The 114,431-nt window shown below is 64.9% G+C and carries 97 protein-coding genes and 1 pseudogene (1 of these 98 running past the window's edge); 55 read left to right on the top strand and 43 right to left on the bottom strand.

The window, feature by feature from the left end; translation table 11 throughout:
- The 3 genes in view from hutI to hutC are tightly spaced (each overlapping or abutting the next) and all read right to left on the bottom strand, a layout consistent with a single transcriptional unit that may run on beyond the window.
- Positions 1-317 carry the 5' end (the start) of an imidazolonepropionase gene (gene hutI, locus AC1DYS_RS29480; protein WP_477905183.1) on the bottom strand. 904 nt of this gene lie to the left of the window's left edge, so only the first 317 of its 1,221 coding nucleotides appear in the window; the start codon lies at positions 315-317; its stop codon lies off the left edge, out of view.
- Positions 314-886, bottom strand: coding sequence for a HutD/Ves family protein (locus tag AC1DYS_RS29475; RefSeq protein ID WP_477905180.1), 573 nt, complete (start codon positions 884-886; stop codon positions 314-316). Before AC1DYS_RS29475 ends, hutI begins: the two co-directional genes overlap by 4 nt.
- Positions 883-1,611, bottom strand: coding sequence for a histidine utilization transcriptional repressor HutC (hutC, locus tag AC1DYS_RS29470; RefSeq protein WP_477905178.1), 729 nt, complete (start codon positions 1,609-1,611; stop codon positions 883-885). Before hutC ends, AC1DYS_RS29475 begins: the two co-directional genes overlap by 4 nt.
- 85 nt (positions 1,612-1,696) lie before the next feature.
- Between hutC and hutU the strand changes: the two genes are divergently transcribed.
- The 3 genes from hutU (at position 1,697) to hutH (ending at position 8,155) form a co-directional block, all read left to right on the top strand.
- Complete coding sequence (gene hutU, locus AC1DYS_RS29465) at positions 1,697-3,400, top strand: urocanate hydratase (protein WP_477905176.1); 1,704 nt, start codon at positions 1,697-1,699, stop codon at positions 3,398-3,400.
- A 101-nt stretch (positions 3,401-3,501) separates the two neighbouring features.
- Positions 3,502-6,549 (top strand): DUF748 domain-containing protein, encoded by a 3,048-nt coding sequence (locus AC1DYS_RS29460; RefSeq protein ID WP_477905174.1) that lies wholly within the window; start codon positions 3,502-3,504, stop codon positions 6,547-6,549.
- Between the two features lie 46 nt (positions 6,550-6,595).
- Complete coding sequence (gene hutH / locus AC1DYS_RS29455) at positions 6,596-8,155, top strand: histidine ammonia-lyase (RefSeq protein WP_477905172.1); 1,560 nt, start codon at positions 6,596-6,598, stop codon at positions 8,153-8,155.
- A gap of 4 nt (positions 8,156-8,159) precedes the next feature.
- Here hutH and AC1DYS_RS29450 read toward each other — a convergent pair whose 3' ends face one another.
- From AC1DYS_RS29450 to AC1DYS_RS29430, 5 genes are all read right to left on the bottom strand, one after another.
- The gene (locus AC1DYS_RS29450) at positions 8,160-9,431 is read right to left on the bottom strand and encodes an RNA polymerase sigma factor (protein WP_477905171.1); all 1,272 of its coding nucleotides are present in this window, start codon (positions 9,429-9,431) and stop codon (positions 8,160-8,162) included.
- A 95-nt stretch (positions 9,432-9,526) separates the two neighbouring features.
- Entirely contained in the window at positions 9,527-9,937 is a 411-nt protein-coding gene (locus tag AC1DYS_RS29445) for a VOC family protein (RefSeq protein ID WP_477905169.1), read from the bottom strand.
- Positions 9,938-9,961: 24 nt separating this feature from the next.
- A complete protein-coding gene (locus tag AC1DYS_RS29440) occupies positions 9,962-10,489 on the bottom strand; it encodes an SRPBCC family protein (RefSeq protein ID WP_477905167.1) in 528 nt (175 codons plus the stop codon).
- Positions 10,486-10,908: a YciI family protein gene (locus AC1DYS_RS29435; RefSeq protein ID WP_477905165.1), complete on the bottom strand. Its 423-nt coding sequence runs from the start codon at positions 10,906-10,908 to the stop codon at positions 10,486-10,488. Before AC1DYS_RS29435 ends, AC1DYS_RS29440 begins: the two co-directional genes overlap by 4 nt.
- A gap of 128 nt (positions 10,909-11,036) precedes the next feature.
- Positions 11,037-11,393: a YciI family protein gene (locus tag AC1DYS_RS29430; RefSeq protein WP_477905163.1), complete on the bottom strand. Its 357-nt coding sequence runs from the start codon at positions 11,391-11,393 to the stop codon at positions 11,037-11,039.
- Positions 11,394-11,540: 147 nt separating this feature from the next.
- On the opposite strand from AC1DYS_RS29430, the gene AC1DYS_RS29425 reads away from it, so the two are divergent.
- Positions 11,541-11,951: a DUF3592 domain-containing protein gene (locus tag AC1DYS_RS29425; protein WP_477905161.1), complete on the top strand. Its 411-nt coding sequence runs from the start codon at positions 11,541-11,543 to the stop codon at positions 11,949-11,951.
- A 371-nt stretch (positions 11,952-12,322) separates the two neighbouring features.
- Here AC1DYS_RS29425 and AC1DYS_RS29420 read toward each other — a convergent pair whose 3' ends face one another.
- The 8 genes from AC1DYS_RS29420 to AC1DYS_RS29385 form a co-directional block, all read right to left on the bottom strand.
- The gene (locus AC1DYS_RS29420) at positions 12,323-13,627 is read right to left on the bottom strand and encodes an MSMEG_0569 family flavin-dependent oxidoreductase (RefSeq protein WP_477905159.1); all 1,305 of its coding nucleotides are present in this window, start codon (positions 13,625-13,627) and stop codon (positions 12,323-12,325) included.
- Between the two features lie 8 nt (positions 13,628-13,635).
- The gene (locus tag AC1DYS_RS29415) at positions 13,636-13,923 is read right to left on the bottom strand and encodes an MSMEG_0570 family nitrogen starvation response protein (protein WP_477905157.1); all 288 of its coding nucleotides are present in this window, start codon (positions 13,921-13,923) and stop codon (positions 13,636-13,638) included.
- A 61-nt stretch (positions 13,924-13,984) separates the two neighbouring features.
- On the bottom strand, positions 13,985-15,169 hold the full coding sequence (locus AC1DYS_RS29410; protein ID WP_477905155.1) for an MSMEG_0565 family glycosyltransferase: 1,185 nt from the start codon (positions 15,167-15,169) through the stop codon (positions 13,985-13,987).
- On the bottom strand, positions 15,162-16,142 hold the full coding sequence (locus tag AC1DYS_RS29405; protein ID WP_477905153.1) for a sll0787 family AIR synthase-like protein: 981 nt from the start codon (positions 16,140-16,142) through the stop codon (positions 15,162-15,164). The genes AC1DYS_RS29410 and AC1DYS_RS29405 overlap by 8 nt, the downstream gene beginning before the upstream one ends.
- Positions 16,139-16,711: an MSMEG_0567/Sll0786 family nitrogen starvation N-acetyltransferase gene (locus AC1DYS_RS29400; RefSeq protein WP_477905151.1), complete on the bottom strand. Its 573-nt coding sequence runs from the start codon at positions 16,709-16,711 to the stop codon at positions 16,139-16,141. The genes AC1DYS_RS29405 and AC1DYS_RS29400 overlap by 4 nt, the downstream gene beginning before the upstream one ends.
- A 1-nt stretch (position 16,712) precedes the next feature.
- Positions 16,713-17,783, bottom strand: a complete 1,071-nt coding sequence (locus tag AC1DYS_RS29395) for an MSMEG_0568 family radical SAM protein (protein ID WP_477905202.1) — start codon at positions 17,781-17,783, stop codon at positions 16,713-16,715.
- Positions 17,746-18,807 (bottom strand): Nit6803 family nitrilase, encoded by a 1,062-nt coding sequence (locus AC1DYS_RS29390; protein ID WP_477905150.1) that lies wholly within the window; start codon positions 18,805-18,807, stop codon positions 17,746-17,748. Before AC1DYS_RS29390 ends, AC1DYS_RS29395 begins: the two co-directional genes overlap by 38 nt.
- Positions 18,808-18,812: 5 nt before the next feature.
- The gene (locus AC1DYS_RS29385; RefSeq protein ID WP_047490567.1) at positions 18,813-19,295 is read right to left on the bottom strand and encodes an MSMEG_0572/Sll0783 family nitrogen starvation response protein; all 483 of its coding nucleotides are present in this window, start codon (positions 19,293-19,295) and stop codon (positions 18,813-18,815) included.
- A 322-nt stretch (positions 19,296-19,617) separates the two neighbouring features.
- On the opposite strand from AC1DYS_RS29385, the gene AC1DYS_RS29380 reads away from it, so the two are divergent.
- From AC1DYS_RS29380 to AC1DYS_RS29360, 5 genes are all read left to right on the top strand, one after another.
- Entirely contained in the window at positions 19,618-21,009 is a 1,392-nt protein-coding gene (locus tag AC1DYS_RS29380) for an aminotransferase-like domain-containing protein (protein ID WP_477905148.1), read from the top strand.
- A gap of 251 nt (positions 21,010-21,260) precedes the next feature.
- Positions 21,261-22,202 carry a 2OG-Fe(II) oxygenase gene (locus tag AC1DYS_RS29375; RefSeq protein ID WP_477905146.1) on the top strand — a complete coding sequence of 314 codons (942 nt, stop codon included), beginning with the start codon at positions 21,261-21,263 and terminating at the stop codon, positions 22,200-22,202.
- A gap of 115 nt (positions 22,203-22,317) precedes the next feature.
- On the top strand, positions 22,318-23,679 hold the full coding sequence (locus tag AC1DYS_RS29370) for a UDP-glucose dehydrogenase family protein (protein ID WP_477905144.1): 1,362 nt from the start codon (positions 22,318-22,320) through the stop codon (positions 23,677-23,679).
- 83 nt (positions 23,680-23,762) lie between these two features.
- Entirely contained in the window at positions 23,763-24,761 is a 999-nt protein-coding gene (locus AC1DYS_RS29365; RefSeq protein WP_477905142.1) for a glycosyltransferase, read from the top strand.
- A 180-nt stretch (positions 24,762-24,941) separates the two neighbouring features.
- The gene (locus tag AC1DYS_RS29360) at positions 24,942-25,799 is read left to right on the top strand and encodes a hypothetical protein (RefSeq protein WP_477905140.1); all 858 of its coding nucleotides are present in this window, start codon (positions 24,942-24,944) and stop codon (positions 25,797-25,799) included.
- A 12-nt stretch (positions 25,800-25,811) separates the two neighbouring features.
- Here the strand turns inward: AC1DYS_RS29360 and AC1DYS_RS29355 are convergent, their stop codons facing one another.
- Complete coding sequence (locus AC1DYS_RS29355) at positions 25,812-27,308, bottom strand: lipopolysaccharide biosynthesis protein (protein ID WP_477905138.1); 1,497 nt, start codon at positions 27,306-27,308, stop codon at positions 25,812-25,814.
- A 445-nt stretch (positions 27,309-27,753) separates the two neighbouring features.
- On the opposite strand from AC1DYS_RS29355, the gene AC1DYS_RS29350 reads away from it, so the two are divergent.
- The 6 genes from AC1DYS_RS29350 (at position 27,754) to AC1DYS_RS29325 (ending at position 34,431) form a co-directional block, all read left to right on the top strand.
- The gene (locus AC1DYS_RS29350; RefSeq protein WP_477905136.1) at positions 27,754-28,974 is read left to right on the top strand and encodes a glycosyltransferase family 4 protein; all 1,221 of its coding nucleotides are present in this window, start codon (positions 27,754-27,756) and stop codon (positions 28,972-28,974) included.
- Positions 28,971-30,254 (top strand): hypothetical protein, encoded by a 1,284-nt coding sequence (locus tag AC1DYS_RS29345; RefSeq protein ID WP_477905134.1) that lies wholly within the window; start codon positions 28,971-28,973, stop codon positions 30,252-30,254. The genes AC1DYS_RS29350 and AC1DYS_RS29345 overlap by 4 nt, the downstream gene beginning before the upstream one ends.
- 166 nt (positions 30,255-30,420) lie before the next feature.
- Complete coding sequence (locus AC1DYS_RS29340) at positions 30,421-31,542, top strand: glycosyl hydrolase (RefSeq protein ID WP_477905200.1); 1,122 nt, start codon at positions 30,421-30,423, stop codon at positions 31,540-31,542.
- 3 nt (positions 31,543-31,545) lie between these two features.
- Complete coding sequence (locus tag AC1DYS_RS29335) at positions 31,546-32,535, top strand: glycosyltransferase family 4 protein (RefSeq protein WP_477905132.1); 990 nt, start codon at positions 31,546-31,548, stop codon at positions 32,533-32,535.
- A 5-nt stretch (positions 32,536-32,540) separates the two neighbouring features.
- A complete protein-coding gene (locus AC1DYS_RS29330; RefSeq protein ID WP_477905130.1) occupies positions 32,541-33,494 on the top strand; it encodes a glycosyltransferase family 2 protein in 954 nt (317 codons plus the stop codon).
- 31 nt (positions 33,495-33,525) lie between these two features.
- Positions 33,526-34,431 carry an SGNH/GDSL hydrolase family protein gene (locus AC1DYS_RS29325; protein ID WP_477905128.1) on the top strand — a complete coding sequence of 302 codons (906 nt, stop codon included), beginning with the start codon at positions 33,526-33,528 and terminating at the stop codon, positions 34,429-34,431.
- Between the two features lie 6 nt (positions 34,432-34,437).
- On the opposite strand, the gene AC1DYS_RS29320 is transcribed toward AC1DYS_RS29325, so the two are convergent.
- The 9 genes from AC1DYS_RS29320 to AC1DYS_RS29280 all read right to left on the bottom strand — a co-directional run bounded on the left by AC1DYS_RS29320 (position 34,438) and on the right by AC1DYS_RS29280 (position 44,030).
- The gene (locus tag AC1DYS_RS29320) at positions 34,438-35,550 is read right to left on the bottom strand and encodes an acyltransferase family protein (RefSeq protein WP_477905126.1); all 1,113 of its coding nucleotides are present in this window, start codon (positions 35,548-35,550) and stop codon (positions 34,438-34,440) included.
- 20 nt (positions 35,551-35,570) lie between these two features.
- Complete coding sequence (locus AC1DYS_RS29315) at positions 35,571-36,698, bottom strand: glycosyltransferase family 9 protein (RefSeq protein WP_477905124.1); 1,128 nt, start codon at positions 36,696-36,698, stop codon at positions 35,571-35,573.
- Positions 36,698-37,267, bottom strand: a complete 570-nt coding sequence (locus AC1DYS_RS29310; RefSeq protein ID WP_477905122.1) for a D-sedoheptulose-7-phosphate isomerase — start codon at positions 37,265-37,267, stop codon at positions 36,698-36,700. The genes AC1DYS_RS29315 and AC1DYS_RS29310 overlap by 1 nt, the downstream gene beginning before the upstream one ends.
- A 59-nt stretch (positions 37,268-37,326) precedes the next feature.
- Positions 37,327-38,241 (bottom strand): polysaccharide biosynthesis tyrosine autokinase, encoded by a 915-nt coding sequence (locus AC1DYS_RS29305; protein WP_477905120.1) that lies wholly within the window; start codon positions 38,239-38,241, stop codon positions 37,327-37,329.
- A 10-nt stretch (positions 38,242-38,251) separates the two neighbouring features.
- On the bottom strand, positions 38,252-39,685 hold the full coding sequence (gene epsF, locus AC1DYS_RS29300; protein ID WP_477905118.1) for a chain length determinant protein EpsF: 1,434 nt from the start codon (positions 39,683-39,685) through the stop codon (positions 38,252-38,254).
- 130 nt (positions 39,686-39,815) lie between these two features.
- Complete coding sequence (locus AC1DYS_RS29295; RefSeq protein ID WP_477905116.1) at positions 39,816-40,919, bottom strand: glycosyltransferase; 1,104 nt, start codon at positions 40,917-40,919, stop codon at positions 39,816-39,818.
- 51 nt (positions 40,920-40,970) lie between these two features.
- Positions 40,971-41,648 carry a sugar transferase gene (locus AC1DYS_RS29290; protein WP_477905114.1) on the bottom strand — a complete coding sequence of 226 codons (678 nt, stop codon included), beginning with the start codon at positions 41,646-41,648 and terminating at the stop codon, positions 40,971-40,973.
- Between the two features lie 304 nt (positions 41,649-41,952).
- A complete protein-coding gene (locus AC1DYS_RS29285; protein ID WP_477905112.1) occupies positions 41,953-43,068 on the bottom strand; it encodes an NADH:flavin oxidoreductase/NADH oxidase in 1,116 nt (371 codons plus the stop codon).
- The gene (locus AC1DYS_RS29280; RefSeq protein WP_477905110.1) at positions 43,065-44,030 is read right to left on the bottom strand and encodes a DMT family transporter; all 966 of its coding nucleotides are present in this window, start codon (positions 44,028-44,030) and stop codon (positions 43,065-43,067) included. The genes AC1DYS_RS29285 and AC1DYS_RS29280 overlap by 4 nt, the downstream gene beginning before the upstream one ends.
- A gap of 135 nt (positions 44,031-44,165) precedes the next feature.
- On the opposite strand from AC1DYS_RS29280, the gene AC1DYS_RS29275 reads away from it, so the two are divergent.
- On the top strand, positions 44,166-45,041 hold the full coding sequence (locus AC1DYS_RS29275; RefSeq protein WP_477905109.1) for a LysR family transcriptional regulator: 876 nt from the start codon (positions 44,166-44,168) through the stop codon (positions 45,039-45,041).
- Positions 45,042-45,064: 23 nt separating this feature from the next.
- Here the strand turns inward: AC1DYS_RS29275 and AC1DYS_RS29270 are convergent, their stop codons facing one another.
- The 6 genes from AC1DYS_RS29270 to AC1DYS_RS29245 form a co-directional block, all read right to left on the bottom strand.
- A complete protein-coding gene (locus AC1DYS_RS29270) occupies positions 45,065-46,042 on the bottom strand; it encodes an ABC transporter ATP-binding protein (RefSeq protein WP_477905198.1) in 978 nt (325 codons plus the stop codon).
- Between the two features lie 23 nt (positions 46,043-46,065).
- Complete coding sequence (locus AC1DYS_RS29265; RefSeq protein WP_477905107.1) at positions 46,066-47,100, bottom strand: ABC transporter ATP-binding protein; 1,035 nt, start codon at positions 47,098-47,100, stop codon at positions 46,066-46,068.
- A complete protein-coding gene (locus AC1DYS_RS29260) occupies positions 47,097-47,984 on the bottom strand; it encodes an ABC transporter permease (protein WP_477905105.1) in 888 nt (295 codons plus the stop codon). The genes AC1DYS_RS29265 and AC1DYS_RS29260 overlap by 4 nt, the downstream gene beginning before the upstream one ends.
- Positions 47,985-47,993: 9 nt before the next feature.
- Positions 47,994-48,947 carry an ABC transporter permease gene (locus AC1DYS_RS29255; protein ID WP_477905103.1) on the bottom strand — a complete coding sequence of 318 codons (954 nt, stop codon included), beginning with the start codon at positions 48,945-48,947 and terminating at the stop codon, positions 47,994-47,996.
- Between the two features lie 59 nt (positions 48,948-49,006).
- A complete protein-coding gene (locus tag AC1DYS_RS29250; protein ID WP_477905197.1) occupies positions 49,007-50,557 on the bottom strand; it encodes an ABC transporter substrate-binding protein in 1,551 nt (516 codons plus the stop codon).
- Between the two features lie 194 nt (positions 50,558-50,751).
- Positions 50,752-51,576, bottom strand: coding sequence for a DUF3014 domain-containing protein (locus AC1DYS_RS29245; RefSeq protein WP_477905101.1), 825 nt, complete (start codon positions 51,574-51,576; stop codon positions 50,752-50,754).
- 243 nt (positions 51,577-51,819) lie between these two features.
- On the opposite strand from AC1DYS_RS29245, the gene AC1DYS_RS29240 reads away from it, so the two are divergent.
- The 4 genes from AC1DYS_RS29240 (at position 51,820) to AC1DYS_RS29225 (ending at position 58,561) form a co-directional block, all read left to right on the top strand.
- Positions 51,820-52,188: a helix-turn-helix domain-containing protein gene (locus tag AC1DYS_RS29240; protein WP_477905099.1), complete on the top strand. Its 369-nt coding sequence runs from the start codon at positions 51,820-51,822 to the stop codon at positions 52,186-52,188.
- Positions 52,185-53,480, top strand: coding sequence for a type II toxin-antitoxin system HipA family toxin (locus AC1DYS_RS29235; RefSeq protein ID WP_477905097.1), 1,296 nt, complete (start codon positions 52,185-52,187; stop codon positions 53,478-53,480). Before AC1DYS_RS29240 ends, AC1DYS_RS29235 begins: the two co-directional genes overlap by 4 nt.
- Positions 53,481-53,631: 151 nt before the next feature.
- Positions 53,632-57,213: a hypothetical protein gene (locus tag AC1DYS_RS29230; protein ID WP_477905095.1), complete on the top strand. Its 3,582-nt coding sequence runs from the start codon at positions 53,632-53,634 to the stop codon at positions 57,211-57,213.
- Positions 57,214-57,265: 52 nt separating this feature from the next.
- On the top strand, positions 57,266-58,561 hold the full coding sequence (locus tag AC1DYS_RS29225; protein ID WP_477905093.1) for a lytic murein transglycosylase: 1,296 nt from the start codon (positions 57,266-57,268) through the stop codon (positions 58,559-58,561).
- A gap of 63 nt (positions 58,562-58,624) precedes the next feature.
- Here AC1DYS_RS29225 and AC1DYS_RS29220 read toward each other — a convergent pair whose 3' ends face one another.
- Positions 58,625-59,467 (bottom strand): NPP1 family protein, encoded by an 843-nt coding sequence (locus tag AC1DYS_RS29220; protein WP_477905091.1) that lies wholly within the window; start codon positions 59,465-59,467, stop codon positions 58,625-58,627.
- Between the two features lie 329 nt (positions 59,468-59,796).
- Here AC1DYS_RS29220 and AC1DYS_RS29215 point away from each other — a divergent pair, with 329 nt between their 5' ends.
- The 17 genes from AC1DYS_RS29215 to AC1DYS_RS29135 all read left to right on the top strand — a co-directional run bounded on the left by AC1DYS_RS29215 (position 59,797) and on the right by AC1DYS_RS29135 (position 79,693).
- Complete coding sequence (locus AC1DYS_RS29215; RefSeq protein WP_082000947.1) at positions 59,797-60,237, top strand: division/cell wall cluster transcriptional repressor MraZ; 441 nt, start codon at positions 59,797-59,799, stop codon at positions 60,235-60,237.
- A 14-nt stretch (positions 60,238-60,251) separates the two neighbouring features.
- The gene (rsmH, locus tag AC1DYS_RS29210) at positions 60,252-61,190 is read left to right on the top strand and encodes a 16S rRNA (cytosine(1402)-N(4))-methyltransferase RsmH (protein WP_477905089.1); all 939 of its coding nucleotides are present in this window, start codon (positions 60,252-60,254) and stop codon (positions 61,188-61,190) included.
- Positions 61,187-61,480 carry a cell division protein FtsL gene (gene ftsL / locus AC1DYS_RS29205; protein ID WP_477905087.1) on the top strand — a complete coding sequence of 98 codons (294 nt, stop codon included), beginning with the start codon at positions 61,187-61,189 and terminating at the stop codon, positions 61,478-61,480. Before rsmH ends, ftsL begins: the two co-directional genes overlap by 4 nt.
- Positions 61,481-61,482: 2 nt before the next feature.
- A complete protein-coding gene (locus AC1DYS_RS29200; protein ID WP_477905085.1) occupies positions 61,483-63,267 on the top strand; it encodes a peptidoglycan D,D-transpeptidase FtsI family protein in 1,785 nt (594 codons plus the stop codon).
- A gap of 2 nt (positions 63,268-63,269) precedes the next feature.
- The gene (locus AC1DYS_RS29195) at positions 63,270-64,775 is read left to right on the top strand and encodes a UDP-N-acetylmuramoyl-L-alanyl-D-glutamate--2,6-diaminopimelate ligase (RefSeq protein ID WP_477905196.1); all 1,506 of its coding nucleotides are present in this window, start codon (positions 63,270-63,272) and stop codon (positions 64,773-64,775) included.
- A complete protein-coding gene (locus tag AC1DYS_RS29190) occupies positions 64,772-66,229 on the top strand; it encodes a UDP-N-acetylmuramoyl-tripeptide--D-alanyl-D-alanine ligase (protein WP_477905082.1) in 1,458 nt (485 codons plus the stop codon). The genes AC1DYS_RS29195 and AC1DYS_RS29190 overlap by 4 nt, the downstream gene beginning before the upstream one ends.
- Complete coding sequence (gene mraY / locus AC1DYS_RS29185) at positions 66,219-67,400, top strand: phospho-N-acetylmuramoyl-pentapeptide-transferase (protein ID WP_477905080.1); 1,182 nt, start codon at positions 66,219-66,221, stop codon at positions 67,398-67,400. The genes AC1DYS_RS29190 and mraY overlap by 11 nt, the downstream gene beginning before the upstream one ends.
- The gene (gene murD / locus AC1DYS_RS29180; protein WP_477905078.1) at positions 67,400-69,280 is read left to right on the top strand and encodes a UDP-N-acetylmuramoyl-L-alanine--D-glutamate ligase; all 1,881 of its coding nucleotides are present in this window, start codon (positions 67,400-67,402) and stop codon (positions 69,278-69,280) included. The genes mraY and murD overlap by 1 nt, the downstream gene beginning before the upstream one ends.
- Before the next feature lie 88 nt (positions 69,281-69,368).
- Positions 69,369-70,631 carry a putative lipid II flippase FtsW gene (gene ftsW, locus AC1DYS_RS29175; RefSeq protein WP_477905076.1) on the top strand — a complete coding sequence of 421 codons (1,263 nt, stop codon included), beginning with the start codon at positions 69,369-69,371 and terminating at the stop codon, positions 70,629-70,631.
- A gap of 688 nt (positions 70,632-71,319) precedes the next feature.
- Complete coding sequence (gene murG / locus AC1DYS_RS29170; protein WP_477905074.1) at positions 71,320-72,396, top strand: undecaprenyldiphospho-muramoylpentapeptide beta-N-acetylglucosaminyltransferase; 1,077 nt, start codon at positions 71,320-71,322, stop codon at positions 72,394-72,396.
- Positions 72,393-73,802: a UDP-N-acetylmuramate--L-alanine ligase gene (murC, locus tag AC1DYS_RS29165; RefSeq protein WP_477905072.1), complete on the top strand. Its 1,410-nt coding sequence runs from the start codon at positions 72,393-72,395 to the stop codon at positions 73,800-73,802. The genes murG and murC overlap by 4 nt, the downstream gene beginning before the upstream one ends.
- The gene (locus AC1DYS_RS29160) at positions 73,799-74,767 is read left to right on the top strand and encodes a D-alanine--D-alanine ligase (protein WP_477905070.1); all 969 of its coding nucleotides are present in this window, start codon (positions 73,799-73,801) and stop codon (positions 74,765-74,767) included. The genes murC and AC1DYS_RS29160 overlap by 4 nt, the downstream gene beginning before the upstream one ends.
- A 33-nt stretch (positions 74,768-74,800) precedes the next feature.
- Positions 74,801-75,586: a cell division protein FtsQ/DivIB gene (locus AC1DYS_RS29155; RefSeq protein WP_477905068.1), complete on the top strand. Its 786-nt coding sequence runs from the start codon at positions 74,801-74,803 to the stop codon at positions 75,584-75,586.
- A gap of 7 nt (positions 75,587-75,593) precedes the next feature.
- Positions 75,594-76,823, top strand: a complete 1,230-nt coding sequence (gene ftsA / locus AC1DYS_RS29150) for a cell division protein FtsA (RefSeq protein WP_477905067.1) — start codon at positions 75,594-75,596, stop codon at positions 76,821-76,823.
- 194 nt (positions 76,824-77,017) lie between these two features.
- On the top strand, positions 77,018-78,217 hold the full coding sequence (ftsZ, locus tag AC1DYS_RS29145; protein WP_047490650.1) for a cell division protein FtsZ: 1,200 nt from the start codon (positions 77,018-77,020) through the stop codon (positions 78,215-78,217).
- Between the two features lie 233 nt (positions 78,218-78,450).
- Positions 78,451-79,386 (top strand): UDP-3-O-acyl-N-acetylglucosamine deacetylase, encoded by a 936-nt coding sequence (gene lpxC, locus AC1DYS_RS29140; protein ID WP_477905064.1) that lies wholly within the window; start codon positions 78,451-78,453, stop codon positions 79,384-79,386.
- A 67-nt stretch (positions 79,387-79,453) separates the two neighbouring features.
- Positions 79,454-79,693 carry a hypothetical protein gene (locus AC1DYS_RS29135; protein WP_477905063.1) on the top strand — a complete coding sequence of 80 codons (240 nt, stop codon included), beginning with the start codon at positions 79,454-79,456 and terminating at the stop codon, positions 79,691-79,693.
- A 9-nt stretch (positions 79,694-79,702) separates the two neighbouring features.
- On the opposite strand, the gene AC1DYS_RS29130 is transcribed toward AC1DYS_RS29135, so the two are convergent.
- Genes AC1DYS_RS29130 through AC1DYS_RS29120 form a run of 3 tightly spaced genes read right to left on the bottom strand, consistent with a single transcriptional unit; the run spans position 79,703 to position 84,062 of the window.
- Positions 79,703-80,260, bottom strand: coding sequence for a pyridoxamine 5'-phosphate oxidase (locus AC1DYS_RS29130; protein ID WP_477905061.1), 558 nt, complete (start codon positions 80,258-80,260; stop codon positions 79,703-79,705).
- Positions 80,261-80,265: 5 nt separating this feature from the next.
- Positions 80,266-81,798 (bottom strand): lysine--tRNA ligase, encoded by a 1,533-nt coding sequence (gene lysS / locus AC1DYS_RS29125; protein WP_477905060.1) that lies wholly within the window; start codon positions 81,796-81,798, stop codon positions 80,266-80,268.
- A 32-nt stretch (positions 81,799-81,830) separates the two neighbouring features.
- Complete coding sequence (locus tag AC1DYS_RS29120; protein ID WP_477905058.1) at positions 81,831-84,062, bottom strand: hypothetical protein; 2,232 nt, start codon at positions 84,060-84,062, stop codon at positions 81,831-81,833.
- Positions 84,063-84,151: 89 nt separating this feature from the next.
- Between AC1DYS_RS29120 and AC1DYS_RS29115 the strand changes: the two genes are divergently transcribed.
- From AC1DYS_RS29115 to AC1DYS_RS29065, 11 genes are all read left to right on the top strand, one after another.
- Positions 84,152-84,703 carry an acyltransferase gene (locus tag AC1DYS_RS29115; protein ID WP_477905056.1) on the top strand — a complete coding sequence of 184 codons (552 nt, stop codon included), beginning with the start codon at positions 84,152-84,154 and terminating at the stop codon, positions 84,701-84,703.
- Entirely contained in the window at positions 84,700-85,821 is a 1,122-nt protein-coding gene (locus tag AC1DYS_RS29110) for a glycosyltransferase family 4 protein (protein ID WP_477905055.1), read from the top strand. The genes AC1DYS_RS29115 and AC1DYS_RS29110 overlap by 4 nt, the downstream gene beginning before the upstream one ends.
- A gap of 82 nt (positions 85,822-85,903) precedes the next feature.
- Positions 85,904-86,662 (top strand): TylF/MycF/NovP-related O-methyltransferase, encoded by a 759-nt coding sequence (locus AC1DYS_RS29105; RefSeq protein ID WP_477905053.1) that lies wholly within the window; start codon positions 85,904-85,906, stop codon positions 86,660-86,662.
- Positions 86,659-87,909 (top strand): oligosaccharide flippase family protein, encoded by a 1,251-nt coding sequence (locus tag AC1DYS_RS29100; protein ID WP_477905051.1) that lies wholly within the window; start codon positions 86,659-86,661, stop codon positions 87,907-87,909. The genes AC1DYS_RS29105 and AC1DYS_RS29100 overlap by 4 nt, the downstream gene beginning before the upstream one ends.
- Positions 87,910-87,931: 22 nt before the next feature.
- A complete protein-coding gene (locus AC1DYS_RS29095) occupies positions 87,932-88,852 on the top strand; it encodes a class I SAM-dependent methyltransferase (RefSeq protein ID WP_477905048.1) in 921 nt (306 codons plus the stop codon).
- Positions 88,849-89,994 (top strand): glycosyltransferase family 4 protein, encoded by a 1,146-nt coding sequence (locus AC1DYS_RS29090; protein ID WP_477905046.1) that lies wholly within the window; start codon positions 88,849-88,851, stop codon positions 89,992-89,994. The genes AC1DYS_RS29095 and AC1DYS_RS29090 overlap by 4 nt, the downstream gene beginning before the upstream one ends.
- Entirely contained in the window at positions 89,991-91,019 is a 1,029-nt protein-coding gene (locus AC1DYS_RS29085; protein ID WP_477905044.1) for a glycosyltransferase family 2 protein, read from the top strand. The genes AC1DYS_RS29090 and AC1DYS_RS29085 overlap by 4 nt, the downstream gene beginning before the upstream one ends.
- Positions 91,016-91,729: a class I SAM-dependent methyltransferase gene (locus tag AC1DYS_RS29080; protein WP_477905042.1), complete on the top strand. Its 714-nt coding sequence runs from the start codon at positions 91,016-91,018 to the stop codon at positions 91,727-91,729. The genes AC1DYS_RS29085 and AC1DYS_RS29080 overlap by 4 nt, the downstream gene beginning before the upstream one ends.
- Positions 91,730-91,734: 5 nt before the next feature.
- Entirely contained in the window at positions 91,735-92,898 is a 1,164-nt protein-coding gene (locus AC1DYS_RS29075; protein ID WP_477905040.1) for a DegT/DnrJ/EryC1/StrS family aminotransferase, read from the top strand.
- A gap of 5 nt (positions 92,899-92,903) precedes the next feature.
- Positions 92,904-93,500 carry a sugar transferase gene (locus AC1DYS_RS29070; RefSeq protein ID WP_477905038.1) on the top strand — a complete coding sequence of 199 codons (597 nt, stop codon included), beginning with the start codon at positions 92,904-92,906 and terminating at the stop codon, positions 93,498-93,500.
- Entirely contained in the window at positions 93,497-95,398 is a 1,902-nt protein-coding gene (locus AC1DYS_RS29065; protein WP_477905036.1) for a polysaccharide biosynthesis protein, read from the top strand. Before AC1DYS_RS29070 ends, AC1DYS_RS29065 begins: the two co-directional genes overlap by 4 nt.
- Here AC1DYS_RS29065 and AC1DYS_RS29060 read toward each other — a convergent pair.
- The gene (locus tag AC1DYS_RS29060; RefSeq protein WP_477905035.1) at positions 95,382-96,482 is read right to left on the bottom strand and encodes an MraY family glycosyltransferase; all 1,101 of its coding nucleotides are present in this window, start codon (positions 96,480-96,482) and stop codon (positions 95,382-95,384) included. The two genes, AC1DYS_RS29065 and AC1DYS_RS29060, sit on opposite strands and share 17 nt — an antisense overlap.
- Before the next feature lie 106 nt (positions 96,483-96,588).
- Between AC1DYS_RS29060 and AC1DYS_RS29055 the strand changes: the two genes are divergently transcribed.
- The 7 genes from AC1DYS_RS29055 to AC1DYS_RS29025 all read left to right on the top strand — a co-directional run bounded on the left by AC1DYS_RS29055 (position 96,589) and on the right by AC1DYS_RS29025 (position 104,143).
- Positions 96,589-97,701 carry a glycosyltransferase family 4 protein gene (locus tag AC1DYS_RS29055; protein WP_477905033.1) on the top strand — a complete coding sequence of 371 codons (1,113 nt, stop codon included), beginning with the start codon at positions 96,589-96,591 and terminating at the stop codon, positions 97,699-97,701.
- The gene (locus AC1DYS_RS29050) at positions 97,698-98,858 is read left to right on the top strand and encodes a glycosyltransferase (RefSeq protein ID WP_477905030.1); all 1,161 of its coding nucleotides are present in this window, start codon (positions 97,698-97,700) and stop codon (positions 98,856-98,858) included. Before AC1DYS_RS29055 ends, AC1DYS_RS29050 begins: the two co-directional genes overlap by 4 nt.
- Positions 98,859-98,881: 23 nt before the next feature.
- Positions 98,882-100,033, top strand: a complete 1,152-nt coding sequence (locus AC1DYS_RS29045; RefSeq protein WP_477905028.1) for a KpsE/RkpR family capsule polysaccharide export protein — start codon at positions 98,882-98,884, stop codon at positions 100,031-100,033.
- Between the two features lie 11 nt (positions 100,034-100,044).
- Positions 100,045-100,839: an ABC transporter permease gene (locus tag AC1DYS_RS29040; RefSeq protein ID WP_477905026.1), complete on the top strand. Its 795-nt coding sequence runs from the start codon at positions 100,045-100,047 to the stop codon at positions 100,837-100,839.
- Positions 100,836-101,489 (top strand): ABC transporter ATP-binding protein, encoded by a 654-nt coding sequence (locus AC1DYS_RS29035; protein ID WP_477905024.1) that lies wholly within the window; start codon positions 100,836-100,838, stop codon positions 101,487-101,489. The genes AC1DYS_RS29040 and AC1DYS_RS29035 overlap by 4 nt, the downstream gene beginning before the upstream one ends.
- Before the next feature lie 36 nt (positions 101,490-101,525).
- A complete protein-coding gene (locus tag AC1DYS_RS29030) occupies positions 101,526-103,013 on the top strand; it encodes a glycosyltransferase family 4 protein (RefSeq protein ID WP_477905022.1) in 1,488 nt (495 codons plus the stop codon).
- A 125-nt stretch (positions 103,014-103,138) separates the two neighbouring features.
- Positions 103,139-104,143, top strand: a complete 1,005-nt coding sequence (locus tag AC1DYS_RS29025; RefSeq protein ID WP_477905020.1) for an NAD-dependent epimerase — start codon at positions 103,139-103,141, stop codon at positions 104,141-104,143.
- Between the two features lie 54 nt (positions 104,144-104,197).
- On the opposite strand, the gene AC1DYS_RS29020 is transcribed toward AC1DYS_RS29025, so the two are convergent.
- The 6 genes and pseudogenes from AC1DYS_RS29020 to AC1DYS_RS28995 form a co-directional block, all read right to left on the bottom strand.
- The gene (locus AC1DYS_RS29020) at positions 104,198-105,433 is read right to left on the bottom strand and encodes a class I SAM-dependent methyltransferase (protein WP_477905018.1); all 1,236 of its coding nucleotides are present in this window, start codon (positions 105,431-105,433) and stop codon (positions 104,198-104,200) included.
- A 17-nt stretch (positions 105,434-105,450) separates the two neighbouring features.
- Positions 105,451-106,659 carry a TolB-like translocation protein gene (locus AC1DYS_RS29015; RefSeq protein WP_477905016.1) on the bottom strand — a complete coding sequence of 403 codons (1,209 nt, stop codon included), beginning with the start codon at positions 106,657-106,659 and terminating at the stop codon, positions 105,451-105,453.
- Positions 106,660-107,116: 457 nt separating this feature from the next.
- A complete protein-coding gene (locus tag AC1DYS_RS29010; protein WP_477905014.1) occupies positions 107,117-111,799 on the bottom strand; it encodes a glycosyltransferase in 4,683 nt (1,560 codons plus the stop codon).
- A gap of 98 nt (positions 111,800-111,897) precedes the next feature.
- Positions 111,898-112,806 carry a GDP-mannose 4,6-dehydratase gene (locus AC1DYS_RS29005; protein WP_477905012.1) on the bottom strand — a complete coding sequence of 303 codons (909 nt, stop codon included), beginning with the start codon at positions 112,804-112,806 and terminating at the stop codon, positions 111,898-111,900.
- Between the two features lies 1 nt (position 112,807).
- Positions 112,808-113,842 (bottom strand): GDP-mannose 4,6-dehydratase, encoded by a 1,035-nt coding sequence (gmd, locus tag AC1DYS_RS29000; protein WP_477905010.1) that lies wholly within the window; start codon positions 113,840-113,842, stop codon positions 112,808-112,810.
- Between the two features lie 21 nt (positions 113,843-113,863).
- A pseudogene (locus tag AC1DYS_RS28995) lies at positions 113,864-114,431 on the bottom strand (hypothetical protein); the annotation flags it as partial.

Here is a 114,431-nt window from a genome sequence, read left to right as displayed (position 1 = left end):
GAGCGGATGCCACCACCCGCGCGTGCAATGTCTTCATAGCTCGCACCCTGCAAGCGCATCTCGAACTCGCGCGCCCGCTGGCCGCCGTAGACCAGGTGGGTGTGGCAGTCGATCAGCCCTGGCGTGACAAGCGCACCGTCCAACCGGTGCTCGGCCGTGGCGCGGCGCGTGAACTCCGCCGGGATCTGGTCGTCGGCACCGACCCATGCAATGCGATCGCCTTCGACCACGATGGCGCCCCGATCGACCCAGCCCCAGGCTTCGCTGCCCGCGAGCGTGGCGAGGCGAGCGTCGCGCCACAGGCTGACCGTGCTCACCGCAGGCCCTCCGGCGAAAAGCCCAGCCACCACGCGCGCGTGTTCGGCTCGTCGGGCTGGAAGGACCAGGTTGCGGGCGATGCGGCGTCGGACCACAGCAGCGTGTTGGCCCTGAGCCGGCGCTCCTCCGTTCCACCGACCCAGCGCCCCGGGCCCGAGGTGAACAGGGCGCGCAGCGTGAAGGGCGACTCCCAGGCCACACCGCCTGCGGCGACGCGCATCACACCCCTGCCATCGCGCAGCATCAGGTTCAGGTCGCGTGTGGAGCCGTCGACCAGACGGCAGCCGGGCGCGTCTCCGCCGTCGAACTGCAAAGGCAGGTCGCCGACGCGAACACGGCGCTTCTTGCCACCGAAGCTCAGCACCACGCCCGCACCCTCGATCACGGAGAACCAGCGTTCGATGCCGGGGAAGGACGAGAACGGCCCGTCGCGTGTGATGTCGGCCACGCTCACACGCAATGCCCATTCGAGTGTGGACGGCCAGCACAGCAGCTCGCGTGTGGTGCCGCCACCATTGCGCCAGGCCTGCGGCGGCACGTCATCGGCGTGAACGAGGTTCAGCGTCATGGTTTGAACTGCCCGTCGATCTGGTAGCGCGTGCCGGGGTGCACCAACCGCGCGAGTGTGATCGGCACGCCGCGGCTCATGGTGCGGCGCACCAGCACCAGGCAGGGTTCGTCGCGATCGATGCGCAGCAGCTTGGCTTCTTCCGCACTGGGCTGGCTGGCCTCGATGGAGAACTGCGCTTCCCACAGCGGCGCCACGTCGAGCAGGTAGTGCGTGGGGGTGGTCTGCGTGAAGTCGACGCTCAGGTAGTCGGGTGCACAGGCCGGGTTCACGTAGCGGTCTTCGCACTGCAGCGGTACACCGTTCTCGAAGTGGACGATGAGGGTGCGGAACACGGTGTCGCCGCTGTTCAACCCGAGCTGTTGCGCCAGCTCCGCGGTGGCGCGCTCTTCGCGTGCGATGTGCACCTCGGCGTGGTGGCGGTGGCCGCGCTCGGCGATCTCGTCGTGCAAGTCGCGAATGGTCAACGTGGACGACACCTTGGACAGGTGAGCCGCGAAGGTGCCCACGCCTTGCACCCGTGTCACCAGGCCTTCGGCCTGCAGCTCGCGTAGCGCGCGGGTCACGGTCATGCGGCTCACACCGAAGCGCGCCACGAGCTCGGCCTCCGACGGCATCAGGCTGCCCGGCGGCCAGGTGCCATGGCCCAGCCCTTCCTTCAGATAGTGCTTGACGCGCGTGTAGGGCGCGGCAGGTGGCGAGCTCAGGGTGCTGGCGAAACTCATCGCAAGATCTTACTTGCCTAGACTTGACTAGACAAGTAGAGTTAGCCCATTCCAAAGCGTCATTCCATTGTTCAGCGAGGCCGCCATGACCGATCTCTCCACCGCCCACCACATTGCCCAGCCGCACCCCGTGCGCGCACCGCGTGGCACCGAGCTCAGCTGCAAGAACTGGCTGATCGAAGCGGCCTACCGCATGATCCAGAACAACCTCGACCCCGAGGTGGCCGAGAACCCCGACGCGCTCGTGGTCTACGGCGGCATCGGCAAGGCGGCACGCAATTGGGATTGCTTCGAAGCGATCCTCGACAGCCTGAGAAAGCTCGGCGAAGACGAAACGCTGCTGGTGCAATCGGGCAAGCCGGTCGGCGTGTTCCGCACGCATGCCGACGCGCCGCGGGTCCTCATCGCCAACTCGAATCTCGTGCCGAAGTGGTCGACGTGGGAGCACTTCCACGAACTCGACCGCAAGGGCCTGATGATGTACGGCCAGATGACGGCGGGGTCGTGGATCTACATCGGCAGCCAGGGCATCGTGCAAGGCACGTACGAGACCTTCGTCGAAGCCGGCCGGCAGCACTTCGGTGGGTCGCTCGCGGGCAAGTGGATTCTCACGGCCGGCCTCGGCGGCATGGGCGGTGCGCAGCCTCTGGCCGCAAGCTTCGCGGGGGCATCGTCACTCAACATCGAGTGCCAGCAGTCGCGCATCGACTTCCGTTTGAAGACGCGTTACCTCGATGAGCAGGCGACCGACCTCGACGACGCGTTGGCTCGCCTGGCGCGGTATGCCAAAGAAAAGAAAGCGGTTTCCATCGGCCTGCACGGCAACGCCGCCGAGCTGCTGCCCGAGATGGTGAAGCGCGCCAAGGCAGGGGGCCTGCGGCCCGATCTCGTGACCGACCAGACCTCGGCGCACGACCTCGTGCATGGCTACCTGCCCAGCGGCTGGGCGCTCGAGGCCTGGCGCGCGGCGCAAGCCGATTCGGCGAAGCACGCCGAGCTGCGCGATGCCGCCGCCCGCAGCTGTGCGGTGCACGTGCAGGCCATGCTCGACTTCCAGTCCATGGGCGTGCCGACCGTCGACTACGGCAACAACATCCGCCAGGTGGCGCTCGACCACGGCGTGAAGAATGCGTTCGACTTCCCGGGCTTCGTGCCGGCCTACATCCGCCCGCTGTTCTGCCGCGGCAAGGGGCCGTTCCGCTGGGTGGCCTTGTCGGGTGACCCGGAAGACATCCGCAAGACCGACGCCAAGATGAAGGAACTGTTTCCGGCCGACGCCGGCCTGCACCGCTGGCTCGACATGGCGGGCGAACGCATCGCGTTCCAGGGCCTGCCAGCGCGCATCTGCTGGATCGGCCTCGGCGACCGGCATCGCGCAGGCCTGGCGTTCAACGAGATGGTCCGCAGTGGCGAGCTGAAGGCGCCGATCGTGATCGGGCGCGACCACCTGGACAGCGGCTCCGTGGCGTCACCGAACCGCGAGACCGAGGCGATGCGCGACGGGTCGGACGCCGTGTCCGACTGGCCGATGCTGAATGCCTTGCTCAACACCGCGGGCGGCGCGACGTGGGTGTCGCTCCACCACGGCGGCGGCGTGGGGATGGGCTACTCGCAACATGCGGGCGTGGTGATTGTTTGTGATGGCACGGCCGAAGCCGACAAGCGGATCGAGCGCGTGCTGTGGAACGACCCAGCCACCGGCGTGATGCGGCATGCAGACGCCGGGTACGACGAAGCCGTAGCCTGCGCGCGCGAGCAAAGGCTGAACCTGCCCATGCTCGGCAAATAAGCTCGGCAAATAATCGAGCCGTTCAACGGGTGGGTGCCGTGCGAGCGCAAGGTTTCGCGCGCGCCCATGCAGATCGATAGGCTTGAAGAGGAAGCGGCAGCATGTCAGGGTGGAAGCGGGGCGCCTGGATCGCGGGCGGTGTGCTCGTGCTGGTGGGGGCCGTGCTGCTCGCGCTGCCCGGCGTGCTGCGCTGGCAGGGTGAAAAGCAGCTGAGCGCGTTGCTCGGGCGACAGGTCACCATCGACAAGGTGACGCTTGCGCCGTGGCGGCTGGAGGCCAGCGTGCAGGGCGTCACGGTCGCCGGCTTGGCCGGCGTGGCCGAACCCCAGCTCCGGCTCGAACGCCTGCGCTTCGATGCCGACATCTCGTCCGTGTGGAAGCGTGCGCCGGTGGTCACCGCGCTCGAGGCCGATGGACTGCGCCTGCGCTTGACGCGTACGGCGCCGGGCCACTACGACGTCGACGACCTGATCCAGCGTTTCACGCCCACGGCGCCGCCACCTGCCACCGAGGACCAGAGCCCGGCGCGCTTCTCGCTGCACAACCTGCAGCTGCGTGACGCCGAGTTGCGCTTCGATGACAAACCCGCCGGCCGCGTGCACCAGTTGCAAGGCGTGAGCTTCGCCGTGCCGTTCCTGTCCAACCTGCCTTCGGACGTCACCACGCGCGTGGAGCCACGGCTGGCGTTCACGCTCAACGGCAGCCACTTCGATTCGGGCGCGCAGGGCACGCCGTTTGCGCAGACGCGTGCCGGCGAGCTCGAACTCAAGGTGCCGGCACTCGACGTGGCGCCTTACCTCGGCTACCTGCCGGAGGGGTTGCCGGTGAAGCTGGTGCGTGCACAGCTGTCGGCCGACCTGCGCGCAAGTTTCTCGCTCGCCCCCGATGCTGCACCCCGCGTCGTGGTGACCGGCTCGCTGGGCGCTCGAGACGTGGCGCTGCAAGACGCACACAGCGCGCCGCTCGCCACGTGGTCGCAGCTCACGCTGGGCCTGCGCGACGTGCAACCATTGGCGCGGCAGCTGAGCTTCGGCCGCCTTGCGCTCGATGGCCTGGTGCTGCAGGTGTCGCGCGATGCGAAGGGCCGCATCAATCTGCTCGACCTGGCGGAGCCCACTGCAACGTCGGCACCGGCTGCGCCATCGGCAGCGTCGACGTCGTCGTCGCCCGCTTCGTCATCTGCCCAGGTCGCCACGCCGGCCACGCCGCCGTGGGCCGTGCAGCTCGACGCCGTGGAGCTGTCGTCAGCCCGTGTCGACTGGCGCGACGCCACGCCCAAGGTCGCGCTCACCATCGACGGCATCGCGCTGAAGGCCGGCGCAGTGCATTGGCCGATGAAGGGCAGCTTGCCGCTGACCCTGGCCGCCACACTGCGCCGCCCAGATGGCGAGGGCCGTACCGATGCCGCAAGCAAAGTGGCACCCAAGGCCGAAGCCAACGCCGGCACCGAGAGCACTCTCGCCTGGCAAGGCGACGTGGGCATGGCGCCGCTGCAGGCCAAAGGCACGCTGCGCATCACGCGGTTGCCGGCTCACCTGTTCGACCCGTATCTCGCCAGCCTGACGGCCTTCAACCTGCGACGCGCCGAACTCGGCTACGACGGAAGCCTCGCCCTCCAGCTCGGCAACGACGGCACCAGCGTGCAGGCTGGCGGTGAACTCCGTGTGGCCAACCTGCGTGTGCAGACCCGCCCCCGCGCAGCCGAGGCAAAAGGCGAGCCGCTGCTGAGCTGGCAGATGCTGGCACTCGAGGGCCTGCAGGCCAACGTCGCGCCCAATGCCAAGCCGCAGGTGAGCATGCGCCGCGCCACGGTGTCCGACCTCTACGCCAGCCTGCTCGTCACCGAACAGGGGCGCTTCAACCTGCAAGAGGTGGCGGCCGCTCCGGCGCCGGGCGCAGCGAGCGCACCGACGGCTGCACCCCTCGCCGCGGCCACCGCCTCGGCACCCGCGCGCTCCGAGCCGCAAGACCTGCCCGTCGACCTGAGCGTGGGCGAAATTCGGCTGGTGAAAGGTCGTGTCGATTTCAGCGACCATTTCATCCGGCCGAACTACAGCACCCAGCTGTCCGAACTGAATGGCCGGCTGGGCGCTTTCCGCTCCGGCAGTGCCGAGATGGCGCCGCTCGAGATCCATGGCCGTGCGGCCGGCACCGCCCAGCTCGACATCGTGGGCCAGCTCAACCCCACTGCCAACCCGCCGGTGATGGACCTGAGCGCCAAGGCCACCGGCCTGGAGCTGGCGCCCTTCAGCGCCTACTCGGGCAAGTACGCCGGCTACGGCATTCAGCGCGGCCAGCTCAGCGCGGAGCTGGCCTACAAGGTCACCCCGCAAGGCCAGCTCGAAGCGCAGAACAAGCTCGTCATCAATCAGCTCACGTTCGGCGACCGGGTCGAGTCGCCCGTCGCGACCAAGCTGCCGGTGCTGCTGGCGGTGGCGCTGCTGAAAGACCGGCGCGGTGTGATCGACGTCAACCTGCCGGTGCGCGGCAGCCTACAAGACCCGCAGTTCAGCGTCGGCAAGCTGATCCTGCAGGTGGTGGTCAACCTGTTGACCAAGGCGATCACGTCGCCGTTTTCCTTGCTCGCCGGTGGCGGCTCCGAAGAGGCGGGCCAGATCGCCTTTGCGCCGGGCAGTGCGCGCATGACCGAGACCAGCCGCGCCACCGTCGACAAGCTGGCACAGGCCCTGACAGACCGACCCTCGCTCACGCTGACCATCACCGGTGCCGTCGACCCGAGCGCCGAAACCGAAGCCTTCCGGGCACGCGCGCTCGATGCGCGCCTGGCCGGCAAGCGTGGCAGCTCGGGCGAGACCCCAGGCACAACGCTCAGCGCCGAAGAACACGCGCAGCGTGTGCGCGAGCTCTACCGCCGCGCGCCGCTGCCCGACAAACCGCGCAACGCACTCGGCCTGGCGCGTGACATTCCCGTGGCTGAGATGGAATCACTGCTCCTGCCGACGATGCCGGCACCGCCCGAGGCCTTGCGCGAGCTGGCCTTGCAACGTGCGGTGGCCGTGCGCGAGGCGCTGCTGGCCAAGGGGCTGGCCGGGGAGCGCCTGTTTCTAGCCGCCCCGCGGTTGCACGAACGCCGCGCCGATGAGCCGGCATGGGTGCCACACGCAGAACTCCAACTCGCCGTTCCCTGATCGGCTGCGCCACTTCGCGCCATCACATCATTTCGCAAGGATCACCATGACCCATCACACCCTCACCCCTGGCCAGCTGACGCTGGACGACCTGCAGTCGCTGCACGCCGGCGGCCGCGCGATCACCATCGACGATGCCGCCCGAGGCGCGGTGCGTGCCAGCGCGGCGGTGGTGCGCCGCGCCGCCGAAGGGCACCAAGCCGTCTACGGTGTCAACACCGGCTTCGGCAAGCTCGCCTCCACCCGCATCAGCGAAGACCAGCTCGACACGCTGCAGCTGAACCTGATCCGCTCGCATTCGGTCGGCGTGGGTGAACCGCTGGCGCCACCGGTGGTGAGGCTGATGCTGGCGCTCAAGGCGGCCAGCCTGGCGCGTGGCTTCTCCGGCGTGAGGGAGGTCGTGATCGACACCCTGCTGGCCGTGCACAACGCCGGGCTCGTGCCCTATGTGCCTGCACAAGGTTCGGTCGGTGCCTCGGGTGACCTGGCACCGCTGGCGCACATGACGCTGGCCTTGATGGGCGAGGGCGAGATGCTGCAGAACGGCCGGCGCGTGCCCGCGTTGCCGCTGCTGCAAGAAGCCGGCATCGTGCCGCTCAAGCTCGCCGCGAAAGAGGGCCTGGCGCTCATCAACGGCACGCAGACGTCGACGGCCCTCGCGCTGCACGGCCTGCTCAGCTTCGAGCCGGTGCTCGAAGCTGCGCTGGTGGTGGGCGCGCTCACCGTCGACGCGGCGCGTGGCAGCGACGGGCCCTTCGACCCGCGCATCCACCTGCTGCGCGGCCAGCCCGGCCAGATCGACGTGGCGCAGTACTACCGCGAGCTGCTGGCCGGCAGCGAGATCCGCAACTCGCACCGCGAGGGCGACGACCGCGTGCAAGACCCGTACAGCCTGCGCTGCCAGCCGCAAGTGGTGGGCGCCTGCCTCGACCAGCTTCGGCATGCGGCGCTCATCCTCGTGCGCGAGGCCAATGCCGTCACCGACAACCCGCTGGTGTTCGCCGGTGAGGCTGGGCAAGAGGGCACGCTGATCTCGGGTGGCAACTTCCACGCCGAGCCGGTGGCGTTGGCCTGCGATGCGATGGCGGTGGCCATTGCCGAGGTCGGCGCCATTGCCGAGCGGCGCATCGCGATGCTGATCGACAGCGGCGTGTCGCGCCTGCCGCCGTTCCTCTCGGCCGACGCAGGGCTCAACTCGGGTTTCATGATCGCGCACGTCACTGCGGCGGCGCTCGCGTCCGAGAACAAGTCGCTCGCGCACCCGGCGAGCGTTGACAGCCTCCCGACCTCGGCCAACCAGGAAGACCACGTCAGCATGGCCACCTTCGCCGCGCGCCGGCTGCAGGCGATGATCCGCAACGTGTCGCACATCCTCGGGATCGAGCTGCTCGCCGCGGCACAAGGCGTGGAGTTCCTGCGGCCGTTGCGCAGCTCGCCCCCGCTGGAAGCGGTGCATGCGCTGTTGCGCACCACCTGCCCGCCAATGCCGCAAGACCGCTACCTGGCACCCGACATCGAGCTGGCGACAACCTTGGTGGCCGACGGTTCGCTCGCACGCATCCTGCGCACACTGCCGGGCTTGCCGGCGCTGTGGACCCCGGCCTGAGGCTCTACTTGCCGACCGACTGAGCGCGCAGCATGAGCAACGCGCGCTCTTGCGCATTGCGCGCGAGGCTGGCGGCGCGCTCGAACTCGGCGCGCGCCTCGTCGTGGCGGCCGAGCTTGGCGAGAAAGTCGCCGCGCACGCTGGGCAACCAGTGGTAGCTCTGCAGCGCGGGCTCGTCGCGCATCCTGTCGATGATCGCGAGCCCTTCGGCGGGGCCGAAGGCCATGCTCACCGCGACGGCGCGGTTGAGTTCGACGACCGGTGACGGGGCGGTCTGTGCCAATGCGTCGTACAGACCGACGATCTCGGCCCAGTCGGTCTCTTCGGGTGTTCGTGCGCGTGCGTGGCAGGCGGCGATGGCGGCCTGCAAGGTGTAGAGGCCCAGCGAGCCACCCAGGGTTTCGGCGCGTGCCAGCGCATTGAGCCCGCGTCGGATCAGCAGGTGGTCCCAGCGCGCGCGGTCCTGGTCCATCAGCAGCACCGGCTTGCCTTCCACATCGACACGTGTGGCGGTGCGCGACGCCTGCAGTTCCATCAGGGCCAGCAGGCCGTGCACCTCGGGTTCGTCGGCGGCCAGGCCGGCGAGCACGCGGCCGAGGCGGATGGCTTCATCGCACAGCGCCGGGCGCATCCAGTCGTCGCCGGCGGTGGCGGTGTAGCCCTCGTTGAAGACGAGATAGATCACCTCGAGCACCGAGCTCATGCGGTCGGCCAGCGTGTCGCCGCGCGGCAGTTCGAAGGGCACCTTGGCGGCGGTGAGCGTGCGCTTGGCCCGCACGATGCGCTGCGCGATGGTGGGCTCGGGCACAAGGAAGGCGCGCGCGATCTCGGCGGTGCTCAGCCCGCCCAGCAGCTTGAGCGTGAGCGCCACGCGCGCTTCGGTCGAGAGCACCGGGTGGCAGGCGGTGAAGATGAGGCGCAGCAGATCGTCGCCGATGGTGTCGGCGCGGGCAGCGTCGAGGGCGTCGACGAAGTCCGGCACGATCAGGGCCTCTTGTGCTTCGAGGTCATGGCCGATCTCCTCGTGTTTGCTGTGCGAGAGCTTGTCGCGCCGCAGCCGGTCGAGTGCCCGGTTCTTGGCGGTGGCCATCAGCCAGGCCGCCGGGTTGTCGGGCACGCCGGCCTCGGGCCAGTGTTCGAGCGCCGAGACCAGTGCGTCTTGTGCCAGCTCTTCGGCCAGGCCGACGTCGCGCACCATGCGCGCGATGCTGGCGATGATCTTGGCGGCCTCGATGCGCCAGACGGCTTCGATCGCGCTGTGTGTGGCGTTGGACATGTGCCGACAGCGCTTCTCAGCCGGCGCCGAGCCGCCTCAAGGCGGCTGAGCGACCCCTCAGGGGGCAGGAGCGGAGCGACGTGGGGGCAGACATGTCAAGCTTGCGGCGGCGCGGCGTTGGGGTCCATGTACATCAGCTCCCACACATGGCCGTCCAGGTCTTCGAAGCCGTGTCCGTACATGAAGCCGTGGTCCTGCTTTTCGTTCGGCACGGTGCCGCCGCCCGCCACTGCCTTGCCAACGAGGCTGTCGACTTCTTCGCGGCTCTCGCATGACAGGCAGATCAGCACCTCGGTGCTCTTCTTCGCGTCCGAGATCGGCTTCTTGGTGAAGGTCTGGAAGAAGGGTTCGGTCAGCAGCATTGCGTGGATGGTGTCGCTGATGACGAGGCAGGCGCCCTGGTCGTTGCTGAACTGGGGGTTGAAGTGATACCCCAGGCCTTCGAAGAAAGCGCGCGAGCGCGGCAGGTTCTTCACCGGCAGGTTGACGAAGATGAGCTTGTTCATGGTCGTGTCCTTGTGTAGTTCTGTTCAGCGTTGTTCGGCGAGCGTCTTCAGGCTGGCGAGGCCGGTTTCGAAGTCGCGGCCGACCATCTTGTCCATGTTGAAGATCACGCCCATCAGCTTGCCGAGAAAGGGGCAGGGCCCCGTCATCGACCACGTGACGTCGGTGGTGGCACCGCGCGGCGCGAGTTTGAAGTCGATGAGGTTGTGGCAGGCCATGGGGGCGGTCATGTCGAGGGTCATGGAGACGCGGTCGGGTCCCGTTGGCTCCACGATCTGGATGCTGCCCTTGCCCACGTTCTTGTTCCCGTCGAAGTCGTAGGCGGCACCGGGGCCGATGGTGGGGCCGCGGTAGCTGCCCTTCATCGTCAGGTCCTTGTGGTTGTAGGGGTTCCAGGTGTTGAAGCGCTGGATGTCGTTGATGAGCGGCTTGATGCGTTCAGGGTCGGCCTGGATGTTCACCGAGCGCTCGATCCTCATCGTGTCGGGCCGGCTGGCGGCGTAGAGCAGCAGCGCGGCGAGCGCCACGGCCACGATTGCGATGGCGGCGATCATGCCCGCACCCCTTCGCCAACGCCCATCTCGCGCAAGCGCCCGACGGCCTCGCCCTGGGCAAAGTCTTCCAGCTCGTACAGCTGGCGCACCTCGATTTCGGCGTCCTTCTGCTCGCCCATGGGCGCCGGGAAGCGGCGTGTCCACTCCAGCGCCTCTTCACGCGAGCGCACCTGGATGAGCGTGTAGCCGGCGATCAGCTCCTTGGTCTCGGAGAACGGGCCGTCGATGACCTGGCGCTGGCCACCGCTGTAGCGGATGCGCCAGCCCTTGGCGCTCGGGTGCAGGCCGTTGCCGTCGAGCAGCACACCCGCCTTTGCCAGTTGCTCGTGGTAGTCGGCCATGGCGGTCAGCAGTGCTTCTTCGGGCATGACGCCGGCTTCGGAGTCCGGCGTCGCTTTGACGATGATCATGAATCGCATGGCAGCTCTCCTGTGCGTGGGTGAGGAGCCTCGGCGATCAGTTTCCGTGGCTCACATTCACACGACGAGCGAGTGGCGGCGATTTCGACAACCGGTCGAAAAAAATAACGGCTGGGTGGAAACCCGGGTCAGGCGTAGCAGGGTGCCACGGCACGCACTTCGATCGAGCACCATTCGGCCGCCGGGCAGCTGACGGCGATGGCAACGGCCTCGTCACGCGTCTTGCAGTCGACCAGGAAGAAGCCGCCGATCATTTCCTTGGCCTCGGCGAACGGGCCGTCGAGCACAAGCGGCTTGCCACTGCGCACCTCGACGCGGGCGGTGTCTGCATCCTGAGACTTGAGCGACTCGCCGGCCAGCAGCACACCGCGCTCCTTCAGGTCAGCACCCCAGCGCACCATGCGGTCATAGACGGCGTGGCCTTCGGCCAAGCTGCGCGTGGCGCGTTGGCCGGCGGGTTCGGCGATCAACAGCATGTAGGGCATGGCATCTCCTTGATTCGTGTGGGCCGGTTCTGGCCGAGCGCGAAGAATAAATCAAGGGCGGCTGACTTTCGAAGCCCACGCGTCTTCAATGGCAGCTGCCAGAATCGACTAGCCAGACCCATTGCTCATTCTTTCCAGGCTTTGTTCATGCTCACATTCGGTCTATTGCTTGCATGCCTGGCAGCGGTCATGTTTATCTTGGCTGTATACGCGGCCATACGACCTGTATCGCTCCTCCTCAAGGGCGAACGTTCGCAGGGCTTGGTGATCACCGACCACATCTACCGCAACAGCCGCGGCCGGAAGAGAAGGTTCTATCGGCTTACGGTGGCACTGTCTACCAGTCAGACGGCGGAACTGCGCAGCCGCTCAACTTTGAGCATGAAATTACCCAAGATCGGCGATAGCGTTCCCGTCGTCGTTTGGGAAAGGCCAGCAGGGCCCAAGGCGGAGATCGCAACATTCGGCCATCTGTGGTTTGACGTCTCAGTATTCGTTTGGCTGGCGATCTCTTTCTCGGCGTTCGCTGCTCTCGTCCTCTTTGGGGAATTGTCGTAGTGCAATCACGGGACGCATCGACTCGATTTATCTACCGGTGGCATTCAGATTGAACATGCAAAATCTTCTTTTGATGTTCATGCGCTACGTTCCGCTGAGCAGCGTAGCAATGCTCCTGGGTGGGAGCGCAGTTGCGTTGGTCCTCAGCGCCTTTGGCCTTGAAAGACACCAGGATCTGTTTAGCCTGTCCATCTTGCTTTCTTTGCTAGGGTTGGCAGGTGTGTTTTCGAGCATATTCGTAGCTCTTCTCGTGCGATGCTTCCGCTGTGGAAAGCGTGCGCTCGTGAGCCCAAATGCAGATGGCGAGCCAGGAAACACCATAGCGATTTTTGAAGCACGCGCATGTCACCACTGCGGAGAGAAGCTCTGATTCATGCTGTCACGTCAGCCCTCTGTCTCTCCGACTCCTGGGTTGCTGGCTCTTTGGCCGTGCAGTGCGCCTCAATGCGCTCGGCCAGGTACAGCGCATCACGCGCCACGCCCGAGAAGCGGCCGGAGCCCCAGGTGTGCAGCCACGGCAGGCCGAGGAAGTACAGGCCTGGCTGCTGCGTCACGCCGCGCACATGCTGCGGGTGGCTACGGCCGTTGAAGACCGGGGCGTCGAGCCAGCTGAAGTCGGGAGCGAAGCCGATGCACCAGATCACCGAGCTGATCCCGGCGGCCGCCAAGTCGAGCTCGCTGCGTTCTTCAGCCGGTGACCATGGCGGCTCGTACGGCTCGCCTGCGGGCGCGTCGATGCCGTTCGCGGCGATGTACTTGTCGATACCGGCGTTGATGCCGTTGTAGATCTTGTCGGCATGATCCAGCGCGGCACCGAGCCGCGGTTCGAACTCGAGCTTGCCGTCTTCGACGCCGCACATCGGTCCGTAGAGTTCCATGCCTTCGAGGGCGAACTTGCGCAGGTCGATGTCGCGCCCGCCGTCGCGGCCGGTCACGTAGTGGTTGGTGTTGTCGCGCACACCCTGGCGCAGCGGGTGCTCGTTGACGCCCATGTCGTAGTAGCCCATGTCGGCCAGCCAGTCGACCACGTCGCGGCCACGGTAGAAGCGGGCGCAGCGCGGGGCGTCGCCGATGGCGAGAACGACCTTGCGGCCTTCGAGGTGCAGGTCTTCGGCGATCTGCGCGCCCGACTGGCCCGAGCCGACGACCAGCACCGTGCCTTCGGGCAACGAGGCCGCGTTGCGGTATTGCTCGGAGTGGATCTGCAGCACCCTCTTCGGCAGCCGCTCGGCCATGCGCGGAACGATGGGCACGTGGTAGCCGCCCGATGCCACGGTGACCTGGTCGGCGGTGCAGTCGCCGGCACTGGTCTTCACGAGGTAACCGCCTTCGTCGCGCGGCGTGACGCCGAGCACCGACACGCCTTCGCGCAACGGTGCATCCACCGCGTTCTTGAAGTGCTCCAGATAGGTGAGGATCTCGTCCTTCTTCATGAAGCCGTGTGGGTCGTCGCCACGGTAGTCGTGACCGGGCAGCTTGCATTGCCAGTTGGGCGTGACGAGGCAGAAGTTGTCCCAGCGCTGCGTGCGCCAACTGTGCATGGCGGCGCGCTTCTCGAACACCACGTGGTCGATGCTGCGCTGCTTCAGGTAATACGACAGCGACAAGCCGGCCTGGCCGCCGCCGACGATCACGACGCTGTGGTGGGGAAGGGGGCTGGTGCTGATGGCGCTCATTTGGTAAGTCACTCCTGAAAGGCCAGCACCTCGATGCAGGCGTGGGGTTGATCGGCAAAGCGCTGGGCCACCTGCTCGACGTTGGCGAGGTTGTCCATCGCGCGCGAGCAGGCGAAGCCGAACTTCGCCTCGACGCGATCGGACGCGATCTGCGTGGCCTCGCGCAGGCGTTGCATGAAGTCGGGCAGCGGGTAGCTGGTGTGCGGTGCGAAGAAGTCCTTGATCACCAGCGAGGGTGAGTAGCAGGTCTGCACGCTGGCATCGGGCCAGCGCAGTTGGTAGTGCATGGCGGGCATGGGCTCGTCTCTATGGATGTCGAAAAGCAAAACCGCTCGGCCTGAGGTATCGAAGGCGCGTTCAGGCCGTGCAAGGCTTCGATACCTCAGCCCGAACGGGCGGCGGCATGCGGGTGACTTGAATTGCCTGGTACAGCGCGTCGTGCCGCTCGGCGCTCGCAGCCCAGCTGAAGCGACGGCAGACCGCCGGCGTCTCGTGATGGCGGCCACGCGCCACGGCCTGTTGCAACGCGTCGGCGATGGAAGCCGGCGACAACGGATCAGCCCACAGCACATCGGCCTCCGCGAAGTGCTCGGTGAACGGCGCCATGCGCGACACCACGGCCGGCGTGCCGCTGGTCAACGCTTCGAGCGCCGCGAGGCCGAAGCCTTCGAGCAGAGATGGCATGGCCAGCACGTCGGCACGGCGGTAGAGGGCGGGCATGTCGCTGTCTTCCAGCGGGCCGGTAATCACGACGTCTTCATGTGCGCCGATGCGGAGGCCTGCCTCAGCGGCGTCGGCGAGGAATGCGCGTGCCTCGCTGCCATGATCCAGCAGACTGGCGCCGCCGGCGACCACCAATTGAGCGCGCGGCAAGCGTTCGCGCAGCAACACGAAGGCCTGCAACAGGCGGCGCGTGTTCTTGCGCGCCTCGATGCCGCCGACCATCAGCACCACCGGCCGCGCGCCGCCGATGCCGAGACGTTCAACGACCCGTGAGTCGTCGGGCATGGGCCGCGATGAAAAACGCTCGAGGTCGACCCCATTCGGAACCTGAGCCGCGACGATGCCCGTCTCGGCCCGCAGTCGTTCGCACCACAGTGCGCTCACACACAGCACCTGAGCAGCTTCGTGGATCGAGCGCTGCTCCCAGGCCTGCACGCGCGTATCGGCGAACCTGTCGACGTGGTGCACCGTGCGCAAGTAGCTGCAACCGAGATCGGCCAGGGCGTTGCCGCCGATGCCGTCGTGCGTGTGGAAGACGTCGAAGCGCTCGCGCTGCAGCAAGACGCGGAGGTGGCCGCGCATGGCTTCGATGCGCTGGCGCACCGTCTCTGCGAGATCGGACCCAGAGGGCGGCAGCTCGGCCAGCTCGACGCGGCACGGCGTTTCGCGGAAGAAGCGCTGGCCGCGGGCAGCCGGTGCGATGACGGTGACGGCATGGCCGCGAGCCAGCAGCGCGCGGCCGAGTTCGAGCACATGCACCACGCCGCCGCGCGGGTTGATCGAGTGCGTCAGCAGCGCGATCTTCAGCCGCTCAGGCATGCGCTTCTCCGGCGGTGATGAAGGGCTGCTCGGCGAGGTTCCACAGGAGCGCATCGCTGCCGTGGTGGCACAGGCTGACCTGTGGTTCGGGCAGCACCTGGCCGATGGCGGCACCCGCCAGGCCGCGTGCTTGGAAGCGCGCGAGCACGGCATCAACGTTCTCTGGCCGCACACTCAGCACGAAGCCGTAGCTCGGGAACGCGACCAGCCAACGCAGCAAGGCCGCCGGGTCGTCGATGCTGATGCCATCGGGTCGGGGGATCGCGTCGACGTCGATGCGTGCGCCGACCTTCGAGCATTCGAGCAGCATCAACGCGGTGCCGATGGTGCCGGCCATGCTGATGTCTTTCGCGGCCTTGCACAGACCGCCTTCGGCCAGCGTTGGCAGCAGTTCCAGGTCGGCGCGCAGCCGCTCGGCCGGGGCGGATGTGGACGCGTTCCAGTATGGGTAGGGCTGCTGCCAGTCGCCACGCAGGTCGACGGCCATCACCAGCACATCGCCGGGCTGCGCGTCGAAGCTCGTGAGCAGCTTGTTGGCGCGGCCGACGATCGCCACTGCGAGTTGCCCGCGTTCGCTCTTGTGGTTGCTGTGGCCGCCCACGATGGGCACGCCATAGCGCCGTGAGGCTTCCGCCAAGCCATCGAGCACCGGGTGACCTGCCTCGGCACCGTGGCTCCACAGCGCGTCCACAACCGCGAGAGGGCGGCCGCCCATTGCATAGATGTCGCTCACGTTGACCATCACGCCGCAGTAGCCGGCGAACCAGGGCATCTGCTCGACGAAGTCTTCGACGAAGCCTTCGATGGCGAAGAGCAGGTGGCCGTCGCCATCTGGGATCGCTGCGCAGTCGTCGCCGACTGCGATGTCGCTCGGCAGCGAAGGCGACAGGCGCGCCATCACCAACGAGATGTCGCGCTTGTGCGCGAAGCCGCGGCTGGCGCGCAGGGCCTCGCACAGCGCCTGGGCCTTCATGCACGCGCTCCCGTCGAGCGGGTGACGAAGCCGTTGTCGGGCGTGGTGCAGGGCGGGTACTGGGCCAGGTCGGCCTGCATCAGGTGATGTGGGCGGCCATGCAGCATCTCGGCTTGCAAGGCCGTCCAGTGCAGCCGCTCGAACATCGGGACGTTCTGGCTTTGGACATGCGCGAGAAAGGTCTGGCAGCCGCGCGCATGGGCGCTGCTCACCGCGAGGCGGATCAGCGTCGCGCCGATTCGGCCGTGGTGGCGGAAGGCGGCATGCACGGCGAGGCGCGAGCCCCGCCACAGGCCGGGCGATTCTTCGTGGATGCGCACCGTGCCGACCACCTCGTCGGGCGCGCCACCGACACACGACACGGCGACGATCGACTGCGCGTGCGCGTCGATCGAATCGCGGTCGTCGCCAAGAAAGACGCCTTGCTCGACGCAGAACACGGCGCGCCTCAGTGAATGTGCCTGTTCGCGTTCCCAGTCGCTGGCGGCCCACTTCACGCGGAACTCGCAAGGCATGAAGTCCGATGGCTCGTCGAGCCGATCGGGATGCAGGGCGTCGAGGCAGCCCATGTCAGTTCTCGTATTGAGACAGCGAAGAGCAGGCGCCACATTTGCCGCATCCCGCCTTGATGTCCTTCGCGCGAATGCCACCCTTCGACACCATCGCTCCCAGCGGCTCGAGGATGGATTTCATCCAGCCGGCATCCGGCGCGGGATGGTCTTCGAGCGGCGTGCCGCTGATCGGCACGAAGGGCACGACGAAGGGGTAGACGCCAAGCGCGACGAGCGTCTCGCACATCGACAGAATGTCCTCGCGCGTGTCGCCCAGGCCCGCCAGGATGTAGGTGCTGACCTGACCGCGGCCGAACACCTTCACCGAGGCTTCGAACGCCGACAGGTAGCGTTCCACCGTTACCGTGGCCTTGCCCGGCATGATGCGTTCGCGCACGGGCTGCGTCACCGCTTCGAGGTGCATGCCGAGGGTGTCGATGCCGGCAGCCTTCATGCGATCGAACCAGCGGTCATCGTCGGGTGGTTCGCACTGGCCTTGCAGCGGCAGGTTCACCGCCGCCTTGATTGCGAACGCGCTCTCGGCGAGAACCGCCGCGCCGCGGTCGTCGCCGGGGGGTGTGCCGGTGGTCATCACCATGTGCTTGACACCGTCGAGCAGCACCGCCATGCGGGCCACTTCGGCCAGCTGCTGCGGTGTCTTGTGCGCGATGGTGCGGCCTGCTGCGAGCGACTGGCCGATCGCACAGAACTTGCACGCCTTGCGCCGGCTTTCGTAGCGGATGCAGGTCTGCAGGATGGTCGTGGCCAGCACGTCGGCACCGTGCAGCGTGGCGATGTGACCGTAGGGCACGCCGTCCATCGTCTGCATCGAGTAGAAGCGTGGCTGCTTCGGGAACTCGATGTGTGCGATCGGAATGGCGCCGCGCTTCAGCGCGCTGTGGCCGGTCGCATCGGGTGCCTCTGCGATGAAGGGTGAGTCCCACGCGCTCGAGGTGTGCACCGGCACCATGATCGTGTGGCCGTCGATGGTGACGGCCTTGTGGTCCGATGGCCCGGCACCGCCGCGTCGGCTGGCGGCGCCTGCGTGCGGGTCAACCAGCCGCAACCCGAAGGACTGCAGCTCGGTCATCAGCTGACGCGCGCTGTTCGACGGAGGCGTGTTCGAAAGGGTTGGCGTGCTCATGTGGAGTGCTCCAGGTTGAAACGGCGGGATCGGTGGCGGGCATCGCAAACGTCGTCTGCGCCGGCCGGTCGTTGATGGCCAGGCTCAGCAGTTCGGGGCGCGCGTAGTGGCCCACCGAGTCCATCATTCGCTTGCGCTTGGTGATGAGCGCCATGTCGAGGTCGGCGATGACCATGCCTTCGCCTTCGGTCAGCGGCTCGGCCAGGTACTTGCCTTCAGGCGAGACGATCGCCGTGTGGCAGCCGCCGCGCAGCGCGCCCTGCAGGCCGGCATCGGGTGTCACCGACTGGATCTGCGCGTCGGTGAGCCAGCCGGTGGCGTTGATGACGAAGCAACCCGATTCGAGCGCGTGGTGGCGGATCGTCACCGCCATCTGTTCGCCGAAGATGGGGCCGACCAGCGAGCCGGGAAATTGCGCGCAGTGGATCTCTTCGTGCTGCGCCATCAGGGCATAACGTGCGAGCGGGTTGTAGTGCTCCCAGCAGGCCAGTGCACCGACGCGGCCGACGGCGGTATCTGCCACCTTCAGGCCGGCCGCATCGCCCTGGCCCCAGATCATGCGTTCGTGGTACGTCGGCGTGATCTTGCGGCGCTTGAGCTTCAAGCTGCCGTCGGCATCGAACAGCAGCTGGGTGTTGTAGAGGCTGCCGTGGTCGCGCTCGTTCACGCCGAGCACCACCACCACGCTGCGTGCGCGTGCGCGCTCGGCCACTGCCTGCGTCACGGGGCCGGGCACGACCACCGCGCGCTCGTAGAGCTTGAGGTGGTCTGGGCCCTGTTTGCAGGGCGGCAGCACGAACGAGAAGTAGGGGTAGTAGGGCACGAAGGTCTCTGGGAAGACCACGATCTGCGCGCCCTTGTTTGCGGCTTCGTCGATGGCCGAGCACACACGGTCCAGCGTGCCTTCCGGCTTGTCGAAATCGGGTGCGATCTGCACCGCAGCCGCACGCACGATGGAAGGTGTGCCCATGGCCATCACAGCGTCCAGGTGTCGAGGATCAGCGCACCGGCCTTGCGGTGCAGCAGCACGAGGTCGAGCACGTCGAGCGGGTTGATCGGCTTGATGCCTTCGATCAACGAACCTTCGCCATGCCCATACAGAGCCTGCAGTGCGAAGCGGCAGGCGTAGACCTTTCCGCCTTCGGCCATGAACTTCATGATCTGGTTGTTGAAGTTCTGGTGCCCCGGAAAGGCTTCGTCACCGAGTGTGGGAAAGCCACGCTGAACGCCCAGCGTGACGCCCGGGCCGTACAAGAGGATCGAGGTCTCGAAGCCCTTGCGCTTGAGCCGCGTGGCCTGCAGCAGGTTGACGAAACCGATGGAGCCTTCGAAGGCCACGGTGTGGAAAGTGACGAGCGCCTTCTCGCCCGGCTCGGCCTTCACGTCCTCGAAGACCTTCTCTTCGTAGTCGACGAGCGCGTCGCCTTTCTTGTGGGGGGCAGCGGTGACTTTGGGCATGGTGAATCTCCTGGAGGTTGGGTGGCTGTGCGCCTCTTCTTTTGCATGGGAGATGCCACCAGCGGGCCAGGCGATGCAATCAATGCGCGATCAACGGCAGGTGGCGTGGCCTGCGGGTTCGATGGGTCGAAGGTAGGCGTTTCGCCAAGGCGGCGAGTCATCGCGAGGGCGCACGCATTCAGGGCTCGGGTGATGCAATCAATGCACCCGATCAACGGCTTGAACTGCACCCTGGCCGTGCATCGGCTGCCGGATCACGCGATCAGAGCCGGCATGGTTGATGCGATCAACTCGGGCTTCGCATGCAATCAACAACACCCTGATGGTCACCCTCACCGCACGTTGGCGTCGCCGCATCGAAGCCAGCGATCGCCCGGCCTATCTGCTGATCCCCGAGCTGATCGCCGAAGACTTGCGCGACCAGCGCCTGGCCGCGCGTGATCGCCTGCCGACGCTTCGCGAATTGGCTGACGCCCTCGGCATGAACTACACGACCGTGGCGCGTGGCTATGCCGAGGCACGCAAGCGCGGGCTGATCGATTCGCGCACCGGCTCGGGCAGTTTCGTGCGCGGGCGTGGTCTCGCGCTGCCGCTGCGCAACGGCACCGGCGCCGAGATGACGATGAACATGCCGCCCGAGCCGGCCGATGCGGCACTGGTCGCGCGGATGCGCGAGAGCGCGGCCGAGGTGATGGCCAGCACCGATCTCTACGGCATGCTGCGTTACCAGGACTTCGGTGGCACGCCCGAAGACCGCGAGACCGGCGTGCACTGGCTGCGCCGCCGCCTCTCTGGCATCGACGCGTCGCGCGTACTGGTGTGCCCCGGCATCCACAGCGTGCTGGCTGGGCTGATCTCGCAACTGGCGCGGCCGGGTGAACTGATCTGCGTGGATGCGCTTGCCTACCCGGGGCTCAAGGCCATCGCCACGCAGTTCGGCGTGCAGCTTCACCCGATGGCGCTCGACGATGACGGGCCCGACGTGGCTGCGTTCGAGCACGCTTGCAAGACGCTCAGCCCCAAGGCCGTGTACTGCAACCCGACGCTGCTGAACCCGACCACAGCGACCATGTCGCTCGGCCGGCGCGAGGCGCTTGCCGACGTGGCGCTGCGCTACAGCGTGCCCATCATCGAAGACGATGCCTACGCGATGCTGCCGCGCCGCAAGATCCCGCCGGTGGCGACCTTCGCGCCGGAGCTCACCTACTACATCACCGGCTTCTCGAAGTGCCTGGGCGCGGGCCTGCGCAATGCCTATGTGTGCGCGCCAAGCGAGAAGGCCGCGCAACGCCTGGCCGGCGCGCTGCGTGCGACCACGGTGATGGCCTCACCGTTCACCAACGCGCTGGTCACCCGCTGGGTGCGTGACGGCACGGCGGATGCCGTGCTCGAAGCCATCCGTGAGGAGTCGCACGGCCGCTACGAGATGGCGATGAAGCACCTGGGGCGCTACGGCGTGGCGGCGCAACCGGAGGGCTTCCACTTCTGGCTGCCGCTCGACGCGGCATGGAGCCCGGTGGAGTTTGCGTCGTACCTGCGCATGCAGGGTGTCGGCGTGGTGGCGAGTGCGGCCTTCAGCACCGATGGCAACCCGCCCGATGCGGTGCGCGTGTGCCTGGGCGGGCCGATGGGCCACGACGATTGCGACCGCGCGCTGCAGCTGATCGCCGAGACGATCGAGCATCCGCTGCATCCCCATTCGACGCTGGCGTGAAGGGTGCTCTGCACACCTCCGGTTCGTCGCTTGCTTTATGTCACATCTCGAGCAGAAGACTGCGCGCAGATGGACTGAGCTTCACGGCCACTCATTTGGTGTGTAGCCGCAGAGTGAGCGACGTGGCACCATGAATACACGTCGCTTGACCATCCCCCGAACCCGGTAAAAGCTGCTCCCGACGGTTGCAATATTTACCGAAACCTCCACGAACAGAGGGGCATGTCGACAGAGACAATCGACTGACACCCATGCTCTCATCCACGCAAAGTATTTCCAAAATCAGCTCTGATTCCGTCGTTGACTCGGCAGGCGTGCAAACGGCCACCACGGTTGATCTTCAATCGGTCCGGGCCACTTCAAGCGACGACTATGTCGTCATTCGTGGACGGCGGCTCGACATTGCTCGGCATGTCGACCCCCGGCTTTTCGATCCCTCGTACATCGCCGAGCTGCGTCAGCAGCTGCAAGAGGCGAAGCCGTTCCCCCACCTCGCCGTCAGTGGCTGGTTCAACCCGGTGCTGCTCGAGCTGGTGCGCGAAGAGTTCGACTTCGTCGACAAGAGCAAGTGGAAGGTTCACCACAACGACATGGAGCTGACTCGTCGCTCGGCCAAGCACGATGACCTTGGCCCGGCTTCGCAGATCTATTTCGGGATCGTCAATTCCGGTTGGTTCGTCGACATGATCTCGGAGATCACCGGCGAAAAAGACCTTCTGCCCGACCCCACACTCCTGAACGGTGGCCTGCACGAAACGCCCCCCGGTGGGAAGTTCAGCATCCACCGCGACTTCGACCGCCATGCGCGCTACGGCCTGAACAACAAGATGGTGTTCATCACGTACCTCAATCGCAACTGGGACCCGGCCTGGGGTTCTGCATTGGAACTCTGGGACAGCACCACCCGCACGAGCGTTCGTTCGGTTCAGCCGGAGTTGGGCAACTCGGTGCTGCTGGTGCATGGCCCCAAGAGTTTCCACGGGCACCCTGAACCGATGACTGCGCCGCCCGGCCAGACCAGGCGCTCGGTGGCGGTCTATTACTACGACAACCCCGCCGCAGAAGAGATGCGCGCCCAGCGCGTTTCATCGGTGTTCCTGTTCGCGCGCCGCTCGCCCTCCTTGCGTCGGGCCGTGCGCCAGCTTTTGCCGCCGATCCTCGTCGACGCGCTCAAGAAGCTGATTCGGCGCTGAGCGCTGCGCGGCGAAGGCGGTTGAGGCCCTCAAGGGCCCTCAAGCGCATCAGGGTTTGCCCGGGCTCGGGATATGCTACTTGGCATCTGTACATGGATTGGTGGGAGGAAATTAAATGAAAGTCACGGTCATCGGCACCGGGTATGTGGGACTGGTCAGCGGCGCCTGCTTGGCTGAGATGGGCAACGACGTCATGTGTGTCGATGTGGATCAGCGCAAGATCGACATGCTCAAGGACGGCAAGATCCCGATCCATGAGCCCGGGCTGCAAGACATGGTGCTGCGCAATGTCGTGGCGGGGCGCCTTCACTTCACGACTGACATCGCTGCCTCTGTGCAGCACGGCACCATGCAGTTCATCGGCGTCGGCACACCGCCCGATGAAGACGGCTCGGCCGATCTGCAATACGTGCTGGCGGCAGCGCGCAGCATCGGTCGGCACATGACGGATTACAAGGTCATTGTCGACAAGAGCACGGTGCCGGTGGGCACCGGTGACAAGGTGCACGAGGCGATTCGTGCCGAGCTTGCGGATCGGGGCGTCGACGTCGGTTATGCCGTGGTCTCGAACCCGGAGTTCCTGAAGGAAGGCGCTGCCGTCGAAGACTTCATGCGGCCTGACCGGGTCATCGTCGGTGCCGACGACGAACGCGCCGTGCTGTTGATGCGTGCGCTCTACTCCCCCTTCATCCGCAACCGCGACCGCATGCTCGTGATGGATCGGCGCAGCGCCGAGTTCACCAAGTACGCGGCTAATGCCATGCTGGCCACGCGCATCAGCTTCATGAACGAGTTGGCCTTGCTGGCAGAGAAGATCGGTGCAGACATCGAACTGGTGCGGCAAGGCATCGGCAGCGACCCACGCATCGGCACGCAGTTCCTGTACGCTGGCGCGGGTTATGGCGGCTCGTGCTTCCCGAAGGATGTGAAGGCGCTGGTCCGGGCCGCCGAAGGCAGCGGCATCCACCTGAAGGTGTTGAACGCCGTCGAGGCGGCCAACGAGCGGCAGAAGATGGTGCTGGTCGACAAGGTGGTCTCGCGTTTCGGCGAAGACCTCACCGGCCGGCAGTTCGCGATCTGGGGCCTGGCTTTCAAGCCCAACACCGACGACATGCGGGAGGCGCCGAGCCGCGTGATCATTGGTGAGTTGACGCGCCGTGGCGCCACCATCAGGGCCTACGACCCGGTCGCGATGCCGGAGGCAAAGCGCGTTCTGGACGGGGTGAAGGGTGTCGAGTTTGTCGACGCACAGGCGAGTGCCCTCAAGGACTGCGACGCCTTGCTGATCGTCACCGAATGGCGGCAGTTCAAGAGTCCCGATTTCGACCAGATTCGCGACACGCTGAAGCAGCCGGTCGTGTTCGACGGGCGCAATCTTTACGATCCCGAGTTCATGTCGGCCCTGGGCCTCGAGTACCACGCCATTGGCCGCAACTCGCAGCCGAGCGCGGCGCCAACGCAAGGCCCGCTGAGTTGACACAGACGACGCCTCAAGGGGCGCCTGCCGGTGACACCGCAGGGAACGAACCGGCTCGTTCCGATCCACCAAGCTCAGGGCCCATGCAGCAGGTGACCGTGGTCACGGTCACCTATGGCGACCGCTGGTCCTACCTCTCTCAACTGCTTGCGTTTGCGGCTGCCCAGCCGGCGGTGCGGCGCGTGGTCGTGGTCGACAACAATTCTGCTCAACCGGTCGAGCGGCTGGTCGAGCAGGCCGGCCATGCGCACTTCGTGACGGTGCTGACGGAGCCGCGGAACTCCGGGTCGGCCGCGGCGTTTGGCAGGGCACTGCGCCACGTCGTCGAGCAGGGCGACCCTGGCTTCGTCTACCTTCTGGATGACGACAACCTGCCGGAGCCGGATGCGATTCGCAAGCTGTTGGAAAGAACCGCCAGCATGGCCCCCGGCGATGTGCTGCTGTCGCTGCGCAAGAATCGCCAGTACCTGATGGACGCGGTGAATCATCGCCAGAACCTCAGGTACCGGATCAACGCCTTCTGCGGCAACGAAATCTGGAGTTCGATCGGCCGCAGGATCGGCCTGTCGCGACCGGGACCCAAGACGCCGTTGCCAGCGGGCGTGGACATCGAGTCGGACTTCGCGCCGTACGGAGGGATGCTGTTCTCGGCCGACCTGCCACGGCGCGTCGGCTACCCGAACGCAGACTACTTTGTCTATGCCGACGACTATGAATATGTTTGCCGCATTCGCGCTGCGGGCGGAATCGTCCGGCTCTGCCCTGACAGTGTCATCGCTGATCTCGAGGAGGTGTGGTTCGACGCGGACCGGAACGGAGAAGGCGTGCCTGCCTGGTTCTCACCGTCCAGTACCGACTTCCGTGTCTTCTATTCGGTGCGCAACCGCGTCGCGTTGGAGCGTGCATGGTTGGTCACCCGGCCCGTTCCGTATTTCGCGGGCGGCTTCGTGTTCGTACTCCTGCAAGCCATTAAAGCGCTGCGCTGCGGGGTTGAACCGAAGTTCATGTGGCACCGCTTGAAGCTGCTCTGGCGCGCGACCAAGTCCGGTTGGCAAGGTCACCTTGGCGAGGCTCGCCTTTAGCTGTGCCCGGGGACGATTAAGGTGAACTTGTGCCGTTCGACCTCACGTTCGGGCCCAATCCGCGGCGGCCTGTGCATGTGTGCCATGTACGATCAGGCGCACATGTCAGCACCGGGCTCAGAGCCATCCCTCACCTCCGTCGCAGCTGCCGGGCAGCCGCTGGAAATGGTGAGGCGCTGAATGCGCGCGCTGCGTCGATTCACTCGCTCCAGTCTGCATCTGCTGAAGATGTCGGCACGCGCGGCCTGGGCTGATTGGCTGAATCTGGTGAGTCGGCGGGCGGTGGTCGACGATCAAGCGACCGTCGTTGTCAGCCTGACCACCCACAGCGTGCGGATCAGCCGCGTGCATCGCACCATCGAATCCATCGGCAGAGGCCGAGTCCGGCCGCAGCGGCTGATCCTGTGGTTGGGCCTCGGTGAGCGAGAGCGACCTTTGCCGCCGCCGCTGCAGCGGCTGCGGGCGCGTGGCCTGGAGGTGCGTTACGCCGAAGATTGCGGCCCGCACACCAAGTACTTCCCGTATGTCTGCTCCGAACCGAAGCACCTCGTGGCGATGGTGACTGCCGATGACGACACTTGGTATCCACGCTTCTGGCTCGATCGGCTTTGCCATGCGCACACCGCCCAGCCCGAGCTGGTGCATTGCTATCGCGCGCGCCGCATCCAGCTGAAAGACAGCGGGCTTGCGCCTTACGCCACTTGGCCTTTCGTCGTCAGCAACCAACCCGGCCCCACGGTCTTTGCCACCGGTGTGTGCGGCGTCATCTACCCACCCGCCTTGCTGGACACCTTGCGCGACGCCGGCACGGCATTTCAGTCGTGTTGCCCGAAGGCCGACGACCTGTGGCTGCATGTCACCGCGCTTCGCAGTGGCTTCGTTGCCCGCCAACTCGACGCCAAGGCGGCCGAGTTCGACACGATGCCGTCGACGCAGTCCATCGCGTTGTGGCATCAGAACCTGATCCTGTCGGGCAACGACCCCCAGGCCGCGGCCACCTACACCCAGGCTGACGTGGCGCGCTTGCGCGTGGCCTAGCCGCTCACTGAATCATCGCGGCCGGCGCAGCAACGCGCGCAAGTCAGACAGGCTGCGGCGGAACACGAGCGTCAGCACGGCCACGTACACGATCGCACCGAGCGGGCACGCCACGATGAGTGTCTGCAGCGAGCTCACATCCTCACGCGTGCAGACCCACACGACCACGCGCACGGCAGCGGCCATGATCAGCGCAGACCCAACGGGTGCCGCGAGAGCCTTGGCCAGATCGACCAGCGACGAGTCGAGTTGGCGCAAGGTGACGACCATCACCGGGATGAAATTGAACACGTTCGCAGCCAGGTAGAGCGAAGCCAGCACCAGCACGTCGTATTGCGCTCCGACGAAGAACGCCGACAGCTGCGTGATGGCGGTCACAACGCCGACCCGCATCATCAGGTCGGTCCGGCCGCGTGCCATGAAGATCGCTCCCGTGCTGCTCATGATGGACTGCAGGAATCCCGTCGGTGCCAGCCACATCAAGATGGCCGCAACCTGGTCCCACCCTGACCCGAAGGCGGTGGTGACGAAGGCCTCACGCACGCTGAACAGGCCTGCCATCAGCGGTGCGGTGATGGTCGCAATGAGCGCGATCGTGCGCAGGTACAGCGACGCCATGTCGGCGATGCGCGTCTGCTGCTGGCTCATGATCGGATACAGCGCGCGTGACGCGACGCTCGTCAGGCTCTGGATCGGAAAGAGCATCAGGCGATACGCCACCGAATAAAAGCCGAGAACCGTGGCGCCGAGGAAGCGCCCGATGATCATGCCGTCAGCATTGCGAGAGAAGTAGTTGATGAACTGGAAGAGGCTGAGGTTGCCGCTGAATCCCACCAGGCCCTTGAGTTCAGAAAGGCTGCCGTTTCTTCCGGGGCGCCAGAGGGACTTCTTCCAGAGAAACAGGGTGGAGACCACGGCATTGACGATGGCTTGCACCACCAGGCTGAACACGCCCCATCCCGCCGCCGCTGCGGCGATGGCGCAGGCCACACCAAGCGTCAGGGCCGCGAGTTCGATCTGCGCAATCGACTTGAACTGCGAGCGCCGCTCCAGCAGGGCTTGATGGGTTGTTGCCGAGGCCGTGATCGGAAAGATCACCGCGAGTGCCCAGAGTACCGGTGGCAATTCGGCCGAGCCGAACAGGTGGGAAATGGGAATGGCACCCACCCACAAGACGAGGGCGACCGCGGCGCCCATCGAGAGATTCAGCCAGAAGACGCTGTCGAGCAGCTTGTCGCTGAGGTTTCGACTCTGCACCACGGCCGCGCCGGTGCCGAGATCACGCATCAGCAGAGCGAAGTTGGTCACGACCGTTGCCATCGCCATCACGCCGTACTGCTGCGCGTTGAGCAACCGCGCGAGCGTGGCCATGCTGATGAGTTGCAGCGCGATCTTGCCGACCTGGGCGATGGCCACCCACTGCGCATTGCCCATCGCCGACGGCGGTGGGTCGGCAGGCAGGGGCGAAGGGGCAGGAGAAGGATCTGGCTTGGGCGTCTTGTCAGTCACTGCCCGGCCCCGCTCGTGCCTTGTGTGGCGTCACGCGACGCCTTTGATTGCAGAGGGAAGGGCCGAGCGCCGAATGGAGTCAGGTGCATGCAGTCACGCGGTGGAATGGGGGTGCCGAATCGAGGCGGAATAGCGCGTCTTTGGCAGTCAGTGAGTTCGCTGGATTTCATCTGCGAACTTCGCGTCGGAGCGTAGCACGGCGACACCGTGCCGAGCGCCGCGGAGCACGCTTTGACACTGCTTCATCGATGCGGCAACGCCGTGATCGCGCCGATGCACATCGGCACCGATCTTGCTGCTCTTTGGATGGTCTCTTGCCGCCCGACTGGGTCGGCGCAGTTTCCATTCAGTCGATCACGCGAGCATGGGGGGGTGGCGTCATTTCACGGGCCTACTTCTCGTACAGTCGACAACCCATGAATGAGCAACGACTGATACACAGCCAATGAGAATTGCATACCTCAGCACACTGTATCCGCCCAATGTTGCCGGGGGTGCCGAGTTGGTTCTCAGGAGTCAGGCCGAAGCCATGAGCGCACGTGGACACGATGTCCAGGTCATCGCGCTTCGTGCCGAGCCGGGAGTGCATCGCGAAGTTGTCAATGGCGTCCAGGTGACGACAGTCGGCATCCACAACGAATACTTCAATTTCTGGCAAGTGGCGCACCCGGCGCACAAACGATTGCTCTGGCATGTGCGCGACCGCAACAACCGGCCGATGGCCGAGGCGCTGCGCGAGCTGTTGCGCGAGAGCCAGCCCGATATCGTCTGTTGCCACAACCTTGCGGGCTGGTCGATCAGCGCCTGGGAGGCGATCGATTCCTTGGGCATTCCCATCGTTCAGGTGTTGCACGATCAGTACCTTCGCTGCTCCAAGTCGAACATGTTTCGAAACGGCAAGAACTGCGACAAGCCTTGCCTGGACTGCCGAGCGCTGCGCATGTCGCATGCGCAAGCCAGCGAACAGGTCACTGCCGTGGTCGGCGTCAGCCGCTTCGTTCTGGATCGCCTGTTGAACGCGGGGTATTTCTCAGAGGCGCCGATTCGAGAGGTGCTCTACAACTTCGGTACGTCGGTGCCAAGTGAGCTGCCGCCGAAGCAGCGGGCGCCACGTCTGCGCTTGGGTTTCATCGGCTTTCTCGCCGAGAGCAAAGGCATCGAATGGCTGTTGCGCACGTTCAAGGAATCGCGTCTGTCCGATGTGGAACTGTTGATTGCCGGTCGTGGCGAAGAGCAGTACGAAAAGGGTTTGCGTGAGCGCTACGGCGACGCGGACGACATCAAGTTCCTAGGGTTCATCAAGCCTGCAGATTTCTTTGCCCAGGTCGACGTGGCGATCGTGCCCTCGCTTTGGAACGACACGCTCCCGAGCGTCGTTTTCGAATCGCTGGGATACGGCGTGCCGGTTGTCGGGTCGCGCCGAGGGGGCATTCCGGAGATGGTGCTGGATGGCGTGAACGGCCTCGTCTTCGAGCCCGACGATCCTGCGTCTCTTGTGAGTGCCATCGTGAAGCTACGGGACGACCCCGCTTTACTGTCTTCCCTTCGCAGCGCTTGCCGACCAAGCTCGGCGAAGTTCTATGACGTTCAAGGCTGGGCAGCCGGGCAGGAAGAGATCTTTCGCCGCGCTCGCCAGCACGCGGATTCACGGGCAGTTCCGGCATGACGGCGACCACCACCTTCCGCGAGCCGGCCACACTGGCGGCTCCGACCACCCGAACGATCATCGCCGTCGGGGTCGGTGTCTACGTGGCGACGCAGGCTTTCGACTCGGCGCTTCGCTGGATGCTCGAATTCGGCGGCGCGGGCGCCGCCATCTACGGGCGCGATGCCATCGTCTTGTTGTGCGTGCTGTTGTGCGTTCACGAAATCGCGCGGGAGCGGCGTGACATCGTCGGCAGCGCGGTGGTGTTCTGGATACTCGCCGCACTGGCCTGCATCTCGTTGCTGTCGGGACTCGGAATTGCCCAGACGCTTTTCGGAGTGAAGGTCTGGCTGCCGTTGGTGTTGGGGTTCCTGCTGGTCGAAGCCAAGGTCGTACCTCACCTGAATCGCCCCAAAACCTGGTTCCTGCTGTGGGCCGTGGTGTGTGCAGGCGTGCTCGTCAACTATTTCGATCGCTTGCCGTGGGCGGGCTTGACGGTACAGGTGGGCGACGTCGCCATCTCCGGTAACCGCGAATGGACGGCAGCCGGCGTGAAGCGACTCTCGGGGTTCTCGCGCACGAGCTTCGACGCCGCAATCATCGTCTTGCTGCTGCACCTGTACCTGGTCTGTGTCTGGCGCTCGCTGTTCGTTCGCACGGTGCTGACGCTCGTTTCAGGACTGGTCATCGCGCTCACCACCGCGAAAGGCGCAGCAGGTGCCTTCGTGCTGGTGACGGCGTGCTTGCCCTTTCTCGGCTTCGCGCGTCGAACCGACTCCGTCTGGCGCGTACTGTTCTTGGCCGCGCTGGTGGTCCTGGCGGCCATCGGCCTCGTCTTTCCGCTTGTGTCCTTGCAGATTCCTCTGCCTCGCCTGCCCGAAGGCTCCCCCGAGCACTGGCTCTTGTCGTCGATCGTCTCGAGGGCATGGGACACCTGGCCGCGCGCGCTGCGACTTCTGGAAGACTGGCAGGCCATCACCGGGCGCGGCCTGGGAGGCATCGGCGCGGCGCAGTACGCGTTCGAGCCGGGCAGGGCCAACCCGGCGGACAGTTTTTTTGTTTATGTGTACGTGACGGGCGGCATCCTGGGGGCCTGGTTCTATTTGGCCTTGCTCTATGCAAGCCGCAAGTTGCAGCTTCAACGCGTTGAGCACCGGATCGCGTATCTGGTGCTGCTTTGCTTGTTCGCGTATGGGTTGACGATCAACGTCATCGAGAGTGCCGTCTTCGCCATCGTGATCGGCATGGTGTCTGGGTTGCTGATGCGGCGAAGCCGGGAAGAACATGAAATTTCAAAGTAATTGGCTTCGGCATGCGGCTGCTGCCGCCGGCCACGCATGGCTGTGCGCTTTTTCGCTGATCACCTTCTGCGCGAAACCGGCGTGGGGTGCGGAAGCGACGCCGATCTGGGGTGTCGGTGTTCATCTCCCATCCGGGCAGACCAATGCAACGGAGCTGCGCTTGCTGATGCAACGCCTGGGCGTCACTTCATTTCGCGACGACGTGCAATGGAGCCAGCTCGAGAAAGAACCGGGTGTGTTCCGCTTTCAGAATGCCAACGCGCAGATCGACGACTTGATCGCCGGCCGCTCCGGGCCGCGTGTGCCGGGCATGCTGGTGCTGCATTCCGACAACGCCTTGCACTTTCGCGGCATGCCGCGCACCGACGAAGACCGAGAGGTCTTCGCCAAGTACGTGAAGGTGGTCTTCGAGCGATTCGGTGACCAGGTCTCCGGCTACGAAGTGTGGAACGAATGGAATCTCGGGGCCGGTGCACGCGATGGTCCACGGGGCTCGGTGGAAGACTACGTTCGCTTGCTGGAACGGGTGCGCAGGGTGGCCGATGAGGTCGGTATCAAAGCCCCGTTGGTTGCCGGAGCCGTTGGCAATCGCGACATGGCGTGGATCCGGCGCTTCGTGCAGCTGGGTGGCCTGCGACTGGCAGAAGGCTTCTCGGTTCACCCCTACAACCATTCTGCGAGGGACGCCTCTGCCGAGGAAGTCGTCTCCTGGATGGACGGGCTGGACCGCGAGCTGCGCCAAGCCAACGGGGGCAAGTCGAAGCCGCTCTACATCACCGAGATCGGCTGGCCGACACATGACAAAGGGACAGACGAGGCCACGGCGGCAGCGCGCCTCTTCAAGATGAACCTGCTGCTGCAATCGAAGCCCTATGTCGCTGGCGTGTGGTGGTACGACCTGTTCGACGATGGAAACGATCCATCCAACCGGGAGCACCGCTTCGGCTTGATGCACAAGGATCACACGCCGAAGCCAGCCTTCAATGCGTTGATGCAGTTCATGCAGGTTGCCGCCAAACGGACTGTTGTTCGCTCGACGACCACCGACAAGGGCACGATCGTCCAGCTGTCCGAGTCGCCAGGGCAGCCGAACATCGTTGCCTGGGCGCCTGAACGTGCCGTGAGCGCCCGATTGCGTGGGGCCTCGGGGCCGGCATCGCGTCGCCTGAATCTGGACAACGGCCCGTCGGTCGCCGAAGCCAAGGTCGACTCGTCGGGTCCGGTCGAGCTGAGTACCGTGCCGGTGCTGCTGAATGCGAGCGACCCTGCCAACGTGAAGCTCGACTGACCGATGGCTTTGATATTCGACGCACGCTGGATCGGCGACCATGGCATCGGCCGGTTCGCCAGAGAAGTGCGAAAAGGCCTTGGCAGCGCGCAGGACCTGAGCGGCGGCCCCAAGCCTTCATCGCCCCTGGACTCTGCGTACCTGATGTGGAAGCTGCTGCCTGCTGCGCGAACCTCGGTCTTTCTTTCACCCGGCTACAACGCTCCTGGAACGTCGAGGCTGTCGTTCGTCTTCACGCTGCATGACCTCACCCACATCGATTCGCCGGAGACACGCAGCCGGTCGAAGGCGCTGTACTACCAGCACTTCATGAAGCCGGCCTGCCACCGTGCCCGAATGGTCTTGACCGTCTCGGAATACTCGCGTGCGCGCATTGCGGAGTGGAGCGGGCTCGATGCGAAGCGCATCGTCAACGTCGGCAACGGCGTGGACAAGCACTTTCGCCCTGACGGGGAGCGGTTCACGCGTCCGCGCGGCTACCTGTTCGTCGTCGGCAACCGCCGTCCCCACAAGAACGAAGCCCGAACGCTCGCTGCATTTGCTGCGGTGGCGCATCGGTTTCCCCACGATCTGGTGTTTCTCGGCGAGCCGAGCCCGGCGCTGGTGGATCAGGCAAAAGCCGCGCAGCTCGAGTCGCGCGTGATTTTTCTCGGGCGCGTCGACGATGAACGATTGGCCGCCACCTATCGCGGCGCCGATGCGGTGATGTTTGCCAGCCTGCATGAGGGTTTCGGGCTTCCCGTGGTCGAAGCCCAGGCGAGTGGCGTACCCGTCATCACCTCGAGAGACACCTCGCTGCCCGAAATTGCCGGTGGCGCTGCGATCCTCGTGGACCCACGCAGCACCGAGGCGATTTCAGATGCGATCGAGCGCGTGCTCGAGAGCGCAGAGCTACGACAATCGCTTGTGAGCTCAGGCTTGGTCAACGCGACCCGCTATTCGTGGGAGCGCACCGCGGGCCTGGTTCGCGACGTCATGGCTTCCATCGAGTGACCCCGATGCCATCCGAAACCCACAGTTTTCTGACTCAAAGCGTCAGCGTCGTTATTCCGTCGCGCGATGGGCGAGAGACCTTGAAGCGTGCGCTTGATTCGATCGTGCCCGGAGCACACCACGTTCGGGAAGTCATCGTCGTCTACAGCAACAGCCCGGCCGAGTTCAAGGCGTACTGTGAGGCACTGCTGCCTCAGTATGAAGCGAGCTTCAGCGCTCGCGCCGTCGACAGCGGCGCGGCGAGCAATGGCGCCATTGCCCGGAATTTGGGAATCCAAACTGCCGTAGCGCCCCTGCTCGCGCTCCTTGATGACGACGACGAGTGGTTGCCCGAGAAGCTCGATGTTTATCTCGAGCACATCTCGCGCTTGTCCTTGCCCGAAGACTTCGTGCTCTTCTCGCAGGTCGTCTCGTGCAGGGAGGACCGCACCAGTTGGCAACTGTTCCCGTCGATCCCCTATGACGGCGGGCGCATTTCGGATTTCGTGCTGTCGCCGCTCGGGGGAGCGCAGACGAGTGCGCTGCTCTTGCCCACGCGCCTGGCACAACGCGTCGGGTTCGATCCTTCGCTGGTTCGGCACCAGGACTACGACTTTTGCATCAGGCTCGAAGAGGCCGGTGCCCGCTTCGTCGCGATCGAGCAACCGTTGTCGTACTGGTATCAGCGCGGCAGTGGCGTGGAAAAGGGCGGCACCTTCGACTTCTGCATCGGCTGGGTCCAGAGAAACGCACACCGGCTATCGCGGACGGCCTACATCGGCTACATCGAGAAAGATCTGTTCACGGTGGCTCGCCGGAGCAAACGGCTGGATGAATATCTGGCTTTCATGCGCACGAACCTGACGCGCCGCGAGATGGCGGGCACGCTGTCCCGGCTGGCGGGGCGTGCTGTCAGTGCAGTGGGGCGCAGGTTGTCCCCAAGGGCAGGAGCGTTCGTACCGCGGGGTGATCTGCCTTGAACGAGTTCGATGCGACGGACGGAAGGAAGCAATGCTGATAACAACATTTCGCCAGCGCTCGGTTTCCTCAAGCGAACTGCCGCAGGGGCAGCATCAGTCTCCTCGCGTGACTTGGTTGAAGTCGACCAGAGGTCGAGGGCTGCAATGGATGCTGGGCGTTGCCGGCGCGCTGGTGCTCACGGGCTACAACGCTGAGGCCATCGCTCAGAGTGCTACCGCGGGAACCCGCTCGTCGCCTGCGTGTGAAGGTGCAGCTTCAGCAAACTGTGCGAAAGGCGCCGCCGCCGTGCTCGCCAGGCAACTGGGCACGATCCTCAGCCTCGGGGACTCGATCACGGTCGGACACAGCGGGGGCTACCAGCGCCAATTGTCGACACGACTCAAGTCGGCCGGCGTCTCGTTCAACGGCGACATCGTCAATGCTGGCCACTCAGGCTGGCAGATGATCAAGTGCAATGTCAACGGCATCTATCAGACGCTCGACGCCGAGCTCGACCAGTACAAGCCGGACACGGTGTTGCTCATGATCGGCACCAACGACGTTGGCGGCGGGAATCTGCCGGGGATGAACCTCGCCAGCATCGGTCACCCGGAGATCAATTGCAGCTACGACCAAGCTCCTCAGCGCTTGAATCTGCTGATCGAGAAGATCCACGAGAAGCGTCCCACCGCCATGGTCTTTGTCGCGAACATCATCCCGATCATGCGTCTGCCGATCAGCGAGAGGGAGTCTGAGAAGTACGCGCCGAAGGTCGCGCAATTGGTCAACAAGCGCATCGCTGCAGGAGACTCGCTCATCGCGGCTGTTGACGTGTGGACCGACTTTCCGCGAGAAACCGGATACCAAGCAGACAAAGTCCATCCCACCAGCGACGGTCAGCGCTTCATTGGCGACCGCTTCTTCGAAGCCATCCAGCGCTGGCTTCAAGGCAAGTAACCGAATTCAGCGAATGGTGGCGGTGCCGAGCACGGACTCGGTACGCTTGCGATCTGGCTCGCCGCGCGACAGCAGCTTGAGCAGTGGCTTCTCGACGAGCGGATACGAGAGTGAAGTCAACAGCACGGTTGCGACGGTCGCCCCGAGAATAAGTCCATCAGGCTGGAGTGATTGCAAGACAGGCACCTTCTGCAGTGCTGTCCCGAACGCCAACGCAACGAAGCCGTGGGTGAGGTAGATCGAATACGACGCGTCCCCCAGGTACACCGCCAGGCCTCGACGCGACGAGTCGTTGAAAAGTGCCGCACCCAGCACGATCAGGACGCTCGGAATTCCCCAGACGAGGCCGCGCGAGTACATGCCTTGCGGAATTGCGAGCGTGGCCAGCATCAGCAGCATGCCGGCGCTGACCAGCACGAGTGGCAACCAAGGCGACGATGGCCGCGCGACAGCACGGGCGGCCTGCATGCGGACCACGATCTCGGCTGCCAGCATGCCCAGCACAAACTCCGCGATGAGCGAGTTGGTCAGAAGGTCGCGCATCGCGCTCGGGCTGGAAAGTAGCGCGCCCAAGACCGCTGTGACGGTCAACAACACCGGGACCACGACGAGGCGACGCGCGTTGCTCACGAAAATCATGGCGGTCGCGAAGGCGATGTAGAAGAGCATTTCGAAGGACAGCGTCCAGCCCTGGTCTAGCAACGGATGCGAAGTCGTCCCGTGATACGCCGGGATGAGCAGGTACGACGTAACGATGTACGGCAGGGGGAAAGTGTGGGAGCGAAGTGCGATGTTCGCCAGCCAAAGCAGCAGCAGCACCGTCGTCCAGAACCAATACAGTGGGAACACACGGCGTGCACGCTTGTAGAAGAAACTCAGCGCGTCTTGCGGGCCGACGCGGTTTCTCGTGGTGTAGACCATGATGAAACCTGAAATCACGAAGAACAGATCAACCCCGGCCGCCCCCAGTGCGCCCAGTCCGCTCTTCACGATCCAGGACTCCTGCTTCGAATAAGTCTCGATGGCGTGTGCGAAGTGATGCAAGACGACAAGCGAGGCTGCCACACCCCGCAAGATCTGGATGGACGCCAGCTGGGAGTTTGAGCGCTGCGAATTCATTCGATGCTCTCTTCGGAAAGCTAGTGCGCTGCAGTATGACGCGAGTCGATCCCCTGCGGGTTCGATCGAAGCATGAGGGAATCGATGGCATCGATCACCGCATCGGCATGGATCGCCCGCATGGCATTGCAGCTGGCGGGGTACTCGAACCCCAGGCTCAGGTACTGGCTCGCCGGGTCGGCCGAAATTACCGCGATCGATCGCGTGCCTTTCGGCCCCCAGCGAAGAGCTGACGTCGGGCCGTGGAGCCCGACCGTCGGAACGTCCATGGCCGCCGCCAGATGCATCAAGCCGGTGTTCACGGACACGACGATCTGTGCCTGCTTCAACAGCGAAGGCAGTTCATGCATCGGGTTGCCTGCGAGGTTCAGCGCGTCGATGCCGCCCATCTGCTTCTGCAGCTGATCGTTTCGAGCACGATCGCCCGGGCCACCGCTCAGCACGACGGACAGTCCACGCCCGCTGACATGGCGGGCCACGGCAATCCAGTTCTCCGAGGCCCATTCCTTCAGCTCGCTTCGCTCTCCGCCGGGCCAGGCATGGAGCACGGCATACGGCTTGGCGGTCGGTGGCGCGATCAACTTGTAGTTGATGTCGAAGCTGGGGGCAGTCAACGGCGCGTTGCCGCCGGCAACCAATCGCCGGAAGTTGTCGACTTCATGAAGATCCGCGCGATGGACCACGACATCGTCGTAACCGTAGTGGCGGTACTGCGCTGGCGTTTTGAATCCGACGAGGCGCTTTGCGCCGGACAGGATCGAAATGAGGGAATTGATGCGCGGCCACTGGCCCGCGTCGATCAGCAGATCCAGCTTGCTGCGCCGGAGGATCGAGACGCATCGATGCGGCTGGCTGAGTGGGAGCAACTGCACCTCGTCAGGAACAGCGAGCATCTTCGCGAAACCGTGGTTGGTCGGGCCGGCGAACAGGATGATCTTTGCGAGCGGGTGCGCCTTCCGCAGGTCTGCCAGGGCGGAGGCGAGCACCACGGTGTCGCCGATGGCTGCTTCCTTGATCACGCCAATGGTTCTCGGAGCCTGGTCGGATCGACCCAGCGCCCGGGCCCACCGCATCACCGGGCCCAGCACGAATACCAGCGGGATGCCGAGGTACCGGTCGAGCCTCTTGAGCGCTCGATTGCCGCGCATTAGGCGAAGCCGAGATGCTCTTCAACCAATCCGCAAAGTGCGTGACCGATGAAGATGTGTGCCTCTTGAATGCGCGCGGTGGTCTGGCTCGGCACGACGATGGACATGCTGCAGATCTTGGTCAAGGCGCCGCCGTCGCGCCCGAGCAGCCCGATGGTCTTCATGCCCAACGCATGTGCTGTTTCCACGGCTCGAATGACGTTGCGCGAGTTGCCGGAGGTCGAGATGGCCAGCAGGCAATCTCCCTCGCGTCCCAGCCCGGACACCTGGCGCGAGAAGACGTCGTCGAAAGAGTAGTCGTTGCCGATGCAGGTGAGCGCCGAGCTGTCGGTCGACAGTGCCATGGCGGCGAGAGGGCGCCGGTCCTTGATGAAACGCCCAGTGAACTCGGCAGCGATGTGCTGGCTGTCGGCCGCCGAGCCGCCGTTTCCGCAGAGCATGAGCTTGCCGCTTCGCTGCAGCGTGAGGGCGATCAACTCGCCGGCCTGGCCGATGGCGTCGTCCAGGGTATGCATTTGCGAAAACAGTTCGCGGTGTTCGGCGAGGTTGCGCTGGAGAAGTGCGGTCATTGTTCAGATGTGGAGAGCTGCCGGCATCAAAGGTCTGGTCGTGCCAATGGCGGCTCGATTCAATATTCGTTCATCACCACGCCGGCGATGGCAACCGGACTCTTGCCCAGTTTCTTGAGCAGTCCTTCCATGGCTGACATGCGGCTTCGCCCCTTGCGACCTACGACCAATGCAGCGCCTGCATGGGCCGCGATGACGCGTGCGTCAGCGCCATGCACGGCTGCCGGCGTATCGACCAGAACATGGTCGAACTTCGACAGCAGTTCGTGTAGCAGCAGGCCGAACGCCGGGCGTTGAACCAGCTCCATCGGATTGGGAGGCACGGCGCCCACGGGCATCACATAGAGGCTGGGGAGGTTTTTCACCTGCTGCACCACGCCGTTCTCGGCGCGCCCTGACAGGATCGAGCTCAGCCCGGACGTATGGTCTGCGTCGAACAAGACGTGCTGTCGCGGTGTGCGCATGTCTGCGTCGACCAGCAGCGTGCGGCCACCCAGCTGGCTGAAGGCGATGGCCATGTTGGCGGCGATGTAGGTCTTTCCGTCGCCGATGTCAGGGCTCAGGATGGCCAGGGCACGGCGAGGTTGCTCTTCGCTCAGCACGCCCATCATCAATTGGCTGCGCAAGTCCCGAAACGCCTCTGCTTCATCGCTGAAGGGATTGGTCGCGACGATGAGTTCGCTGCTTTTCTCGCCAAGAGACAGTGCAGGCGTGTAGTCGTAGTGATATTGCTGCGACAGGGCCCGCAACACGTCGTCGCTGCTCGCAAGCTTCAGTGCGACCACGGCCTCGCCGAACCGCAGACCGTGCTGGCGCTGATACGCAAGAACCTCCTCGATCTGCTGCTCGCTGAGGCCACGCGCTTCTCGAATCAGCTCGCCGATGGAGCGATCGTGCACCTCGAATTGCGTGGTGGGGTTGTCGTCTTCTGGCAATGGGTCGAAGCGAGACACGAGTGGGCGGGAGTCGTTCATCGAAGGCGCCTCAGTTGGCGATGGTTCTGGGTGCGCCGCTCAGCACGCGGGTCTTGATCTTGGCCAATCGCGAGACGCCGGCTCGGCCCGCCACCGCGGCTCGCGGAAGCACGATCAAAAGCGGTTGGTTCAAGCCGAGCATCACGTCATCTTCAGTGCGCATGCGGCGATCAGACATCTCACGCCACAATATGGCGCCGACGGCCAGCAGAACGCCCATCACGGCGGCGATGGCGCCATTCAGCAGCAGCCTCGGTGAGGTGGGAAACGGCGGCTGCGTGGCGTTCTGCAGCACCGACACGTTCGTCTGCCGATTCTGGCTTTCCATGTCGGTCTGGGAGATGCGGGCCAGGACGGCGTCGTAGGCGCGCTGGGCGTTTTCGACGTCACGCTGCAGCACGGACGCTTCGTCACGCTTAGCCTTCAGCTGCAGCACTTTGGCGCGCTGTTGCTCCAGTGCGAGCTTCACCTGTTCGAGCCGTCCGCGAGCCACGTTGCTCGTCACCGCCACGCTGCCAGAGGCGGCATTGGTGGCTTCCGCCAGGCGCTGCGTGATCTCGGCGACGCTTGACTTCGCTTCGATCACCGATGGGTGGTTGTCGCCAATGCGGGTTCGCAACTCCTGCAGCCGCGCTTGTGCGCGCGACAAGTCGGTGGACAAGGTGGCGACCAATTGGCTGTTCACGACCTCTTGCATCTGCCTGGGGCTCGTGCCGGCCTCAGCCTGGCGGCCACCCGCCTCGGCAGCCGCCGTCTGCGTGGTCAACAACAGGGAGCTGAGTTCTGCCAGGCGCGCGTTCTCCACGTCGAATCGTTCGTCGGTGGCCAGCAGGCCGCTCTCGCGCTGATACGCCGAGAGCTTGTTCTGCGCAGCCTCCAGGGCGGCGCGGAGTTGATGCGAGCGTTCGTCGAAGAAGGTGTTGTATTGTTTGGCTGGCTCCACGCGCAGTTCGAGCGTCGTGGCAATGAACGCTCGCATGAGTGCATTGGTCATGTCGGCGGCAAAGGCGGGGTCCCCGGCGGTGTACGAGAGCGTCATGGCATTCGACTCTCGGGACGGCAGCACCGTGTACTTCTTCAGGATGACTTTCGCCAGCCACGCCTCGAAACTGCCGCGGCCCATCGTGCTCTCAAGCCAGTTCTGCCGCAATTCGGCGTTCTCGGTCAGGTGCATCGCCTGGATGGCTCGCAGGATCACCCTCTCGCTTTGCGCAATGTCGACTTCAGTCGCCATGTACCCGGGCGCCATGCCGCCCTGGATGGCGCCGGCGATCGGGTCGACGGACTTGCCGTCGACCACCACAGCGGCCGTGGCCGTGTACTTCGGCGCCAGCAACAGCAGGGCGTAGCTCACGCAGAGGACGAGCACCACCGTGCCGAACCATATGGAAAGCCCCAGGCGCCAGCGCGCCTGCAGAACAGTGATCAATTGAGAAAACGACATTTATGAGAGCTCCGCTCGCGACGTGTTGACAGAGGGTGCCGCCGTCGGCACCCATCGGCATAAGAATGAATGCGATCGCAAACAACGCGCCATCTTTGCCACCCTGATTTCGAATCTGATTGCCATGCGTTCAGCCTGGTAGCGAGTACGCGGCCAACAGCTTCGCGTTGAAGGTCAGTTCGCCGAAGCGATGTTTTGCCGCTGCGCGGGCTGCCTCGCCGATGTGAACGCGTTCGGCTGGATTGTCGACGAGCTTGGCGATGCGTTCCATCATGTCTCGCTCGGACGAACACAGAAAACCCGTTTCTCCGTCGACAAGAACCTCGCGATGCTGAGGGCAGTCGAATGCAACGCAAGGCAGGCCAGCGGCCATGGCTTGCACCAGGTACACCGGGAAGCCGCGGGTGGCGTCGGGTGCGACATAGATCCAGCTCGTGGCCATGCGCGAGGCGCACTCGGTGTCATCGTTCGCATCGAAGACGCCGACGCCTGCAGCCGTTAACCGGCGATGCGAGACGGGGTCAACCGCGCCGATCCAGTTGAAGCTGATGCGCAGGTCTTCACTGCTCAGCAGCACCGCAAGCTGAGCGAACAGCTCGACGCTGCGGCCGCTCTGCAGGCGCCCGCCCGTGATGATCAAAGGGTGCCGCGCTTCCCTTCGTTCGGCAGACAGAAAAGCCTCGGTGACCGGGCTTTCGACCAGTTCTGCCGATCGCCACTTGTCGAATGCAAGTGTTTCGTGCGGCGTGTTGACGATGGCGGCGTTGCGTGACGGCCTGAGCACGGGCCAGGCGAAGAACATGGCGATCACACCCAGCCAGCGCATGCTGCCGAGTGAACGAGAGCCGTGAGGGGAATAGAAGATGGGTGACCGGGTGCCGGAAGCGCGTACCGCGCAAGCGCCAACGAGGCACGGCAGCATGCCGTGCAGGTGCACGGCGTGCATCTGCACCCCTGCGAGCACGCGGCTGCAGGCCTCGAACATGGCGCGAGCCTGAAGAAGGGGGTTGCGCAGCCGAGGCACGAGCACCAGCTGTACAGAGTGGTGAAGATGCGCCACGGTATGGCGGTGGCGCACCTCGTCGACCACTACCACGACCATGACCTGGTCCATGCCGGACTGCGCCAGCGCGTGGGTCGCGGGTCCGAGGAAGCTGTTCACCTCGTCGGTGATGTCTCCCACCACATGCAATACCTTGCCGCCCGTAAGCGGCCAGTGATGGTCACGTTGCAAGGTCCCCTCCGCATCGTGACTTCTCGAGGGCCAAGCCGGATCCGGGGGACATCAGTAAGCGCCCTCCCGGAGCAGAACCACGCGCACCGTCTTCACGAGAATGCACGCATCCAGCCACAGGGACCGTTGCTCGACATAACGCTGGTCGAGGGCGACACGCTCTTCATAGGTGGTGTTGTTGCGCCCACTCACTTGCCACAGGCCTGTGAGGCCAGGGCGAACACTCAGGTAGTGCCAGCGAACCCGCCCGTAGCGCGTGAGTTCGGCCACGGTGATCGGCCGCGGTCCGACCAGGCTCATCTCGCCCCGCAGCACGTTGAGCAGTTGAGGCAGCTCGTCGAGGCTGCTCTTGCGCAGAAAGCGCCCGATGGGGGTGATGCGCGGATCCGTCGTCAGCTTGTGGTCGCGTTCCCACTCGGCGCGTGCGACAGGGTCGTCACGCAACAGAGCGGCGAACACCTGTTCGGAGTTTCGAAGCATCGACCGAAACTTCATGCAGCGAAACAGCCGTCCGTTTTTGCCAACGCGGTAGTGCGCGTACAACACGGGCGCGCCGTCTTGCTTCCAGATGAAGAAAGCAATCAGTGCAATCAACGGGCTGAACAGTGCCAGCAACATCAAGGCGAGCAGCTGGTTGAGCCGCACCGCCGCCGACTCGCGCCATTGCATCCCGGATGAAGACGCCTCGCTGGGCGCTCTTGCATCGGCCACAAAGTCCGCAGCATTCATCACAAACATCCTCCCTGGTTTGGCACCTCGAATGACGGTGCAACATTTGCGCCAGCATGCAAGCAGTGCAATCCATTGGCTACGCCCGTTCGAGGGGAATATGTATGGGTTTGTTGGAGCCGTAGGATTTGCAGGGCGAGCACTGCGTGTGCCGCATTAGTTCTGACGCGACGCGTGCCCGGGCGACGCATTCGTCAGGCGCGTATTTGCGGCAATTTTTACCTGCTCAATGCGCGTTCTTCCTCGTCGCTGGATGTTGCATTCGGCGCCTTCGATGTCTGACGCGCACAACATCCAGGCCGACTTATCGACCGCCGGTGACCGCGTTCTTGAAGAGGTCTTTATGGCTGCTTGGCTGTGAGCGCCAGTACTGCGGTGGCGCGTCGACTTGCGCACCCAACTCGGCGGCCGCGTGCCATGGCCACCGAGGGTCGTACAGCATCGCGCGCGCCAGGGCCACCGCATCGGCTTCGCCGTTGGCGATGATGGCTTCTGCCTGCGCGGGCTCGGTGATCAGGCCGACGGCCATCGTTGGCAGGCCCACCTCGGCTTTTATGCGCTTTGCCAGTGGCACCTGGTAGCCGGGGCCGGGTTTGATGGCCTGAAGTGGCGACACACCGCCGCTCGACACATCGATGGCGGCGCAGCCCCGCGCCTTCAGCGCATGGCCGAAGGCGATGGTGCTTTCGATGTCCCAGCCACCCTCGACCCAGTCGGTCGCCGAGACGCGAACCCACACCGGCTTGTTGCCCGGAACGGCCTCACGCACAGCCTCGAACACTTCCAGCGGAAAGCGCATGCGGTTCTCGAGGCTGCCCCCGTAAGCATCGGTACGCTGGTTGGCAAGGGGCGACAGGAACTCGTGCAGCAGGTAGCCGTGCGCGGTGTGAAGCTCGATGCCATCGAAGCCCAGGCGGGCAGACCTGCGTGCTGCCTCCGCAAAGGCGTCTCGCACGCGCTTCAGTCCAGCAGCATCGAGCGCCAGCGGCGGGGCTTCGCCCGGTGCATGCGGCACGGCCGACGGTGCCTCGGCGTGCCAGCCATCGGGTTGGTCGGGGTGAATCTGCTTGCCGCCATGCCAAGGCGATTGGCTTGATCCCTTGCGGCCTGCATGCGCCAGCTGGACCGCCACCTTGATCGGCGAGTAAGCCCTTATCGCGCTGAGCACCCGGGCCAAGCCCTGCTCGTTGGCGTCGCTGTACAGGCCCAGGTCGGTCGGGGAGATGCGGCCTTCGGGCGAGACGGCTGTTGCTTCCAAGGTCAGCAGGCCGGCGCCCGAAAGCGCGAGCTGGCCCAGGTGGATCATGTGCCAGTCGCTGGCGGTTCCTTCGTTCGCCGAGTATTGGCACATCGGCGCGATGACGATGCGGTTGGCCAGTTGAAGCGTGCCGATCTGCCAGGACTGGAAAAGCTGACTCATGAGGTGTTCGTGCAAGTTCTGACTGGCGGCATTGTTGACGTGAGTCGGGGCAGGGCGGGCGCGGTGCGGCTGATGGCCGTATGAATCAAAAGGCCAGCCACGACCATCGCCATACCCAGCAGCTCGTTCGCGGTAGGTGGTTTGCCCAGCGCAATGCTCATCAAGAGCGCCGACACCGGCACGAAGTTGAAGAAGGCCGTGGCTGTAACGCTGCCCAGCGCGCGCACGCCGTAGTTGAAGGCCAGCACCGAGAAGGTCGACGACACCACGCCGACGTAGGCCAGCGCCTCCCAGGAGGCCTGCAGGCCGTCGAGGCCGGGCGCATGGGCCCAGCCCAGCAAGCTGGCCGCAAGGGCACCGGCGACGAGCAGCGGCCACGAGGCCAGCACGGTGAGGGCGGTGTACTCGAGCACGTCCAGCTCGGCGAACCTGGCCGCGCCGCGGGTGTACAGAATCCAGCCGATGGTGCCGGCCAGTGCCACGGCATCGCCGCGCCAGGTCGACACGCCGGCACTGCCGTCCGACAGCACGCCCGAGACCACGGCCACGCCCGCCAGCGCCAGCAGGGCGGTCAGAACATTGGCACGCGCCGGGCGGATGCCGTCGAGAGCCCAGCGCAGCAGCTGCGTGGTCATCGGCGCCGTCGCGACGATCACCGCGCCGTGCGAAGGCACCGAATGTGCGAGGCCGATCAGCAGCATCACGCTGAAGAAGCCGAAGCCGGCGAGCCCGCGCAGCGCGAGCGGCAGGGCGTGCGTGCGCAGCTTGCGCCAGGGAGCCATGCCGCGCGGCAGCAACAGGGCAACCAGCACCAGGCCGGCGATCGTGTAGCGGCTGAGCGTGAACCAGAACGGGTCGACGTGGTGGAGAACCCCCTTGCTGACGAGGAACATGCCACCCCAGCCAGAGGTGGCAAGCAGCAGCGCGACGATGCCGAGCGAGCGAGGATTGGTGGTGGGCATGACGAGCTCCGATTGGGCGGTGAACAGGCCTTGAAGCATCGGCGCCAGCCGCTGCCCCGGCCATTCGCATCTTTGGAGCGGGGCCTCAGCTTTTGCGAACGGACACCACCGTTCGTGGCGCTCAGAATCCGGGTCATGGAGCTCTACCAACTCAAGACCTTTGTCGCCATCTCACAGGAAGGCAACCTGACGCGCGCAGCCGAGCGGGTGTTCACCAGTGCGCCGGCTGTCAGCGCCCAGCTCAAGGCACTGGAAGATGAGCTCGGCGTCAAGCTCTTCGAGCGCACGCCGCGCGGCATGGTGTTGACCGACGCCGGCCGCAGCCTGCTCGACGAGGCCCAGCGCACGCTGGCCTCGGCCATGCGCATGCGCTCGGCCGCCGAGCAGCTGCGTGGCGTGGCGCAGGGTGTGGTGCGCTTCGGCACGGTGGTCGACCCGGTGGCGCTGCGCCTGGGCGATGTGCTGGTGAAGCTGGCCGAACGGCACCCGCAGGTGAGCCTGCAGCTGCGCCAGGGCCTGTCGTACGAAACGCTGTCGGCGGTACAGCGTGGCGAGCTGGACTGCGCTTATGCGCTCAGCGACCGTGAAAGCATCGACGGCCTGGAGCTGCGCCGGCTCGGCGCAGTCGACCTTGTCATCACCTTGCCCAAGCCGCTGGCCCTGGCCAACCCCGAGTTGACGCTGGAGACGCTCGTCAGCCTGCCCTGGGTGGGCACGCCGGCTTCGTGTGTGCTGCGCGCCCATGTCGACAGCCTGTTCGCCAGCATCGGCCGCGAGTACAAGCCGACGCAGACGGCCGACAGCGAAAGCATCATGCGCAGCATGGTTGCGAGTGGGCTGGGTGCCGGTCTCCTGCGGCTCGACCAGGCGCAGCAGGGCGAACGCAACGGCGAACTCGCCATCTGGCAAGGCTGGCGCTCACACACCTGGCTGTGCTGGCTGGCACCGACTGGGAAGTTGCCGGTGGCGGTCGAAGCGGTTCGGGGCGCGGTGTTCGAAGCCTGGGCCTGAGGCGGGTCGACCGCTCGAACCCGTCAGGCCGCTTCGGGCGCGATCGTCTCGATGCGGATGCACCTCACGCGGTGGTTCACCGCCGCCTCGACCACGGCCGGTTGCGCCTCACGGCACGCACCGATGGCTTGCGGGCAGCGGTCGGCGAACGCGCAACCCGGCGGCAGTGCCGCCAGATCGGGCGGTGAGCCCGCGATGGTCTCCAGCCGCGTACCGCGCGCCTGTGTGCCGCTGGTGCGGCTTTTCAGCAGGGCCAGCGTGTAGGGGTGCCGCGGGTTGCGGATGAGTTCGCGGGCGGTACCTTCTTCGACGATGCGGCCGGCGTACATCACCGCGATGCGGTCAGCCACCTCGACGGCGGCGCCGAGGTCGTGCGTGACGAAGATCACCGACAGGCCGAGGTCGCGTTGCAGCTCGCGAAGCAGCAGCAGGATCTGGATCTGCACGGTGGCGTCGAGCGCCGTGGTGGGTTCGTCGGCCAGCAGCAGCTGCGGCCGGCAGGCCAAGGCCAGCGCGATCATGGCGCGCTGGCGCATGCCGCCCGACATCTCGTGCGGGTAGGCCGTCAGCCGGCGCTCCGGGCTCGGGATGCTGACGCGCTCGAAGAGCGCGAGCGCGCGTTGATGCGCCTCGCTGGCCGAGATGCCCTCGTGCCGGCGGATCGACTCGGTGATCTGCGCACCCACGGTGTACACCGGGTCGAGGGCCAGCAAGGGCTCCTGGAAGATCATCGACGCGACCTTGCCGCGAAAGTCGGCCAGCTCGCGTGCCGACATGGCCAGCACGTCGCGCCCTGCCACCTGCACCGTGCCGCCGATGCGTGTGCGGCGCTCGGGGTGCAAGCGCAGCAGGCTGCGCAGCGTAACGCTCTTGCCCGAGCCCGATTCGCCGATCAGCGCGACCACCTCGCCACGCTGCACGTCGAGGCTCACGCCATTCACGGCATGCACCGGCTTGCGCCCGCCGCTGAAGATGACGCTCAGGTCGCGCAGGCGGACCATCGGCTCTGCGCCTGTCATGTCGCTCATGCCGCCGCCTCCTTCGGCTGCGCGAGCGGGTGGCCGCTGCCGGGTTGGTGGATCAGGCAGCTCACGCTGCGTGCCGAGCCGTTGGCAATGCGCGCCGGCTCCGTCTGGCTGCACAGCGGCGCGGCGTGGGCGCAGCGCGGGTGAAAGCGGCAGCCGGCGGGCGGGTTGATCGGGTTGGGCGGGTCGCCGGCGAGCGCTGCCTTCTCGGTGCGGTGGTCCGGGTCCATCGAGGGCATTGAGGACAGCAGCGCCTGTGTGTACGGATGCGCGGGCGTGTCGAACAGCGCGTCGGACGGGCCGAGCTCGGCCACCTGCCCGAGGTACATCACCATCACGCGGTCGCTGACGTGGCGCACGACGTTCAGGTCATGGCTGATGAAGAGGTAGGTCAGGCCGAACTCGGCTTTCAGGTCGAGTAGCAGGTTGATCACCTGGGCCTCGACCGATTTGTCGAGCGCGGACACCGCTTCGTCGAGGATCACCATGCGCGGCTGCAGGGCCAGTGCACGGGCGATGTTGACGCGCTGCCGCTGCCCGCCTGACAACTCGTGCGGGTAGCGCTCGGCGAAGCGCGCGGGCTCCAGCCCGACGCGCGCCAGCAGGTCGCGCGCCCTCGCCACCGCGGCACCGCGTGCCAGGCCGTGCACCTGCGGGCCAAAGGCCACCGAGTCTTCGATCGTCAAACGCGGGTTCAGCGAGGCGTAGCTGTCCTGGAACACCATCTGCACCTGGCGGCGGAACTCCTTCAGCGGCAGGTCGCGGCCACCGACGGTGCAGCCGTCGAACACCACCTCGCCACGCGTCGGCTCGATCAGGTGCATCAGCAGGCGCGCGGTGGTCGACTTGCCGCAGCCGGATTCGCCGACGACACCCAGCGTCTCGCCTTTCAGCACCTCGAAGTCCACGCCGTCGACGGCACGCACGGAACCGCCGCCACGGCCGAGCGGGTCGCGCTTGAGCGGGAAGTGCTTGGTGAGCCCGGTGATGGTCAGCAGGGGCTGAGCGGGGCCGCCGATGTCGAGGCTCGTCATGACTTGTTGTCCATGGCTGAGCGCAGGCCATCGGAGAGCAGGTTGAACGAGATCGCGGTGATGAAGATCATCGCGCCGGGCAGCGCGGCAACCCAGGGCTGCACGTAGATGGCGGTGCGCAGCGTGTTGAGCATCAGCCCCCACTCGGGCTCCGGCGGTTTGACGCCGAGGCCGAGGAAGGACAGGCCCGACGCGAGGATCATCGACACCGCGATGAGGCTGGTGGCATACACGAAGATCGGCCCGAGCACATTGCCCAGCACGTGCACCCGCACGATCGTGAAGGCATTGGCGCCCGAAGCCCGCGCGGCCTCCACGTAGTCGCGGTTGCGCACCTGCGTGGTCACGCTCTCGGCCACGCGCGCGATCTGCGGGATGAACACGATGGTGAGCGAGATCAGCGAATTGACCACGCCCGCACCCAGCGTGCCTGACAGCGCGATCGCCAGCAGCACGGACGGGAAGGCGTAGAACACGTCGATGACCCGCATGATCAGTGTGTTGACCAGGCCGCCCGCATAGCCGGCCACCAGGCCGATCAGCGTGCCCAGCACGAATGCGCACAGCACCGGCGTGATGCCGATGAAGAGCGACAGGCGTGCACCGACGATCAGGCGCGACAGCATGTCGCGGCCGAGCTCGTCCGCACCGAGCGGAAAGCCGGGCGTGCCGATGGGCTTCAAGCGCTTCAGCATCGACGATTGGTACGGATCGGCCGGCGCGATCGAGTGGCCAAACAGCGCGAAGGCGATCAGCACGAGCACGACGAGTGCTGCGCCCATTGCCACCGGGTCATGCGTGAAGCGCTGCCAGACCGAGGCCCAGTAGCCGCGCGAACGCTGCGCGGGCTCGGTTGCCTTGATGGTTGCGGTGATGCTGGTCATCGGTTCGCCTCAGTCACGCGCGATGCGCGGGTCGAGCAGCGTCTGCAGCACGTCGACCAGCAGGTTGAGTACGACGAAGAACAGGGCCAGCACGAGGATTGTGCCCTGCAGCAGCGGCAGGTCGCGCTGAAAGATGGCTGAGTTGAGCAGGAAGCCGGTGCCCGGCCAGGAGAACACCGTCTCGATCAGGATTGAGCCACCGAGCAGGTAGCCGAGCTGCAGGCCCATGACGGCCAGCGCCGTGGGCGCCGCGTTTTTCACCGTGTGGCGGAACACGCCGAGGTGGGTGAGGCCCTTGGCCCGCAGGCCGACGATGAACTCCTGGTCGAGGATGTCGGCCACCAGCGCGCGCACGGTGCGCGCGACGATGCCCATCGGGATCACCGACATCGTGATCGCCGGCAGCAGCAGGTACTGCAAGTGCTCCCAGTTCCAGACCCAGTGGTCCGAACCGCCGGGCCCGGCGCCGGTGGCCGGCAGCCACATCAGCTGCGACGAGAACACGATGACCATCACCATGCCGAGCCAGTAGTGCGGCACGCTGACGCCCAGCACCGACACGAGCGATGCCGCGCGGTCGATCCACGAGCCGCGGAAGTAGCCGGCGACGAAGCCGAACAGGCAGCCCAGCACGAAGCCGATCACTGTGGCCACCATCGCCAGCCGCAGGGTGTTGCCGACGGCGGTGAACACCTCGCCCGCAACCGCGCGGTTGCTCGCGATCGAGACGCCCAGATCGCCATGCAGCGCGCGCCACACCCACATCGCGAACTGCTCGGGCAGCGAGCGATTGAAGCCATACAGCTCGCGCAGCTGTGCCTGCAAGTCGGCCGACGCATCGGGCGGCAAGATGGACACCAGCGGGTCGCCCGGTGCGATGTGGATGAGCGCGAAGCACACCAGCGCCACGCCGAACATGATCGGCAGCGCATACAGCACGCGGCGCAGCAGGTAGAGGAGCATCGGTTGTCGGCCTTAGTGTGTGAAGCAGCAGGTGCTTCACACGTCCCAAGCAATGGATTTCAGTCCATCGTCATCGTGGCGATGTCGATGAACCAGCTGCGAGGTTGAACGACGTTCTTCACTTTGGGCGAGAGCGCGCGCGGGCCGACGTCATGCGCGATCCAGACGAAGGGCGCGTCTTCGACGATGTGGGCGTGCAGCTTGGCGAGCGCTGCATCGCGCGCCTTGTCGTCGAAGCTGTTGCGCGCATCGGCCACCAGTTTGTCGACCTCGGCGTTGCCGTAGTAGCCCCAGTTGTTGGACACGGGCGGGTAGGCCTTGGTGCTCACGAAACGCACCATCGCGAAGAACGGGTCCATCGCGGCGAAGCTGATGTTGACGGCGCTCGCGCCATTGGCGGACGGGTCCTTCGCGCCCTTGCGCCAGTTGGTGAAGAGCGTGTTCCATTCGATGACGTCGAAGTCGACGTCGAAGAAGCACTGCTTGAGCGATTGCTGCGCGAACTCGTTCATCGGCAGCGGCTGCATCTGCCCCGAGCCCGAGGCCGAGATCTGCACCTTGACCTTGAGCGGCTTGGCCGCCGAGAAGCCGGCCTGCGTCATCAGCGCCTGCGCGGCCTTCACGTCGTAGCGGATGTCGAACTTCGGGTTGCCCCACCACGGGTGGCCGGGTGGCACGGTGCCCTTGGGCTCGGCCATCATGCCGCCCAGCAGCTGCTTCATGCCGCCGCGGTCGACGCACAGGTTGGCCGCCTGGCGCACGCGCTTGTCGAGCCACGGTGAGCCGTCGACGAAGGAAAGTTGCCACGGCCACACGTGCGGCTGTGCGTTGGTGTAGATCTTGAAGCCGCGCTGCGTGATCTGCGGCACGGCGTCTGGCGACGGCGCTTCGATCCAGTCGACCTGGCCGCCGAGCAGCGCGGCGGTGCGGGCATTGGCTTCGGGCATGGGCAGCAGCACGACCTTGTCGATCTTCGGCACGCGCTTGGCATCCCAGTAAGTCTTGTTGGCAGCCAGCTCGAGGCGCTCGCGGGCGAGAAAACGCGTGACCTTGAATGGGCCCGAGCCCGAGGGGTCGGCGGCGAAGGCGGTCCACGCAGCCTTGGCACGTTCGGCCGGCACCGTCACGCTGGCCGGCACGGCCTGCAGCTTGGCGGCCCACTGCGTGGGCGAGGCCATGAAGAGGTTGGTGAGGTTGATCGGCAAGAAGGCGTCGGGCTCGCTCGTCGTCAGCTCGACCGTCAGCTCATCGATCTTGCGGGCCGAGCGCAGTGTGGGCATGCGCGAGGCGGTGACACCGACCTGGCTCGCATCGAAGTGGGGCGCTTCCTTGTCGAGCACCTTCTGCACGTTCCACACGACAGCGTCGGCATTGAAGGCCGAGCCGTCATGGAACTTCACGCCGGGGCGCAGCTTGAAGACCCACTTGGTCTTGTCTTTTGCATCGACCGCCCACGAGGTGGACAGGCCCGGGATCAGCACGCTCGGTGCGTCGGCCTTGGAGAGATCCCACTGCGTCAACGCGTCGTAGATCGGGATGCCGGTGAAGCGGTTGCCTTCGAAGCCCTGGTCGGGTTGACCGAGTGTGCGAGGGATGTCGGCCGCGGTCATCGCGATGCGCAGTGTTTTCTCTTGCGCCTGGACTGCAGGCGAGACGAGCGCGAATGCCGCGCAGACAGACCAAAGATTCAACAGTGACGAACGGGCAGGGCGCATCGCGTGGGGCTCTCCGAGGAGGGTGATCAGGCGATGACAGGAAGCACGTCCCGTACCAGCGGGGCGTTTGCACTGCGGGCGAAGGCGTCTCAGCGTGGGGCCACGCGAGCGTTCACTGCCTTGCGAAAGTTGACCAGCACCGCCTTCAGGCGCCGATGGTTCACCGCGCCGACGCGCAGCAGGATCTTCTGGCCGGCGCTCGCCTGTTCGAGTGCCGGGTCGACGTATTCATAGCGCACCCACGGGCGCGTCGACGGCACGGAGCCTTTCACCTCGGTGAGCTGCACTTCGATGGGCTTCGACACGTCGGGCGTGGCGAGCAGGTGGTCGATCGTCGTCATCAGCCTCGTGTGGAAGCGCTGGTTCGGAAAGCCGAGCTGTTCGTAGGCCGACTGCAGCACCGGCAGCAGTTGCACGTAGAGATCGGCCGCGTGTTCGATGTTGACCTGTTCGGCCATCACCACCAGCGGCACATAGCGCAGCTCGTTGTCCGGGCTGATGAAGCTGCGGCCGTCGCGCTGGATCACCGTGAAGCGGCCGGGCGTCGGGTTCACCGGCCACAGCTTCGAGGTGGCGCCCTGGCGGCTGAGGTTGTCCGTCGTCGCGGCGAAGCGGTGCTGGAAGTCATCCAGCTGCAACAGCGACAGCGCGGCTTTCTGGCCGAACAGCTTTGTGAGGGCATCACCGATGCTCTCGGTGGCGAGTGGCGTTTCAGTGGGAGCGGGTTCCGGCAGCGGTGCAGGCTCTGCGGCTGGGGCGGATGGCGGTGCCACCGCCACCTCGGGCGTGGGCGAAGCAACCGGCGGTGTTCCCAGGATCGGCAGGATCTCGGCCTTCTGGCGCCACAACAGGAGCAAGCCGATGAGGATGGCCAGGAGCGCGGCCGCGAGAGCGATGCGTGTGGTTCGGTTCATGGACTGCCTTTCTGGTGAGGACTTGTTTTCATGCGTTTTCAAGCGCCCGCTGGCGTCAGGGAGGCGGTAAGCCAGAAAGGTTCCGGCGGTCCGGCATGAATGTCAAACAGGTGGGTTGCTGAACTTCTTCTTCCTAGCCCTGGGCGGCGTCGTACGCGCAGAATAAGTAACATATAGTTGACTGTATACAGGCATTTCGATAAACTATATGTTATGTCAAAGGCATCAACTGCGCTGTCCCAAATGCCGCCATCGACGGTCGCCGCGCTGGAGCAGCTTGGCGCCGACCTGGCAGTGGCGCGCCTTCGGCGCAAGGAATCTCTCAAGACCTGGGCGAAGCGCATGGGAGTGAGCGTGCCCACGCTCCTGCGCCTGGAGGCAGGCGAACCCAGCGTGAGTCTCGGCGTTCTCGCCACCGCGCTGTGGCTGATCGGGCGTGACGCGACGCTCGCCACCCTGGCCTCCCCGAAGGAAGACCGTGGCGCGCTGGAGCTCGACGTGCGGCAAGCTGAAACGCTCGGCAAGGAGCGGGCGCGCGCCACGACGCAAGCCAAGTTGAAGAGAGCATCGAAGCGCCAGCAAGACGACCCATCGAGGACACCCGGCCAATGAAATACGACGAGCTGTACCTGTGGTTCCTGGCCGACCCGGCCGCGCCGCGCTACGTGGGCCAGCTGCGCCTCGTCGACGCCGGCAAAGGCGTCTCTCTCCGGTACGGCAGCGCGTGGCTGGCCGGTGGGTTCCCGCTGAGCGAAGACCTGTTCCTGGTCGACATCGAGCACCTGCCCCGCTGGAAGAACATGGCCGTCGGCGCGGTGGACGATGCGCGCCCGGACCGCTGGGGCGAGCGCGTCATCCAGTACATCGACAAGCCGGCGCGGCTGTCGATCATGGAATATCTCTTCTACGCGGGCGATGACCGTTTCGGTGCGCTCGGCGTGTCGACCTCGGCCGATGCCTACGTGCCGCGCGCCAAGAGCCCGCTGCCGCGGCTGGAGCAGGCCCAGCCGCTGAGCGAGATCGTCCACAAGGTCAGCGCCAAGGAGCCGGTCACCGACACCGAACGCAAGCTGCTGGCGGCCGGCGGCAGCTTCGGCGGGGCCAAGCCCAAGGCGCTCATCGACATCGGCGGCGAGCAGTGGGTCATCAAGTTCTTCAACAACGAGCCTGTCGACGTGCCGCTCATCGAGCACGCCTCGATGACGCTGGCCAAGCTAGCGGGCATCACCGTGGCCGAGACCCGCATGGTGCCGCTCGCCGGCGAGAACGCGCTGGCGGTGCGCCGGTACGACCGCGAGGGCGCCATGCGCCTCCACTGCATTTCGGCCGGCACCGCGTTGCGCGCCGAAACGGTCGAGGGGCGAGAGCCCGAGTTCGGCTACCCGAGCCTCGCGCAACTGCTGCGCCGCACCGGCGTGGCGGAGGGCGACCTGAACCTGCTCGACATGCAGGAGCTCTTCCGCCGCATGGTGTTCAACATCCTCATCGATAACACCGACGACCATGAGAAGAACCATGCGCTGAGGGTGGTGGCGCCCACGCGGCAGGGCAGGTACCGGCTGGCGCCGGCCTACGACGTACTGCCCACAAACTCGGGCCAGGGATACCAGGAGTTCATCGTCGGCACCGACCAGCGGGACTCCACGCTCTCCAACGCCATGTCGCAATGCGAGCTGTTCGGCTACACGCCGGAACAGGCCGCGGCCGATGTCGTGCGTGTCATCAAGGTGGTCGACGGGTGGCGAAACCACTTCGCGGCGTGCGGTGTCACGCAGGCCGACCTTGAAAGCCTGGCCGAGCGCATCGATGGCGACCCCTTGCTGAGCCGGCGGCAGACCTTCCGCCCGGCGGACCATGCGGCGCAGGGCCGCCCGTCGCGGCGCCGGAGCCCCTTCGCCAGGTGACGCGGGGCTGGCCTGATGGCCAGCAGGCGATCGCGCGGCGTCAATCGGTGCGGGCCTTGACGGCTTCGCAATCGGCCTCCCGCTTTCGCATGACGACGACGCAGGTTCAAGGCAGCTCTCTACCGTTGCGCCATGAACCGAGAACGCCACCATGCCTGAATGGCTCAATGCACGCCCGCTGAGCGCCACGCTCGTCCTGCCAGGCACGGAGCGCACGCGCGAACACCCTGAACGCCCCGCGGCTCCGGCCGTGCTGGGCGATGCAGACCACCCCTTGCGCTCTCGCAGCCGCCGCGAGCCCGACGTGGCCGAGGTGCTGAAGGTGTCGGGGCGTGCAACCGCCGATGCGCCGTCGAACATGGATCGTCCGGGCGGATCGCAGTTGCGCCGCCGCTTGGCCGCGCATTCGCCGTCAGGCTTGATGCCCTCAGTGTTCCCGGCGCCGCTGTCAAGCTTCCTAACTGGTGAGACGAGCGGCGTAAAAGTGTCACTGGGCGCGGCGCAGCCGCCCGGCGGCATGCACCCCATCAACCACAGCCGCGCAGACGAGGTGGCTCAGTCCTCTGTGGACCCCGGCTTTGCCGAGCGCCTGAATGGCGCGAAGAACGGCTTCGATGCCGCCGTGCGAGCGCACCGCGCCTCGCCCGGCGCGCAGTCGCACACCGAGTTGCGTGCCGCAGCCGCCGAACTCGATGCGGCCTTGTCGGCTTCACGCCTGCGCAACCTGGGTGCCGCGGCACGCATGCACACCGCCACGCGCGTGCGGCTGGACTTCTCGGTTGGCGAACTCGAACGCGCCGGCGCACACCCCCGCGACCAAGCCAGCCTGGACGAGGTGAACCGCCAGTTGCCGTTGGTGCGGGCGGCCGCCGAAGGCGCGCTGACGATACAGGCGCATCACGACGCGGCATTGAACGCGGGCGAGCAGCGCTTGCTGACGCTGATGGTGGCGCACCCGCCGGGCTTCATGGCCACCGGCCCGCTGCCTGCGTTCAGCGCGCAGCTTCAGGCGCTGGCAGACCGCTTGCCCGACCAACCGCTGAAAGAGGCGATGTCGCGCTCCTCGATGGTGGAGGCAAGCTCGCGCATGCTGGCGCACGTGACCGGTGGCGACACCGCCCGGGCCACCGACGCGCTGCAGGCGCTGATGGCTTCACCCACGTCGAAGTGGATGGAACTCGCCGGGAACGAAGCGGGCACATCCGGCCGCACTCAAACCGAGTCCGACGCGATAGCGCTGTTCCAAAGGATGAGCGGGGTGCATCGCGGTACCGAAGTGTTGATCCTCGCGACCCGCGACAAGGCCACCGTTGCCGAGGTGACTCCGCAGGCCGTCGACGTGCGCGCTTTCTGGCGAGCCGACCAGGCGCTGCAGCAGGAGTCATCCGAGCCGGTGCGCGCGTGGCTCGAAGGCGCGAAGCGTGCGGCCGTGGCGGGCGTCGACTCGGGCCCCGATGCAGTCACCAGCCAGCGCGACCTGGCGGCACTGCGTGCGGTGCGCATGGGTTTCGTCTCCAACGCGCCGCACTCGCACTACGGGCGCGTCAACAAGCGCTTGACCAAGATGGTCACGCAGTGGGTCGATCGTGCCCAGGCGCCCGAGTTGGGCCTGACAGGCCGTGTGCAGCAGATGCTGGGTTTCGGCACGGCACCCGCCACAGACATCGAGCAGGGCCAGGCGCGCAGGCCGCAGGAACTCGACCCGCCGACCTACAACCCGCTTGGCAAGAAGACACCGCTGCGCGCCAGCGTGCTGGAGCGGCTCGACACGGTGGGTGCCTCCATCGGCGTGCGCACGCCGTCAGTGCAGGTGCGCGAGCACATGAACTCCGCTGCGCAGGCGCTCGAACAGGCCGGAGGGCAAGCCATCAACCAGGCCTTCGCGCGGCGCGCATCGCCCTCGCCCGAAGCCGCCGTGGCCCAGGCGCTCGGCGCCTTCATGCGTGCACGGCCCGAACTCCCGGCGACGTACACGCCCACGGGCGAAGAGATGGCGAAGATGCAGGCACACGCCCTCGAGGCCTTGCAGGGCCAGAGGGTGCACATGCCGACGGCCGGGCCGCTGTTGGCGATGGCGCAGCGCTCGGCCTCGATGCTGCAGGGGTTCTCTGCGAGCCGTGCGCAGCCCGCGACGCGCAACGAGGCGCAGACGGCAGCGTTGGCGGCTGGTGCCGCGGAGCACCTGGCCGCTGCCGAGAAGTTGCAATCGCCTGCATCGGACGGCCGGCAGCGCTTCGTCGACGACATATCCGCCAAGCTCGACACCTGGGACCTGCGCACCCGGCTGCGTGCCACCGATGGCGCGGTTGCCGGCCTCGGCCTGCTGCCGAACATGTCGATCTCGGAGCCCGCGCTGGGCCACCCCCTCATCACGCCCGTGGCCAGCGCCCAGGTGCGGCGCGAGGCGTTCATCGACATCTTCCATCCGATGCAGGGTCTGCAGATCACGGCCGGCTCGATCCGCCAGGCCGGCGGTGAACTCGGCGTGAGCGCGGGGCCGAGCTTCAAGCTCGCCGAAGACGTGCTGGGGCTGCGGCTGACCGGCGGCGTGAAGGGTGGGCTCAGCAGCACGCACGTCGAAGGTGCCACCTTGCGCATCCGCCGCGAAGCAGGCCGACTGCCGGAGATGATCGACAACATGAAGGCCGTCGTGCGCGACCTCGCCCAGTGGGAGACCCTGCACGACGAGAGTGGCCGGCCCTTCGGCGACGCCGTGTCGTCCCTGCTCGCGCGCCACGAGAAGCTGATCATTTCCGACATGACGCAAGACACCTCGAGCAGCGTGCTGGAAGTGTCCGCATCGGCCGGCCTCAGCGTGGGCGATCCGGACCCGGAGCAGCGCAACACCACCTTCGGCCCCAACGCATCGGTGCTGCTGTCTACCGAGCGCCAGAAGCAGCTGTACGCAGACCACTCGGGCAGCGTGCGGGTGCTCAACGAGCAGGTCTCGACCGCGCACCACAAGTTCCGCGCATCGGCCAGCCTCACAGCCAACATCGGCGACCCGAACAACTACCCGCGTGCATCGCAGGCAGCGTCTGCTCCAGGACCGGCTGTGTCGGCATCGGCACCGTCTCCCGCGCCGGCGGCAGCGCCGGCCGAGTCCACCGAAATCACGGGCGTGAAAGGACCGATGCTCCTCTCCGGCACACGCGAATTCGGGCAGGACTACGAGAAGCTCTCGGTCACGGTGCTGGACTTCGTCGGCACGATCGACGCCGACCACGACCGCTTCTACAACACGCCTCAACCGCTGGTGGCCGAGGTGGAGCTCAATCGCGAGCAATGGGTGCAGCGTTACCTCGAGACGCTGGCCGGCTGGACCGAAGAGCAGAAGCAGACGCAGGGCCGCGACCTCGCACACCAGGACCTGGACCGTTTCGTCGCACAGGCGAAGGCGCTGCAGGGCAGCAACTTCGCGCACTACAACATCCACGACACGATGATGCCGCAGGCTGCCGGCCACTTCGAGACGCTCTACATGCTCAAGGACGTGGCCGAAACCACCGGCAACGACACGATGGCCCAGGCGGTGCAGGCCGATCGCGACCAGCTGATGAACGAGCCCTCCACCTGGCGCCGCTCGACCATGAACCTCTTCGAGCGGGGCAAGTCATCGGCCACCGACGGCATCAATCTCGTGGTGCGAGCCGGTCGCACTCAAGGTGCGGATGCACAGCTGCAGATCGCGGAATACCCGTCGCGCAATCCGGCGCCGCCGCCGCAGATGTGAGTGGAAGGGTTGGAAGGCTGCGATGACGATCCGTTCGATCAAAATCAGCTGGATGCACGATTCCACCTTTTCAGTTCTGCGCCTTGCCGGGTTGGCTTCCGCGATGCTGGCGCTTGCGGCTTTGTCGAGCTGCGCCTCCGCGCCTGCGGCACTCTCGGAGCCCACGACCACGTCGACACCAGCCACCAGCACTCAACCGGAAGCTGCGGCCAGCGACGTGACACCCCAGCAAGGTTTCGAACGCTGGGTCGCGGCCTTTCGCACCACCGCCCTGGCCGCAGGCATCGACGAGCAGACGCTGCACGCTGCTTTCGACGAGGCCCGCTACCTGCCACGGATCGTCGACCTGGACCGTGCGCAGCCCGAGTTCACCCGCTCGGTGTGGGACTACCTCGACAGCGCCGTGACGGCCCAACGCGTCACGCAGGGTCAGGACAAGCTGCTGCAGCTTCGCAATGAAACTGATGCCGCGGCGTCGCGTTACGGCGTTCCGCCGAGCGTCGTGGTGGCGATCTGGGGCATCGAGAGCAACTACGGCAGCAACTACGGCAATGTGCCGGTCATCGATGCACTGGCAACGCTGGGCTTCGAGGGTCGGCGCGAAGAATGGGCACGCGGCCAGCTGCTCGCCGCGTTGAAGATCCTGCAGAACGGCGACATCGCCCGTGCCCGCATGATCGGTTCGTGGGCCGGCGCGATGGGCCAGACGCAGTTCCTGCCTTCGGTCTATCTGGCCCATGCCGTGGATGCCGACGGCGACGGCCGCCGCGACATCTGGGACAGCATGGCCGACGTCATGGCCTCGACGGCGAACTTCCTCGCGCACTCGGGCTGGCAAGCGAACCAGCCTTGGGGCATCGAAGTCAGGTTGCCGCCGGGGTTCGATGTCGGCCGCGCCGATGCCGAGCTGCGGCAGCCCAGCGCCCAGTGGGCAAGCGAAGGCGTGCAAACCGTTGATGGCGCGCCGCTGCCGGAGATGGCTGACGCCTCGGTGCTGCTTCCTGCAGGCGCGCGCGGACCGGCTTTTCTCGTCGGCCCGAACTTTCGCGCCATCCTGCGCTACAACAACTCGAACAGCTACGCGCTCGCGGTCGGCCTGCTCGCGCAACGCCTCGCCGGTGGCCCGGGTGTGCAAGCCGCGTGGCCGCGTGATCTGCCCGCACTCACGCGCAGCCAGCTGCTCGCGATGCAGATGGCCTTGAACCAGCGCGGCTTCCCGAGTGGCACCCCCGACGGCATGATGGGCCCCGCCACGCGAGACGGCGTGCGTGGCTACCAGCGCAGCATCGGCCTGCCCGCGGACGGCTATCCCACGCTGGACTTGCTTCAGCGACTGCAGGCGCAGTAGCCGACCCCTCCGCGCGGCCGGCGAACGACGCGCGCCACTCGGTCCATCACGGTGCCGTGCCCCTCAAGGTTGCGCCGCCTCCAGGCTGGCCTGTGTGAACGTGGGGTAGCTCGCCGGCTTGTACTTGTTCAGATTGGTCAGGAAGTTGTTGTCCCTGAGCGGGATCGTGGCCGAGCCGTAATCGAAGGCGTTCAGCTTGTTGCGCATGGCCTCGTTGGTGATGCCGTCACCCTTGAGCTCATACCAGCTGACGATGGAGGGCGTGACGAACTGGTCATAGGCGTTCTCGGCGGTCTCACCGCTCTGGGCGAAGCGCATTGCGTGGGTCGATGCGCCGTCCTTGTGATACACGATCTTCAGGTGGCCGTACTGCATCGGCAACTCGGCCACGGGTTTGTTGATGAGGTCGCCGTGCGCGCTGTAGCCGCCATGGGTGACCACGCCGTTGGTGGTCCACACCGCAGCGTGCTCCCAGTCGTGGCGGTGGCCGCCACCCAGTGCGGTGACCTGGTCCTTGAGGAAGTACAGCGCGTAGAAGTGGCCGCAATACGTGTTGCCGCCGCTGTTGATGCAGGCGTGGCGATGCAGGGCGTTGGACGTGTCCAGGAAGCCGTTGGCGCGGCAGCCACCCGTGACGCTGCCCGAGGGGTTGAGCCCGCCGTTCTGGGCCCCTGCACGGCTGATGCCGGCGCTCGGCAGGCAACCCCATCGGTATCGAAGTCGAACACCGGGGAGGTGCCGGTGACGTCGACCGTGGACGGAAGCGCTTCGTTCAGTTTCGCGAACGTGTCTGCGCTGGCGGGGCTTGCCAGGGACGCAGCGAGCAACAGGGCGGCGATCAGGTGGTTTGACTTCATTGGATTCCTGCGTTTTGTCTTCTGAAAGGATGGCGGGACGGGTTGCCAAATCGCTCGACGCCTTGCTGCCGGGTCGCGTGGGCGGCGCCAGTTTCCGTGAGCACCATGACGCTTCGGTGAATCGCCAACTGCGAATTTCTTATCGAACGAAGGCATCGTCAGTTCGTCAGGGAAATCAGTGAGAACCCGCGGGATAAGCTCAGACAACGCTTTCACACCATCTCGCAAGTCCTTATTTTTGAAGCAGTTTTTAGGCAACAACGTGTTTCAAGAACGTTCGCTAAGTACTTGATTCCATTGATTTTTCTTTCTGCTTCTCGTTGACCCAGCCTCATGCCATGAGCTACAGTGCAAATAAGTGCACTTCAGTGGGTTTTTGTGGCAAATATTGTGTTTCAGGGGCCTGCGGGGCTGACGCTGGACGGCAAGGGGCGTATCGCCATGCCGTCGCGTCACCGCGAACTCCTGTCCGCGATGGGCGTCACACAGCTCACTGTGACCAAGAACCCTGCCGGCGCCTTGATGATCTTTCCGCGTCCCACCTGGGAGGCATTTCGCGACCAGCTGGCCCGGCTGCCGATGCAGGCCGACGGCTGGAAGCGCGTGTTCCTCGGCAACGCGATGGACGTCGAGATAGACGCGTCTTCGCGCGTACTGATCGCGCCCGAGCTGCGCGCCGCTGCTGGCCTCACGCGTGACGTGATGCTGCTCGGCATGGGCAGCTACCTCGAACTGTGGGACGCCGCTCGCTACGCCGAGCACGAGGCCGAGGTGATGAAGTCACCGATGCCCGATGCGTTGCTGAATTTCAGCTTCTGAGCGCGGCCACTGCGATGTTTGAACACACCACGGTCTTGCTGAACGAGGCGGTCGATGCACTCGTCACGACACCCGCTGGCATCTACGTCGATGGCACCTTCGGCCGCGGCGGCCATTCGCGCCTGCTGCTGTCGAGGCTGTCTCCGGCGGGAAGGCTGGTGGCCATCGACCGGGACCTCCAAGCCGTTGCGGCTGCGACAACAGGTGCAACGCGGGTCGATGACCCGCGTTTTTCCATCCGTCACACAAGCTTCGCGAACATGGTGCCGACCCTGGCTTCGCTCGGCGTGAACAAGGTGCACGGGCTGTTGCTCGATCTGGGCGTGTCTTCCCCGCAGATCGACGACCCCGAACGTGGTTTCAGCTTCCGTTTCGACGGGCCGCTGGACATGCGCATGGACACGACCCGAGGCGAAAGCGCCGCGGATTTTCTGGCCCGCGCCGATGAGCGCCTTATCGCGGAGGTGATAAAGAATTATGGGGAAGAACGGTTTGCTATATCGGTTGCAAAGGCGCTTGTTGCTAGGCGCGAGGGCGGGAATCCTGTTCGAACCACCCGTGAGCTTTCCGAAGTCGTGGCTGGCGCGGTCAAGACCCGCGAAGCGGGCCAGAACCCTGCAACGCGCACATTTCAAGCTCTTCGGATTTTCGTCAACGCCGAGCTTGAGGAGCTCGAACAAGGCCTGAGTGCGGCACTCGACCTGCTGCTGCCGGGCGGGCGCCTGGTGGTGATCAGCTTCCACTCGCTGGAAGACCGCATCGTCAAGACCTTTATCGCTCGCGAGAGCAAGAGCGTGTTCGACCGGCGGGCACCGTTTGCCGAGCCCAAGCCGAACCGGCTGGTAGCGCTGGGACGCGTGAAGCCGAGCGATGCGGAGGTGGATGCGAATCCACGTTCGCGTTCGGCGGTGATGCGGGTTGCCGAGCGGACTGACGTGGGAGTGTCGGCATGACCCGCATCAACCTCCTGATCCTTCTGGCGCTGGTCGGCAGCAGCATCTATCTTGTTCGTGTGTCGTACGAATCGCGCCGCCTGTTCGCCGAGCTGGACCGCGCGCAGAGCGAGGCGCGGCAGCTCGACATCGAACACGAGCGCCTGAAGGCCGAGAAGCAGTCGCAGGCCACGCCGCTGCACGTGGAGCGCGTGGCGCGCGACCGCCTGGCGATGCGCAATGCCACGCCGGCGGTCACGCAGTACGTCACCTACACGCCGGCCGCCGCCGCATCGGGAGCCGCTCGATGAACATGTCCAAGAAAGCTCCGAAGAACGGCGCGGTCAACGTGCGCGCGGTCATGTACTCGACCAGCCCGCTGCTGGCCTCGAAGACGCCGCCGTGGCGCTCCAAGTTCCTGGTCGGGCTGGTGGGCCTGGGTTTTTGCGTGCTCGCCGGCCGCGCGGTCTACGTGCAGATCATCGGCAACGACTTCTTCCTGAAGCAGGGCGAGATCCGTTACGCCCGCACGCTCGACCTCGCCGCCAGCCGTGGTCGCATCACCGACCGCAACGGTCTGATCCTCGCGGCCAGCGTGCCGGCGCCGTCGCTGTGGGTCATCCCGAAAGAGTTCGACGCCGACAAGAAGCAGCGCGCCCAGCTGGCGCGCCTGCTCGGCATGACGGCCGGCGAATTGGCCGGCAAGCTCGACGACAACCCCAACTTCGTGTGGCTGCGCCGCCAGGTCGACGAGCCGGTGGCCAAGGAAGCCGCGTCGCTCGGCATCAAGGGCCTGTTCCAGCTGCGCGAATTCAAGCGCCGCTATCCCGAGGGCGAAGCGGCGGCGCACGTGGTGGGCTTCACCAATGTGGAAGAGCACGGCCAGGAAGGCATCGAACTCGCGTTCCAGAACGAGCTGCAGGGCCGCAACGGCACGCGCCGTGTCGTGAAGGACCGGCTCGGCCAGGTGGTCGAAGACATCGGCGAGAGCGTGCAGCCGGTTGACGGGCGCGACATCGAGCTCACCATCGACTCCAAGGTGCAGTTCTACGCCTACCAGCGCATCCGCGACGCGGTGGCTCAGCACAAGGCCAAGGCCGGCAGCGTGGTGGTGCTCGACGCGCAGACCGGCGAGGTGCTGGCGCTGTCCAACTACCCGAGCTACCTGCCCGGCGACCGCCGCAACCTCACAGGCGCTCAGCTGCGCAACCGTGCGCTGACCGACACCTTCGAACCCGGCTCGACGATGAAGCCTTTCATCGCCGCCTGGGCGATGGAGACCGGTCGCGTCACGCCCAACACAGTGATCCCGACGGCACCTGGTCGCATCACCATCACCGGCTCGACCATCACCGATTCGCACCCGCACGGTGACCTGACGGTGTCGCAGGTGATCCAGAAATCGAGCAACGTGGGCACCGTCAAGATGGCGATGACCATGCAGCCGCGCGAAATGTGGGAGCTGTACACACAGGTGGGCTTTGGCCAGAAGCCGCAGATCTCGTTCCCCGGTGCGGTGACCGGCCGGCTGCGGCCTTACAAGACGTGGCGTCCGATCGAGCAGGCGACCATGAGCTACGGCTACGGCCTGTCGGCCAGCCTGTTCCAGATCGCGCGGGCCTACACCGTGTTCGCGCACGATGGCGAAGTGATCCCGACCACGCTGGTGAAGACTGCCGGCGCCGGGCCGGTGCAGCCTGCCGGCATGCGCGTGATTTCGCCCAAGACGGCGCAATCGGTGCGCGAGATGCTGCACCTCGTCACGCTCGAAGGCGGCACCGCGCCGAAGGCCCAGGCCATGGGCTACTCGGTGGGCGGCAAGTCGGGCACGGCCTACAAACAAGAAGGCAAGGGCTACGCGGAGAAGAAGTACCGCTCGTGGTTCGTCGGCATGGCGCCGATCGACAAGCCGCGCATCATCGTTGCGGTGATGGTCGACGAGCCGAGCAACGGCCAGTACTTCGGCGGCGACGTGGCCGCACCGGTGTTCAGCGAGGTGGTGCAGCAGACGCTGCGCTCGATGGGTGTGCAGCCCGACCTCGACGTGAAGCAGCAGATCGTCACGCAGAAGCTGCGTGCCGAGGAAGAGAGCTTCTGATGATGCCGAACACGCTGACGCTTCTGCATGACGTGGGCAGCGCCGTGGCCTGGCTGCGCAGCCGCGGCGTGCGCCACTTGAGCACCGACAGCCGCCGCGTGCAGCCCGGCGACGCCTTCATCGCGTGGCCGGGTTATGGCAACGACGGCCGCCAGTTCGTGCCCGCTGCCCTCGCGGCTGGTGCTGCGGCCTGCTTGGTCGAGGCGCGGGGCGCGGAGGCCTTCGGTTTCGACGGCACGCGCGTGGCCGCGGTGCAGGGCTTGAAGGCCGCGACCGGTGAGCTGGCCGACGCCTACCTCAACTACCCGAGCCAGCGCCTGAAGGTGGTGGCCGTCACCGGCACCAACGGCAAGACCTCGGTGGCCTGGTGGATGGCTCAGGCGCTGAGCCTGCTGGGCCAGCGCTGCGGCGTGGTCGGCACGCTGGGTGTGGGCGAGCCGCCGTCGTCGGCGTCGCCGCATGCCGCCGTGCACCCGACCGGCCTCACCACGCCCGACCCGGTGACCTTGCAGGCCGCCTTCCGCCGTTTCGCCGACGATGACTTCGCGGCTTGTGCCATCGAAGCCTCGTCGATCGGCATCGTCGAGAAGCGCCTGGCCGGCACACGCATCGCCGTGGCGCTGTTCACCAACTTCACGCGCGACCACATCGATTACCACGGCAACATGGACGCCTACTGGGACGCCAAGGCCGAGCTGTTCGCCTGGCCCGGCCTGCGTTCGGCAGTAATCAACGTCGACGACGAGCGCGGTGCGGCGCTCGCGCTCACGACCAAGCTCAAAGGGCTCGATGTCTGGACCTACAGCGCTCGCAGCGCCGCGCGGCTGCAGGCGAGCGACATCGCCTACATCGACGGTGGCCTCGCGTTCGCATTGCATGAAGGCACCGAGTCGGCCGTGGTACGCAGCGGCCTGATCGGCGACTACAACGTCTCCAACCTGCTGGCCGTGATCGGTGGCTTGCGCTCGCTAGGCGTCGCGCTCGCCGACGCCGCTCGCGTCTGCGCGCTGCTGAGCGCCGTGCCGGGCCGCATGGAAAGCGTGCCGTCGGGCGAGGGCCCGGCCGTGGTGGTCGATTACGCCCACACCCCCGATGCGCTCGAGAAGGCGCTGCAGGCGCTGCGCCCCTTTGCACAGAAGCGCGGCGGCACGCTGTGGAGCGTGTTCGGCTGCGGTGGTAATCGCGACGCGACCAAGCGGCCGCTGATGGGTGCCATCGCCGAGCGCGAGGCCGACCACGTGGTCGTGACCAGCGACAACCCGCGCAACGAATCGCCGTCGGCCATCCTGACGCAGATCGCTGCCGGCATGGCACGCCCTGACCGCGCCGAAGTGATCGAAGACCGCCGTGCCGCCATCGTGCACGCGGTGCGCCAGGCGCAGGTGCAAGACGTGATCCTCATCGCCGGCAAAGGCCATGAGGCGGAGCAAGACATCGCGGGCGTCAAGCATCCGTTCTCCGACGTGCTCGAAGCGCAGCTCGCCATCACAGGGAGGCCACAGCCATGATGACGCTGGCCCAGGCTCACGCGCTGCTGCCCGGTTCGACCTTGATCGGCGATGGTGCCGTGGCGATCGCGCGCGTGCACTCCGACACGCGCAGCCTGCAGCCCGGCGACCTGTTCGTCGCGCTGCGCGGCGAGCGCTTCGATGCGCATGACTTCTTGCCGCAGGCGCATGCCGCCGGAGCGGTGGCGGCGCTCGCTGAGCGCGGCCTCATCGAAGCCGGCCTGCCCGGCCTGCAGGTGGCAGACAGCAAGCAGGCGCTGGGCACGCTCGCCGCCGCCTGGCGCGCGCGTTTTCACCTGCCGCTGATCGCGGTCACCGGCAGCAACGGCAAGACCACGGTCACGCAGATGCTGGCCTCGGTGCTCACGGCGTGGTGGGGCGAGGGCGCCTTCTCGACGCAAGGCAACTTCAACAACGACATCGGCGTGCCGCTGACGCTGCTGCGCCTTCGGCAAGACGAAACGGCGGAACACCGCGCGGGCGTGGTCGAGCTCGGCATGAACCACCCGGGCGAGATCGCTTCACTGGCCGCGATGACCGCGCCCAGCGTGGCACTGGTCAACAACGCACAGCGCGAGCACCAGGAGTTCATGGCCACGGTGGAAGCCGTGGCGCGCGAGAACGGCACGGTGATCGAGGCGCTGGGCCCGGCCGGCGTGGCGGTGTTTCCGGCCGACGATGCCTTCGCTCCGCTGTGGCACCAGCTCGCCGGCCAGCGGCCGACGCTGACCTTCGCCTTGCGCGGCGAGGCCGACGTAACAGCTGACGCCGAATGGGCTCACGACCACTGGTCGCTGATGCTGCACACGCCGGCCGGCTTTGCTGCCGTGCAGCTGCGCATCGCCGGCTGGCACAACGTGAAGAACGCGTTGGCGGTGACGGCCTGCGCGCTGGCTGCGGGTTGCCCGCTCGAAGCCATCGTGCGCGGTCTCGAGGCCTTCGAGCCGGTGAAGGGTCGTTCGCAGTTGAAGAAGGGCCGCGTGCAGGGCGTGCCGGTCACGCTGGTGGACGACACTTACAACGCCAACCCTGATTCGGCCCGCGCGGCGATCGAGGTGCTGGCCTCGCTCACCGGCCCGCGCTGGCTGGTGCTGGGCGACATGGGGGAAGTGGGCAACCAGGGGCCAGCCTTCCACCGCGAGGTGGGCGCCTATGCACGCACGCATGGCATCGACGCGCTGTGGACCGCAGGCAACCTGAGCCGCTACGTGGCCGACGCCTTCGGCGGCGAGCACAACGGCAGCGCGCGCCACTTCAACAGCGTGGCCGATCTGCTGAAGGCGCTGAATGCCGCGCCCGCCTGCGCCTCGGTGCTGGTGAAGGGTTCGCGTTTCATGAAGATGGAACAGGTGGTGGCTGCGTTGCTCGACACGAGAGTTGACACGACAGCCGACACGGTAGCGCTGGCCGGCACCGACGCACAACAACAAGGAACGACACCCCATGCTGCTTAGCCTCGCCCAGTGGCTGCAGAACCACTACCCGGAGCAACTGGGCTTTCTGCGCGTGTTCCAGTACCTCACCTTCCGCGCGGTGCTGGCTGCCATGACCTCGCTGCTGATCGGCCTCGCCTTCGGGCCCTGGGTGATCCGCCGCCTGGCCGAGCTGAAGATCGGCCAGCCGATCCGCGAATACGGCGTGAAGGAACACATCGCCAAGAGCGGCACGCCGACGATGGGTGGCGTGCTGATCCTGATCGGCATCGGCGTCTCGACCTTGCTGTGGTTCGACTGGAGCAACCGCTTCGTCTGGATCGTGATGCTGGTGACGCTGGGCTTCGGCGCCATCGGCTGGGTCGACGACTGGCGCAAGGTGGTGCACAAAAATCCCGAAGGCATGCGCTCGCGCGAGAAGTACTTCTGGCAGTCCCTGATCGGACTGATCGCCGCGTTGTACCTCGCCTTCAGCGTCTCGGAAACCTCGAACCTGCGTGTGCTGGAACTCTTCCTGCGCTGGGTGCAAAGCGGCTTCTCGAACGACCTGCCGCCCAAGGCCGACTTGATGATCCCCTTCATCAAGACGGTGAGCTACCCGCTGGGCGTGTTCGGCTTCATCTTCCTCACCTACCTCGTGATCGTGGGCGCAAGCAACGCGGTCAACCTGACCGACGGGCTCGATGGCCTGGCCATCATGCCGGTGGTGATGGTGGGCTCAGCGCTGGGCGTGTTCGCCTACGTGACGGGGAGCTCGGTCTACAGCAAGTACCTGCTGTTCCCGTACATCCCCGGGGCCGGCGAGCTGCTGATCTTCTGCGCCGCGATGGCGGGCGCGGGCCTCGCGTTCCTCTGGTTCAACACCCACCCGGCGCAGGTGTTCATGGGTGACGTGGGCGCGCTTTCGCTGGGCGGGGCGCTGGGCACCATCGCGGTCATCACGCGGCAAGAGATCGTGCTCTCCATCATGGGCGGCATCTTCGTGGCCGAGGCCCTGTCCGTGATGATGCAAGTGAGCTGGTTCAAGTACACGAAGAAGAAGTTCGGCACCGGCCGGCGCATTCTGAAGATGGCGCCGCTGCACCACCACTTCGAGAAGTCGGGGTGGAAGGAAACGCAAGTCGTCGTGCGCTTCTGGATCGTCACCATGCTCCTGTGCCTGGTGGGGTTGGCAAGTCTCAAGCTACGTTGATGAATCACCTGAAAGACAGCATCGTTCTTGTGCTCGGGCTCGGCGAGTCCGGCCTCGCCATGGCGCGCTGGTGCGCGAGCCATGGTGCGCAAGTGCGCGTGTGGGATTCGCGCGAGCAGGCGCCGCAAGACGCTGCGCTGGGCGAGCATGTGCCGTCGGCGCAGCGGCTGAGTGGTGCCTTGGGCGACGACGCCTTGCAAGGCGTTCAGCTCGTGCTGAAGAGCCCCGGCCTGTCGCCGACCGATGAACGCATTGCCTCGCTGATCAACCTGGCACGCCAGACCGGCGTGCCGGTGCAGGGCGAACTCGATCTGTTCGCACGTGCACTCGCCGACCTGAAGGCCGAGCGCGGCTATGCGCCCAAGGTGATCGCGATCACGGGCACCAACGGCAAGACCACCACCACCTCGATGGCGGCGCAGCTGATTGAGCGGGCCGACAAGCGCGTGGCCGTCGCCGGCAACATCGGCCCAACCATGCTGCAGACGCTGGCCGACACGCTGGCGGCCGAGCCGGTGCCTGAGGTCGTGCCCGAAGCGCCCGTGATCGAGCCGCCCGCGCCTGTGCCTGATGACGAGGTGGCCGAGGCCGCCGAAGACACGGCGGCTGAACTCATTCAGCCATCGGAAAGTGACGCGGAGTCGGCGATGTCGTCGACTGCCGAGACCTCCGTGCCAGTCAGCGAACCCGTGAACGAGTCGGTTGATGGCCCGGAGAGCGAGCCCGTTAGCGAGCCAGAAAACGAAACCGTGCAGCAGGCAGCGGCCGAGTCGCCGAACGTTGTCGATGACGACACGCCGACCGGTGGCGGCCCACCGCCGCACCTGATTCCGCCGCCTCCACCCGGGCCGGTGTTCGAGCACCTGCCCGAAGTGTGGGTGCTGGAGCTGTCGAGCTTCCAGCTCGATGGCGTGCAGGGTTTCGAGCCCAGCGCTGCCACGGTGCTCAACGTGACGCAAGACCACCTGGACTGGCACGGCGGTATGGAAGCCTATGTCGCGGCCAAGGCGCGCATCTTCGGCCAGCAGGCCGTGATGGTGATCAACCGCGACGACCCGGCGACTGAAAAGATGGTGCCTGCGCCCATCCCCGGCAAGGGGCGGTTCGCCAAGCCGGTCGAGCGCCGTGTCGTGCGCTTCGGGCTCGATGCGCCAAAGCTGCCAGGCGACTTCGGCCTGATCGTCGAGAACGGCATCGCCTGGCTGGTGCGGGCGATGGAAGCTGATGAAACCATCAAGAAGCCACGCAAGGGCGCGGTGGTCGAACCCGAAGACCTGCACATCCAACGCCTGATGCCTGCGGACGCGCTGCGTGTGCGCGGCCGCCACAACGCCGCCAACGCACTCGCCGCACTGGCACTGGCGACGGCCGTCGGCTGCCCGCTCGCACCCATGCTGCACGGCCTGCGCGAATACGCCGGCGAGCCGCACCGTGTGGAGTTCATCGCGCTGGTCAACGGCATCGAAGCCTACGACGACAGCAAGGGCACGAACGTCGGTGCCACGGTGGCTGCGCTGAACGGCCTGGGCGAAGACAAGGCGCCGAGCAAGTTGGTCGTCATCCTCGGTGGTGACGGCAAGGGCCAGGACTTCTCTCCGCTCGCAATGCCGGTGCAGCGCCACGTGCGCGCCGTGGCCTCGCTGGGCCGCGACGCCGAGGCCGTCGAACAGGCGCTGCGCAACACCGGTGTGCCGGTGCAGCGCCACGACACGCTCGAAGCGGCCACGCGCTGGTGCTTCGAGCGCGCGCATGCCGGCGATGCGGTGCTGCTGAGCCCGGCCTGCGCGAGCCTCGACATGTTCCGCAACTACGCGCACCGCGCAGAAGTGTTCGTCAACGAAGTGCGTGCGCTGGCCGCCGCGAGCGGGGAGGTCGTGTGAGCGCACGGATCGAGCGCCGGGCCGCTCCCAAGCTGATCCGCATCCCCGTGGGGGATCGACTGATGTACTCATCAGGCGAGGGGCAGTCATGACCGCACTGGCTGAGCGCTTGGGTTTCGCTGCGCTGAAAGAGCGCATCACGTCGCTGCTCAAGCGCGATGGCGGCACCGCCGTGCCCATCCGCAACTGGAACGGCGCCACGTCGCAGCCCACCAAGCTGCAAGGCTTCGACCAGCCGCTGGTCTGGGTGGTGGTGTTCCTGCTCGCGCTCGGCCTGGTGATGGTGTATTCGGCCTCGGTCGCGATGCCCGACAACCCGAAGTTCACGCGTTATTCGCCGACGCACTTCCTCACGCGGCACGCCTTGTCCATCGTGGTGGCGTTCGTCGCGGCCATCGTGGTGGTGCAGATTCCCGTCAGCGTGTGGGAGAAGTTCGCGCCGTGGCTGTTTGCCGGCGCACTGATCGCGCTGGTGCTGGTGCTGATCCCGCACGTGGGCAAAGGTGTGAACGGCGCGCGCCGCTGGATCCCGCTCGGCTTCACCAACTTTCAGCCGTCCGAGTGGGCCAAGCTCGCCATCGCGCTCTACGCCGCCAACTACATGGTGCGCAAGATGGAGGTGAAGGAGAACTTCTTCCGCGCCGTGATGCCGATGGCGGTGTCCGTGGCCGTGGTCGGCCTGCTGCTGCTGGCCGAACCCGACATGGGCGCCTTCATGGTCATCGCCGCCATCGCGATGGGCATCTTGTTCCTCGGCGGCGTGAACGGCCGCATGTTCCTGCTCATCACCGCGGTGCTGGTCGGCGCCTTCGTGCTGATGATCACGCTGAGCGAATGGCGGCGCGAGCGCATCTTTGCGTACCTGAACCCGTGGGACGAGAAGTACACCCTGGGTAAGGCCTACCAGCTATCGCACTCGCTGATCGCCTTCGGCCGCGGCGAGATCTTCGGTCAGGGCCTGGGCTCGAGCGTCGAGAAGCTGCACTACCTGCCGGAAGCGCACACCGACTTCTTGCTCGCCGTGATCGGCGAGGAGCTCGGGTTTGCCGGCGTGGCTTGCGTGATCTTCGCGTTCTTCTGGCTGTCGCGGCGCATCTTCCACATCGGGCGGCAGGCGGTGGCGTTGGATCGCGTGTTTGCTGGGCTGTTTGCTCAGGGGATCGGGATCTGGATGGGGGGTCAGGCGTTCATCAACATGGGGGTGAATCTTGGGGTTTTGCCAACCAAGGGGTTGACCTTGCCGTTGATGAGTTTTGGTGGGTCGGCGATTTTGATGAACATGGTTGCGTTGGCGATTGTGTTGAGGATTGATATTGAGAATCGGCAGTTGATGCGGGGAGGTCGGGCATGACGTTGCGTCCTTCCCCGCTTCGCGTGGGTGATTCTTCTGCCTGCCGGCGGGTGCGCCGGGATTCCGCCCCGGCGGGCGGGTCACTTTCATTTGTCGCGTCAAATGAAAGTAACCAAAGCAAAGACGCTTTCCACTTTGCTTTACCGCTTCGGGGGCTTCCTTCCGCGACTTGTCTCCGGCAGACAGACTCGGACCACGGCACACCTGTTCAACGTACCCCACCGCTCGGCTCGCTGCGCATCGTCTCGTTGACGCTTCGGGCCGCTGCGCGCCCTGGCGCCGAGGCGAAGCGAGGCGTGGACGGGGATGTTTGCGCAGCAAACGACCGTATTGCTCTTGGGCCCCGTGGGTGGCGTCGAGGAGCACAGGGCTTTGGTGCCGCGCGCGTCAGCGCGCTTTGTCAACTGACTTCGCGCCGTTTGTCTGAGTGCAGTGAGCGCAGCGAACGAAGCGAGTTTGGCGCGGGCCCCAAAGCACTAGCACCGCAGAGCAGTCCGGCCCTGGCCGGACCGTCACCGTCGGGTCGCCTTTCTTTTGGTTCCTTTTCTTTGGCGAAGCAAAGAAAAGGGACTGCCCTGTCGGGGGCACATCCCGACGCGGCCTCACGCAGTGTGAAAGCAAATCGCAAAGCGGCACAAGCCTTCGATACCTCAGCCAAAACAGAATCAACAAGAGGAGGCGCCCCAGCATGACCTCCAAACACCTCATCATCATGGCCGCCGGCACAGGCGGCCACGTCATCCCAGGCCTCGCAGTAGCGAAAGAAATGCAGCAACGAGGCTGGACCATCAGCTGGCTAGGCACGACGCACGGCATGGAAAACAGGCTCGTGCCGCCAAGCGGCATCCCGATGGACAACATCACCTTCAGCGGCCTGCGCGGCAAAGGTCTGATGCACACGCTGACGGGTGGATTGCGGCTGCTCGGCGCGTTCTGGAGCTGCCTGCAGATCATCCGCAAAAGAAAAGCCAGTGCCGTGCTCGGCATGGGCGGCTACGTCTGCTTCCCTGGTGGGTTGATGGCGTCGCTCTTGAGCAAGCCGCTGATGCTGGTCAACGCCGACGCCTCGCTGCTGATGAGCAACCGCAGCTTGCTGCCTGTCGCCGACAAGGTGGCTTTCGGTTTCGAAGGTGAAGCCGCCCACAAGGTGAAGCACGGCATCGTCACCGGCAACCCGGTGCGTGCCGAGATCGAGTCGCTGCCTGCACCGGCGGAGCGCTTTGAGAACCGGAACGGCCCGCTGCGTGTGCTGGTGGTCGGCGGCAGCCTGGGCGCCACGGCGCTGAATGAAGCCATGCCGCAGGCCATGGCCTTGCTGCCGGAAAGCGAACGCCCGCTGCTCACCCACCAGACCGGCGTCGCCAATCACGACAAGGTGCGCTACGCCTACACCACGGCGAAGGTCGACGCGGAAGTGCTGCCCTTCATCGACAACATGTCCGACCGCCTGGCGTTCTGCGACGTGATCGTCTGCCGCGCCGGTGCGGTGACCGTGAGCGAGCTGTGTGCTGCCGGCGTGGCCAGCGTGCTGGTGCCGCTCGTCGTCAGCACGACCAGCCACCAGCGTGACAACGCGCAGTGGCTGGCGAAGCAGGGCGCGGGCATTCACCTGCCGCAGACCGAGTTGACGCCGCAGCGCCTGGCCGATTTGCTGAAGAGCCTGACGCGTGAGGCCTTGCTGGGCATGGCAACGAAGGCGCGCGCGCTGGCGAAGCCGCATGCCGCGGCGCATGTCGCTGACGAACTGGAAGGGCTTGCCGCATGAAGCACGCAGTGAAGCACATCCATTTCGTCGGCATCGGCGGCGCTGGCATGAGCGGCATCGCCGAGATCCTGCACAACCTCGGCTACACGGTGTCGGGCTCTGACCAGAGCGACAGCGCGACCTCGCGCCGCCTGGCGACGCTGGGCATCAAGGTGTTCGTTGGTCACGACGCGTCACACATCGCGGGCGCGGGGGCGGTCGTCACGTCCACCGCGGTGAAATCGGACAACCCCGAAGTGATCGCCTCCCGCGCCAAACGCGTGCCGGTGGTTCCGCGTGCGGTGATGCTGGCCGAGCTGATGCGCCTGAAGCAGGGCATCGCGATCGCCGGCACGCACGGCAAGACGACGACCACCTCACTCGTGACCAGCGTGCTGGCCGAAGCCGGGCTCGACCCGACCTTCGTGATCGGCGGCCGGCTCAACGCGGCGGGCGCAAATTCGCGACTCGGTTCGGGTGACTACATCGTGGTCGAGGCCGACGAGTCGGATGCGTCCTTCCTGAACCTGATGCCGATCCTGTCGGTGGTGACGAACATCGACGCCGACCACATGGACACCTACGGCCACGACCTCACGCGGCTGAAAGGCGCGTTCGTCGAGTTCCTGCACCGCATGCCGTTCTACGGTGCGGCGGTGCTGTGCGGTGACGACCCGGGCGTGCGCTCCATCATCCCGATGATTTCGCGCCCGATCATCAGCTACGGCTTCGGGCCGGAGGCCCAGGTGCGGGCAGTGAACGTGCAGGCGCTGGTCGGCGGGCAGATGCGCTTCACCGCGCAGCGCCGCAACGGCATCACCATGCCCGACCTCGAGATCACGCTGAACCTGCCCGGCGAGCACAACGTGCTGAACGCGCTGGCGGCCGTCGCCGTGGCCACGGAGCTCGAGTTGCCCGACGCGCCGCTGGTGAAGGCGCTCGGTGAATTCCACGGCGTGGGCCGTCGCTTCCAGCGCTATGGCGAACTGCCGGCGCGCAATGGCGGCCAGTTCACGCTGATCGACGACTACGGCCACCACCCGGTCGAGATGGCCGCGGTGATCGCGGCTGCGCGAGGCGCCTTCCCGGGCCGCCGGCTGGTGATTGCCTTCCAGCCGCACCGCTACACCCGCACGCGCGATTGCTTCGAAGACTTCGTCAAGGTGATGGGCACCGCCGATGCGGTGCTGCTGGGCGAGGTGTATGCCGCCGGCGAAGCGCCGATCGTCGCGGCAGACGGCCGCTCGCTGGCGCGCGCGCTGCGCGTCGCAGGCAAGGTTGATCCGATCTTCGTAGACGAGATAACGCAAATGCCCGCGGAGATCGTCGAGCAGGCGCGTGATGGCGACGTGGTGATCGCGATGGGCGCCGGAACCATCGGCGCGGTGGCCGGGCAAGTGGCAGAGCTGTTGAAGGAGTCCACATGAACATCGACGCCAAGAGCATGGGCAAAGTCGCCGTCTTGATGGGCGGCACCTCGGCCGAACGCGACATCTCGCTGATGTCGGGCGGCGGCGTGTTGCAGGCTCTGCAATCGCAGGGCGTGGATGCACACGCCTTTGACCCGGCGCAGCAGGCACTGGGTGAACTGAAGGTGCAGGGCTTCGACCGCTGCTTCATCGCGCTGCACGGCCGGCATGGTGAAGACGGCACGGTGCAGGGCGCGCTCGAGCTGCTGGGTATTCCATACACCGGCTCGGGCGTGATGGCCTCGGCCATCGCGATGGACAAGGTGATGACCAAGCGCCTGTGGCTGGCCGACGGCCTGCCGACCCCGCGCTATGTGTACCTGGCCGCCGACCAGCAAGGCCGCGAGCACGTGCGCGCCGTGCCCGACGACCTGGGCCTGCCGCTGATCGTGAAGCCGCCGCACGAAGGCTCGTCGATCGGCGTGAGCAAGGTGCAGGGCTACTCCGACATGGCCGAGGCCGTGGTACTGGCGGCGAAGTACGACGCCGAAGTGCTGTGCGAAGAGTTCATCGAAGGCGAAGAGGTCACCTGCCCGGTGCTGGGCGAAGGTCCCACGGCAGTGGCGCTGCCGGTGGTTCGCATCGCCGCCCCCGAAGGCGCCTACGACTACCAGAACAAGTACTTCACCGACGTGGTCCAGTACCACGTGCCGAGCGGTCTGCTCGCGGCCGAAGAGGCCGAGATCCAGCGCGTCGTGGTGGCGGCGTACCGCTCGCTCGGTTGCCGGGGCTGGGGCCGGGCCGACCTGATGATCCGCCAAAGCGATCGCAAGGCCTTCTTGCTGGAGATGAACACGTCTCCAGGCATGACCTCCCATTCGCTGGTGCCCAAGTCGGCCGCGGCCGCGGGCATGCCGTACGAGCAGCTGTGCCTGTACCTGCTCGCCAGCGCAGCGCTCGACACGCCCGCCCGGAAAGCCTGACCGATGCGCGCACAGGCGACGTTCCAGAGCCCCATGTCAGTCGACATGCCGGCCGACGTGCGCCTGCTCAACATGACGGCGTCGGTGCTGTTCGTCGTGGGTGCGCTGCTGATGGCGGCGCTCGCCTTGATGTGGCTCATTCGCCAGCCGGCCTTCACGATCCGCTCGGTCAGGGTTGAGGGCGAGGTGATGCGCAACAGCGTCTCGACGATTCGCGCCAATGCGATGCCGCAGCTCGCAGGCAACTACTTCACGCTGGACCTGGCCAAGGGCCAGCGCGCGTTCGAGGCGGTGCCTTGGGTGCGCCAGGCCATCGTGCAGCGCGTGTGGCCGAACCGGCTGGCGGTGAAGCTCGAAGAGCACCGCCCGGCCGCGCTGTGGTCAACCAAGGACGGCGACGACCAGCTCGTCAACGAGCAGGGCGAGGTGTTCCAGGCCAACCTGGGCGACGTGGAAGACGAAGCCCTGCCCACGCTGCAAGGGCCGGAAGGCAGCTCGGCCGAGGCGCTGGGGATGTACCGCAAGCTGGTACCGGTGTTCGAGCGGCTGGAGATGCATATCGACACGCTGGACCTGAGCAGCCGCGGTTCGTGGCGTGCCGAGTTCGACAGCGGGGCCGAGGTCGAACTGGGCCGGGGCAGCGATGACGAGGTGGTGGCGCGCAGCGAGCGTTTCGTCGCCACCGTCACGCAGGTGATCGAGCGCTACCAGCGTCCGCTGGTCTACGCCGACCTGCGCCACAACGAAGGCTATGCACTGCGCCTCAAGGGCATCACGACCACGGTGTCCCCGCCGGGCAAAACAGGCAACAGGAACTGAGGGAAACATGGCCAAGGAATACAAGGATCTGGTGGTCGGCCTGGACATCGGCACCGCAAAGGTGATGGCGGTGGTGGCCGAGGTGCTGCCCGATGGCGAACTGCGGGTGGCCGGGCTGGGCATCGCGTCGGCCCACGGCTTGAAACGCGGCGTGGTTGTCAACATCGACGCCACCGTGCAGAGCATCCAGCAGGCGCTGAAGGAGGCCGAGATGATGGCCGACTGCAAGATCACACGCGTCTACACCGGCATCACCGGCAGCCACATCCGCGGGCAGAACAGCACCGGCATGGTCATCGTGCGCGACAAGGAAGTCACGCCGGTCGACGTGACGCGGGTGGTGGAGACGGCCAAGGCCATCAACATCCCCAACGACCAGCGTCTGCTGCTGGTCGAGCCGCAGGAGTTCGTGATCGACGGCCACGAGGTCAAGGAGCCGATCGGCATGAGCGGCGGGCGGCTCGAGGTGAAGGTGCACATCGTGACCGGCGCGCAAAGCGCGGCCGAGAACATCATCAAGTGCGTGCGCCGCTGCGGGCTCGAGGTGGACCAGCTGGTGCTGAACCCGAGCGCGTCGAGCCATGCGGTGCTGACCGACGACGAGAAGGACCTGGGCGTTGCGCTGGTCGACATCGGCGCTGGCACGACCGACATTGCGATCTTCACCGACGGCGCGATCCGCCACACGGCGGTCATTCCGATCGCCGGCGACCTGATCACGAGTGACATCGCGATGGCGCTGCGCACGCCGACGAAGGATGCGGAAGAGATCAAGGTCGAATACGGCGTGGCCAAGCAGCTGCTGGCCGACCCGAGCGAGCAGCTCGAGGTGCCGGGCCTGGGTGACCGCGCGCCGCGCATGCTGAGCCGCCAGGCGTTGGCCGGCGTGATCGAGCCGCGCGTGGAAGAGATCTTCTCGCTGGTGCACCAGGTGATTCGCGACAGCGGCTACGAGGAGCTGCTCTCCAGCGGCATCGTGCTCACCGGCGGCGCGGCGGTGATGCCGGGCATGGTGGAGCTGGGCGAAGACATCTTCCTGAAGCCGGTGCGCAAGGGCATCCCCACTTACCACGGCTCATTGCACGACATGGTGGCGAACCCTCGCTCGGCCACCGTGATGGGCCTGCTCGAAGAAGCGCGGCTGGGCCGCGCGCGCGGCATCAAGGCCGCTCAGCAGGCGGGTTCCGTCAAGACACTATTCGGCCGGCTCAAAGACTGGTTTCTCGGCAATTTTTGAACATACAGGGAGCACTCGAACATGGTCACACCCTCAAGCGATTTCCTCTGCAAGCCACCGCACACGGGGCACGACCCGCCTGCGGCGCGAACTCGAACGACTGCGGGCTCGGATGGGAATGAGTCACCGCGGCGAATCAACCAAAGCGTATTGAAACAAGCAAACGGCAACTGCAAACAGGATTGGAGTCAAACATGGCAATCGAAATGATCGAAGAATTCGACCTCGGTACCCAGATCAAGGTGATCGGCGTGGGTGGTGGCGGCGGCAACGCGGTCGACCACATGATTGCGCAGGGCGTGCAAGGCGTGGAATTCGTCTGCGCCAACACCGATGCGCAAGCGCTGAACCGCTCGAGCGCTCACCACCTCATCCAGCTCGGCACCACCGGCCTCGGCGCCGGTGCCAAGCCCGAAGCAGGGCGTGCGGCGGCTGAAGAAGCGGTCGACCGCATCCGCGACTCGATCAAGGGCTCGAACATGCTCTTCATCACCGCCGGCATGGGTGGCGGTACCGGCACCGGCGCTGCGCCGGTGATCGCCCGCGTGGCGAAGGAGATGGGCATCCTGACCGTGGGCGTGGTCACCAAGCCTTTCGACTTCGAGGGCAACCGCCGCATGAAGGCGGCCGACGCCGGCCTCGCCGAACTCGAAGCCAACGTCGACTCGCTGATCGTCATCTTGAACGACAAGCTGCTCGACGTGCTGGGTGACGATTGCACCCAGGACCAGGCCTTCGCGCATGCGAATGACGTGCTGAAGAACGCCGTGGGCGGCATCAGCGACATCATCCACATCCCGGGCCTCGTGAACGTCGACTTCGAAGACGTGAAGACGGTGATGAGCGAGCCGGGCAAGGCGATGATGGGCACCGCGATCGCAAGCGGCCCCGACCGTGCGAGCAAGGCGGCCGAAGGGGCAGTGGCCTGCCCGCTGCTGGAAGGCATCGACCTCTCCGGCGCACGCGGCGTGCTGGTGTTGATCGCCGCGGGGCGCAGCACCTTCAAGCTGAGCGAGAGCCGCAACGCGATGAACTGCATCCGCCGCTACGCGGCCGATGACGCGCACGTGATCTACGGCACCGCCTACGACGAAAGCCTGGGCGATCTGCTGCGCGTGACGGTGATCGCCACCGGCCTCTCGCCGGTCAAGCGCCAGCAACAGGCGCCGATGACGGTGGTGCACAGCGCGGTGGCTCAGCGCACCGGCACCGACAACATCCCGGTGCTGACCCAGCCGGTGCACGGCGGCCCGACCGGCCATGACTACGCCAACATGACGGTGCCGAGCGTGTGGCGCAATGGCCGTACGGCGGCAGCGAAGGTCGATGCGTTGGCGAGCAACGGGATGGACGAGATCGAGATCCCGGCGTTCCTGCGCAAACAGGCGGACTGATAGAGCCCCCCAGTCGCTGCGCTCCTGCCCCCGAGGGGTGCCCCCGAGAGGACCGGCAAAGCCGGATCCTCCGGGGTTGCTCGATATCGCAGTCGCTTCGCTCTGCGGTCGGGGTGCGATTCGCGGTGCTGGTGAGTGGGTTTGTGCTTCCTCACGTGAACATCGGCTTCTGCTATCGCGGCGGTTGGCCGAATGAGGCGTGCGGGTCTGATGCCGGGAATAAAATCATGGCCATGCTTGCTCAACGAACACTCAAGTCCATCACCCGTGCCGTCGGGGTCGGCGTGCACGGGGGGCAGCGTGTGGAGTTGACGCTGCGGCCGTCGGCGCCTGACAGCGGGATCATGTTCCGGCGGGTCGACCTGCCGGTGCCGGTCGACATTCCGGTCAACGTGACGGCGGTGTGCGACACGCGCATGGCGACCACCATTTCGCCGGGCGGGGAAGTGGGCGCCCCCAAGGTCAACACCATCGAGCACTTGCTGTCGGCTTGTGCAGGCCTGGGCATAGACAACCTGGTCGTCGACATCACCAACGAAGAGGTGCCGATCCTCGACGGCTCGGCCGCCTCCTTCGTGTTCCTGCTGCAGAGTGCCGGCATCGAGGTGCAGAAGGCGCCGAAGCGCTTTCTGCGCATCAAGAAGCCGGTGGAAGTGCGTGAAGGCGAGGGCGCGGCGCTGAAGTGGGCGCGGCTCGACCCGTTTGACGGCTACAAGCTCACCTTCGAGATCGACTTCAACCATCCGGCCGTCAACCAGACGGGCCAGCAGGTGAGCTTTGACATGGGCTCCGGGCTGTACAAGCGCGACATCGCGCGCGCCCGCACCTTCGGCTTCACCAAAGACGTGGAGATGATGCGTTCGCGCGGCCTCGGGCTGGGCGGCAGCATGGACAACGTGATCGTCGTCGACGACTACCGCGTGCTCAACAGCGACGGCCTGCGCTACGACGACGAGTTCGTGAAGCACAAGATCCTCGATGCCATTGGCGACATGCATGTGCTCGGCCACCCGCTGATTGCCGCCTACACCGGCTTCAAGTCGGGCCACGCGATGAACAACAAGCTGCTGCGTGCGGTGCTGGCCGACGCATCGGCCTACGAGATCGTGACTTTCGAGGACGAGCGGCACGCCCCTGCCGGCCTGGCGGAGCTCGCGCCGGCCTGGTGACCGACGGCATTTGGCCGCCCCTCGGCCTGGATGTTAAGGTTCACACCTCGAACATCCCTCACAGCACATGGTCATCTTCTCCTGGATAGTGCTCGGCCTGGCCGGTCTGCTGCTAGCCGCCAGCGGCATTTGCTGGGGCATCCACATCGCCATCGACAACTCGGATTGGCGCCGCCTGGGCGTCAAGATCTTCCGCATCGCGATGGTGGCCGTGCTCTTCTACGTCAACGCCGCCATCTACGCGCACATCTTCGGTGTGTTCCGTGGCACCGAGAAGGCGATCCCCGAAGTCATCAGCGAGGAATAACTGCGACGCTCAGGGCTGCAGCCAGCGCCCGCCGCCGCCATCGAAACGGGCTCGCCGGTGGCCGTCGCGGTGCAATTCCAGCCAATCGAGTGACAGCAACTCAGCCTCCATGACGGCAAAGAACTCGCGCGCCATCGTTTGCCCCGCAGGCGCTTCATCTGGCTGTGGCAGTTCGGCGCCGGGCGGCACGGGAGACAGGTAGTCCTGCGCAGCTGGTGAAAGGCGGATTTGTGCCCAGCGCGACGACACCGCCAGTCCGGAGGCCTGCACGTCCAGGCGAACACGCCAGCGCAGCTGCCAGCCAAGTTTCGGCGACCACATCACCAGCGTTCCCAGCGGATGCTTGCGCAGCTGAGTGACCTTGCCGGCGCGCTCATCGGTGTAGATGCGCATGCGCCGTTCGTCGACATCGATCTCGCGCAGTATCACGGTGCGCGCATCGCCGACCTCGCCATCGGTGGTGGCCAGCACAGGGCAGCGCCAGGGATGCTGTTTGTCCCGCGTGGCCTCGGTGAGTTCGCGCCACACAGCGGCTTCGATCTCGGGCAGAGTCGAAAGCCGCTGCATCGACGTCAGCCTTCCTTGCGCAGCGACGGGAACAGGATCACGTCGCGGATGCTCGGGCTGTCGGTGATGAGCATCATCAGGCGGTCCAACCCGATGCCGCAGCCGCCGGTCGGGGGCATGCCGTACTCGAGCGCGCGGATGAAGTCGGCGTCGTAGTACATCGCTTCTTCGTCGCCGGCTTCCTTGTTGGCGGCCTGGGACAGGAAGCGCGCAGCCTGGTCTTCAGCGTCGTTCAGCTCCGAGAAGCCGTTCGCGTACTCGCGACCGGTGATGAAGAGCTCGAAGCGCTCGGTGATCGCCGGGTTGGTGTCCGACGCACGGGCCAGTGGCGACACCTCGACCGGGTAGTCGATGATGAAGGTGGGCTGCCAGAGCTGCTCTTCGACCACGGCCTCGAACAGGCCGAACTGCAACTCGGGCAGCTTCCAGTGCGCTTGTGCCTTTTCGCCAGCCGCCTGAATGTGCTCGCGCAGCAAAGCGGCGTCGTCGGCCTGCTCGATCGTCAGGCCCGCGTAGGCCACCAGCGAGTCGCGCACGGTCAGGCGGGTGAAGGGCTTGTCGAGATCGACCGGCTTGCCACCGTAGGTGAGCTGGGCCGAGCCGGTGGCCTGGCGTGCGGCGTGGCGCAGCACCTGCTCGGTGAAGTCCATCAAGTCGTGGTGGTTCCAGTACGCCGCGTAGAACTCCATCATCGTGAATTCGGGGTTGTGCCGAACCGAGATGCCTTCGTTGCGGAAGCTGCGGTTGATCTCGAACACGCGCTCGAAGCCGCCGACGATCAGGCGCTTGAGGTACAGCTCGGGCGCGATGCGCAGGAACATGTCCTGGTCGAGCGCGTTGTGGTGCGTGATGAAGGGCTTGGCGTTGGCGCCGCCGGGGATCGGGTGCAGCATCGGCGTCTCCACTTCCATGAAGTGGTGCTCCACCATGAACTGGCGGATCGAGCTGACGGCCTTGCTGCGTGCGGCGAAGCGCGTGCGTGCGTCTTCGTCGGTGATCAGGTCGACGTAGCGCTGCCGGTACTTCTGTTCCTGGTCAGCCATGCCGTGGAACTTGTCGGGCAAGGGGCGCAGGCTCTTGGTGAGCAGGCGCAGCGTGGTCACGCGCACCGACAGCTCGCCGGTCTTGGTCTTGAAGAGCGTGCCCGAGGCACCGAGGATGTCGCCCAGGTCCCAGTGCTTGAAGGCGGCGTAGAGCTCCTCGCCCAGCACGTCCTTGGTGACGAAGAGCTGGATGCGGCCAGTGCTGTCTTGCAGCGTGCCGAAGCTCGCCTTGCCCATCACACGCTTGAGCATCAGGCGGCCGGCGATGCTGACCTGGATGTTCAGCGGCTCGAGCGCCTCGTTCTCCAGCGCGCCATGCTTGCGGATCAGCTCGATCGCATGGTCCTTGGGCTTGAAGTCGTTCGGGAAGGCCACGCCTTGTTTGCGGATCGCGGCGAGCTTTTCACGGCGTTCGGCGATGAGCTGGTTGTCGTCTTGTTCCATGGCGTGGCAATCGAAACTGGGGAGGTGAACCGAGAATTGTAGGTGCGACATCGCGCCTTGCCGCGTATCCGCCTCCCCTGCGTTCAGAGCCGCCCCGAGGCCTCCAGCGACAAGATGCGGCTGCTCGTGCCCTTGCGGGTGAATACCAGCAGGCGGCCCCGATCGAGCAGCAGCCGCACGATCTCGTCGTCCGGTGATGCCGGATCGATCAGCCCGCGCCGCGTAGCGTGCAGCCGCCCTGTCGCCAGGTCGAGGACCAGGAGGTCGCGCCCGCTCACCACGTAGGCGTGGCGGCTGTCCATCGTTACATGGAATGGCACGCCCGGCGTGCTGCGGAACTCGCCCAGCGTGCGCTGGCGGCCGCTATGAAGGTCGACGCTGAGAAGGCGCGTCTTCTCGCTCATCGCTCGGGACACGATCACCCAATCCCCCTCTTCGCTCGTCAGCCAGCTTGTCGCGCGCTCGACCCGGAGGAACCGCGGGGAAGCGCCGCCGGCGAGCGGGCGTACGACCAACACAAGCGGGTGGGCGTAGTCGGTGTTTTGCGTAGCCCTGACCTGGTAGCTGCGGGTACGGGCCGCGTCACCGTCAAAGCGCATCAAAGGCGGCTCGGCCTGCGCGTTTCCGGCAGGTTCGATTACCGGCACGGTCAGGTCCTGCACTCCTACGCACGTGTGCCCGGCGTCCGCCACGAGCGCCAGCGGCCGCGGCGTGATGATTCTGCAAGTACCGTTACCACCCGTCCCCGTGCAGGAGCAACTGAGCAAGACGCCGTCCTGATAGGTGAGTAGGCCCAAGTCGCCCTCGAAGTCGCTGACCTCGATGACTGCGAGGGTCCGACGGTCGACGAGGTGGAGGCTGTTGCGACGTTCACGTAGGCCGTCGCCCGGCTGCTGCATGACGACGTACAGGTATCGCTGGTCGGTGGCCATAGACACGATCTCGGCGTTGTCCCCCGTATCGCATTCGAGCAAGGTGGTCTCGGCTATCTCCGCCAGCGTCCCGCGGTCGTGGGTGGTGACGCCGACCCCCTTCGACTCGCCAGTTCCGCAGCGCCAGCGGCCGACGTAGAGCCGGTCACCAGAGAAGTGGAGCCTGTCCTGCTGCGCGGTGAAGCTCACGGGCGCCGGCGTTGCCACAGGCAGGCTGGGTGCCGGATCTGGACGCGTCATGGCAAGCGCCGCCGCATAGGCGTCCAGCTGTGCGCGAAGCTGCGATGCGAACGCGGGATGAGCGACGCTGCGGATGCCGGCGGCCTCGCATGCGTCAAGAAAGGGGTACGGGTCCTCGCCTGCACGAGGTGGCACGCTGCAGTGCGCCTTCATCTGCGCAAGAGGCCAGCGACGGCTCCTGATTTCGCGGGTGTCGACGGTGTAGAAGGCGGCTGTGGCCTCCAGCCAGCCCCGCCGGTCGACGGCCGCGAGGAAGGTGCCGTGCGCATGGATCTCGGTGGCCTGCAGCGGAAGCGGGCCCAGTTCTTCGCCCGTGGCCAGCTCGTAAGCCGTCGTTTCATGAGGCTGGCGACCAATGTCGGCGTTCACGCGGAGGATGAGGCCGTCCACCACGGCGATCGCGGCGAACATCGAACGCCCCGCGATGTGCCGTTCGAGCGTGCGCGACGGCAGGTCCACGACGAGGATGTCGCCGCAGCCGAATCCGAGCACAGCCTTATCGTTCGCGACCACCAGGGGACCCGGTTCGCAGTTCTTGTCGCTTTCCCGGGCCGGTAGGCCGACTTCTCCGACGAGGTTCCACTGACTGTCGTAGAGACTCAGCGATCGGCCCAGCAGCACGACCTGGTCCTTCCACCCTGCGGCATGCCGGTGCGCCGGTAGGGACACGGCCCTCTTTACCCGCAGCGAGGGCAGGTCGAGGATGAGCCCATCGCCGCGGGGCTGGGATGCCAGTAGTTCCCGTCCCTGAACGCGGGCCCAACCGATCTCCTGGTTCAGTCCGATATTGCCCACCGTGTGGCCAGATGTCTTGTCGAGCGCCGTCAGCTGGAAGGTGAAGCGACCGCGCCCGGTGACGAACAGAATCTCGTCACTGCGGTTCAGCAGGCGACCGACGCCGGGCTTGCCGGGAAATAGCACGGTGTTCACTTGCGTCCGTGGGTCCCAAGTGACGATCTCGCGCGTGTTGCCGGTCTTGTCCCAGCGCGAGTACACAAATTCCCCGTGGTTAAAGCCGTCGAAGGACGGCTGCTTTCCTTCGTCCGGGATGGTACCCAGCAGCGTGAGCGGTTCCCCAGCCCGCGCGAGCGAAGGCACCCACGACAACAAGCAGATGAGCACGAAAACGGTGAGTGAGCGCATGGGGGGATAGGGTGATGGGACCGACCTGGGCAATGTGGCACTTCCGCGTGAAGCCACTGAGAAGCGTGTGTGAAGCACAATCGCGCCCCATGCGCGCAGCTCCGTCCCACCTCGCCGACCAGGCCTACTTTCTCGCGATTGCGGCGATCAACACGCTGCATGGGCTGCTGCCGTTCTTTCTCCGGTCGCTGCTCTACAAAGCCTGCGGTTTCCGGATCCACCGCAGCGCCACCTTGCAGGGCGGCATCCGCTTCTTCCATGTCGGGCGCCTTCGTGTCGGTGAAGGCACGCTGATCAACCGCGGTGTCTACCTCGACAACCGTGGCGGCATCACCATCGGCAAGCAGGTGTCCATCGCGCACGATGCGCGCATCTACACCATGGGGCACGACGTGCACGACGCAAGCTTCGCCACCAAGGCGGCCGCGGTGCAGATCGACGACCACGCGGTGGTGTTCGCCGGCGCGATGATCATGCCGGGCGTTCACCTGGGCGAAGGCTCCGTCGTGATGGCCGGCTCAGTGGTGACCAAGAGCGTGCCGGCCTTTCGCATGGTCGGCGGCAACCCGGCGCAGGACATCGGCGAGCGTGGCTGCAAACCGGCCTACCGGCTCGACCGCCGCTTCTGGCTCGCGCATTGAACGCCAGCACCGAGCGGGCCTTGGCTGCGCGCATCGCCGTTGTCGACCCGGGCTCCTTCGTCCTTCCCTACGACTACCAGCTCGTGAAGGCACTGGCGGAGCGCGGCGATGGCGTCGACTTCTACGGTTCGACCACCCGCTACAACGGCGAGTTTCTCGAGGCCATGCGAAGCTTGCCCGGCGTGCAGGTGCGGGCGCGCGCGATCTCGAGCACCGTGGCTGCGCGCTGGCGGGGTGCGTGGGCCTATGTGAGCCTGCTGGCAACGCTGCTATGGAACGCCCGTCGCTACGCCACCGTCAACCTGCAGTTCAGCGGCTTCTGGCCGGTGGAGCTGGTGGTCTTCAGATTGCTGCGGGGCAAGTTCGTCTTCACCGTTCACAACGCCGTGCCACACGGCTTTGCATCGACGCAGCACTCGCCGACGCGGCGGCTCGCGAGCCTGGCCCGCGCGCTCGTATTCGTCAGCGAATCGACGCGCGATGACTTCATGCGCCGCTACGGCGAATCGTTCCGCGCCAAGGCCAGCGTGCTGCCGCATGGGCTGTTGCCGGTGGCGCCGCAGCAAGGCACGACGGGTTACAGCGTCACCATGAAGCCGCGCTCGCTGGTGTTCTGGAGCACGGTCAAGCCCTACAAGGGCATCGAATTGTTCGGCGAGCTGGCGCGCGCGAGCGAGATTCGGCGGCGCGATCTGTCGCTCGCGATTTATGGGGCCTGGGCGCCCGAGCTGGGTGGCTTGCGCACGGAGCTGGCGGGTCTCGGCATTGCCATCCACGACGATTACCTGGACCAGGCCCAACTGCAGGGCCTTCTGGCGCAGGACGCGGTGTTCCTGCTGCCCTACCAGCAGGCCTCGCAATCGGGCGCGCTGTACTCGATGTTGAACCACGGCCGGCTATTCATCTGCGCCGATGTGGGCGATCTTGGCGCCTTCATGCGCCGCTTCGGTTTGCAAGGCCTGTTGCTCAAAGATCGTAGTTCCGACGCCGTCGTCGAATGCCTCGACTTCCTCGACGCCAACCGTGCTGCCGTGGCGCTGTCGTTCAACCGGGCCCAGCAGGCCCTGCGATGGGATCGCTTGCTGGCCGGAGCCGGGCAGGCCTACCGCAGTTCCTAGCATTCCCGCCCATGAGGCGGGTGCGACAATCGCAGACCGGCCGGCCCTGCACGCACAGGGCGGTCTTTCAACGAAATCGGGCATGAAGAAAATCGTCAAGGCCGCGCTGGCCAGCGCCGGCTGGGAACTGGGCCGCACAGCCGACCTGCAGGCACAGGCACTGGCCGACCTGTCGGCCGCCGATCGCGAGATCGTCTCCCGCGTCCACCCCTTCACCATGACCAGCCTGGAGCGGCGCGCCAGCCTGCTGGGCGCCGTGGACCACATCGCAAAGCACGGCATCGCCGGCGACATCGTCGAATGCGGCGTGTGGCGAGGCGGCAGCATGATGGCCGTGGCCCTGGCGCTGATGGCGCGTGGCGACACCTCGCGCCACCTCTACCTCTACGACACCTTCGAGGGCATGAGCGAGCCCACGGCCGAAGACAAGAGCGTGAGCGGCGAGTCGGCCGAAGCGCAACTCGCCCGTACCGCACGCGACCACGCGCTGTGGGCCGTTGCCAGCCTTGAAGACGTGCAGGCGAATCTCTGGTCCACCGGCTACCCGCGCGACCGCATCCACTTCGTCAAGGGCAAGGTCGAAGACACTATCCCTGCCACGCTGCCGAGCCGCATTGCGCTGCTGCGGCTGGACACCGACTGGTACGAGTCCACCCGCCACGAGCTGAACCACCTGTACCCGCTGCTGTCGCGCCACGGCCTCTTGATCATCGACGACTACGGTCACTGGCAAGGCGCCCGGCAGGCGGTCGACGAGTACTTCGCCGGCAGCGCCGAGCCGGTGTTCCTGCACCGCGTCGACTACACCGCGCGGCTGGTGGTCAAGCAAACCGGCTCATGACGACAGCGGCGCCGCGCCTGCTGCACGCCCTGCCTGCGGTGTATGCCGCAGCGGCGGTGCGCCTGTTGCTGCCCTTGCTGGTGTTGCCACTGATGGCCTCGCGCATCGGCGCACAGGAGTTCGGTCGCCTGAGCTTTGTGCTGGTCTGGGCGAGCCTGCTGTCGATGATCGTCGAGGGCGGTTTTCTCGCGGCCGCCACGCGGCTCGCAGTGACGGCCGATGCGCCGCGCCGCTGGCAGATCGCGCAGCAGGTGTTCACTGCGCGCTGCGTGCTGTGCGTGCCCGCCGTGCTGCTCTCGATGGTGGCGGTGCAGCTCGCAGGCCAGGCCGGCCACGCATGGGCGGACACCATCGCCATCGCCGCGCTGGCGTGTGCACTCGGCTGGCCGGCCACCTGGTACCTGCAGGCCACGCAGCAGCTCAACCGCTGGGCCCGCGTCGAGCTGGTCGTGTACGCGGTGCTGATCGCCGCCTGCTGGGCGTTCGCCTACAGCGTGTGGGTCTACGTGCTGCTGCAGCTTGCGGCCTCCACCGTGCTCGCCGGCCTGGGCTGGTGGTGGCTGCGGCGCGACCTGGCCCGTGTGCACGCGCAGCCGCTGTGGATGCGGCCTCTGCTCGGTGACGGCCTCAGGCTGGGCTGGACCATGATGCCGGTGTCCATCGCCGGTGCGGCCTATTCGTTCGCGTTGCCCGCTGCGGCCTCGCTGCAGATGAGCAAGACAGACCTTGGCACCTACTTCATGGCCGATCGCTTCGTGCGCGCGGTGCTGAATGCGGCCGAGCCGGTGTTCGCTGTCGTCTACCCGCGCATCGTGACGCTCTTCAAGACCAGCGCCCGCGCGGCGTTGCGCTACGCGGCCGCCTGGAGCGTGGGCGGCGTGGCCGTCGGTGCGTTGCTGTTCGGCATCGGCCTGCTGGCATGGCCGGCGATCGAGCCGCTGGTGCTGCGCCGTGCGGGCGATCTCGACGTGCCGAATCTGCGCGCCACCATGGCCATCCTCGGTGCCCTGCTGCCGCTGCTGCTCGGCTGGAAGTTCATTGGCTACTGGATACTCGGCAGCGGCCGCTACGACACGGCTTACCGTGCGTGCGTGGTCGTGGGCGGCATTGCCGGCGTGATCGGTGCCGCCACCTGGGGCGGGGCCGCCGGCGCCACCGGCCTGGCCTGGGTGGCGATCGGCGTCGAGCTGCTCGTCATGGCGGTGGCGGTGGGCGGTGTGCTGATCACTAAGCGCACCCGCGCCTGACAACAAGAAGGACATTCATCCGTTGGGCATCGACATCCACAACCTGAATCTGCTTGCACACGCGCAAGACGTGGGCGTGCGCTTCGGCCGCACGCTGGCGATTGGGCGGCAAGCCCTCTTCATCGAGCCCTTCGAGCTCGAGGCGCATCGTCAGTTGCGTGGTCTCTCGCCGCTGCAGGAGCCTGCGCCCGTCGCCGGCAAGCCGCGTTACTTCGAGCCGCTGATCGAGCAGTGGCTGGGTGCCGGCGCGGCCGAGTCGGTGGACGCATCGGCTTATGAAAACGCGACGCACATCCACGACATGAACCTGCCGTGGACACCCGACAGTGCACAGCTCGGCAGCTACGACGCCGTGCTCGATTTCGGCTGCCTCGAACACGTCTTCAACTTCCCGGTGGCCTGGCGCAACTGCGTCGATCTGTGCCGCGTGGGCGGGCACGTCTTGCATTCTCTGCCAGCCAACAACCTCTCGGGCCACGGCTTCTACCAGTTCTCGCCCGAGCTCTTCTTCAACCTCTACCAGGCACAGAACGGCTTCGAGCTGCGCGGCCTGTGGTTCGCGATGAAGGGCGACCGCCTTCATTGGTGGAAGGTGGCGAACCCGATGGACGTGAAGCGCCGCGTCAACCTGTGCAACAGCCACGAGGTCTACATGCTGGTGATCGCGCGCAAGCTGCGGGAGGTGGGGCCGCTGCCGGCGCCCCAGCAGTCGGACTACGCCCAGGCCGAATGGGTGCAAGGCCCGGCTGCGAGCACGCAAACGGCGGCACCGAGCCCGCGCCAGACCCTGGTGCGGCAGTTCGCCAAGTGGGGCTGGATCGACGCCTTGCGCGCCGGCCGCGAGCGCCTGCGCGCCATGCAGCGCAGCGGGCTCAGCCTGCCATCGCCTGACTACCAGCGTGTCGACGTGCATTCGCTGATCCGCAAGAACGCAGCACGATGACCCAGCCGATTCGTGTGCTCTTGCTGTGCGACCGCCTCGACATCGCCGGCGGCGTGGAGCGTTGTGTCTGCGCGCTGGCCAACCACCTGGCGCGCCAAGGCATGTCGGTCGCGGTGGGCAGCTTCAACACGCCGCGCTCCCGCATGCGCTACCCGCTCGATGCGTCGGTGCGGGTGCTGACGGGCGCTGAAGCTCGCCTGCGCACCGGCACGGCCGTGCCCGCCTCGAAGCTCGGGCGCGCCTGGGGGCTGCTGCGCACGCAGTGGCGCACCGGCCGTGCGCTGGCGCAGCTCATCCGCGCCGACCGGCCCGATGTGGTCGTGCTGAACGGCTTGACCACGGCCTGCTCGGTGCTTGCGGTCGACCGACGCTTTGCCTCCCGCACCATCTGCTGTGACCACAACCATTTCAGCGCGCGTTCTGCACCTTGGCAGCGGCTGCGCCGGTGGCTGTACCCGAAGGTCGGCGCCGTGGTCAGCCTCACCGAGGCCGATGCGCCGCGCTTTCGGGCGATCAACCCGAACACCCGGGTCATCTACAACTCGGCCACGCTGACGGCCGAGGTGCCTGCCTTGCCAAACGACGCCTGGGTGCTGGCCGTGGGCCGCCATGTGGCGCAAAAGGGCTTCGATCTGCTGCTGCAGGCCTGGGCCATCGTCGTCAATTCGGCGCCGCTGGCCCGCTTGCGCATCGTCGGTGACGGGCCCTTGCGCGCCGAGCATGAGCGCATGGCATATGCCCTGGGCCTGACCGGCCGCGTGGAATGGCTCGACCCGACGTCCGAGATCGAGCGGCTCTATCGCCAGGCCGATGTCTTCGTGCTCCCGTCTCGCTATGAGGGCATGCCGCTGGCCTTGCTCGAAGCGCAGGCCTTGGGCGTGCCGGCCGTGGCGTTCGACTGCCCGACCGGGCCGGCCGAAATCCTTACCTCTCAGACCGGCCGCCTAGTGCCACCCGGTGACGCGCCGGCGATGGCCGAGGCCCTCGTCGAGCTGCTGGCTTCGCCCGAGCTGCGTGCGCAGATGGGCCGTGCCGCCATTGCGCGCAGCCGCGAGGTCTTCAGCCAGCAGGAACACGAGGCGCGGTGGACGGCCCTGGTGCGCGACGTGGCCGTCAAGAGCGCCTACAAGGCAGCTGCATGAAGCAGGTCTCGGTCATCGTGCCGTGCCGCAACGAGCGGCGCTACATCGAAGGCTTTTGCGCCGGCGTGATGCGGCAGCAGTTGTCGCCCGAGTGGCAACTGCAGCTGGTGGTTGCCGACGGCCAGAGCGACGACGGCACGCGTGAGTTGCTGCAGTCCATCGCGCAGCGCGACCCGCGCGTCGTGTGGATCGACAATCCGGCACGCATCGTCTCGACGGGGCTCAACGCCGCGCTGAAGCTCGCCACCGGCGAGATCATCGTGCGCATGGACGTGCACAGCGAGTACGCCGACGACTACGTGGCCCAGTGCCTGGCCGTGCATGCCGAGACCAGTGCCGACAACGTCGGCGGTCCCTGGCATGCGGTGGCCGACGAGAACGCCGGCCCGATGCAGCAGGCGGTGGCCGCGGCGTTCCAATCCCGCTGGGTTGCGGGCGGTGCCTTGTCGCGCCAGCTCGACTACGACGGCTGGGTCGACACCGTCTACCTCGGCAGTTGGCCGCGCCAGACCTTCGAGCGCTTCGGCGGCTTCGACGAACAGCTGGTGCGCAACCAGGACGATGAGCACAACCTGCGCATCGTCAAGGGAGGCGGGCGCGTGTGGCAGTCGTCGCGCATTCGCAGCGTGTACCGCCCACGCGCGAACCTGTCGCAGGTGTTCCGGCAGTACCTGCAATACGGCTATTGGAAGCCATTCGTGATGAAGAAGCACGGGCAGCCGGCGTCGGTGCGGCATGCGGTCCCGGGCGTGTTCGTGGCGCTGCTGGCGGTGTCGGTGTTGATGGCGCTGCTGAGTGGCAGCACCGCGCTGTTCTGGTCGCTCGTCGACCTGTATGCGCTGGGAGTGCTGGTGATGACGGTCGTGGTCGCACAAACGAAAACGCTCGCCATGCCGGTGCTGCTGCGCGTTCCTGCCGTGATCGCGGCCTACCACTTCGGTTATGGCATCGGTTCGGTGCTCGGTTGGTGGGACGTGCTGCGCCACGGCTCCGGCCGAGAGCGCTTCGCCAAGCTCACGAGATGACGATGCAGCCGGGCGACGAATCGACCGAAGCGCAGGCTGTGCGCGAGCGCTACGCGCGCCGCTTGCCGCAAGACCCGCGCTACAGCCTGCTGAACCCGGCTGCGCTGCTTGCCTTCCAGGAGCGGCAACGCGCGATGCTGGCCCTGTTCAAGCGGCTGGGTTGGGTGGACTTGTCGGCGCTCAAGCTGCTCGAGGTGGGCAGCGGCACGGGCAGCAACCTCGTCGAATGCGTGCTGATGGGGTTCGCGCCAGAACACCTGTCGGGCATCGAGCTGCTGCCCGAGCGCCATGCCGTGGCGCGGGCCAGGTTGCCGGAAGCCGTCTCGCTTGCGCAAGGCGATGCGTTGGTGCTGATGCCTGCCGCTGAGAGCGTCGATATCGTTCTGCAGTCGACCGTCTTCTCGTCGCTGCTCGACGATGCCTTCCAACAACGCTTGGCGGCAGCGATGTGGGCCGCAGTCAAACCCGGCGGCGGCGTGCTCTGGTACGACTTCACTGTCGACAACCCGCGCAACCCCGATGTGCGCGGCGTGCCGCTGCGACGCGTTCAAGCCTTGTTTCCACAAGCCCGGGTTCAGGCGCGCCGCATCACACTGGCGCCCCCGATTGCCCGAGCCGTGTCTCGGCTTCACCCCTCGCTCTACACTGCGTTCAACGCCTTGCCACCGTTGCGCACGCACCTGCTGTGCTGGATCGCCAAAGATCGATGAAACCCATGTCCGACAAGCTGCCCTTCCTCCCGTTTGCCTTGCCCGAGATCGGCGAAGAAGAGATCGCCGAGGTCGTGGACACGCTGCGCTCCGGCTGGGTCACCACCGGCCCCAAGACCAAGCGCTTCGAGGAAGACTTCACCGCCTTTCTCGGGGACGCCAGCCTGCATTCGATGGCCGTGAACTCGGCCACCGCCGGCCTGCACCTGGCGCTCGAAGCCCTGGGCATCGGCCCGGGTGACGAGGTCATCACCACCACGCACACCTTCACCGCCACCGCCGAGGTCGTTCGCTACCTCGGGGCCGACGTGGTGCTGGTCGACATCGACCCCGCTACGCTCTGCATCGACGTGAAGGCCGTAGAGGCCGCCATCACGCCGCGTACCAAGGCCGTGATGCCGGTGCACTACGGCGGTCTCGCGGCCGACATGACGGCGCTGCTGGCGCTCACCAAGAAGCACGGCCTCAAGGTGGTGGAAGACGCCGCGCACGCACTGCCCACCACTTGCGGCGGCAAGCTCATCGGCACGCTCGATTCTGACGTCACGGTGTTCAGCTTCTACGCCAACAAGACCATCACCACCGGCGAAGGCGGCATGGTCGTCACGCGCGACCCGGCGCTCGCCCAGCGCATCAAGACCATGCGCCTGCACGGCATGAGCCGCGATGCGTTCGACCGATTCACGGCCAAGGTACCGAGCTGGTACTACGAGATCGTGGCGCCGGGGTTCAAGTACAACCTGACGGACATTGCGGCCGCTATGGGTTTGCATCAGCTCAAGCGGCTGGCCGCCTTCCAGAAGCGCCGCGAAGAGATCGCGCAGCAGTTCAACGAGGCATTTGCCGAGCTGCCGGTGATCACTCCGCCTGTGCCGCCCGCAGGCGACGTGCATGCCTGGCATCTGTACGTGCTGCGCCTGGGCGATGATGTCAAGGTGTCGCGCGATGCATTCATTGAGCGTCTGTATGCGGCAGGCATCGGCTGCAGCGTGCACTACATCCCGCTGCACCAGCAGCCTTACTGGCGCGATCGCTACGGGCTGAGCGCTGCTGCCTTCCCGCATTCGCAAAAAGCCTATGAACGCATGGTGAGCCTGCCGCTCTACACGCGCATGGCCGACGACGACGTGAAGCGGGTGGTCGGCGCAGTGCGCACGGCACTGGCTTGATGCCGATGGCCAAGCGGCTGTTCGACCTGCTGCTGTCGCTGGCCGGTTTGCTGCTGCTGTCACCTCTGATGCTGGCCGTGGCAGCCTGGATCAAGCTCGATTCGCCTGGGCCGGTGTTCTTCCGTCAGGAGCGGGTGGGGCGCTTTGGCGTGCCGTTTCGCATCCACAAGTTCAGGACCATGACGCATGGAGGCGCGGGCTCGCTGCTCACCGTGGGGGCTGATACGCGCATCACGCGAGCAGGGGCCTTCCTGCGCCGCAGCAAGTTTGACGAACTGCCGCAGTTGATTGACGTGCTGCTCGGAAGCATGAGCCTTGTCGGCCCCCGGCCCGAGGTGCCGCGTTATGTGGCGATGTATCCGCAGACGCTTCGCGACAAGGTGCTCAGCGTGCGCCCCGGCATCACGGATGTTGCCTCGATCGAATACCGCGACGAGAACGATCTGCTTGCGCGCGCTGCCGACCCGGAGCGCGAGTACGTCAACGTGGTGATGCCGGCCAAGCTGGTCCTCGCTGCGCACTACGTCGACCATGCATCGCTGCGCTTCGACATGCAGCTGATCCTGAAGACCATGCGACTGATCTGGTGGGGCCGGAGATGAGCGACGCTCCCCACAGCGCACCCAGCGTGTGGCATCGCCTCGACCGGTTGCTGGCGCGTGTGCGCCCGCGCCGGCAACCGTTGTCGCTGGCCATCGACGGCATCGTGATCATGCTGTGCTGGAACATCACCTACCTGTTCCGCCTTGGCTTCGAGCGCTCGCTCAGCGCCCGGCCGCATTACGACGCCTGGGTGATGCTCGGCGTGGTGGCGGTGTACCTGATCGCCTTCGTGATCGGTGGCATCCCCCGGGGCATGTGGCGCTTCTCGGGCTTTGACGAAATCAAGCGCCTTACGGTCGCGTGCCTGTGTGCCGGCGCGCTGTGCGCCATCGTCGTCTCGATGGCGCGCTTGGCCGAGGTGCCGCGCGCCGTGCTGGCCTTGCACCCGTTCATCACGCTGATGGGCTTGTGCGGCGTGCGCACTGCCTATCGCATGCTTTATGAGCATGCACGGTCGCGTATCACCGGCAGCGACGCCGAGGTGCGCCGCGCCATCGTGATGGGCGCCGGCGAGGCGGCCAAGCGCCTGCTCGCCACCATCCACCAGCAAGGCTGGATCGTGATGGGCCTGCTCGACGATGACCCGGTCAAACAACGCGCCCGCATCGGCGGCGTCGAGGTGCTGGGCACGCTGGCCGACGTGACGCGCTCCGACGTGCATGCCGGCGCCACCCACGTGATCGTGGCCTTGCCGGGTGCGACCGCGGCGCAACGCCGCAAGGCCGTTGACCTGGCTTCGACCACCGGCCTGCCCGTGCTGACGGTGCCTTCGGTCAGCGAGCTGCAAGATGGCACCGCTCACATCGAGCGGGTGCGCAGCATCGAACCGGAAGACCTGCTGGGCCGCGAGCCCGTGAAGCTCGACGAGCAGGGCATCGCCGAGCTGGTCTCGGGCAAGACGGTACTGGTGACGGGCGCTGGCGGGTCGATTGGCTCGGAGCTGTGCCGACAGCTGGCACGCTACGGCCCGGCCCGCATGGTGCTGTTCGAACTGAGCGAGTTCGCGCTGTACCAGATTGAGCAGCAGCTGACCGAGCTGCATGCCCACCTGCCGCTGGTCCGCCTGATCGGCGACGTGAAGAGCCTCGAGCAGATCAGCCATGCCTGCAACACGTATCGGCCGCATCTGGTCTTCCATGCCGCCGCCTACAAGCACGTGCCGTTGATGGAAGACGAGAACGCCTGGATGGCGCTACAGAACAACACGCTGGGCACCTGGCACGCAGCCAACGCCGCGGCGCGCGCAGGCGCCGAGCGCTTTGTGATGATCTCGACCGACAAGGCCGTGAACCCGACCAATGTCATGGGCGCCAGCAAGCGCGCTGCCGAGATGCTGCTGTCGCACCTGTCCACGCAAGGCCACTGCACCACCTTCGCGGCAGTGCGCTTCGGCAACGTACTCGGCTCCAGCGGCAGCGTGATCCCCAAGTTCAAGGAACAGATCGCCAAGGGCGGGCCAGTGACGGTGACGCACCCCGACATCACGCGCTACTTCATGACCATCCCGGAAGCCGCACGGCTGGTGCTCCAAGCGGCAGCGCTGGCCGAATCGGGGCAGGTGTATGTGCTCGACATGGGCGAGCCGGTGAAGATCGTGGACCTGGCGCGGGATCTGATCCGGATGTCAGGGCATCGCGATGCCGAGATCGCGATTGTTTTCAGCGGGCTTCGGCCGGGTGAGAAGCTTTATGAGGAGCTGCTGGCTGATGCGGATGACACGCTGGCGTCGGCTCACCCTAGATTGCGCATCGCCCAGTTGCGTGAGCCGGTGAGCGAAGAATGGCTCGGCGACTTGTTGTCATGGCTCCAAACAGTGAATGGTTCAACTTCACCAGCAGATTGCCGCAAGCTGCTGCGGCGCTTCGTGCATGAATACGCTTCTAGCGTGTCCGCCTGAAGACCATCCAACGAGGGGTCTTGAAGCGCACGATGCGTGAGTACAGCCAGACGTACAGAAGAATGAAGACCAGCATGAACGAGAGCAGGGCGGGCGTGCTGTCCCACCAAAGAAGGCTCGGAATGATGGTCATCAGGCACAGCACCCAGAGGTAAGGTGACGTCATGGAGTTGCGACGTGTCAGCCTTCGGCGCTTGGGACTGTCTTGCAGCGTCCAGCGAATCAGGCGGCGGTGGATCAGGGTGTGCAGGTGAATACCATCTGGCGCACCCGTCGCCACGCCTCTCACGAACTTTCGGCGGTACATGGTGAAGACCGTTTCGAAGACTGGGTAGGCACACAGCAGGAGCGGGAACATCGGCGACACCCTCTCATTGCGGTGGACGATCATGATGCACAGTTCACCCAGCAGAAATCCCAGCAGATAGGCTCCACCATCTCCCAGGAAAATCAGGCCTGCGGGGAAATTCCAAACGAAGAATCCCAGTGCAGCACCTGCAACGATGACTGCGGCGCTGAACATCGCAACGTCACCCACTTGGTATGAAACGTACGCTACGGCAAGGAGCATGAACAGCGCGCACATCGACGCAAGCCCGTTGAACCCGTCGATGATGTTGATGGCATTCGAAAGGCCGGTGACGGCAAGCACGGTGAAGCCGACTGCCGCCGGGTACCACTGGATCAGCGTGTCCAGGCCGGGGATGTCGGTGCGAATGATGACGGCATCCAGCAGCCAGATCCCGAGGCCAGACGAGCCCGCTATGAACCAAAGCCTCCAGCGGGGGGCAACGTTGCGGGCCAGGTCTTCAGCTAGGCCCGAAAGGAAGGCCGGCATGGCGGTCAGCAACAGGAGCCACAACGTCGGTGTCATCGGCATCTTGAATGCGTCTGCCCACACAATGCCGATCAGCAATCCCATGAAAATGCCGACCCCGCCGACGCGTGGGACAGGGCGTGCGTGGAATTTTTGTGGTCCGGTGAGATTGCGGTCCGCCGAGATTCTGGCGTGCGCGTTCGCTGAACGCACCACCAGCAGGCTGACAATGCAAGACGTGAGAAAACTGAGTATGAAAAACTGCATGGGAAGCCGTAGACGGTCAGCCAGCATTATCCGTGCCGAATCTGCGGTGCCCTGGAACCCAGCGCATGTTCGAAGGTAACAAGGCCGCGCGCGCATGCGTCAGCGCATGACAACGGTCTTCATCAATGGCAAGTTCGCGGCACAGCGAGTCACGGGAGTTCAACGTGCTGCGGGCTGCATCGTTGAGGCGTTTGACCGATTGCTGCCGACCGTTTCTGGTTTGGACGAGGTGCGATGGGTATTGTTGTGTCCGCCTGGAGCGTCGCTCCCCGCGCTGCGCCGAATCGAGGTTCTGGAGATCGGACATCGTGCAGCGGGCTTGCATTTCTGGGAGCAGGTGCAGTTGCCCTTTGCCGCGCGGGGTCAGCTGCTGATCAATCTGGCCGGGCCGGCGCCTTTGCTCAAACGCCATCAGATCTGCATGCTTCACGATGCTGCCGTGTTCGACTTCCCTGGAGTTCACACGCGGCTTTTCAGAGCTTGGTACCGCTTTGTGTTTCGTCGCCTTGCGCGTAACGCTTCCGTGTTGCTGACCCCGTCCGCTTTTTCAAAGTCCCGGCTGCGGGAGCATCTGGGCCTGCCTTCAGGACGGGTGGCGGTTACTTCGGGTGGTGGCGAACACATGAGAGCTGTCAGCGCCGACAATGCCGTGCTTCAGCGTCTGGGCCTGCAGCCCGGCTCGTATTTCGTGGCCGTGGGCAGTTCCAATCCAATCAAGAACTTCATGTCATTGCTGAACGCTTTTGCGGCGCTGCCGTCCCGTTGCGACGCGCAACTCGTCATCGTCGGTGGGGCTAACAGCGGGGTCTTTGCGGCTGAAGGCGCGCCAGCCAACGTGGCTGGCTTGGTCCGCGCCGGTCCCGTATCCGATGCTGAGCTGAAAGCGTTGTACCAATCGGCGCTTGCCCTCGTGTTCCCGTCCATCTACGAGGGCTTTGGCTTGCCTCCGTTGGAGGCAATGGCCTGCGACTGCCCGGTGGCGGCGTCGAACGCGGCAGCGATCCCGGAGGTGTGCGGCGACGCGGTTCTCTATTTCGATCCTTCGAAGCCGCACGCCATCGCCGAGGCGATGATGCGGCTCTTTGACGAACCCGCGTTGCGACAACAGCTGAGGGAGCACGGTGCCCGGCGCGCACAGGCCCTCAACTGGGACGGTGCCGCCTTGGTGCTGCTGGAAAATGTGAGACCAGCCATGGCTTCCTTGCTCACTGACGCATGAAGATTCTTCAGCTCACCAAGTTCTATGCACCCGTGACAGGTGGCATCGAGACCGTGGTGCTCGAACTGGTCAGAGGCATGCGCCGTCTCGGCGTGACGGTCGACGTGTTGTGTGCCGGTACCGAGCCGTGGACTCGCCGCAGCGTCAGCGAAGAAGGCGTCCAGGTCACGCGTTCTGGCTCGTGGGGCAAGTTGCTGTCGACTTCTTTGTCTCCAGGGTTGATCGCCCACGTTCGACGCCTGGCGCCTGCTTACGACGTGATCCACGTCCACATGCCTGACCCCATGGCGGCACTGGCCCTGTGGGTGGCACGTCCATCGGCAAAACTGGTCGTGCATTGGCACAGCGACGTGGTTCGCCAGCGCCGGACGATGCGCCTGTACCGCCCGCTGCAGCAATGGCTGCTTGGCCGGGCAGACGCCATCGTTGCGACCTCTGAACCCTACGCTCAGTCGTCGCCGTGTCTGCAGCCATGGCAGAGCAAGATCACCGTGATCCCCATCGGCATCAGTGACAATGGCGGCTCCGCGCGGCCAGAAGTGGTGCAGCGCATTCAAGAACGCTTCGGTGGCCGAGACATCGTGTTCGCTTTGGGCCGCATGACTTATTACAAGGGGTATGACCTTCTTATCGAGGCTGCAGCATCGCTTCCCTCACACTGCGTGATCATCGTCGGCGGTGAGGGCGAACTGCTCAGTACCTATCGAGCCGAGGTGAATCGGCGATTCCTTTCGGATCGCATCCATTTCGTTGGGCGCATTCCGGCGCATGAACTTAGCGCCTACTTCGCCGCCGCGAGCATGTTCTGCATGACGTCCACGCAGCGAGCCGAGGCTTATGGCGTGGTCATGCTGGAAGCCATGGCGATGGGCAAGCCCGTTATTTCGACCCACGTCGAAGGAGCTGCAGCGTCGTGGATAAACCAAGCGGGTGCGACCGGGCTCAACATCCCGGTGGATGACGTGGAAGCGCTACTGGAAGCAGTCAATAGAATCAGTGCCGACAGACCCTTTGCGTCCCAGCTCGGCCAAGGCGCGCGGGCCCGCTACGAACGCATCTTCACTGCGGACACGATGGTTGGCAGCACGACCGACCTCTATGCGCAGCTGCTGGCTCGGCCGGATCGACAGGCCATGCTCGACCGGCTGCCAATTTGACAAGACAGGATCAGTTTTTTGAAATGACAGCAGAATCTTCTTCCACGGCGTTGGGTGACGCTCGCCCCCGCCTGTGGCTTCGGCTGAAGCGCCGGTTCAACACCATCTTTGTCATCACCGTACTGCTACCGACGGCGGTGGCCTGTCTCTATTTCGGCGTGATCGCGTCAGACGTCTACATCTCCGAGTCCCGCTTCGTGGTGCGTAACCCCCAACGACAGTCTGTCGCGGGCGGACTGGGCTCGCTGTTGCAGGGTACCGGCTTTGCACGATCGCAGGACGACACCTACTCTGTGCACGACTACGTGCTGTCTCGCGACGCGCTGCACGAGTTGGACAAGCAGTTGCAGATTCGCAAAGCGTTCGAATCGCAGAACGTCGACTGGTTCAACCGCTTCCCCGGCCCTAGCCCCGACGACAGCTTCGAGGCCTTTTACAAGCACTACCGCAAATACGTGAGCGTCGACTACGACACGGTGTCATCGATCACCACGCTCTATGTGCGCGCGTACACGGCCGAAGATTCGCGCAATATCAATGACCTGCTGCTGAAAATGGGTGAGCGGCTCGTCAATAATTTGAACGACCGCAGTCGGCAAGATCTGATTCAGGTCGCGCAAAGAGAAGTACAAAACGCAGAAGAACGCGCCAAGGCCGCTGCGGTGGGCTTGTCGGGCTACCGAACTCGTCAGTCGGTGTTCGATCCCGACCGACAGTCAGCACTCCAGCTGCAGGGGGTGGCCAAGCTGCAGGAAGAACTGCTGGCCGCAGAGGCGCAACTGAACCAGGTGCAGAAGTTGTCACCTGACAATCCTCAGATTCCGTCACTGAAGAGTCGCATCGAGTCCCTGCGTAGGACCATTGCGGCAGAGTCCTCCAAGGTGGCTGGCGCCGACGGGTCGTTCACCAGCAAGTCGACGGCATTTGACCGACTTCAACTGGAGAAGGTGTTCGCCGAGCGCCAGCTGGCCACGGCGCTGGCTTCGCTGGAGACGGCTCGCAACGAGGCACAGCGCAAACAGCTTTATCTGGAAAGACTGGTGCAACCAAACCTGCCAGACAAAGCGCTCGAACCACGTCGAATTCGCAACGTCTTCACAGTGCTGCTCCTGGGCTTGATTTTTTGGGGCGTGGTCAGCTTGGTCGTGGCCAGCGTCCGAGAGCACGTTGACTGAGCCGACTCGCCATGGAGCAAGTTTCTACAACCTTCTTGGCCTCATTGCGCGTTCAATGGCGCGTGATCCGTGCGCTCCTGATGCGAGAAGTCATCACGCGCTACGGGCGCGAGAATCTGGGCGTTCTGTGGCTGATCGTGGAGCCCGCTACTTTCACGCTTGGCGTGTCGGCGTTGTGGACTGCGGCGGGCATGAACCATGGGTCCAGTCTCCCCATCGTTGCTTTCGCGATCACGGGCTATTCGTCGGTGCTGATGTGGCGCAATACTGCCAGCAAATGCAACAGTGCCATTCACCAGAATTTCAATCTGCTGTATCACCGCAATGTGCAAGTGATTGATGTATTCATCACCCGCATCATTCTGGAGTTGGCGGGGACAACGGCCTCCTTCACGTTGTTGTCGCTCTTCTTCATCGGCTTCGACTTCATTTCGCCTCCCGTCGACATTCTTCAGGTTATCGAAGGTTGGCTGATGCTGGCATGGTTCGGTGCATCGCTGGGAATGCTGCTGGGAGCAGCCACCGCCTATTCGGAACTCGTCGACCGAATCTGGCATCCCACGTCTTACCTTCTATTCCCCCTCTCAGGTGCTGCGTTCATGGTGGAATGGTTGCCGCCACCTGCGCAGGAAGTTGTCCTCATGTTGCCCATGGTTCACGGAGTGGAAATGGTTCGTGAGGGCTTCTTTGGCGATACGGTTCGAACTCACTACAACACAGGCTACATGGCGTTGGTATGCCTGTGCATGACCTTGATCGGCTTGGTGCTCGTGCGAGACGCAGGTCGTCGTGTGGAGCCGCCATGATCTCCATCGAAAATGTCTCTAAGACGTATCGCACGCGGCACGGTCAGCGAACCATCCTCGACCGGGTCAATCTGAAGCTGGAGCGTGGCCGAAACATCGGCATTCTTGGTCGCAACGGTGCCGGCAAGTCCACGTTGATCCGCATTCTGAGTGGGGCCGAACACCCGACGTCCGGACGTATCGTCCGCGGCATGAATGTGTCGTGGCCCTTGGCCTTTGGCGGCGCTTTCCAGCCTCACTTGACTGGTTTGGACAATCTCAAGTTTGTTTGCCGAATATATGGAGTCGACTATCGACCCAAGGTTGCTTTCGTAGAAGAGTTCACTGAGCTTGGCGTGTATCTCAGGGAACCCGTTTCCCACTATTCAATGGGTATGTCGACTCGTCTCGCGTTCGCTCTTTCGATGGCGGTCGAGTTCGATTGCTTCTTGATTGATGAAACGATGGTCGTGGGCGACTCCCGCTTCCACGAGCGTTGCCACACAGAACTTTTCGTCAAACGCAAAGACCGATCCTTCATCCTTGTGTCGCACGACCCAAATGAGATTCGCCGCCACTGCGAGAGTGCTTGCGTGTTGCACAACGGCAAGATTCACACGTTTCCCAGCGTCGACGAGGCCTACGCCTTCTACGAATCGGCCACCGTCTGAACACGTGCGCTGCACGTACATCTGCGCGACCAGCTCTTGAAACTACTCATCGAACTGCGCCCGGCGCTTGAAGGCCATGCAGGCATACCGCAAGAAGCACGTCTGCTATTTCGTGGCTTGGGTCAGCTCGCCGGTACTGAGGTGCAAGGCCTGATCCAAAGCAGCGACAAGTTCTTGAACGCAGGTCTTCCTGAGCCCACTTTGCGAGGCGGCGCCTTGCCAGATCACGAGCGCATCGATCGTCTCTCTCGTGTCGTGATCTCTCTCCAACCGCCTGCGGCTGCCCGCAGCTTTCTGCGCCGGGTTGTGAGCCGCTTGACGAAAATCCTTGCGCTAAGTGGGTTGCTGCTACGAGGCGCGCTGAGGCTGCGCGAGAAACTCACGTGGTTCGACGCCGAACACTTCAAAGACTTTGTCTGGCGCAGCCAGTTTGCCAAGACATTGCCCATCGAGGACTTTGAGCAAGTCACGAGCGCCACATACCGGGTGGCACGCGTGCCATATGGCCTGATGCACATGTGCGGTTTGGCCACCGCAAAGATGGGCAAAGCCATCTACCCTCGGCTCGATACGCACGGCGTCGATGTGATGCTCGCGCTGACGCCTTATCCCGCTACCGTGGCACTCGGAACAAAGCTGGTCGTTCGCTACTTCGACGCTGTACCGCTGATGATGCCGCACACCATCATTCACAAAGCGCGTCATCAGGCTTTGCACTATCAAGCCTTGCGTCGCAACGTTGCCAGTGGTGCCTATTTCGCTTGCTGCTCCGACGCCACGCGCCGCGACCTGATCGCGGTGTTCCCGGAAGTGGAGAGCCGGGCAGTCACCATCCCGTGCATGCTTTCACACCACTATTTCCTGGAAGAATCTTCGCCCGGACGGGTGCCGGAGATTCTTGCCAAGCGGCTGAATCCTGCGGCCCATGTTGCTCCGATGGCTGAGGCAGCGGTCTTTGAAGAAGCAATTGGACATCAGCGTGGGGTTGACTACCTTCTCATGGTGTCGACCCTGGAGCCGCGCAAGAACCATGCGCTTCTGATTGAAGCCTGGGAGCAGTTGAAGCGCGAGTCGCACCCACAGCTCAAGCTCGTTCTAGTCGGTTCGCTCGGGTGGGATCATGAACACATCCTGGAGCGCATGAAACTGTGGGTGCAGCGCGGTGACGTCCTTCTCCTGTCCGGCGTGCCTGCTGAAGAGCTGCGCGTGCTTTATCGACATGCACTCACGACGGTGTGCCCAAGCGTTGCCGAAGGCTTCGGCTATGCCGGAGTGGAGGCAATGCGGTGTGGTGGCGTCGTGGTGGCATCGGACATACCTGTCCATCGAGAGGTGTACGCCGAAGCGGCCGAGTACTTCAATCCCTATTCGGCCACCGAACTGGTGAAGGCAATCACCTGCGTCATCGAGCCCGAACAGGCGCTGCGGAGGCGGCAACTCATCGAGACGGGAGAGCCGGTCTCCGCTCGATATCTGTCTCAAGAAATACTGCCCAAATGGGATCGCTTCTTGCGAACCCTCTAAGGCATCGGTCCCGCTCTGTGTCGGCGCTGAAGGTTTATCACTAGCGCCCTACAAATCGAATGGAATGTTGACCCAATGCACTTCAGTACAGATGTGGCTTACGGCCTGACGAAATGGCGGCTGGCATGAAGTTTCTTGTGACTGGAGCTGCGGGCTTCCTCGGCATGCACGTCTGCGAGCGTTTGCTGGCGCGTGGCGACGAAGTGATTGGCCTCGACAATCTGAACGACTACTACGATCCGCAACTGAAGCGAGACCGGCTGGCAAGGCTGGTCAAACTTTCCAATTTCCGGTTCCTGCAACTTGACATCACGGACTTCGATTCGCTGACCGAAGCACTCCCCAAAGAACAGTTCCAAGGCGTCGTTCACTTGGCCGCGCAAGCCGGCGTTCGTTACTCCATCAGCCATCCGAGAGCATTCGCCAGCAGTAATCTGTCAGGCTTCGTCAACGTGCTCGAGATGTGTCGTCACGGCGGAGTGCACCACCTCGTCTACGCTAGCAGTTCAAGCGTTTACGGCGGCAACACCAAGATGCCTTTCGCCGAGATCGACCCCGTCGATCAACCTGTCAGCCTCTATGCGGCTACCAAGAAGGCGAATGAGCTGATGGCCCACAGCTACAGCCATCTCTATGGCATTCCCTGCACAGGGTTGCGCTTCTTCACCGTGTACGGACCCTGGGGACGGCCCGATATGGCTTACTTCAGTTTCGCAAAGGCAATCTTGGCAGGACGGCCCATCAACGTCTTCAATCACGGGGACATGGCGCGCGACTTTACTTATGTGGACGACGTTGTCGAGGGTGTTGTGCGTGTTCTGGATCGACCTCCCGAAGCAAGTTCAACCACCGTCGCCTCGCCAGGCGCCAGCATGGGATCCACAGTGCCAGCCAAGATTTTCAACATCGGAAGCAGCTCGCCCGTTCCGTTGTTGGAGTTCATCAACATTTTGGAAGAGTGCCTGGGAAGAAAAGCAGAACGGCACTTCCTTCCGATGCAAGACGGCGATGTACCCGCCACCTATGCCGATGTCTCGGCCCTTGAGAAGTGGGTTCAATTTCGCCCCACGACCTCGGTCAGGGCCGGCCTCGAAAAATTCGTCGCTTGGTACCAAGCGTATTACGTCTGAGATGCGCCATCTGGTCGCAGACCCGCCCGGCCCGCGCATGCTCGCGTTCAGGTCTTAACGCAGTGGTTGTGCGCTCGGCCCGCTGGTGTCGTTGGCGGCGACGAGCATCGAATGTTGTAGATCCGCGAGACGGCGCCTGAAGACCTCAATATCTCCTCGGCTCCTGACTGCGTTGCTCAAATGGAACTCTGCGCTCGTGAGATCGCCTGCGTGATGCAGGAGCACGCCGTGAAACGACTGGAAATGAGGGTTGTCGGCATTCAGCGCAATGCAACGCGCCGAGGCTTGCAATGCCTCGTCCAGTTTCTCCGTTTTGTACAGCAACACGCTCAGTTCGTGTAGCACCTCCGGTGAGCCGGAAAACAACTGCTCGGCGATCAGCATGTGTTCCAGCGCCTGCCTCGGATCGCTCATCCGCTTGATCGCCGCCAGATGGCGGCGCATCAACTGGTCGCGATTTCCACCCGCCTTCGCCATGCGATCCAACTTGGCTCGAGCATTCAGTTGACTCATCGCCGTGTCGAACTGGCTGCTCCAGTGCTGCGGGAGATGCTCCTTCAAGACCCTCGAGAGACTGGAAAGAACTCTTTCCTCGATGACCGTCTCCCAAGGGGCGTACAAGGTATCAAGCAGTAGTCGAAGAAGTGCATCGTCGATCTTCTCCGGCATCTGGATCGCTCCAATCATCGGCGGATCCTGTGACGAATGAATCTTCGCCAGGGGCCAGCACTCGTAGAGGTACTTCGGGCCGCGATTGGTGTGTCGGTGCCGTTCGAAAGTCGACAGGCTGAGGTCGTGCATCAGCACGTGCGCCGAAGGCGCCAGCACGGGCATCAGAGACAGGAGATCAAGCAACGCCCACGGGTGGAGGTGATCTCCGTCTATGAATGCCAGGTCGACCCCCGCCCCGACTTGTTCAAGGCAGTCGACAGCCATGTTGCCAAGCAATAGTTGGCTGTCTATCGGCAGCACGGGAAAAAGTTCGCCGATCGCCGCACCAGTGTTGCGCGAAGCATCCAGATAGTAGGTCTTGGAGCAATCGATGCCCAAGTACTGCGCATCCGGGCGGCATTGCGAGAGGGCGTCAATGAAGAGGCATCCGCTCCACCCACTGGCCACGCCGATCTCCACCACCTTCTTAGGTTGGAGAACCTTCGTCAGGCCAATCAACAAAGGCTGATCGAAGGGGGAGATGTTGCCGGCGACCCACTTGGGCTTTCGTGCCAGCATTTTCTGGGAGTCTGCCAGTCCAACATGTTCGCAAAGCTGACCATCCATCAACATGCCCATGCGCACCTCTCTTGTCATCAACCCAAGAAGCTTTGCAGCTTCGACAGATCCATTTCAATGGCAATGACGCGTTTCTCGCTGGCGTCCTTCAACAAAACCCAGCGTCCGTCTGGACTGATTGTGGGCTGAACTTCGTATGGTTGCCCGCTTCTGGAGTTCGTCGCACGGTACAGAAACTGCCGTTTGCCATTCGACATGTTCACCACCATCACATCGCTGAAGCCATACATGCCTCCCTGAGTGCGCCAGTTCGACTCTGCGGTGCTGTCCAGATGGTCGAAGGCGCCTTGCAACGACACCACTGCCCAGCGGCCATCGCGGCTGATGTTGCAATGGAAGTCTCGGTTCGATTCACTGATCAGGCGGACGGTGCCGTCAAACCCGACCTCATACAGGCCGCACGGTCTCGCATCACTCTCCGTCCCGTACGCAACGACCACCAGGGCCGCTTTGTTGAACATCGCCCGCTCATGGCCGACGTCAAACTTCGTTCCGTTCTCCTCGATCTGTTTGAAGAGCGGCTTTCCGTTTGGCGCCTGGGTGGCATGCCATGTCCACAGCCTTTTGTACCGCTTGGGCTCGCCACAGGCGTAGCAGATCCACGACGGATCAAACGGTGAGAAGTGCGCGTGATCGAGTACCCAATCGGCCGTGATCAAGGTTTTGGCCGTTCCCGATTCAAGGTTGATCAGGTCCAGGCTGTGACGTCGGCGGCTCGCCGAGCTTGCGCTGTCGTTGCTTGCCAGTGCGCGTGTCACGAGTGCGGACCGTCCGTTCGTGGATATCTCGCAGTCGTCCAGGTAAGTGTCTGCAGACGACAGGATTTCGCGAGGCGCTTGATTTTTGCGGCTGACATCGACGACGCTGACACCGTGCGGCCTGTTGAACAACAACAAGCCATTGGCCGCGACTGCGTAGTACATGCGTGCGTCTTGCACACTCGTGATCAGTGATGCAGCCCCGGTCTCGATGTCAAATCGGATGTAGTCCAGCGCACCCTTCTCGCCACCTGAGGTCGGGGCCGCCAACACACAACTCCCGTCCGCCAAGAATCCGTTGGAGTGCGGGTACGTGAAGTATGTGTTCGCTGGTGCCTTGACGACGCGTTTGACAAGCGCCGATGGGGACGCATCGGCAAACACATCGGAGAGCGGTAGGCCGCTCCCGCCAACGGCCGCCGCCAGTTTGAGGAGCTGACGGCGTGATATCAGAAAGGCATCTGCCATCGCTGTTACCCCATAAGTTGCAGCGGTAGGTAGACAGTTGAAGAGCCGTTTCGCGCTCGACCGCCCCCTGCTCACTCGGACGTTTCACCGAATGCCTCAGGTCTATGCCATGAAGCTTGATAGACAGGGCATGCGGATCGGTCGTTTCCGTCGTCTCCGTTTGCCTAGCTGCTTGCGAACCAGTGAGCGTTATACAGGCACCTCGGTGCGTCGTCGTGACCGATGCCTCGATAGAACAGCATTGAATGGTGGCATTTGCCAGCTCGATGCAGCCGCCTTGCATGAAGACCTTGCACGTGTGCGCAGCCGTCTGGGCTGAGGGAGCGCCGGCGCTGTTCAGCCTCAGGTCATGGAGGCAGGCGCAGGAGAAGATACCGGCTGGTCGTCGGACCGGAGCGTCGGTCTCAATGGCTTGGCGGTCACCCTGCAATGCTCCAGCGGGGAAGCCCCGCGTCGGTCATGAGCAGTTGGGTGCCGCCTGCATCTCCATCGTCTCGCCGGAGCCGCTGAGCCCAGCTTCCCCCTGAGCAGCGATGCTGGGTTCTTCAACGCCGGTGCGCTGTTCAACAGCATTCAGTTCGATGGAGCGAACGAACAAGCTCAGCGGCCGTGCATCCGCGCTATCTCCAATGTCGGCCGGCGAGAGCGAGCCGGTCGACCAAAGAGTCACCGCGAGAACCCCGTCGTCATCGGTGACATCCGCGCAGTCCAGCACGATCTCGTACCGGCGGGGGCTTTGGCCCGTCGAGACGCCAGTCTCTTCATCGTTCAGCAAAGCAATCGGTGCCTTGCCGATCGCGATGTAGAACGAGGCCCGAGCCTCACGCAACGGCAAGTAGCTTTCGTATTCCACAGCCACTCTGAGTCGGTGCGGTGCAGGCATCTCAACCTTCGCATAAACCGACGCAGGTTTGCCATTTGTCCAGGTGCCGGCGTTGCCAGGCGCGTGCCAGCCACCAGCCGTGCTGTGCCGTATCGCTGTGCTGCCTATCCTCAGAGTAGCTCCGAAGGCCAAGGGTGCAGGCAGCCCAGCAAATGGCGCGTGTGTGGTGTTCGCAGACAAGCCTGCTCCACGATGATCAAGGGGAGCCATGGCCAGCTTGAGCGCGGCTTGAGGCGGGCGGCTGAACAAACCCAGCCGCTTCACGACGGGCGCTGTACCTTGAACGACGCCGATCGACAACGCGGCGACATCCTCGCCAGGCTCCGCGATGTCCGATAGCGCGATGCGGCGTACCACGGGGCCGACGACACCGTGCCTGACAACGAGCGTTGAATGCACGCGACCATTGACCTTCAGTTCGAGCCTTGACGTCGCCAGGGGAACGACATCGAAAGCGAGGTAGCAGCTATTGCCGAAGGCATCGGGGGAATGCACGCTCCAACTGTCGCCGGGTGCGCCGGAGGAAATGTCATTCCATTGGTCCAGTGGCAGCTCGACCAGGCGCTCCAGCACCAGCGACCTGAAGCACATGCCGAGCAGGCGCGAATCAGGTGACCCTGCCTCGGCGGGGCTCCTCGGATTGGCAATGTGGAAGTTCAGTCTCAGTAGACGCGATGGACCGAACACCGATGCTGGCACTCGCGCTACCCGCTCCGCAACATCCGAGTCGAGCTTCCAGCTGGCAACTTTGGTGTCGTTTGCCGTGACGACAACATCGATCGGTCCCTGAGGGGCGTATCCAGACGCAGTGACTTTGATGGCCAGCCATTCAGGCGGTGCCTCAGTGAGTTGAAAACCGATACCGGCCTTCGTCCCCACGGTCCAGGTGCCGTCCTGTTCGGGGTGGCTCCAGCCACCCAGCAAGTATTCCGACAAGGCGTGGTGGGGCCGGGAGCTGTCTTCCCGCAACTCGAAAGCTTCATCGAGGCTTATCGAGGGCAAACGATCGACTGACCGATAGGCGTCGCTGGCTTCGATCACAACCTCGGCAGTGCGAGACCATTTGGCTGGTTGGTAGGTAGCTGCATGCGCTGTCCGGGCTGCGAGGAGCGCTGGCGAGAAGCAGTACCGTTCAATGGCGCGCTGCCATCCCATGAAATCTCGGGGGTGCAGATATTCCGCAAAACCCGGTGCTACTTCGGCGAGCGAACCGCCATCAGAGGCAATGCATAACTTGCCGTGGCGCAGGCTTTCGGCAACGGGCAGCCCCCACCCTTCGTACAACGATGGATAGACCGTGTATTGGCAGTTCTGGTAGAGCCATTCCAGGGTGGGGTCGTTGACGCCTTCAAGGTGGAGCACTCTGGTTTGAAGCACTCTGTCCGAGGCCAGGTAGGCAAGTGCCTCATCGCCTCGCCATCCCAGGCGGCCTACCAGCACGAGGATGGGCATGGCCGTCGAATGCTTCGCAATGAGGCTTCTCCACACCTCAAGCAGCATCTGGTGGTTCTTGCGTGCATCGAATGTGCTGACGTATAGAACAAACGGCGTGCCGTTGCCCAGCCGCTTCAGCAAGCTTTCTTGCAGAAGCGCATTCGGATCGACACTGTCTGCCTCATCGCCAAGCCGGATGACGGTGATGGGTGGCAGCGGAATGTTCGATTCCTCGCAAAGCGCCCTGATGTCTGCCGCGCTGCGTTGGGAGCACGTCAGCAAACCGTCCGCAATCCCGATCAAGCGCTTGCAGCTGCGTGAGAACTCTGCGCCCGAGCCTGACGAATACATCGTCATCTGGAGGTTGTGCTGTATCACGTCGTAGATCGCGAACAGCAGCGTGACGCCAGTTGCGCGCTTGACGGTTGCCAAGTCGGCAAGGTATTTGGCGTTGCGCATCCAGGCGCTGCCAAAGTTGAGCAACGTGTCGCCCGGCCGGAAGTCGATCTCGGCGTATGGCGTCATCTCTGCAGCGTTTCTGAACACGCCTGCACCGATATCCCCGCGTAGCTCCTTCAATTGGCCCGAGTGCACCTCGTTGCCATCCACCTCGATGAATCGTCTATGCGGGGAGTTCCAGATCACGTAGCGAACATCGACGTGTGAGTATTTGGCGATTTCATAGGCCAGCCTGTCTTCGACACGCGCAATACCCGTGGGCGGGCCGTCGTGATGGGCAAGCGTGGTCAAGTCGATGTAGATGCGCCGCGCGCTCTGCGCAACCTGCCGCAGCTTCAGCCTGTTTGCTGCGCGACGCTTCTGTGCGCACTGGTAGGCCTGCGCTGTGGCGCGTGCATAAGCTTCCCAGCTGTGCTCTTCGAGCATGAGGCGTTTCAGCTGCTCAGTCCGCTCGACCGGGCGGCCTTCGTCAAACGCTGCCATGATCTTCGAGCGTAAATCAGCCGGGTCCGCCGGGTCGGCGTAGCGCGCCAGGTCGCCAAAATACTCCTGCTCCGATGACCTGTTGCTCAGAACCATGTTGCAGCCGGCGGCGGCAGCCTCCAGCGCCACCAGCGGCGCCCCTTCCGACCAGCTCGGCAGGCAAAACACCCTTGCCCCAGCAAACGCAGAAGCGAGCATCGCACTGGCCGGCTCCACTCGGCCCACAAACACCGTGTTCGGCGCAGCCCACCTGCGAACCGCAGTGGCATAGGCCGAGTCCGACTCGTGGCCGATGAACACCAACTGCAGCCCCGTGTCTCGAAGGGCATAGGCCAGCATCGCCTGGTTCTTGCGGGATTCGATCCGGCCCACGCACAACACGTAGTCGCTAACGCCGTATGTTTGCTTGAACAGCTTCGGGTCGGCGTCGGCGAAGACGGCGCTTTCGACCGGGTTCTTCACGATGCTGGTCGACGGGTGCTCCACGCCGATCTGTCGCAGAAGCTCTTGCTCGTGGCGGCTCAGCAGAATCAGATGATCGGGATAGGTCGCGAGCCTCCGTACGGTGCCAAAGTAGCCTGCAGCGTGCTCGCGAGCGTCGCCGGCCAGTTGCTTTGCCGCAAGCAGCTCTTCTCGAAACTGCGCGAGGGCTGGTTCAAGCGCTGCTCCGCCCGTGGCACGTAAAAAGATCTCGGGCAGCTTGGCGTCGAAAAAGCGCCGCTCCGTCAGGTCCAAGAAGATGGGTGACAGGACGGAAGGGCGATCGTGCTTTTCAATTTGCCTGAGCAGCGATTCGCATTGATCGGGGTGCCAGACGTTGAGCACATGCACCACGTCGAAATCGCTGGGCTCGAAACCGGCATTCGATTTGAATTGCGCCGCCACGCCCAGCCTCTGCAGCGCCACTGCCGTTCTCGGAGCACGCACCGTCGGCCCTCCGAGGGTCGTCGATTCGAGGCCATGGACAGCAACCGCAACGCGGAGCGCGCCTACCTCCTGTTGCGTCTGCGTGCTTTCAGCGCCGCTGTCGGCCGCAGCTTGTGTCATCGGGTCGACGCCCAAAAGTCGCGTGAAGAGCTCGTGGTGCCGAGCCGCCCAGGCATCCCACGTATATGCCGAGACGCTGCGGCGCAGGGCCTGTTTCTCGTCGACGAGTTCGGTCAACACCCGGCGAAGATCGGCCGCGTCGCCGAGTTTGAAGCCGATGTGCGGAAACTCGGGCACCCAGCCCACTGGCGCGCCGATCACCTTGCAGCCGCTGGCCAAAGCCTCCAGGACGCACATGGGGCCGCCCTCTATCAGCGCCGGCACCAGCACATAGTCAAGCGATCGATAGAACGCCGGCATGTCTTCGTCTGCGACAAAGCGAGACGGCCCAGGCCAACCCGGCCCCGTGAAGTGCCATTCGATCCCCGGTGTGTCGATCACCTCGCGCATCAACGCTTCGCCTTTGCGGCCGGTGTGATAAGTGCGACCGACCACCCCTATTCGCAGCTTCGGCTCGAAGCGCGCGAGGTCGACCCCTGGTGAAATGGTCTGGATCGGCTGGCTGGAAACCCCCCTCAGAATGCGCTCCGTTGCTGGCGACTGGGCAATGCAGTAATCCACCTCGGCCGCCACTTGGTCAAACTTTGCTGCTGCAGAGGGCACCGCTTCTTTGTGTGTGAAGAGGGCCACCTCGATGGGAGATACCCGCTGCTGGCGGCAGCCATAGGTCATGTAGTACTGAATGTCTGCGTCGGCTCGGGGATAGATGTCATAGGTGACGTAAGGCAGCCGCTGTGCGATCTCGCGGGCCAGCGTTTCCAGCACCCATCCGGTGTCGGAAATGCGGATGTGTACGGACTTGTTCGACCCTGCGGCCATCGGTTGCAGCTCCAATGAAATCGTCGTGCGCCCAATGCGGGCTCAGATTCGGTTAAGCCTGGACTTATAACCGAATCTGTCTTCGCTCTTGGGGCCAGCGCGCGAGCGGGCACTCAGTCTGTTTCGATCATCCACTTGAGCGTTTCGGTCAAGTCGATGGTCTCCAGCGCGCCGATGCAGGCTTCCAGCTTGGCGCGATTGCCCAGCAGAACCTTGACGTCGTTCTTTCTCACGAACGCGGGGTTCACGCGAACCTTCATGTCGCGATGAGACAGGCCTTTGACCATCTGGAGCACTTCATTCAGCGTGTAGGCGCGGCCCGCGCAGACATTCAACGTTTGCCCGATAGCCGCCGGCGTTTCGAGCAGCCTGGCATAGGCCTGCACCACCATCCGCACGTCCGAGAAATCGCGTGCGACATCGAGATTGCCCAATTCGATGACCGCGGCGCCCTGGCGAACATGCGCCACGATCTTCGGGATGAGAAACGATTCCGCTTGCCCCACTCCGGTGTAGTTGAAGGGCCTCGTGACAACGATAGGCAGGCGGCCAGCATAGAGCCGTGCCAGGTACTCCATCGCCAGCTTGCTTACTGCGTAGTCGTTGGCGGGGGCGGGCGCCGTGTTTTCGTCGAGCATCCCTTCCGTCGAGTTGCCGTAGACGTTGGCGCTACTGGCAATCAGCACCGATTCGATGTTGGAAACCGGCGCCTGGCTCATGGCCTCCAGCAAGTTGCGCGTGCCAAGCAGATTGACGCGGTACATGGCGTCCACATCGCCGTGCGCCACGAACGCGATGGCAGCCAAGTGGGCCACCCAATGCGGCCGCACCTCGCCAACGATTTGCGCTAACCGTTGCGCGTCGGCCAGGTCGGCTTGATGCAGAGTGGCCGCGCCGGGCGAGGCGCCAGCCGGCATGCGGTGAACAAGCCCATGAACCTCGTGACCGGCCATCTCCAGGGCCGAGGCGAGATAACGGCCGGTGAACCCGTCGATGCCGGTGATCAGGACTCTCTTGGTCATCCTAGAACGAGTTACCCGCCTCGTTGCGCTGCAAATCTGCTGCAACCATCATCTGGCAAAGCTGTTCGAGGGTTGTCTTCGGTTCCCAGCCGAGTTCGCGCTTTGCCTTTTCGGGGTTTCCGATCAGCAACTCCACTTCAGCCGGGCGATAGAACTTCGGGTTCACACGCACCAGTGTCTTGCCCGTTCGCGTGTCCACGCCCACCTCGTTCTCAGCCGACCCTTTGAACGCCAACTCGAACCCGGCCGCTTTGGCGGCCATCGTGACGAAGTCGCGTACGGTTTCCGTGCGGTTGGTGGCCAGTACGTACGTGTCGGGCTTGTCGGCCTGCAGCATGCGCCACATTCCCTCCACGTACTCCTGCGCAAAGCCCCAATCGCGCTTGGCATCCATATTGCCGAGCTCGAGCACCTCAAGCTTGCCCAGCTTGATCTTGGCCATGCTGTCTGTGATCTTGCGCGTGACGAACTCGCGGCCCCGCAGCGGTGACTCGTGGTTGAACAAGATGCCGCTGCTACCAAAAATACCGTAGCTCTCGCGGTAGTTGATCGTCATCCAGTGAGCATAGAGTTTTGCCACGCCATAGGGGCTGCGCGGATAAAACGGCGTGGTTTCGAGCTGCGGAATTTCTTGCACCTTGCCGAACATCTCAGAGGTGCTGGCTTGATAGAAGCGCACCTTCGGGTTCACGATGCGAATGGCCTCCAGCAAGTTCACCGCACCGACGCCGGTGATCTCGGCCGTGGTGATCGGCTGCTCAAACGAGACACCGACAAAGCTTTGCGCAGCCAAGTTGTAGATCTCCGTGGCACCGCTCGTCTGCAGCAGACGAATGCAGGTGCTCAGATCGGTGAGGTCGAACTCGACCAAGTGGAGATTGGGGTGCTGGCTGACCCCTCGCTCTTCCATGCGCCAGAAATTGATGGAACTGGTGCGCCTAAAAGTGCCGTAGACGCGATAGCCCTTGGACAGCAGAAGTTCGGTGAGATACGCACCGTCTTGGCCGGTGACGCCGGTGATGATTGCAGTTTTCATATTCATTATTGCTAGCCCCTTCTAGTTCGTTAATGCAGCGACGTCTTTCGATTTTGCAATACTCTCTGCAACTTGCTTGTCTGTGTCGAGCGATCGTGGGAGAGGTGTCAGTTGAATCTCCGATATCTCCAGCCTTGTCGATTCATTGAGCCATACTCGAATCTCCACGTCGCGGAGTGGTTCGTTTATAGAAATATTCGTGTCGAACAATCGATCCCTTTCGCCGTATCCACCGAGTTTCATGGACGTAATACAGATTTCACCTCCACGGGCCACCATATCAAAGGCTACGCCTTCAGGCCGCCCCTGCAGTAAATTTCCTTTTATGGACACGTTATATTCACCACAAGGAACGGGAATGTATGGTCCATATACCAAGTACCCAGCGCGCCCCGTGCTTTGAATGGTCCCGCTCTTTCGCACACCTATTTGTGTCTGCAGGCGTCGGTCACTGCCTTTGAACCTAACTATCGCGTTGGGAAGTCGTCGTTGGTAGGGCGACTTCGTTACAACTGCTTCAAACATAAGTCTCGCGCTCTTTTCCCAGGTCAGCCATTCCATATGCTTCGTGTGCGGTATATCAATACGC

Source organism: Rhizobacter sp. P2_G4 (genome assembly GCF_056403575.1).
The sequence above is the reverse complement of the archived record's forward strand: the minus strand, read 5'-3'. Positions and strand labels throughout refer to the sequence as shown.

Excerpts from the sequence above, each read along its gene's own strand:
- AC1DYS_RS29390 (WP_477905150.1), bottom strand. The coding sequence starts at position 18,807 with ATGGGCACACCTTCCATCGTGCGTGCGGCTGCGGTGCAGATCGCACCC.
- AC1DYS_RS29425 (WP_477905161.1), top strand. The coding sequence starts at position 11,541 with ATGCTCACATTCGGTCTATTGCTTGCATGCCTGGCAGCGGTCATGTTT.
- AC1DYS_RS29200 (WP_477905085.1), top strand. The coding sequence starts at position 61,483 with ATGTCCAAGAAAGCTCCGAAGAACGGCGCGGTCAACGTGCGCGCGGTC.
- AC1DYS_RS29370 (WP_477905144.1), top strand. The coding sequence starts at position 22,318 with ATGAAAGTCACGGTCATCGGCACCGGGTATGTGGGACTGGTCAGCGGC.
- AC1DYS_RS29245 (WP_477905101.1), bottom strand. The coding sequence starts at position 51,576 with ATGAACCGAACCACACGCATCGCTCTCGCGGCCGCGCTCCTGGCCATC.
- AC1DYS_RS29360 (WP_477905140.1), top strand. The coding sequence starts at position 24,942 with ATGCGCGCGCTGCGTCGATTCACTCGCTCCAGTCTGCATCTGCTGAAG.
- AC1DYS_RS29325 (WP_477905128.1), top strand. The coding sequence starts at position 33,526 with ATGCTGATAACAACATTTCGCCAGCGCTCGGTTTCCTCAAGCGAACTG.
- AC1DYS_RS29460 (WP_477905174.1), top strand. The coding sequence starts at position 3,502 with ATGTCAGGGTGGAAGCGGGGCGCCTGGATCGCGGGCGGTGTGCTCGTG.
- AC1DYS_RS29230 (WP_477905095.1), top strand. The coding sequence starts at position 53,632 with ATGCCTGAATGGCTCAATGCACGCCCGCTGAGCGCCACGCTCGTCCTG.
- AC1DYS_RS29280 (WP_477905110.1), bottom strand. The coding sequence starts at position 44,030 with ATGCCCACCACCAATCCTCGCTCGCTCGGCATCGTCGCGCTGCTGCTT.
- AC1DYS_RS29040 (WP_477905026.1), top strand. The coding sequence starts at position 100,045 with ATGGAGCAAGTTTCTACAACCTTCTTGGCCTCATTGCGCGTTCAATGG.
- AC1DYS_RS29135 (WP_477905063.1), top strand. The coding sequence starts at position 79,454 with ATGGTCATCTTCTCCTGGATAGTGCTCGGCCTGGCCGGTCTGCTGCTA.
- ftsA (WP_477905067.1), top strand. The coding sequence starts at position 75,594 with ATGGCCAAGGAATACAAGGATCTGGTGGTCGGCCTGGACATCGGCACC.
- AC1DYS_RS29345 (WP_477905134.1), top strand. The coding sequence starts at position 28,971 with ATGACGGCGACCACCACCTTCCGCGAGCCGGCCACACTGGCGGCTCCG.
- AC1DYS_RS29055 (WP_477905033.1), top strand. The coding sequence starts at position 96,589 with ATGACAACGGTCTTCATCAATGGCAAGTTCGCGGCACAGCGAGTCACG.
- AC1DYS_RS29335 (WP_477905132.1), top strand. The coding sequence starts at position 31,546 with ATGGCTTTGATATTCGACGCACGCTGGATCGGCGACCATGGCATCGGC.
- AC1DYS_RS29130 (WP_477905061.1), bottom strand. The coding sequence starts at position 80,260 with ATGCAGCGGCTTTCGACTCTGCCCGAGATCGAAGCCGCTGTGTGGCGC.
- ftsW (WP_477905076.1), top strand. The coding sequence starts at position 69,369 with ATGACCGCACTGGCTGAGCGCTTGGGTTTCGCTGCGCTGAAAGAGCGC.
- AC1DYS_RS29365 (WP_477905142.1), top strand. The coding sequence starts at position 23,763 with ATGCAGCAGGTGACCGTGGTCACGGTCACCTATGGCGACCGCTGGTCC.
- AC1DYS_RS29005 (WP_477905012.1), bottom strand. The coding sequence starts at position 112,806 with ATGACCAAGAGAGTCCTGATCACCGGCATCGACGGGTTCACCGGCCGT.
- lpxC (WP_477905064.1), top strand. The coding sequence starts at position 78,451 with ATGCTTGCTCAACGAACACTCAAGTCCATCACCCGTGCCGTCGGGGTC.
- AC1DYS_RS29155 (WP_477905068.1), top strand. The coding sequence starts at position 74,801 with ATGTCAGTCGACATGCCGGCCGACGTGCGCCTGCTCAACATGACGGCG.
- AC1DYS_RS29195 (WP_477905196.1), top strand. The coding sequence starts at position 63,270 with ATGCCGAACACGCTGACGCTTCTGCATGACGTGGGCAGCGCCGTGGCC.
- AC1DYS_RS29085 (WP_477905044.1), top strand. The coding sequence starts at position 89,991 with ATGAAGCAGGTCTCGGTCATCGTGCCGTGCCGCAACGAGCGGCGCTAC.
- AC1DYS_RS29410 (WP_477905155.1), bottom strand. The coding sequence starts at position 15,169 with ATGCCTGAGCGGCTGAAGATCGCGCTGCTGACGCACTCGATCAACCCG.
- AC1DYS_RS29015 (WP_477905016.1), bottom strand. The coding sequence starts at position 106,659 with ATGGCAGATGCCTTTCTGATATCACGCCGTCAGCTCCTCAAACTGGCG.
- AC1DYS_RS29265 (WP_477905107.1), bottom strand. The coding sequence starts at position 47,100 with ATGACGAGCCTCGACATCGGCGGCCCCGCTCAGCCCCTGCTGACCATC.
- rsmH (WP_477905089.1), top strand. The coding sequence starts at position 60,252 with ATGTTTGAACACACCACGGTCTTGCTGAACGAGGCGGTCGATGCACTC.
- AC1DYS_RS29115 (WP_477905056.1), top strand. The coding sequence starts at position 84,152 with ATGCGCGCAGCTCCGTCCCACCTCGCCGACCAGGCCTACTTTCTCGCG.
- AC1DYS_RS29350 (WP_477905136.1), top strand. The coding sequence starts at position 27,754 with ATGAGAATTGCATACCTCAGCACACTGTATCCGCCCAATGTTGCCGGG.
- AC1DYS_RS29075 (WP_477905040.1), top strand. The coding sequence starts at position 91,735 with ATGTCCGACAAGCTGCCCTTCCTCCCGTTTGCCTTGCCCGAGATCGGC.
- AC1DYS_RS29285 (WP_477905112.1), bottom strand. The coding sequence starts at position 43,068 with ATGAGTCAGCTTTTCCAGTCCTGGCAGATCGGCACGCTTCAACTGGCC.
- ftsL (WP_477905087.1), top strand. The coding sequence starts at position 61,187 with ATGACCCGCATCAACCTCCTGATCCTTCTGGCGCTGGTCGGCAGCAGC.
- murG (WP_477905074.1), top strand. The coding sequence starts at position 71,320 with ATGACCTCCAAACACCTCATCATCATGGCCGCCGGCACAGGCGGCCAC.
- AC1DYS_RS29235 (WP_477905097.1), top strand. The coding sequence starts at position 52,185 with ATGAAATACGACGAGCTGTACCTGTGGTTCCTGGCCGACCCGGCCGCG.
- ftsZ (WP_047490650.1), top strand. The coding sequence starts at position 77,018 with ATGGCAATCGAAATGATCGAAGAATTCGACCTCGGTACCCAGATCAAG.
- AC1DYS_RS29290 (WP_477905114.1), bottom strand. The coding sequence starts at position 41,648 with ATGAATGCTGCGGACTTTGTGGCCGATGCAAGAGCGCCCAGCGAGGCG.
- AC1DYS_RS29415 (WP_477905157.1), bottom strand. The coding sequence starts at position 13,923 with ATGCCCGCCATGCACTACCAACTGCGCTGGCCCGATGCCAGCGTGCAG.
- AC1DYS_RS29260 (WP_477905105.1), bottom strand. The coding sequence starts at position 47,984 with ATGACCAGCATCACCGCAACCATCAAGGCAACCGAGCCCGCGCAGCGT.
- AC1DYS_RS29105 (WP_477905053.1), top strand. The coding sequence starts at position 85,904 with ATGAAGAAAATCGTCAAGGCCGCGCTGGCCAGCGCCGGCTGGGAACTG.
- AC1DYS_RS29445 (WP_477905169.1), bottom strand. The coding sequence starts at position 9,937 with ATGAACAAGCTCATCTTCGTCAACCTGCCGGTGAAGAACCTGCCGCGC.
- AC1DYS_RS29225 (WP_477905093.1), top strand. The coding sequence starts at position 57,266 with ATGCACGATTCCACCTTTTCAGTTCTGCGCCTTGCCGGGTTGGCTTCC.
- mraY (WP_477905080.1), top strand. The coding sequence starts at position 66,219 with ATGCTGCTTAGCCTCGCCCAGTGGCTGCAGAACCACTACCCGGAGCAA.
- AC1DYS_RS29100 (WP_477905051.1), top strand. The coding sequence starts at position 86,659 with ATGACGACAGCGGCGCCGCGCCTGCTGCACGCCCTGCCTGCGGTGTAT.
- AC1DYS_RS29090 (WP_477905046.1), top strand. The coding sequence starts at position 88,849 with ATGACCCAGCCGATTCGTGTGCTCTTGCTGTGCGACCGCCTCGACATC.
- AC1DYS_RS29375 (WP_477905146.1), top strand. The coding sequence starts at position 21,261 with ATGCTCTCATCCACGCAAAGTATTTCCAAAATCAGCTCTGATTCCGTC.
- AC1DYS_RS29310 (WP_477905122.1), bottom strand. The coding sequence starts at position 37,267 with ATGACCGCACTTCTCCAGCGCAACCTCGCCGAACACCGCGAACTGTTT.
- gmd (WP_477905010.1), bottom strand. The coding sequence starts at position 113,842 with ATGAAAACTGCAATCATCACCGGCGTCACCGGCCAAGACGGTGCGTAT.
- AC1DYS_RS29270 (WP_477905198.1), bottom strand. The coding sequence starts at position 46,042 with ATGGTCCGCCTGCGCGACCTGAGCGTCATCTTCAGCGGCGGGCGCAAG.
- AC1DYS_RS29060 (WP_477905035.1), bottom strand. The coding sequence starts at position 96,482 with ATGCAGTTTTTCATACTCAGTTTTCTCACGTCTTGCATTGTCAGCCTG.
- AC1DYS_RS29305 (WP_477905120.1), bottom strand. The coding sequence starts at position 38,241 with ATGAACGACTCCCGCCCACTCGTGTCTCGCTTCGACCCATTGCCAGAA.
- AC1DYS_RS29320 (WP_477905126.1), bottom strand. The coding sequence starts at position 35,550 with ATGAATTCGCAGCGCTCAAACTCCCAGCTGGCGTCCATCCAGATCTTG.
- AC1DYS_RS29190 (WP_477905082.1), top strand. The coding sequence starts at position 64,772 with ATGATGACGCTGGCCCAGGCTCACGCGCTGCTGCCCGGTTCGACCTTG.
- AC1DYS_RS29050 (WP_477905030.1), top strand. The coding sequence starts at position 97,698 with ATGAAGATTCTTCAGCTCACCAAGTTCTATGCACCCGTGACAGGTGGC.
- AC1DYS_RS29045 (WP_477905028.1), top strand. The coding sequence starts at position 98,882 with ATGACAGCAGAATCTTCTTCCACGGCGTTGGGTGACGCTCGCCCCCGC.
- hutC (WP_477905178.1), bottom strand. The coding sequence starts at position 1,611 with ATGAGTTTCGCCAGCACCCTGAGCTCGCCACCTGCCGCGCCCTACACG.
- hutU (WP_477905176.1), top strand. The coding sequence starts at position 1,697 with ATGACCGATCTCTCCACCGCCCACCACATTGCCCAGCCGCACCCCGTG.
- AC1DYS_RS29275 (WP_477905109.1), top strand. The coding sequence starts at position 44,166 with ATGGAGCTCTACCAACTCAAGACCTTTGTCGCCATCTCACAGGAAGGC.
- AC1DYS_RS29450 (WP_477905171.1), bottom strand. The coding sequence starts at position 9,431 with ATGTCCAACGCCACACACAGCGCGATCGAAGCCGTCTGGCGCATCGAG.
- AC1DYS_RS29160 (WP_477905070.1), top strand. The coding sequence starts at position 73,799 with ATGAACATCGACGCCAAGAGCATGGGCAAAGTCGCCGTCTTGATGGGC.
- AC1DYS_RS29025 (WP_477905020.1), top strand. The coding sequence starts at position 103,139 with ATGAAGTTTCTTGTGACTGGAGCTGCGGGCTTCCTCGGCATGCACGTC.
- AC1DYS_RS29395 (WP_477905202.1), bottom strand. The coding sequence starts at position 17,783 with ATGACCGAGCTGCAGTCCTTCGGGTTGCGGCTGGTTGACCCGCACGCA.
- AC1DYS_RS29020 (WP_477905018.1), bottom strand. The coding sequence starts at position 105,433 with ATGGGCATGTTGATGGATGGTCAGCTTTGCGAACATGTTGGACTGGCA.
- AC1DYS_RS29475 (WP_477905180.1), bottom strand. The coding sequence starts at position 886 with ATGACGCTGAACCTCGTTCACGCCGATGACGTGCCGCCGCAGGCCTGG.
- AC1DYS_RS29330 (WP_477905130.1), top strand. The coding sequence starts at position 32,541 with ATGCCATCCGAAACCCACAGTTTTCTGACTCAAAGCGTCAGCGTCGTT.
- AC1DYS_RS29240 (WP_477905099.1), top strand. The coding sequence starts at position 51,820 with ATGCCGCCATCGACGGTCGCCGCGCTGGAGCAGCTTGGCGCCGACCTG.
- AC1DYS_RS29420 (WP_477905159.1), bottom strand. The coding sequence starts at position 13,627 with ATGAGCGCCATCAGCACCAGCCCCCTTCCCCACCACAGCGTCGTGATC.
- AC1DYS_RS29385 (WP_047490567.1), bottom strand. The coding sequence starts at position 19,295 with ATGCCCAAAGTCACCGCTGCCCCCCACAAGAAAGGCGACGCGCTCGTC.
- AC1DYS_RS29250 (WP_477905197.1), bottom strand. The coding sequence starts at position 50,557 with ATGACCGCGGCCGACATCCCTCGCACACTCGGTCAACCCGACCAGGGC.
- lysS (WP_477905060.1), bottom strand. The coding sequence starts at position 81,798 with ATGTCGCACCTACAATTCTCGGTTCACCTCCCCAGTTTCGATTGCCAC.
- murD (WP_477905078.1), top strand. The coding sequence starts at position 67,400 with ATGAATCACCTGAAAGACAGCATCGTTCTTGTGCTCGGGCTCGGCGAG.
- AC1DYS_RS29065 (WP_477905036.1), top strand. The coding sequence starts at position 93,497 with ATGAGCGACGCTCCCCACAGCGCACCCAGCGTGTGGCATCGCCTCGAC.
- hutH (WP_477905172.1), top strand. The coding sequence starts at position 6,596 with ATGACCCATCACACCCTCACCCCTGGCCAGCTGACGCTGGACGACCTG.
- AC1DYS_RS29315 (WP_477905124.1), bottom strand. The coding sequence starts at position 36,698 with ATGCGCGGCAATCGAGCGCTCAAGAGGCTCGACCGGTACCTCGGCATC.
- AC1DYS_RS29380 (WP_477905148.1), top strand. The coding sequence starts at position 19,618 with ATGGTCACCCTCACCGCACGTTGGCGTCGCCGCATCGAAGCCAGCGAT.
- AC1DYS_RS29405 (WP_477905153.1), bottom strand. The coding sequence starts at position 16,142 with ATGAAGGCCCAGGCGCTGTGCGAGGCCCTGCGCGCCAGCCGCGGCTTC.
- AC1DYS_RS29430 (WP_477905163.1), bottom strand. The coding sequence starts at position 11,393 with ATGCCCTACATGCTGTTGATCGCCGAACCCGCCGGCCAACGCGCCACG.
- AC1DYS_RS29440 (WP_477905167.1), bottom strand. The coding sequence starts at position 10,489 with ATGATCGCCGCCATCGCAATCGTGGCCGTGGCGCTCGCCGCGCTGCTG.
- murC (WP_477905072.1), top strand. The coding sequence starts at position 72,393 with ATGAAGCACGCAGTGAAGCACATCCATTTCGTCGGCATCGGCGGCGCT.
- epsF (WP_477905118.1), bottom strand. The coding sequence starts at position 39,685 with ATGTCGTTTTCTCAATTGATCACTGTTCTGCAGGCGCGCTGGCGCCTG.
- AC1DYS_RS29255 (WP_477905103.1), bottom strand. The coding sequence starts at position 48,947 with ATGCTCCTCTACCTGCTGCGCCGCGTGCTGTATGCGCTGCCGATCATG.
- AC1DYS_RS29035 (WP_477905024.1), top strand. The coding sequence starts at position 100,836 with ATGATCTCCATCGAAAATGTCTCTAAGACGTATCGCACGCGGCACGGT.
- AC1DYS_RS29120 (WP_477905058.1), bottom strand. The coding sequence starts at position 84,062 with ATGCGCTCACTCACCGTTTTCGTGCTCATCTGCTTGTTGTCGTGGGTG.
- AC1DYS_RS29070 (WP_477905038.1), top strand. The coding sequence starts at position 92,904 with ATGGCCAAGCGGCTGTTCGACCTGCTGCTGTCGCTGGCCGGTTTGCTG.
- AC1DYS_RS29400 (WP_477905151.1), bottom strand. The coding sequence starts at position 16,711 with ATGGGCTGCCTCGACGCCCTGCATCCCGATCGGCTCGACGAGCCATCG.
- AC1DYS_RS29080 (WP_477905042.1), top strand. The coding sequence starts at position 91,016 with ATGACGATGCAGCCGGGCGACGAATCGACCGAAGCGCAGGCTGTGCGC.
- AC1DYS_RS29435 (WP_477905165.1), bottom strand. The coding sequence starts at position 10,908 with ATGCGATTCATGATCATCGTCAAAGCGACGCCGGACTCCGAAGCCGGC.
- AC1DYS_RS29340 (WP_477905200.1), top strand. The coding sequence starts at position 30,421 with ATGCAACGCCTGGGCGTCACTTCATTTCGCGACGACGTGCAATGGAGC.